The sequence below is a fragment of the Brevibacterium sp. ZH18 genome, from assembly GCF_022748595.1.
Taxonomy (GTDB): domain Bacteria; phylum Actinomycetota; class Actinomycetes; order Actinomycetales; family Brevibacteriaceae; genus Brevibacterium.
On the sequence record NZ_JALDSX010000001.1, the window covers coordinates 57,672 to 172,298 of the forward strand.

A 114,627-nucleotide genomic window follows, 5' to 3' on the forward strand; every position below is an offset into this window, starting at 1 on the left:
AACTGTGCGCCTCAGGCGCCGGTGCTGTTGGTATTGACCATGGCCGTCGCCGCGCGCTGGAAGTAGTCCCAGAAGACCTCGTCGTAGAGGGGCGGAAGCTCGACATCGTCGAGAGCAGCGCGCATGCACCGCAGCCAGCGGTCGCGGGCGTCGGAGTCGACTGGGAAGGGGAAGTGGCGCATCCGCAGGCGTGGATGCCCCCGCTCCTCCTGATACGCCGTCGGTCCGCCGAAGTACTGCTCGAGGAACATCTGCAGCCGGTGCTTGGCACCGGTCAGGTCGTGTCCCTCGGGGTACATCGCGATGAGGACCTCATCGGCATCGACGTGGTCGTAGAAGACGTCGACGAGTCGGGTGAAGGTGGTGTGACCGCCGACAGCCTCGAAGATGGTCTCATTGGATGTCTGCGTCACGCTCAGTCGTCTCCATCTGCAGTGTCATTGTCCGTGCCGGACTCATCGGTGGTCGCGCGGATCTCATCGTCGCTGGGCAGCGGCGAGGGGGAATCGCTGCGTTGCCGTGGACCGGGTGAAGCCGGCCGTGACGCTGTCTCCCGAGGAGTGCGGTCGTCGCGAGCGTCGAGTCCCTGCGCGTCGGTGCTGTTCACGTTGGTGCTGTTCGTCTCGGATGACTCACGGGGCAGGGTCCGGAGGACGGTCTCCTGCTCGATCGGAATGCGAATGCCGCGCCTGTCAAACTCGTTTGTGAGTTCCGCACGGAACGCCCGCTCCACCATCCACTGCAGGTTGGGCTTCGTCTTGATCATGGTCCTGATGACCCGGTACTCGGCCGAGAGCGACTGGACACCGGCGATCTCGGGCATTCCCAGCATTGCGGAGGCAACCTCGGTGTCCTTGGTCATGGCGGCCGTCACCGTCTCTGTGATCTCACGGTAGGTATCCATGGACGTGGAGTAGCCGACGGGGATCTCGAGCACGGCTCGAGCCCAACCCTGCGAGAGGTTTCCGACTCGCATGATCTCACCGTTGCGCACATGCCACAGAGTGCCTGTGAGATCGCGGACCGCGGTCTTGCGGAGACCGAAGTCCTCGACCTCGCCGACGGCTTCACCGAGATCGACGGTGTCCCCGATGCCGTACTGGTCCTCGATGACCATGAAGAACCCGGAGAGGTAATCCTTGACGAGTTCCTGTGCACCGAAGGCCAATGCCACACCGACGATTCCCGCCGAGGCGAGGATGGGCGCGATGTTGAAGTTCAGCTGGTCGAGGACCATGAGGATGGCGATGACGCTGATGATAATCGTCGCCAGCGAACCCAGCATTCGGCCGACCGTCTTCGCTCGCTGCGCACGACGCTCACGGATGACAGTCGGCTCGATGCCGGTGCGCTGCGCCTCAATGACCGAGGACGAGAACTTGCCGCGGTCTCCAGAATTCTCGCTGCCGACAGTGCCTTTTGCCACCGCTGTGGAGAATCGTCTGATGAAGAGCCGCATCACCATGTTGAGCACGATGGCGCCGACGATGATGACGAGGATCCGCAACGGAGCGTCGAGGAGGAAGTCCCAATCGATCTTGGGTGCGGACAGGAGGTCGTAGTTGAAAACGTGCGAAGTCATGATGCCTCGAGCTTAACGACCAAAGGTCAGTGTCGCCTTGGAACGCCTGGACACTCCCTGAACGGTCAGCGCGCGTTCGGCGTCGGCGAGGTTCTCGCGCATCAGACGCAGCAGACCCTTCGGCGCGGCCGGATGAGCGGCCAGCCAGTCTCGTGCGGCCGAGACTGTCTGGTCGCTGACCGGTGGGAACAGACGCAGTGTCATGGTCTGCGCCATTTCGAGCGTCCTCGTCTCCCACCATCCCGATACGCGCTGGAAGTACTCTGTCGCAAAGTCCCGTAGCGGTGCCTCGGCAGCGACGATGTCGCCCGTGTCCGCCTGCAGGCCCGCGGAGAATCCCAGGGCCAGAGCCCCGAGCTCCGAGTTCGGGAGGTCGACGTCGTCGATCATCCGGGAGAACGCACGTGACTTCGCCGCCGAGGTGGGGCGGGAGCTGCGGGCGGTCGCCGCCTGACGTGCCCCCGTGGCACTCGGATCGTCCTTCGCCATGGTCGCGATGACCGTGTCGTCGATCGCATCGTGGCCGGCGAGTCCGATGACGATGTCCCACCTGAGATCGGTGTCGAGGCTGATGCCGTAGATCGTGTCGGCGTCCCCGTCGAGCCACGACCGCACCCGGGTCAGCTGTGCGTCTGTCGTCGCGTGCTTGACGAAGCCGTGCACGAACTGGAAAGCCTGGTCGGTTCCGCCGGGCATCGAGTCGAGCAGTTCGGAGAGCCGATCGGCTACCTGTCCATGTGCTTCCGCCCGCTCGGAGGGCGGCAGGTAACGTCCCACCGCTGTCTCGAGCTGACGCATCTGGGTCAGCAGGCCGGAGGAGTGGGTGATCTCACCGAGGCCCGACAGCACGGTGTCGATGTAGTCACGGACGGGACGCTCTCCGTCGCGTACTGCGTCCCAGAGTGTTCCGAGCACGAGCAGCTGGGTGAGCGAATCGTCGAAGTCCGCGATGCGTTCGGCGGCAGTGCGCATGCTCGACTCGTCGAAGCGCACCTTCGCATACGTGAGGTCCTCGTCGTTGACGATGACGACGTCGGGCTTGGTCAGTCCGACAGCCTCGGCGACTGTGGTCTCCGCGGAATCGATGTCGATGGGGAACGAATGCGTGCGTACGAGTCGGCCGGTCCCATTGTCGGAATAGAATCCGATGGCCAGGCGATGAGGGCGCAGGGAAGGCACGGGCTGTCCGTCGATGGTCCACGGCTTCTGGGTCACGCGCAGGGTGGAGACCACCTCGGCGTCGGAGCCGGTGTCTGTCGACGGTCGGGTCTCGAGATCGGCCTCGATGAGGTTGACACCGGACTCCTCGAGCCACAGCTTCGACCAGGTGGACAGGTCACGACCGCTCGTGGCCTCGAGCTCGTCGAGGAGGTCGGACAGTTCGGTGTTCGACCACGCGTGCTTGTCGAAGTAGGACGTGAGGCCTGCGAAGAACTCCTTGCGCCCGACCCACGTCACCAGCTGCTTGAGCACAGAGGCGCCCTTGGCATAGGTGATGCCGTCGAAGTTGACCTCGACGTCGGCGAGGTCTTCGATGCTCGCGACGATCGGGTGGGTGCTCGGCAACTGGTCCTGACGGTAGGCCCACGACTTCTCGATCGTGGCGAACGTCGTCCACGCCTCGGTGAACTCCGTCGCCTCGGCCGTGGCCAGGGTCGACATGAACTCGGCGAACGACTCGTTGAGCCACAGATCGTTCCACCAGCGCATCGTCACCAGATCGCCGAACCACATGTGGGCGAGTTCGTGCAGGACGGTGACCGCTCGTCGTTCGACGAGAGCCTGGGTGGGACGTGACCGGAAGACGTAGTTCTCGAGAATCGTCACGGCTCCGGCGTTCTCCATGGCCCCCGCATTGAATTCCGGGACGAAGAGCTGATCGTACTTCTCGAATGGGTAGGCCACCCCGAACTCACGTTCGTAGAACTCGAAGCCCGCCCGAGTGATGGCGAAGAGACTATCGGCATCGAGGTGCTCGAACAGCGACTCGCGGCAGTACAGACCCAGCGGCACGGGAGACCCGTCGGAGGAAGTCAGCTCCGAATGCACGCTGCGGTAGGGGCCGGCGATGATCGCAGTGATGTAGGACGAGATCGGTGTTGTCGGGGCGAACTGCCACACAGCGGTGCCCTCGACCGGTTCCTCGCCGAGGTCCGTGAAGGTCTCGCCGGGATCACCGGGAATGGGCGTGGGGGAGTTCGACACCACCGTCCAGGCCTCCGGTGCGACGACCGTGAACGAGAACGGTGCCTTGATGTCGGGCTGCTCGAAGACCGGGAAGACGCGGCGAGCGTCGGGGACCTCGAACTGCGAGTAGAGATAGGTCTCGCCGTCGATGGGATCGACGAAACGGTGCAGCCCCTCACCCGTGTTCATGTAATGGAAATGCGCATCGATGACGAGCTCGTTCTCGACGGCGAGTCCGGGCAGGGTGATGCGCGACGGTGCGACCACCTCGGCGGGTTCGAGGTCGAGGCCGTTGAGGCGGATGCGTTCGACGCTGGACGTGATGGCATCGATGAACGTCGTCGACTCCGGCACTGCGGTGAAGCGGATGCGGGAGCGAACCCGGAAGGTCTCGCCCTCTCCAGTGAGAATCAGAGTGTTCTCATAGCTCGAGACGTCGACGAGGGATGCACGCCTGCGCGCTTCTTCACGGGTGAGGTTGTATTGGGGCACTGGTGGGTGACCTCCACTTCGAGTCCGGGTGTACTCGGCCATTCTTTCATGGACGCATTCCTCTCGGGGGCCGAGGCTTGATAAATTGGCCTCGGAGATCGTGGACGCACAGCCTGCGCCCGCGCCCAGACTAATGAGGAGCGAAATTGAGCAGAGAAACACTTGACCTGTGGTTCGACACGGCCTGCCCCTGGGCATGGATGACGTCACGGTGGGGCCTCGAAGTCGCCAAAGTGCGCGACATCGATGTGAAGTTCCACGTCATGAGCCTCAACATCCTCAACCGGGACAAGGACCTCCCCGACGACTACCGGGAACTGATGAACCGTGCGCTGGCCCCGATGCGCATCGTCACCGCAGCCATCGCCGAACATGGTGACGAGGTCGCCGAACCCCTCTACACGGCGATCGGCACGCGCATCCACCCCGGTGGTGAGAAGGACTTCGACAAGGCCGTCTCGGAGGCACTGGCCGAGGTCGGTCTGCCCGCCGAACTGATGCAGTACGGCGAGAGCGATAAATACGACGCGGCACTGCAGGCCTCGCATGACGAAGCTCTGTCTCTGGTCGGCGACGACGTCGGAACCCCCATCTGCCGGGTTGCCGGGACCGCCTTCTTCGGCCCCGTCGTCACCCCCGCCCCGAAGGGCGAGGATGCAGGACGCCTCTTCGACGGAGTGCTGGCCGTCGCCTCGACGCCGGGATTCTTCGAGCTCAAGCGCACCCGCGACCAGGGCCCGGACTTCAGCTGAATTCGCGCCGCCGAGCCGTCTCGCACGGCTGCGGCACCCCTACCCACAGAACAGTCCCGAGCGCCCATGCCCGGGACTGCAGACAGAGCAGACACCAAGGAGCGGACGTATGAAGGTTCATCTCGGCACGGACCACGCAGGATTCGAATTCAAAGAGATCCTCAAGACCCACCTCGTCGATGCCGGATTCGACGTCGTCGATCACGGTGCCCTCGAATATGACGCACTCGACGACTATCCCGCCTTCTGCATCGCCGCCGCGCAGGGCGTCGTCGATGACCAGGCAGCTGGCGTCGATGCTCTCGGCGTCGTCATCGGCGGCTCGGGCAACGGCGAGCAGATGGCTGCGAATAAGGTCACGGGCGCACGCACCGCTCTGGCGTGGAACCCGGAGATCGCGAAGCTCGCCCGCGAGCACAACAATGCGCAGATCGTCGCTGTCGGTGCCCGGCAGCACTCTGAGGCCGACGCCATCGCCATCGTCGACGCCTTCCTCGCGCAGCCCTTCTCCGGGGACGAACGCCACGAGCGTCGGATCCGGATCATGGCGAAGTACGAAGCAGAGGGACAGGCAGGCCTGTGAAGGTCCGCGGTGCCGTGCTGCGCGAGATGGGACTCGAACGTCCCTTCGCGAATTCGCAGCCGATGACGATTGAGGAGCTCGAACTCGATGAGCCGGGCCCGGGCGAGATACTCGTCCGCATGAGTGCGGCGGGCGTGTGCCATTCGGACCTCTCGGTCGTCGACGGCAACAGGCCGCGGCCCCTGCCCATGCTGCTCGGGCATGAGGGTGCAGGCATCGTGGAGAAGCTCGGCGACGGGGTCGACGACCTCAGCGTCGGCGACCAGGTCGTCACGGTGTTTCTGCCCCGCTGCGGGGAATGCGCGAACTGCCTCACCGACGGCAAACTGCCCTGCACCCCGGGCAGCGCGACGAACGGTGCGGGAACGCTGCCGTTCGACGGCCACAAGGTGCGCCTCCACGACCACACGGGAGCGGAGGTCAACCACCACCTCGGCGCGTCAGTCTTCGCCACCCATGCCGTGCTCAACCGCGCCTCGGTCGTGCCCGTGGGCTCCGATGTTCCGGCGCCGATCGCCGCGGTTCTCGGCTGTGCGGTGCTCACCGGAGGGGGAGCGGTCCTCAACGTCGGAGCCCCCGGACCTGAGGATGAGGTCATGATCGTCGGCCTCGGCGGAGTCGGCATGGCGGCACTGATCACTGCGCTGTCCATCGACACCGCAGGTGTCATCGGGGTCGATGCGAATCCCGACAAACTCGTCCGCGCCAAGGAACTCGGCGCAGTCGAGGTCTTCACTCCGGAGGAGCTCGGAGACCGGAAGGCTCCGATTGTCATCGAGTGCGTCGGACACCCACGGGCATTCGAGACTGCATTCAACTCCACTGCGGTCGGCGGCACCACGGTCACGGTCGGTCTGCCCTCACCGGAGGCGCAAGCCCACATCACCCCTGTGACGCTGACGGCCGAGGCTCGGACCGTGATCGGCTCGTACCTCGGTTCGGCAGTGCCCAGCCGTGACATCCCGGTCTACGCCGACCTGTGGCGAGAGGGAAAGCTGCCCGTCGAAGAGCTCATCTCCGACACCATCGGCCTCGACGACCTCAACAGTGCCTTCGATGCTCTGGCCGACGGCACAGTCGTGCGCCAGATCATCGACTTCACTCGCTGAGGGGAGTTCGCTTCACCCCTTCGCGCTCGGTGCCGGCACGCGGAGGATCCGGCCGTCATCGGCGCCCGGATCCCCGCGGCCGTCCGTATTGTTCGTGAGCATCCACACCTCGCCGTCGTCCGTGACCACCACGTCGCGGAGACGGCCGAAGTCGTTCCCATAGAGCGTCTTCGCCGTGCCGGTGTCATCGAGTGGCACGCGGCGCAGGACCTCCCCGCGCAGGTTGGCGATGAGGATTGCGCCGTTCGCGATGGCGATACCACTCGGACTCGCCTCATCCGGCGTCCACTGCGCCACCGGATCGATGAAGTCGGCGCTCGACTCCGAAGCGCTGTCGGCTGCGACCCCTTCGACGTCCGGCCACCCGTAGTTGCCGCCGGGTTCGATGATGTTGAGCTCGTCCCAGTTCTCCTGTCCGAACTCGCTGGCATACATCGTGCCGTCCTCTGACCACGCCAGCCCCTGCGGATTACGGTGACCGTAGGAATAGACGGGGGAATCCGGGTTCGGATTGTCGGCGGGAACCTCGCCCTCCGGTGTGATGCGCAGGATCGAGCCTGAGAGCGATTCTGGGTCCTGCGCCGCCTTCGGAACACCCGCATCGCCGACCGTGGCAAAGAGCATGCCGTCGGGGCCGAACGCGAGACGACCGCCGTTGTGAAATCTGGCCCGAGCGATTCCGTCGAGGATGGTGTCCGGGGCTCCGCTCTCGATGGCACCCGCCTGACCGGACAGAGGGAAGCGTTGGATTCTGTTGTCCTCGGCACCAGTGGAGTACGCGAAGAGGACATCATCATGCACGGCCAGGCCCAACAGGCCGCCCTCGCCAGAAGTTGCCACACCGGGAACGGTCGTGACCACCCGTGCCTGGCTCGGATCGTCGGGGCTGATTTCGAGGATGCGACCGGAATCGCGTTCGCTGACAAGTGCGCTGCCCCGATAGAAGGCGATCGACCACGGTGCTTCGAGGCCCTGAGCGACGACTTCCGGTGCGCGATCCGCGTTGGTCTCGCGGGATGAGCTAGGCGCCGAGGCGGTCGTCCCGTCCTGAGCACGCTGAGACTGTGTTTGGCTGGGTGGTCCCGACTCCGATGAGTTCGAACCGCAACCAGTGAGGAGGAAGGCGCACAGAAGAGCGCCTGCGATTCGGGTCTGCGTGAGGGCTGACATCTGCATGAGCCGTGCACCTTCTGCCGTCATCGTGCGATGAGTGTGGTGCCAATGATACGAAGAAAGCCACCCGAACCGCAGTTCGAGTGGCTTTTCATTTTCGTCGGGATGACAGGATTTGAACCTGCGACCCTCTGTTCCCAAAACAGATGCGCTACCAAGCTGCGCCACATCCCGCGACGAAGACAATCTAACCACATGCGGCGCTCAGGATGCACATCGAATCCTGTCGAATGCACGAATGGGATGCACCTCACACAGCCGCTCCCGCGAACAGATCCGGCTGTCATCTCTCGTTCTCGCCCCGTCGCCGATTCAATCGCGGCCGCGATTGGAAGCGATTGGAGCCGGCTTCGGGCTCTGTGATGCAGGTCATGATCGGTCGATTTTGCCGCAGGTGAGGAAGTCGACTATAGTCGTTAACGCAACACGGGGATGTAGCTCAATGGTAGAGCCTCAGTCTTCCAAACTGATGGTGCGGGTTCGATTCCCGTCATCCCCTCCACAAGCCGGTCGGACCTTCGAGTCCGGCCGGCTTCTCTGTTTTCTGGGACTGCTCCTGCGAGTAGGATTCTCTGACACACCTCGTGTGGCCACACCCCTCCTGTGGCGACAGCTCTTCAGCAGCCCGCAGCAGAAAGCGACATTCCCGATGGAACCAGTCCCGCCTCGACGTCGAGGCCGCACACTGCGGCCCAGTCGTCGTCAGGTGCTCACCGGGGCACTGGCAGGTGCGGGACTCCTCGGTGCCGGTTTCGCGACATCGACGACCACCGGACTCTTCGGGGCTGCACAGCGCGTCGACCCTGTCCGTTCGGTCACCGTCGCCTTCACCTCGGCGAAAGGGCGTTCCAGCATCGGCGACGACGGTTGGGAACAACTGCCCCAGAACTCACGGGTGATGCCCGACATCGGAGACCCCGGACCGCTGCTGCGCCAGCAGAAGTTCCTCGCAGTGTGCCAGCCGTGGCTGGACAGCCTGCCTGCTCATCGGCGCGACCTCGCCACCTCGGCGCTGCTTGACCTCTGGGTGCTCACGGATTCGCTGCCAGCCACCGTGGCCAGCTGGGCACAGCCCTGGCGCTACATCTGGCCCCGCGACGCGGCCTTTGCCGCGGTGGCGCTGGCTCGGGTCGGGGCAGTCGACGTGGCCTGGCAGCACCTTCTCCACCTCCAGTCGCTCCAATCGGAGGACGGGACATTCGCTGCACGTTTCACTCCCGACCAAGGGCAGGTCCCCGACGATCGGGCTTCCCAGGCCGACTCGGTCGGCCTCCTTCTGTGGGCGGTGAGCGAAGTCCAGTCTGCTGCCGCACGACACTCTCCGCAGGCCGGCCCTCACCCAACCGAGGAGACCGGGAAGGTGGACGAACCACTCTCGGCCATGATGCCGATGCTCCGGCGGTCCTCGGCCCTGCTGCTGCGGCTGACCGAGAATGGGCGCGCACTGCCGCCGGTGTCGCCGGACTATTGGGAGGTCGGGGAATCCCAGATCACGCTGGGCATTGCCGGTCCCACACTGATCGGACTTCAGGCCATGGCCACTCTGGCAGAGGGCGGTGATGGGCTGTGGGACCACATCGATGGGGGACCGGCCTCAGTCATCGAATCGTCGCTGGCCTTCGACGCCACCTTCGCCCGCACCTTCATCGCCAACGGCCTGCAGCGCTACCCGACCTCCGGCGGACTCGACTCTGCTATCGCCTATCTGCCGGCTGCGGGAGCGGGGCTCGGGCTCGAAGCGTCCACCCTCGATCACGTATGGGAGCGACTGCGGCAGCCTGCCGGCGGCATCAAACCCGGACACGGATGGATCTTCGATCGCTCGAGCTGGACCCCATCGACTTCGCTCATGGGCCTCGGATACGCCCGGCTCGGCGCCACGGCACAGGCTGATGGGATCCTCGACTGGCTCGCCGAGCACAGGACCGCGGCAGGGTCACTGCCAGAGAAGGTGACCGAGGACGGCGTCGGAGTTTCGGTGGCCCCACTGTCATGGACGGCGTCCAATGTCGTCCTGTGCCTCGACGAGCTGGCGAACCCGCACGGCTGACGCAGTCGAGCCCGGGCCGACCGTCTGAGCCCTGCGGGCCGACACGCCGATTGCGCTCCTCGCGAACTCGTGGTCGTGTGCCGGCCGCTGATTTCGTGTTTTGTCCCCTGCTTCGCGTAATATGGGTGACTGCGTCTTGCGGACGTGCGCGAACTCAATCGTGGACTTTCGCTCCCTCACGGCCAGCAGATGGCCGAAAATGCATGACTGTCGAATTTGAAAGGTCGCACTGTGAAGAGCTCCGTCGAGCAACTCGACCCCACCCGGGTCAAGATCAGCGTGGAAGTCCCATACGCCGAACTCAAGCCGAGCGTCGACGAGGCATACAAGACCATCGGCGGCCAGGTCGCCGTCCCCGGCTTCCGCCAGGGCAAGGTCCCGACCCGCATCATCGACCAGCGCATCGGCCGTCCAGCCGTGATCCAGGAGGCTGTCAACAACGGCCTCGACGGGTTCTACCGCGAAGCAGTTGAAGAGAACGAACTCAAGCCGCTGGGTCAGCCAGAGGTCGAGATCTCAGAGGTCCCCGGACTCGACGGAACCGAAGAGGGCGAACTGACCTTCACCGTCGAGGTCGATGTGCGTCCCGAGATCACGCTGCCTGCCTACGACACCATCTCCGTCGAGGTCGACCCGATCGAGGTCACCGATGAAGATGTCGACGCAGAGCTGGAACAGCTGCGCACCCGCTTCGGAACGCTGACCGCTGTCGAGCGTCCTGCCGCCACGGACGACTTCGTCACCCTCGACCTCGTCGCCACCATCGACGGCGAAGAGATCGACACCGCCTCGGACATCTCCTACCAGGTCGGTGCTGCCACCATGCTCGAAGGCATGGATGAAGCACTCGACGGACTGTCGGCGGGGGAGACCACGACGTTCGAGACCACCTTCGCCGGTGGCGAGCACGCCGGTGAGACCGGAACCGTCTCGATCACCCTCGGTGCCGTCAAGGAACGCGAACTGCCCGAGGCCGACGACGACTTCGCTCAGCTGGCCAGCGAGTTCGACACGATCGCCGAACTGCGCGAGGACCTGCGCGAGCAGGCAGGCAAGGCCAAAGAGACCGCACAGGGCGCCGAGGCTCGCGACAAGGTCCTCGAATCCCTCATCGAAACGCTCAACGTGCCGGTGCCGGAGAAGGTCGTCACCGACGAAGTCGAGCGTCACCTCGAGTCCGAGAGCCGCCTCGACGACGATGAGCACCGCAAGGAGGTCACCGAGGAGACCGAGCGCAATCTGCGCACGCAGTTCATCCTCGATGCGATCGCCGAAGCCGAAGAGGTCGAGGTGACTCAGCCCGAGCTCATCGAATACCTCATCTCCGCGTCGCAGCAGTACGGGATGAACCCGAACGAGTTCGCTCAGATGCTCGATAGCTCCGGACAGGTCAATGCCCTTGTCGGGGAGGTCTCACGTCGCAAGGCTCTGGCAGCAGTCCTGGCCGGTGCCGTCGTCAAGGACACCGCAGGCAACGTCGTCGACATGGAGGCGTTCACGTCTCCGGCAGAAGACGAGGCTGAGGTCGAGGCTGACGTCGAGTCGACCGAAGCTGAGGCCGACGTCGATTCCGACGCCGCCGCAGAAGAAGGCGACGACAAGAACTGAGGTTGCTCCGCCTCAGCGGTATCAGCACACCTGACGGTGGGCACGGATCGAACTCCGTGCCCACCGTTTCGCATTCGGGCACAACCGCCTCGGCGGGATTCGGGTGCTTGCCATCCGACTTTCGGTTTCAAGTCCACGATCACGCTGATGGCGAACATGGGTGCCGCCGCGGACTAAAAGTGGTGGATGAGCAGTTAGAGTCCATATCAAGCCAACCAAAGACCAACAGGAGTGAAACGTGAGCGCACACGAAATGACAGCGCCCGTCGGCCTCGACGCCGGTGGGGCAATGGGCCTCGACGACCATATCTTCAACCGTCTGCTCAAAGAGCGCATCATCTGGCTCGGGTCGGAAGTGCGTGACTCCAACGCCAACGCGATCTGTGCCCAGATGATGCTGCTGGCGGCCGAGGATCCCGATTCCGACATCTCCCTGTACATCAACTCCCCGGGTGGCTCTGTCACCGCGGGAATGGCGATCTACGACACGATGCAGTACATCAAGCCAGACGTGTCGACAGTGGCAATGGGCATGGCCGCATCCATGGGACAGTTCCTGCTGTCCTCCGGTGCCCCGGGCAAGCGCTACGCCACACCGCATGCTCGCATCCTCATGCACCAGCCGCTGGGCGGCATCGGCGGCACGGCCACGGACATCAAGATCCAGGCCGAGCTGATCCTGCACATGAAGAAGCAGATGGCCGAGCTGACCGCCGAGCAGACCGGCAAGTCACTCGAGCAGATCCTCAAGGACAACGACCGTGACCACTGGTTCACCGCCGAAGAAGCCCTGGAATACGGCTTCATCGACAAGATGGTGACCCGTTCGTCCGACGTCACCGACAACTGAGTGGGAGTCAAGGAAGAATGAATTCAATGAACTTTATGCCAGGGTCCACCGCAGGCAACATGCCGCAGTCCCGTTACGTCATGCCGCAGTTCGAAGAGCGGACTCCCTACGGCTTCAAGCGCCAGGACCCCTACACGAAGCTGTTCGACGATCGCGTGATCTTCCTCGGCGTGCAGGTCGATGACACGAGCGCCGATGACGTGATGGCCCAGCTGCTCGTCCTCGAGTCGCAGGACCCAGACCGCGACATCACGCTCTACATCAACTCGCCTGGCGGATCATTCACCGCGATGACCGCAATCTACGACACGATGCAGTACATCAAGCCCGAAATCCAGACCGTGTGCCTGGGCCAGGCCGCATCGGCCGCAGCTGTGCTGCTGGCCGCCGGCACTCCCGGCAAGCGCTTGGCTCTGCCCAACGCTCGCGTCCTCATCCACCAGCCCGCCATGGAGGGCCAGGGACAGGGACAGGCCTCAGACATCGAGATCCAGGCCGCCGAGGTGCTGCGCATGCGCCAGTGGCTCGAGATGACGCTCTCGGACCACTCGAACAAGTCCGTCGAGCAGGTCTCGAACGACATCGAGCGCGACCTGTTCCTCACCGCCGAGCAGGCGAAGGACTACGGTCTCGTCGATCAGGTGCTGACCTCGCGCAAGGGAGTCTGAGCCGAGTGCACCGAACCGGGCCCGGACAGCTGTTCGCTGTCCGGGCCCGTCCTCGTCTCCTACAGGGAGAGGGCTTGGGGCACGGGTGGCAAGTTGCCGCCACGAGCCCCGGCGAGTAGTTTGGACAGACTCGGTGGCAGCAGTGTCTCCGACACACCGTATGACGGCCCTGAACGCTCGTGTCAGCCACATATGGGAAGCTATTGAGGTACAGGAAACACGAGCGGTAGAGTTGGGGCCAAGCGTCCTGGCGAAAGGTTGTGACAGTGGCTCGCAGTGCGGACGGAGCAGATCTGCTCAAATGTAACTTCTGTGGCAAATCACAGAAGCAGGTGCGGAAGCTCATCGCCGGACCTGGTGTCTACATCTGCGATGAATGCATTGGTCTGTGCAACGAGATCATCGAAGAGGAGCTCAGCGAAGCGACGAGCGAGCACACAGAGCTCGAGCTTCCCAAGCCCCGCGAGATCTTCGACTTCCTCGAGGAATACGTGGTCGGTCAGGAGCCTGCTAAGAAGGCGCTCTCCGTCGCGGTCTACAACCATTACAAGCGCATCAGGTCTCTGCAGAGCAGCGAGGACACGAAGACTCTGGGGTCGGATGACTCGGAGGTCGAGATCGCGAAGTCGAACATCCTCCTCGTCGGTCCCACCGGTTCCGGCAAGACCTACCTCGCTCAGACGCTGGCCAAACGCCTCAATGTGCCGTTCGCCGTCGCCGACGCCACTGCACTGACCGAGGCAGGTTACGTGGGCGAAGACGTCGAGAACATCCTGCTCAAGCTCATCCAGGCTGCGGACTTCGACATCCAGCGCGCCGAGCACGGCATCATCTACATTGACGAGATCGATAAGATCGCCCGCAAGTCGGAGAACCCGTCCATCACCCGTGACGTCTCGGGTGAAGGCGTCCAGCAGGCACTGCTGAAGATCCTCGAGGGCACTCAGGCCTCGGTTCCGCCGCAGGGCGGACGCAAACACCCCCACCAGGACTTCCTGCAGATCGACACCACCAATGTTCTCTTCATCGTCGCCGGTGCCTTCGCCGGGATGGAAGAGATCGTCGCCGGACGCAAGGGCAAGCACGGCATCGGCTTCGGCGCCCTGCTGCAGTCGTCGAACGACGAAGAGGACCTCTACGCGGACATCCTGCCCGAGGATCTGCTGAAGTTCGGCCTGATCCCCGAATTCATCGGTCGCGTCCCGGTCCTCGCCACGGTCTCGAACCTCGACCGCGCGGCGCTCATGTCGATTCTGACCGAACCGAAGAACGCCCTGATCAAGCAGTACCAGCGCATGTTCGAGTTCGACAACGTCGAGCTCAGCTTCGAGACCGACGCTCTCGAGGCCATCTCGGATCTCGCGCTGCTGCGCGGCACCGGGGCCCGCGGCCTGCGCTCGATCATGGAAGAGGTTCTCCAGCCCGTCATGTTCGACGTGCCCTCACGGGAGGACATCGCCGAGGTGGTCGTGACCAAGGACGTCGTCGAGAAGAACGTCGCCCCCACCCTCATCCCGCGGGAGCAGACTCGGACTTCGAAGAAGTCCGCTTGACGCCTGACCGCGGATGAGGCTCTTCGCGGACACGCGACCGCTGCGCTACGACAACTACCGTCGCCTGTGGCTGGCCAACATCGTCACCGTCGTCGGTGCTCAGATGACGGTCGTGGCCATACCCGCGCAGATCTATCACATCACCGGTTCGTCCGGCTATGTGGGGCTCAGCGGAATGTTCGGCCTCGTGCCGCTCATCGTCTTCGGACTCTGGGGCGGCTCGCTGGCCGATCTGATCGACCGTCGCAAGCTCCTCATCGTCTCAACGGCCGGCCTGATCGTCACGAGTTCGCTGCTCGCACTCATCGCCGTTCTTCGCATCGACAATGTGTGGCTCCTCCTCTGCGTATTCTCCCTCCAACAGGCCTTCTTCGGGCTCAACCAGCCGGCTCGGGGAGCGCTCCTGCCGACCATCGTCCCGCTCGAGCTGCTGCCAGCGGCGAACTCGCTCAATATGACGGTGATGACTCTTGGCGCCGTGGCCGGACCGGTCATCGGCGGAGCACTGATACCGGTCTTCGGATACCAGCTGCTCTACGTCCTCGACGCTCTGTTTCTCATCACCACTCTCTACGCGGTCATCCGGCTTCCGCCGTTGGTCCCGCAACGTCAGCCAGATACCCGCTCGGGTGTCAAAGGGGTCATCGACGGCTTCCGGTATCTGGGCACGAACACTGTCGTCATGGTGTCGCTTCTCGTCGACGTCATCGCCATGGTCTTCGGCATGCCCAGAGCCCTGTTCCCACAGATCGCCGCAGAGACCTTCGGCGGACCACCAGAGGGCGGCATCGTCTTCTCGCTGCTCTTCGCGGCTCTGGCAGGCGGCAGTGCGCTGGCAGGGATATTCTCCGGCTGGGTCTCCCGCATCGAGCGTCAGGGCCTGGCCGTGATCATCGCGATCATCGTCTGGGGCAGTGCCATGACGCTGTTCGGCGTCGCTCTCGAATTCGCGGCCGGATATTGGACGGCGGCGCTCATCGTCGCTCTCCTCGGACTCGCGCTCGGCGGCGGCGCGGACATCATCTCGTCGGCGTTCCGGTCGACGATGCTGCAGGAGGCGGCCACCGATGACATGCGCGGGCGCATGCAGGGCGTATTCATCGTCGTGGTGGCAGGCGGTCCTCGCATCGCCGACGTCCTCCACGGTTCGGTTGCGGAGGTCACCGGCACGACGGTCGCCTCTGCCGGGGGCGGGATCGCCGTCATCGTGCTCGTCATCGTCTGCGCGCTCGTATTCCCGGCCTTCCGCCGTTACCGCGTCGATCGTGGGGGAGAGAGCCGACTGCGCTCCACCGTCGACTGAGGGCCTGCGTCACCCGCGGTACGACTCGGGCCCGGTCCCCACAGCGGGGAACCGGACCCGAGCGATCTGAACGGTGTGGCCCTCAGGCCTGCGCGGTCGCCACGGCGTTCTCTGCGGGCTGGACCACGACGAAGCCGGGGCCGTGGAATGCGAGCTGAACCGATTCGCCCGAACCCCGGCCGAAGAACGTTCCCACGCTCACATCGGTCTTGATCTGCGGAGCCAAAGCCGATGACCAGCACACGGCGGCCTGCGGGTCGACGAAGGTCGGCTGCTGAGAGCAGTCAAGGACCATTGGAGCACCATGGCAGGCGATGGCAGCCGTGCCGGATCCATTGAGTTCGAGATTGAACAGTCCCGATCCGCTGACCATGGCCCCGACACCGCCCTTGATGCGCTTGATCTCCCAGTTGAGCGAATCGTCGAAGGCCAGGAGGTTCGCAGTGTTGACCGTCAGAGCATCCTGCTGACCTTCGAGGGCCATCATGAAGATGTTCGTAGCGTCACGGGCGAAGAAGACCTCGCCGCTGCCCTCGACGCGCATGACATTGCCGCCCTCGCCTGTGGCAGCCTTCTTCATGAACTGGCCCACGGACTTCGAGCCCTGATGGGTGAAGCGGATGTCACCCTGATAGGCGACCATGGCACCCTTCGTGGCGATCATGGGGGAGTTGGGAGTGATCACCGTGCGCAGCATCTTGTCCGACTGCAGTGTCCAGCGGTCCTGGTTCTGGATCTCGGCATTGCGCTTCGAAAAGAGTTCGCTTCTCATTGTGGACAGGCCTTTCGTCGTCGGGGGAGCCCTGTGCTCCCACGGCTGATGGTTCCATCGTAGGGGCAGGCGCAGGGCGATGGGGCATCGGCGTGTGATGATCTGGGAACATAGCGCACGGGCCCGGTCCGAAGACGCGGGCCCGTGTGCTGAGTGACTCAGTTCCGTGCGATATTGCTCAGTCCTGTGCGACGAATTCGATCGTCGAGATCGAAAGCTCCTCACCGGATGCTTCAGTGACGAGATTGTGGACCCGACCGGCAGCCGCGAGGTCACCCTGCGCTGCGCTGATCGCTGTGACCACGTCCGCCGGGGCCTGAATAGTCAGGTTCGCCACCTGAGTCTTCTGCGAGACCTTGGCCTCGGTCTTGGCCCGACGGATCTCGGTCAGTGCTGCGGCGACAGCAGAGAGCAGACCAGGATTCACCTCGAAGTCAGGGTGTGCCAGCTGTTCGCGGCCCGGCCACTGAGCACGGTGAACGGAACCCGTTCTCCACCATGACCAGACCTCTTCGGTCACGAACGGCATGATCGGAGCGAACAGGCGCAGCAGCACGTCGAGTGCGGTTGCCAGCGTGACATGTGCAGAGAGCTGGTCGTCCTCGCCGAAAGCGCCGTAGGACCGGTCCTTGACGAGCTCGACATAGTCATCGGTGAACTCCCAGAAGAAGCTCTCCGCCTCGCGCAGGGCGTGGGCATAGTCGTAGGCCGCCATGTGTCCGGACGCGCTCTCGACCACCTCGGCGAGCCTGCTCAGCAGCGCCCGGTCGAGATCATGCGTGACCGATCCGAGTTGGCCGACGAGACCCGCGTGGACACCCTGGGCCAACGCGAACTTCGAGGCGTTGAGCAGCTTCATCGCCAGGCGACGTCCGATCTGCATCTGGCTGACGTCGTAGGCGGTGTCCGCGCCGAGCTTCGCACTGGCTGCCCAGTAGCGCACCGCGTCGGGACCGAACCCGGGCTTCGCCTCGCCCAGAATGTCAGAGGGAACCACGACGTTGCCCTTCGACTTCGACATCTTCTTCCGGTCAGGATCGAGGATCCAGCCGGAGAGGCCGGCGTGCTTCCACGGGGCGGCGTCATTGAGCGAGTTCGCACGCACGACCGTCGAGAACAGCCAGGTGCGGATGATGTCATGGCCCTGGGGGCGCAGATCGAACGGGAAGACCTTCGAGAAGAACTCTTCGTCTCGGCTCCATCCGCCCAACAGCTGGGGCGTCAGCGACGACGTGGCCCACGTGTCGAGCACGTCGGGATCGGCGGCGAATCCGCCCGGCACATCACGTTGGTCGGCGGTGTAGCCGGCGGGTACCTCGGCGACGGGATCGACAGGCAGAGATTCGGGAACGATCGGGTTCTCGTAGTCCGGGGCGCCGTCAGCGTCCAAGCGGTACCAGAGTGGGATGGGCACACCGAAGTATCGCTGCCTCGACACGAGCCAGTCGCCGTTGAGGTTCTCGACCCAGTTCTCGTAGCGCGAGCGCATGAAGGACGGGTGCCATTCGATCTCGCGCCCGCGGGCGATGAGCGCATCGCGGAGTTCGGCCGACCGTCCGCCGTTGCGGATGTACCACTGGCGAGAGGTGACGACCTCGAGTGGCTTGTCGCCCTTCTCGTAGAACGGCACAGGATGCGTGATGGGCTCGATCTCGCCGATGAGGTCACCGGATTCGATGAGCATCTCCGCGATGTCCTTGCGAGCAGAGAAGGTGGTCTTGCCGGCCAGCTTCTCGTAGTTGGCGACAGCGTCGGACTTCGGGGAGGCGGCGATCCACTCGGGGACTTCCAGGTTGAGGCGACCGCCGCGGTTGATCACTGCGCGGGTGGGCAGATCGAGCTCACGCCACCAGGTCACGTCCGTCAGGTCGCCGAAGGTGCAGACCATGGCGATGCCCGTGCCCTTGTCGGACTTTGCGAGTTCGTGCGCCCGGACCTCGACGCTGACGCCGAAGAGCGGGGAGATGACGTTCGTGCCGAAGAACGGCGTGTAGCGATCGTCCTCGGGGTGGGCGACGAGGGCCACTACGGCCGGAATGAGTTCGGGCCGCGAGGTCAGGATGACGATCGGTTCGACAGAGGTGTCGGCCAGCCCGTCCGCACCTTCCGGATAGAACTTGACCTTGTGATAGGCGCCGTCCTTCTCGCGGTCCTCGAGCTCGGCCTGCGCGACCGCTGTGCCGAAGGTGACGTCCCACATCGTGGGGGCATCCTGCGAATACGCGTGGCCATTGCCGAGATCACTCAGGAAGGCTCGCTGACTCACCGAACGCGACGTATCGTCGATCGTGCGGTAGGTGTACTTCCAGTCCACTGAGAGACCGGTGGAGCGGAACAGGTCCTCGAAGATCTGTTCGTCCGCGGCTGACAGCGTCTCGCAGAGTTCGATGAAGTTCTGACGCGAGACCTTGACGAAGTCACGGGAGTTCTTCGCCGGTTTCGCTGGTGGGGTGAAGTCCGGTTCGTAGGCTCGGCTGGGGTCGCAGGTGACTCCGTAGTAGTTCTGGACCCGGCGCTCTGTGGGCAGACCGTTGTCGTCCCAGCCCAAGGGATAGAAGACGTTCTTGCCCTGCATGCGCTGATAGCGGGCGATGATGTCGGTTTGGGTGTAGGAGAAGACGTGCCCGACGTGGAGGGAACCGGATGCCGTGGGCGGGGGAGTGTCGATCGAATAGACCTGCTCGCGATCCGTATCGACATCGAATGCATAGACTCCGCTCTCGCTCCACGCGGCGTCCCATTTGTCGCGAAGTCCTTCAAGGGCCGGCTTGTCCGGCAGGTTCACTGACTCGTGCGTCGAGTCCGAAAAGGCAGGTGTGTTCATAATTGTTGATTTTCTCACCCGGGAGGCCTGTGGCCAAACCCGTCTCAGCCCTCGCGCGCCCGGTCGCGGACGCAGCAGCACGGCCACTGTGAAGCCATGCGTGCGACCACTCGCTCGAGTCGGCGACTCGGATGCCGAAAACGTGGTGGCACTCACATCCTCAACGAAGCCTCCGACGTGCCGGAACGGACCGTGAGACCTCACGGTGTCAGAAGATGAGAATATTGGTCCATGGCGACCTTGGACAGAATTGGCTCTCAGAATCTGCCGCCCACCTCGACCGCGTGGATGAACCCAGCGCGAGCAGTGGCGATCGTCGCAGTCGTCGCCATCCACTCACTGGGCACGATCGTCGAGCAGAACTATGCGTCGATGGGCCCGGACTGGTGGGTGGCCAACGCATTCGACTCCGCCAGCCGCTGGTCGGTGCCGGTGTTCATCATGATCTCCGGAGCTCTCGCCCTTGACCCGGCACGGGGGAACAAGCCACGCAAGTTCCTCAGCAAACGCGTCTGGCGCATCGGCATCCCGCTCGTGTTCTGGACCATCGTCTACATCGCCTTCCGGCGCTACTATCTCTCACCGACCGACGAAGACTGGAACCCGGGCATCGCCATCCTCACCGGCTCTCCCTTCGTCCAGCTCTACTTCCTCTACGTCCTTGCCGGCTTGACCGTGCTCACCCCGTTCTTCCGGCTGCTGAGCATCCACGGTTCTCGTCGCCTGCAATGGGGTACCGGCCTCATCTTCCTGGGCATCGGCATGCTCGATCAGTGGGCGAGCATCGTCTTCGACGTGGGCGAGGCGAACATCGCCACGCGTTTCCTGCCCATGGCCGGCTTCTACATCCTCGGATGGGTGCTGCGCGATGTCGTGCTCTCCACCCGCGGAGTCGCTCTGGCCTGGCTCGCCTTCCTCGGATCCACCGCAGTGACCATCCTGTGGGCCGGCTTCGGACCGGGGGAGCAGCCGTGGATGTTCCCCTACGAATACCTGTCCCCGGGCGTCGTCGTCGCCTCCCTATCCGCTTATCTGCTGCTCCATCACCACATGCGCACGGGATTTCGCTTCCTGCACTGGTTCTACCCGTACTCGTTCGGAGTCTTCCTGCTCCACCCGCTCATCCTCTACCCAGTCCGCAATGAGATGGGACTGCCGACGACCGTGCCCGGCGTGCTCCTCCATGCGCTCGTCATGCCGCTCGTCTATGCGACGATCTGCGGTGCGTTCACCTGGGCGGCAGTCAAGATCCCCGGCGTTCGCGCCGTGTTCGGCGAGGGTGGCCCGCGGAATCCCCATTCCAGGCCCGAGGCCAGACCTGCGCGGAAGTCGTCGTCCCCTCGCAGGGCAGACACCGGCGACACGGCCCCCGATCCGACGTCGAATCCGTAGACTGTGATGTGAATCAGGTGATCGCGTTCGCGATCAGTCACAACGACCATTCGGGAGAGCACAGATGGAAACACTCAGAGCAGTCGTCACCGGTGCGAGTTCAGGCATCGGCGCCGCCACCGTGCGGCGCCTGCGCGAAGAGGGCTGGGACGTTGTGGCCGTGGCCCGCCGCGAGGACAAGCTCAGGACGCTGGCCGAGGAGACCGGCGCGAGCTACATCGTGGCGGATATGACCGATGATGCCGCCGTCGAGGCGATGGCCGCCGAGGTTCTGGCCGGGGGAGCCGTGCATTCGCTCGTGGCCAATGCCGGTGCTGCGTTCGGCACCGACACCGTCGCCGAGGCCTCGATTCAGGGTTGGCGCGACATGTTCGACATCAACGTCCTCGGCGTCCTGCGCGTGGTCAAAGCATTCCTGCCGGCGCTCGTCGACTCGGGTCGCGGGGACATCGTCGTCATGTCCTCGACAGCCGGGCATCAGGCCTACGAAGGCGGAGGCGGCTACGTCGCGGCCAAACACGGTTCGCATTCGATCGCAGCGACACTGCGGCTCGAACTGGCAGGTGAACCGGTGCGCGTAATCGAGATCGCCCCCGGCATGGTCGCCACCGATGAGTTCACCCTCAAGCGCGTCGGCGGGGACGAAGCGCGCGCGGCTAAGACCTACGAAGGCGTCGAGAACCCGCTGACCGCCGATGATGTGGCCGACGCCGTGGTCTACACCCTGACCCGGCCACACCACTTCAACGTCGATCTCATGGTCATCCGACCCATCGCGCAGGCGGCCCAGCACAAGGTGGCCCGCAACTCGGGCCTGTGAGCTGCCGCGGCTCAGTTGCCGAGCCCGGGTGCGAATGGTCCTCGCACCCGGGCAAGGTATACGATTGGACCTGCGTCGATCCGGCCATCACCGGGGAGCATCCGGAAGAACAGTGACCCACCTGCGCACGAGCACCTCGGCGCAAGGAGCGGCACCCAGTAGACCCGGACGGTTGGACCCGTCATCACTCCGGCTATGAGCGATCCGCTGATCGTCCGTCTCACCCGACGGCAGACCAGTCCGGATAAGCGAGGTGGTACCGCGGCAGCAATGTCGTCCTCGTGACAGTGACCGCAGTGACTCAAAAGGACGCTCATGACGCAACCGTTGTACCCCAAGGTGTCGACCTCAGCCTTCGGCCTCAGTGCCTCTCCGAACTTCCCAGACATCGAGGACGCCGTCCTCGAATACTGGCAGCAGGACGGGACATTCCAGGCTTCGATCGACCAGCGCGATTCCGGCGATAACGGGTCGAACGAATTCGTCTTCTACGACGGACCTCCCTTCGCCAACGGCCTGCCCCACTACGGGCACCTGCTCACCGGCTACGTCAAGGACGTCGTCCCGCGCTTCCAGACGATGCGAGGCAAGAAGGTCGACCGACGCTTCGGCTGGGACACCCACGGACTTCCCGCTGAGCTCGAGGCCGAGCGCCAGCTGGGCATCACCGACAAATCCCAGATCAGCGGCATGGGGCTGGCCGCCTTCAACGACGCCTGCCGCTCCTCCGTGCTCAAGTACACGAAAGAGTGGGAGGAGTACGTCACTCGTCAGGGCCGCTGGGTCGACTTCGAGAACGACTACAAGACGCTCAACGTCGAATACATGGAAAGCGTCATCTGGGCGTTCAAACAGCTCTGGGACAAAGGCCTCGTGTACGAGGGCTACCGTGTGCTGCCGTATTGCTGGAAGGACCAGACACCGCTGTCGAACCATGAGCTGCGCATGGACGATGACGTCTACAAGTCGCGTCAGGATCCGGCCGTGACCATCGGCTACAAGCTCGTCGACTCCGACGAATGGGTCCTCATCTGGACCACGACCCCGTGGACCGTGCCCTCGAACCAGGCTGTGGCCGTCAACCCCGAGATTCCGCTCGTCGCGGTCGTCGCGGGGGAGGACGGGGCAGAGGAGCTGCAGGGCAAGACCCTGATCCTCGCCGAGGCGCGAGTCAGTGCCTACGCCCGTGAGCTCGGGGAGAACCCCGAAGTTCTGCGCACCTTCTCGGGCAGCGAACTCCTCGGTCGTTCCTACGAACCTCCGTTCCCCTACTTCGAAGGCCGCCAGGACGAATTCGGCGACCGCATGCACACGATCCTCGAAGCCGACTTCGTCACCACCGACGAGGGCACCGGAATCGTCCACCAGTCGCCGGCCTTCGGTGAAGAGGACAAGGACCTGACAGATTCCTACGGCATCACTGCGACGCGTCCCGTCGACGATGCCGGCTGCTTCGACTCGACCGTTCCCGACTACGCGGGCCAGCAGGTCTTCGACGCGAACAAGAACATCATCAAGGACCTGCGCAACCACACCGGGCCGCTGTCCCAGCGTTCGGCGCTGCTGGTCCGTCACGAATCCTACGAGCACTCCTACCCGCACTGCTGGCGCTGCCGGAACCCGCTGATCTACCGCGCGGTCTCCTCCTGGTTCGTGCGCGTCACCGAGTTCAAGGACCGCATGGTCGAGCTCAACGAGCAGATCAACTGGGTGCCGGACAACGTCAAGCACGGACAGTTCGGCAAGTGGCTCGAAAACGCCCGCGACTGGTCGATCTCACGCAACCGCTTCTGGGGTTCGCCCATCCCGGTCTGGACCTCCGACGATCCGTCGTATCCACGCACAGACGTCTACGGGTCCCTGGCCGAGATCGAAGCTGACTTCGGCACGCTTCCCCGCAACGACAAGGGCGAAGTCGACCTGCACCGCCCGTGGGTCGATGACCTGACCCGCCCGAACCCGGACGATCCGAGCGGGAAGTCCGTGATGCGGCGTATCCCGGAGATCTTCGACGTGTGGTTCGACTCGGGCTCGATGAGCTACGCCCAGGTCCACTACCCGTTCGAGAACTCCGAATGGTTCGACAACCACTTCCCGGCCGACTTCATCGTCGAATACGTGGGACAGACTCGCGGCTGGTTCTACCTGCTGCATGTTCTCTCCACTGCGATCTTCGACCGGCCAGCGTTCACGAACTGCATCTCGCACGGCATCGTGCTCGGCTCCGACGGTCAGAAGATGTCGAAGTCGCTGCGCAACTACCCGGACGTCAACGAGGTCTTCGACCGCGACGGCTCCGACGCCATGCGCTGGTTCCTCATGGCCTCGTCTATCCTGCGCGGCGGCAACCTCGTCGTCACCGAACAGGGCATCCGCGACGGCGTGCGCCAAGTCGTGCTGCCGCTGTGGAACACCTGGCAGTTCTTCGCCACCTACTCGAATGCCGCCGACGGGCTCGAGGGACAGAAGACGGGTTACCAGGCGCAGGAGCGCTATGACTCGAGTCAGGTCCTCGACAGGTATCTGCTGGCCAAGACCCACGACCTCATCGCCGACTTCGCCGAAGCGATGGAAGGCCTCGACATCTGGGCCGCCTGCGAACTCGTGCGCGGCTATCTGGACATGCTCACGAACTGGTATGTCCGGCGCTCACGCCGCCGGTTCTGGGACGGCACGGCCGAGACCCACGAATCTTTCGACGTCTTCGCCACGTGCCTCGAAGCATTCTGCCGGGTTGCCGCTCCGCTGCTGCCATTCACCATCGAAGAGGTCTACCGAGGACTGACCGGCGCGCGTTCGGTGCACCTGGCCGACTACCCTGACGCCGACCTGTTCCCGGCCGACGCCGACCTCGTCGCTGCCATGGACCTGACCCGCGACATCTGCTCGACGGCGTCGTCGGTGCGCAAGGCCAACCGGCTGCGCGTGCGGCTGCCGCTGAACACGCTCACGGTTGCCAATGACACCGACCTGGGCAGTGAGTTCACCGACATCATCGCCGATGAGCTCAACGTCCGTGAGGTCACAGTCCTCGATGTCGCCGAGGCGGAGGCCGCCGGGTTCTCCCTGGTGCAGAATCTCGTGGTCAACGCGCGCGCTGCCGGGCCGCGTTTGGGCAAGCAGGTCCAGCAGGTCATCAAGGCCTCGAAGTCCGGCGACTGGTCTGTCGCCGACGACGGCACAGTGACCAGCGGCGGAATCGACCTCATCGAGGGCGAATACACCCTCGACTCGGTGGCCGAATCGGGAACCGATGGCATGGAGCTGGCAGCGATCGACTCCGGCTTCCTCGCGCTCGACACCAGGGTCACCCCTGAGCTGGAGGCCGAAGGCATGGCCCGTGATGCCGTGCGCGCTGTCCAGGCAATCCGCAAGCAGCTCGATCTGCACATCTCGGATCGCATCAGTGTGGTCGTCGAAGCCGGCGAGGACGTCACCGCGTCTCTCGCAGCACATCGTGACCTCATCGCCAGTGAGACGCTGGCTGGCTCGCTCGAATTCGGCTCCGTCGACGGAGCCGATCAGGTCTTCACCCCCGACGAGCTGCCGGCCGGCACCCGGCTGGCTGTGAGCCGAGCATGAGCGCCGAGGATCCGGCTGGCACCGCTGCGGCGCAGCTGGCCCGGGTCTATGCCCTGCTGCTGGCGCGGGCGGGGGAGACGCAGATCGAGCTCCGACTCGATGCGACCCGCCGTGCGTGCGAACTGCTCGGTGACATCCACACCGCCGCTCCTGTCATCACGGTGACCGGGACGAACGGGAAGACGTCGACGGCGCGGATGATCGATGCGATCGTCACGGCCCACGATCTGCGTGTGGGCCGCTTCACCAGCCCGCACCTGCACTCGGTGACCGAGCGCATCTCGGTCGACGGCGCGCCGGTCTCGGTCGAGACGTTCGTGCGGATCCACGACGAGATCGCTCCGTACCTCGACATCGTCGATGCCGAGCTCGTGGCCGAAGGCCGTGGGAAGCTGACCTTCTTCGAAGCGCTGACAGTGCTCGCCTTCGCAGTCTTCGCCGACGCTCCCGTCGACGTGGTCGTGACCGAGGTGGGCATGGGCGGCGAATGGGATTCGACGAACGTCGCCGACGCCCAGGTCTGCGTGTTCACGAAGATCAGCCTCGACCATCAGCAGTTCCTCGGCGACACACTGACCGAGATCGCTGTGACGAAGGCAGGGATCCTCAACCGTTCGGTCGACCCCTCGCCGGCTCCGGCCCCTGTCGCCGTGATCGGCGCTCAGGTCGAAGAGGCGCAGGCCGCCCTCGACACCGAGGTGGAGCGCCGACAGGTGATCTCCCTGGTCGAAGACCGCGGCTTCCGGCTCCTCGACCGGCAGCGGGCAGTCGACGGGCAGCTCGTGACCGTGCAGGGTATGCGTGACGTCTATGCAGACATCTTCCTGCCGCTGCACGGCATCCACCAGGCGCACAATGCGGCGGTCGCGGTCGTTGCGGCAGAGGCGTTCCTGTCGGACGAGGACAAACCGCTCGAACTCGAAACCGTCGCCGAAGGCCTCTCGCATGTGGCATCCCCGGGGCGGGCCGAACTCGTGCGCACCGGCCCGGCAGTCGTCGTCGACGGGGCGCACAACCCCGATGCCGCTCATGTGCTCGCCGACACGCTGGCAGAGGCGTTCGACTTCGACTACACCGTGATGGTCCTCGCAATGTTCGCGGACAAGGACATCCACGGTGTGCTGGAAGAGCTTCACCGCAGCGCCGACGTCTTCGTCGTCAGCGAAGCGCTGAGTACCCGCGCGCTGAGCACGGAGAAGCTCGCCGAGGCGACTCGCGAATGGGTGGACGAGGACTCCGTGCTCGAAGCTCTTGACCTCAATGCCGCCCTGATGAAGGCCATCGACCTGGCCAACAGCTCAGGCGCGTCGAGCCCGGGAATCGTCGTCACCGGATCACTGCACACCGTGGCCGAGGCGCGACTGCTGCTGGGCAAGGAGGACGCCGAATGAAGTCGAAGTTCCCGGTCCTGTGCGGATCGATCCTCATCTGCGAACTCTTCGTCGTCTACTTCGCGGTGCTCACGGCCTATGGCCTCGAAGTCAGGACTGCAGGATCGATGACCCTGGCACAGCTGCTCATCGGTGCGTCCGTTCTGGCTGTCCTCGCCATCGTATCGGTCGTGCTGCTGCCGCGACGGATCGGGCAGAAGCGGCCCGGCGTGGCACTCGGCTGGGTCGTGCAGATCTTGCTGCTCGCCTCGGGATTCGTCATCAGCTCGATGTTCTTCATCGCCGCGCTCTTCATCGTCCTTTGGGCGGTGACGGTGTACTGGTCGGCGCGCATCGACAGGGAAGTGGCCGAACGCGCCTGAAGCACAGCCTCGGCGCGGTCCGGTGTTCGGACCCGCACGGGTAAACTCAAGGGCAGAAGCCCGCACATGAAATGGAAGGACCGGAATGGAACGCACTCTCATCCTCATCAAGCCCGACGGCGTCGCACGCGGACTCGTGGGGCAGATCCTGGCCCGCATCGAAGCGAAGGGCTACACGATCGACGCCCTGTCGCTGCGCACAGCCACCCAGGAGGAACTGGCCGCGCATTACGCCGAGCACGAGGGCAAGCCCTTCTACCAGCCTCTCGTCGACTTCATGTCGGAGGGCCCGATCGTCTCGATCATCGCATCCGGGCAGGGTTCGATCCCGGGCTTCCGCTCATTGGCAGGGGCAACTGACCCGACTGCGGCGGCTCCCGGCACGATCCGCGGAGACCTCGGACGCGATTGGGGCGAGAAGGTCCAGAAGAACCTCGTGCACGGATCCGATTCCGTCGAATCGGCTGAACGCGAGATCGGGATCTGGTTCCCAGCCTGACGCACGCTGCTCCGCCTGACGCGGGTGCCTGATGCGGGAGTCTCTTCGGAGGCGACTCGGAGCGGGCACCCGCGTTTGGGCATTCACCACCAGAGCGGACCGGGTACGAGCGAGGCGCTGCGCGCTGTTTCGGTTGAGCCCGGCAGGCGGATTCAGATGAGCGTCGAGAAGAAGTTCCAGAACTCGACGACGATGCCCGCGGCGATGAGGAGCATCCAGACGACGGAGATCGCGACGTTCTCCTTCGCCAGGACGCGGGCGAGCGGATTCTCCGCCACGGCACGCCCGAAGCTGCCGGCCAGCACATTGTGTGCGGTGACGGCGACGAACATGGGAATGGTCATCGTCCAGACGACCATGCACCATGGGCAGCCGACGCCGATCACATAGATCGAGGTGTAGAAGAGGAACATCACGAGCACCGTGCCCAGTGCGAGTCCGATGTTGAGGCCCACCATCACCCAGCCGGGGATCCTGGCTCCAGCGAGCAGCAGGACGCCGAGGAGCAGCGGGAAGATGAAGGCGCCGATGCCCAGCAGCTGATTGGGGAACCCGAAGAGCTGACTCTGCGGAAACTCCATGACCGACCCGCATGAGAAGAACGGGTTGAGGTCGCAGGAGAGGACCGCGTCCGGGTTCTCGAGCTTCTCGTACTTCTCGACGGCGAGAGCGAACGAGGCCAGGAAGCCGACGACCGATCCGACGACGAGGAAGACCCCGAGGGTCACCGGTCGCATCACCCAGGGCCGGGCCGGCGGAGGAGTGTCGAGGTCATCGTCGAGGAGAGCGTCAGAGGTATTCACCCTCCAAGAATGCCCGTCGGGAACCGCGGCGGCAAACGCCGAGACCTGTGAATCACCTCTCAACTGCGGTGACGCAGACCACAGCGCGGGTGAACCTGCCGAGGCAGGTGCGGCGATCTGTGACATAATGAAGTCACGGATACCTGCTCTCACACCGAGCAGGAGAAGTGCCTCCACCGAGTCGAGGGTATGACCTCGCAGGTCGACACCAAGAAGAGGCAGCACAGAGGGCCTACGCGCTGAGCGCGAGCCGGAAGTGCCATCCACAGGTTTCGGTCCGATACGGACCATGCAAGGATCCGAAGATCCGTAAGGTGTGAACGGAGTCTTCGGTCTGGGAGAAATGATGAATGATTCGTCGAACGACGACACCAATGCACCACACAACGACGCCACCGAAGGCATTCTCGCGGATCTCGCGAACCTTCAGCAGGCCGTTGCGGCCGGCGGCTCCGCGCAGGAGGATGTCGATGCCAGCATGAGGGAGAAGCTCGATCACATCGCCGAAGCCGCTGAGTCCCTGCGCATGCCCCACAGCGATGCCGACGACGCGGACTTCGAGGACGAGTCGACCCCCGAACCGACTGTTCAGCGTAGCGCCCCGAAGAAGGCCCGCGACGCCGTAGCCAACAGGGGACTCGTGTTCGAGCAGTTCGTCCGCGACACTGCCGACGAAGCACAGACAGACCGCGGTGCCGATGCCGATGACTCTGCCGATGACGTCAATGACACCGAAGAGGCATCGGCCGAGCCGTCTGTTGCCAAGGCGCCAGCACCAGCTTTCGATCCGCGCAACCCCTTCGCCCCACCGGCAGCGGTGGAGCCGACTCCTGCTCCGGCGCCGCGCAGCGCGCCTGCCGCTCCACACGACGGCGGCCTGATCTTCCAGGTTCCGAAGGCGGAGCTGGCACAGGTCGTCCATGTCGAGGACGATTCCGATGACTCGTACGACGACTGCGACGACACGGACGAGTCGCCGGTGTCCGATGACCGCGAAAGCCGCTCGCACAGCGATCACGACGACTCCGATGACGAAGACTCGAACGATTCGGGTGGGCGCCGTCGACGTCGTGGAGGTCGTGGCCGACGTTCACGCAGTCGCGAAGAGAACTCGTCTGCCGACTCGGAGTCCGAGGATTCGGGAAGCTCACACGACGCCGACGACGAGTCGGACTCATCGTCGCAGAGCCGTGGCTCACGTTCGGGATCCCGCTCGAACAGGAAGAATCAGAACCAACAGTCCGAATCGGCCAAGTCCGCGGACAAGGGCGTCTCCGACCAGCCGACCTCCGATGACACGAACGACAAGAGCACCGAGGCCAAGTCCACGGACAAGTCCCACGACTCGGATGACGATGATGATGATGATGATGACAGCGGCTCGCGTCGTCGTCGCCGCCGTCGTTCCCGCTCGCGCAGTTCGGAGAGCACCGATGAGGTGACTTCGCTCAAGGGATCGACCCGCCTCGAAGCCAAGCGTCAGCGTCGCAAGGAAGGCCGAGAGGCCGGACGTCGTCGCCCGGTCATCACCGAGGCCGAGTTCCTCGCTCGCCGTGAGTCCGTCGATCGCACGATGCTCGTGCGCGAGAGCGGGGACCAGACGCAGCTGGTCGTGGTCGAGGACGGGATCACCGTCGAGCACTACCTCAAGGAGAACCGCCAGCAGTCATCGCTCATCGGCAACGTCTACCTCGGCAAGGTCCAGAACGTTCTGCCGAGCATGGAGGCCGCATTCATCGACATCGGCAAGGGACGCAACGCCGTCCTCTACGCGGGTGAGGTGAATTGGGATGCGCTCGGAATGGACGGCAAGGCGCGTCGCATCGAAATTGCGCTCAGCCCCGGCGACCCGGTCTTGGTGCAGGTCACGAAGGATCCTGTCGGACACAAGGGTGCACGTCTGACCAGCCAGATCTCTCTGCCGGGTCGGTTCCTCGTTTACGTGCCCGGCAACTCGATGACTGGCATCTCGCGGAAACTGCCCGATGTGGAGCGCAGCCGCCTGAAGAAGCTGCTCAAAGAGCTCGTCGGCGACTCCAACGGGGTCATCGTCCGCACTGCAGCAGAAGGTGCCACGGACAAGGAGCTCGGCCGTGACGTCGAGCGACTGGCCAAGCGGTGGGAGACCATCGAGAAGAAGTCGAAGTCCACAAAGGTCCTCGCCCCGCAGCTGCTCTACAGCGAGCCGGACATGATCGTGCGGATCATCCGCGACGTCTTCAACGAGGACTTCACCTCACTCGTCATCGACGGTGACGGTGCCTGGAACACCATCCACGAGTATGTCGAGGCTGTGGCCCCTGACCTGCTCGAGCGTGTCCACCGCTACAGCGAGGACGACGACATCTTCGACCACTACCGTGTGGAGGAGCAGGTCCAGAAGGCCCTGCAGCGCACGGTCAACCTGCCCTCGGGCGGTTCGCTGGTCATCGACCGCACCGAGGCGATGACGGTCATCGACGTCAACACAGGAAAATTCACCGGCTCCGGCGGAAACCTCGAGGAGACCGTCACCCGCAACAACCTGGAAGCGGCCGAAGAGGTCATCCGTCAGGTCCGACTGCGTGACATCGGCGGCATCATCGTCGTCGACTTCATCGACATGGTCCTCGAGTCGAACCGCGATCTCGTCGTCCGACGTCTCGTCGAGTGCCTCGGCCGCGACCGCACCAAGCACCAGGTCGCTGAAGTGACATCGCTGGGGCTCGTGCAGATGACGCGCAAGCGCATCGGCACCGGGCTGGCAGAATCACTCGTCAGCGCGGGAGCGGACCTCTCCGGCCGCGGTCTGCTTCTGCCCGGTTCCGAAGAGGATGGGTCGAAGGCGCATCGCGGCAACCACTCGCCGAACAACGACAGCTCGAACGGCAAACGCGATCGCAAACGCCGCTCGGACAACAAGTCGTCGAAGAGCTCTGACTCCGAGTCTCAGTCTCACTCCGAGCCGGTGACCGACGATGCCTCACGCTCTGCGGTGGCTGCCATCGCCAAGGCGACGCTGAAGAAGGACGAAGAGGCCTCGACGATCGGCTCCGACGACAAGCGCAGCGAGTCGAAGGGCTCCGGGCGCGGCGCGGACGCGAATGACGCGAACAGCACCGAAGAGACCAAAGACAGCGGTCGCTCAGGTCGTTCACGCTCACGCGGCCGGAAACGGTCGAACTCGAAGCCCGCAGATGCCGCTGAGCAGTCGGATGACAGCTCGACTCGCAGCGACTCCGGTTCGCAGACCGAGGAACCGCAGACGTACACGGCGAAGGCTCAGGCCAACGCCAAGACTCAGAAGAGTCGTCGGCCAGAGGACGCGAAGTCCCAGAAGCCGGCCGAGCCCGCTGGCGACCTGCCGCTGATGATCGGGGCAGACACGGCCACGAAGGTGGCCAAGGCCGAGCCCGTCAAGGCGGCTCCACGCCGCAAGCCAGCAGCGAAGGCCGAGACTGCGACCGAGAGCTCCCAGCAGAGCCTGCCGACCTCCTTCGTCATCATCGGCGAGGACTGAGGGCACCGGCGCTGGGGAACTCAGCGCCATTGAGACGAAAGCGTCCCACAGCTGATATGAATCGGCTGTGGGACGCTTCCGTCTCGGGGTCGGGCTCAGCTCTGCGAGTTCTGGTTTCGGGTCGTGCTGATCGTCGGCTGCGCGGCCTGATCGCCGCACAGGACGATCATGAGGTTCGAGACGAGATCACTGCGCTCATGGTGGCCGAGTGTGACGATGCCGCGTCCTTCGATTTGCTCGATCGCGGTCTCGACCATGCCGACAGCGCCCTCGACGATGAGCTGCCGAGCGGCGACGACAGCAGTGGCCTGCTGGCGCTGGAGCATGGCGCGGGCGATCTCTGCCGCGTAGGCCAGCTGGGTGATCCGTGATTCGATGATGGTGACACCTGCCGCAGACACACGGGCGGCCACCTCGGCGGACAGCTTCGACGTGATCTCGTCGGCGTTGTCTCGCAGTGACATGCGATTGGGGTCCGAGGAGTCGTAGGCGTATGAGTTCGCAATGTGCCGCACGGCGGTCTCGGCCTGGATGGCGACGAACTCTTCGAAGTCGTCGACCTCGAAGCTCGCCTGCGCGGTGTCCTGGACCTGCCAGACGACGACTGCCCCGATTTCGATCGGGTTGCCGTCAAGGTCGTTGACCTTCAACGTGGAGGTCTCGTGGTTGCGGATGCGCGTCGAGATCTGCTGCTTCGAATACAGGGGATTGACGAAGCGCAGGCCGGACTGACGAACAGTGCCCACGTATTTGCCGTAGAGCTGAAGCACAACGGCATTTCCGGGGGCCACGGACGTGCATCCTCTGAACATGAACAGCGAGGCGATGAAGGCAGCGCCGCCCAGCACGATGAGGATGACGCCGATGATGGCTTCGGCAAAGGACATGATGAATCCGCCGATCCCGAGGAGCAGCGCGAGGAGAAGCAGGACGACTGCTCCGACGATGGCGAAGTAGCCGGACACGCCGCCAGCCGAACGCTCCCTGACCCGCTCTCCCTCGGGGGAGACGATGCGCGGTGGTACGCCGGGCCCCTGCGGAGGCCGTTGCCCGGGACCGCGAGGTCGCTCGGCCGGTGGACCGGGCTGAGGATACTGAGGACTGCTGGGACGGGCGTGCTGATTGCCAGGTCCCGGCCCGGGCTGCTGACGGGAGGGCGGTCCATACTGCTCGGGGTTCTGCGTCATGTCCCGAGTCTATGACACAAGGTGAGATGCGCGTCTCACAATCACTGGGATGTGTGATCCAAGTAACAGTTGGATAACTGTATCTGTCATATCTCAAATAGTGGTTGCGGCCCACGGTGACGTGCGGCAGGTTATTGCCTCATGGACGCCTTGTTATTTGCAGCAGATGCCCCTAAATCGCCCGTCGACGATGCGATCAACTCCTGGTTCGATCCCATTGCGACCTTCTTCTCAAACATCATCTTCTTCCCGATCACTCTCGGACCGATCTCCTTTCCCTTTGTCGTCCTCTGGCTCGTCGCCGCAGCGCTGATCTTCAGCGTCTACTTCGGCTTCGTCCAGTTCCGCGGCTTCAAGCTGTCTCTCGATGTCGTGCGCGGGAAGTTCTCGTCGAAGGACGACCCGGGTGAGATCACGCACTTCCAGGCATTGGCCTCGGCGCTGTCAGGCACGGTCGGCCTCGGCAACATCGCCGGTGTCGGTGTTGCCGTTGCACTCGGCGGTCCGGGTGCTACCTTCTGGATGATCATCGCCGGCCTGCTCGGCATGTGCACGAAGTTCGTCGAGTGCACCCTCGGCGTCAAGTACCGCGAGATCGATGAGAACGGCGTCGTCTACGGCGGCCCCTTCAAATACCTGCCTATCGCCTTCCGCCGCTTCTCTAAGCCGGTTGCTTCGATCCTGACCGGAATCTTCGCCGTCTCCATCCTCATCTTCGGCGTCGTTGGCGGCGGCATGTTCCAGGCCAACCAGACGTTCGCTCAGGTGCGCACCGCGACCGGCGGTTCCGACGGCTTCCTCGCCGGTCCCTGGGCGTCGCTCATCTTCGGTCTGATCTTCGCGGGCCTCGTCGCCCTCGTCATCCTCGGCGGCATCCGCTCGATCGCCCACGTGACCGACAAGCTGGTCCCGGCCATGGCGATCTTCTACGTCGTCTCCTGCCTCCTGGTCCTGGGCATCAACTTCTCTCAGATCCCCGCTGCCATCGGTGAGATCTTTGCCGGAGCCTTCAACCCGCAGGGAATTGCGGGCGGTGTCGTCGGCGTCATGATCATCGGCTTCCAGCGTTCGGCTTTCTCCAACGAGGCCGGAATCGGCTCGGCGGCCATCGCCCACTCGGCAGTCAAGACCCGCCGGCCCATCTCCGAAGGATTCGTCGCGCTGCTCGAACCCTTCGTCGACACGGTCATCGTCTGCACCATGACCGCTCTGACCATCATTGTCGCGAATCAGCCCTCGTACCGCGAGGATCTGGGCGCTGGTGAGATCGGCGGAGTGGCACTGGCCTCTGATGCCTTCGCGACCGTTGCCAGCTGGTACCCGGTCCTGCTGGCGATCGCCGTCGCCCTGTTCGCCTTCTCCACTCTCATCACCTGGGCCTACTACGGAGAGCGCGCGTGGAGCTATCTCTTCGGCCGGTCCAAGGGCATGGCCACGGTCTTCCGGTCTCTGGTCTGCATCTTCGTCGTCATCGGCTGCATCGCCAGCTTCAGCAAGGTCGTCGAATTCGCCGATGCCGCACTGTTCCTCTGTGCGTTCATCAACATCCTCGGCCTCTACCTGCTGATGCCGGTGGTGAAGAAGGAGATGAAGAAGTACTTCGCGGACCGCAAGGCCGGCACTCTCACGGATCCCGACACCATGGATGCCGTCCCCGTCGAACAGTCCGTCTGAGAGTCGCGTCCACGGGTCCTGTCTCATCTCGCTAGACTGGTGGGCGTGGATCAGAACAATGACAAATCACAGGCCCAGGAGCGACTGTTGGAACTGCGCGGCAGCATCGACAACATCGACGCAGCGCTCATTCATCTCCTGGCCGAGAGGTTCAAGCTCACGGAGACCGTGGGCGAGCTGAAAGCAGATCACGGCCTGCCTCCCGCGGATGAAGCGCGGGAGGCACGGCAGGTCGCTCACCTGCGAAAGCTCGCAGAGGACTCGCGCCTAGATCCGGAATTCGCGGAGAAGTTCCTCGCCTTCATCGTCGCCGAGGTGATCCACCGTCACGAGCGGATCGCCGAGGCGCGTGAGGGCTGAGTCCGCATCCGTCGGCGGTTTGCCCATCAGGCACCGAATCCATTAGACTTGACCGTCGGTGCGCATATGCACCACGGCTGGTGATTCCTCTCAATGGGATGCCCGGGGAGATCCTTCTCCGGGAGCCAAGGGATCAACCGCCGTTCGTTTGTGTTTAAACAGAAAGGGTTCGACCATGGTCTATGCCATTGTCCGTGCCGGTGGCCATCAGGAAAAGGTCAGCGTCGGCGACATCATCACAGTCAACAGAATGAAAGCTAAGGCTGGGGAGAGCGTCGAACTCGATGCCGTGCTTCTTGTCGACGGCGAAACAGTCACGACCGACGTTGACGCCCTGTCGAAGGTCGCTGTCAGCGCTGAGGTCGTCAACGAACTTCGCGGTCCGAAGATCGTCATCCAGAAGTACAAGAACAAGACCGGATACAAGAAGCGCCAGGGCCACCGCCAGGACCTGACCCGCCTGAAGATCACGAACATCAAGTAAGAGGAGACATCACACATGTCAAGCAAAAAGGGAGTCAGCTCGTCCCGTAACGGTCGCGACTCGAACGCACAGTACCTCGGCGTGAAGCGCTTCGGCGGTCAGGTCGTCAAGGCCGGCGAGATCATCGTCCGCCAGCGCGGAACCAAGTTCCACCCAGGCGCGAACGTCGGACGCGGAGGAGACGATACTCTCTTCGCACTGTCCGCAGGAGCCGTGGAATTCGGCAAGCGCAACGGTCGCAAGATCGTCAACATCGTCGGCGCCTGACCGACTAACTGTTTTTCCCCCTCCGTGGGGGTCCATGAAGGGTGAGTCTCGAGACTCACCCTTCATCTGATATAAGGACATCATGGCCACCGAGTTCATAGATCGTGTCACAGTTCATCTGTCAGCCGGAGACGGCGGCAACGGGTGTGCCTCGATCAAGCGCGAAAAGTTCAAACCCCTCGGCGGCCCGGACGGCGCCAATGGAGGGCAGGGCGGCGACATCAAGTTCGTCGTCGACTCTCAGACGACGACTCTGCTGCCGCTTCACCACCGGCCGCACCTGACCGCCAAGGACGGCGGCATCGGCAAGGGCGATCTTCGCCACGGTGCCGATGGCGGCGATCTGATCGTTCAAGTGCCCGACGGCACAGTCGTCAAGACCCAGAACGGCGACATCATCGCCGACCTCGTTGGTGCCGGCACCGAGTACATCGCAGCGGCCGGCGGCCGTGGCGGTCTCGGCAATGCGGCTCTCGCCTCGACGAAGCGCAAGGCGCCCGGATTCGCTCTTCTCGGCGAGCCTGGTGAGACGGAAACGCTCGTCCTCGAACTCAAGTCGATTGCGGACATTGCTCTGGTCGGCTATCCCTCGGCAGGGAAGTCGAGCCTGATTGCCGCGATGTCTTCGGCCAAGCCGAAGATCGCCGACTATCCGTTCACGACCCTGGTGCCCAACCTCGGCGTGGTTCAGGCCGGCGATGTGCGCTTCACCGTGGCCGACGTTCCCGGGCTCATCCCCGGTGCGTCCGAGGGCAAGGGCCTCGGCCTGGAATTCCTCCGCCACGTCGAGCGCTGTGCTGCGCTCGTCCACGTCATCGACATGGCGACTTGGGAGTCAGGCCGCGACCCCGTCTCGGACCTCTCGACCATCGAAGCCGAGCTTTCCGCCTACGCCGTCGACCTCGACGACGGCAGCGGTCTGCTGCCGCTGTCCGAGCGCCCCAAGCTCGTCGCACTGAACAAGGTCGACATCCCTGACGGTCATGATCTGGCGGACATCGTGCGCCCGGACCTCGAAGCCGCCGGCTACCGGGTCTTCGAGATCTCCGCGGTCAGCCACGCGGGACTGCGCGAGCTCTCCTTCGCCATGGCCGAACTCGTCGCCGTCGAACGTGAACGCCGGGCCGCGCTCGAAGCGATTCCGCAGCGAGTCGTCATCAGGCCCAAGGCCGTCGACGACCGCGGTTACGTGGTCAGCGCCGAAAGCGACGAAGACGGACCAGTCTTCCGGATCAGGGGAGTCAAACCCGAACGCTGGGTGCGGCAGACTGAATTCGGCAATGACGAAGCCGTCGGATACCTCGCGGACCGCCTCGAGCGCCTCGGCGTCGAGGACTCGCTGTTCAAGGCCGGGGCCAAACCCGGTGACACCATCGTCATCGGCGGCGATGACGGAGTCGTCTTCGACTGGGATCCGACGAGCGTCGGCGGTGCCGAACTCCTCGGCTCCCGCGGCACCGACCTCCGCCTGGAAGAGGATGTGCGTGCCACGCGCAAGGAGCGCAAGGCCGCATTCCACGACCGGATGGACGCGAAGTCTGCCGCGCGAGAGGAATTCGAGCAGGAGCGCGTCGCCGAACGCGCAGCACGGGAGCACGAGGCAGCTGCCGCTCGTCGGCGTGATGTGGAGTCTGCACAGGAATGAGCCGAGATCAGCGTGGCGAGACTGCCACAGCGTCAGTGCGCGCTGAGATCGCTTCGGCCCGTCGCGTCGTCATCAAGGTCGGTTCGTCCTCGCTGACGTCGATCGACGGCGGACTCGACGAATCCAGGCTGATCGCTCTGACCGATGTCATCGGTGCCCATCGCGCCGCGGGACACGAGGTGATCCTCGTGTCCTCAGGTGCGATCGCGGCCGGACTCGAGCCGATGGGTCTGAACAAGCGCCCACGAGACCTCGCGACGCAGCAGGCCGCTGCCGGTGTCGGACAGGGTCTGCTCATGGCCGCCTATACGAGGGCGCTGGGTCGATTCGATCTGGTGCCCGGCCAGGTGCTCCTGTCTGCCGATGACCTCATCCGCAGGACTCAGTACAAGAATGCTCAGCGCGCGATCGACAAGCTCCTCGCCCTGGGGACGATGCCCATCGTCAACGAGAACGATGCGGTCGCGACCGAGGAGATCCGCTTCGGCGACAACGATCGTCTCGCCGCTCTCGTCGCCCACCTGGCCCACGCCGATGCTCTTGTCCTCCTGTCTGACGTCGATGCCCTCTACACGGGCCCACCGGATCTGGCCGGTTCGCAACGCATCGACTGCGTCGCCGGAACCGATGATCTCGGCGACGTCGCCATCGGTGGGACCGGAAGTGCCGGTGTTGGCACCGGTGGAATGGCCACGAAGGTCGAGGCCGCTCTCATGGTCGCCGATTCGGGCATCCCCGCGGTGCTCACATCGGCGCCGCAGGTGAGCCACGTACTCGCCGGAGAGCATGTGGGAACCTGGTTCTCCGTCACCCACAAGCGTCGTGGGACGCGTCTGCTGTGGCTGCGGCATCTGGCTCGAACGTTCGGTTCGATCACGATCGACAGAGGAGCCGAAGCCGCCGTGCGATCGCGGGGAACCTCCCTGCTGGCCGCGGGCGTGACCGGGGTCGAAGGCGAATTCGAAGCTGGGGACCCGGTGGAGATTCGAAACCTCGCCGGACACGTCATCGCTCGGGGGATGACGAATTTCTCCTCGAACGAGCTGCCGGCGATGTTCGGCTACTCGACGGATGAACTTGGCACCCGGCTGGGAAGTGACTACCGTAAAGAAGTCATCCATCGAAATGATCTCGTACTCACCCAGGTGAGCGGGGGGGAGATAGCACATGACCGCTGCATCCGAGATTCACCCGAAAACCGTTCGGGGCGTCACACGGGTGGCCCGTAACGCCAAGAGCGCAGCTGCTCAGCTGGCGACGACTTCGACAGTGGAGAAGAACGCCGCTCTGCAGGCCATCGCCGACGGGCTCCGGGCGAACGCCGCACGCATCATCAAGGCCAACGATGCCGACATCGCCGCCGGCACGGAGAACGGGATGAGGGCCTCGCTGCTCGACCGACTGCGCCTCGACGAGGACCGCATCGACGCGATCGCCGCATCTGTCGAAGCCGTCATCGATCTCGCCGACCCGGTCGGCAACATCATCGTCGGCCGGACCCTTCCCAACGGAATCCGCCTGAGCCAGACCCGCGTGCCGATGGGTGTCATCGGGGCGATCTACGAAGCTCGTCCTAACGTCACCGTCGACATCGCCATCCTCGCCCTGAAAGCCGGAAACGCAACCATCTTGCGCGGAGGCTCCGCCGCCCAGAACTCGAACACCGAGATCATCTCGATCCTGCGCAGCGCCGTCGAATCCGCCGGCCTGGCGGCCGACTCGATCAACGGAATCGACCAATACGGCCGCGACGGCGCCAGTGTGCTCATGAACGCCCGCGACTACGTCGACCTGCTCATCCCGCGCGGCGGGGCAGAACTCATCAACATGGTCGTGCAGGAGTCCATCGTGCCCGTCATCGAGACCGGCATCGGCAATGTGCACATGTTCATCGACTCCTCGGCGACCGTGAAGAACTCCGTCGATCTCGTCATCAACTCGAAGACGCAACGGCCCAGCGTCTGCAACTCGCTCGAAACCCTGCTCGTCCATGAGAAGGCTGCCAAGCGGGTGCTGCCGAAGATCCTCGAACGCCTCGACAAAGCCGATGTGATCGTTCATGCAGACACCGACGTGGCGGCCCTGGCTCCGCCCTCGATGAAGGTCCGTCGGGTGTCGCGGCGCGACTGGGCCAAGGAGTACCTCGACCTCGAACTCGCGGTGAAGATCGTCTCCGGCATCGAAGAGGCCATCGACCACATCCGTGCCTACACCTCCGGACACACGGAGGTCATCGTGACGAAGGACCTCGACAATGCTGAGACGTTCGTCTCAGCCATCGATGCAGCGGCTGTGGGCGTCAACGTCTCTACTCGCTTCACCGACGGGGGAGAGCTCGGCTTCGGCGCCGAGGTCGGGATCTCAACGCAGAAACTTCATGCTCGGGGCCCGATGGGCGTCGAACAGCTCACCACCACCAAGTGGATCATGATCGGCAATGGTCAGATCAGAGCGTGAACCCGGCCCGACTCGCCAGCGGGTGACGAGGTCACCGGCGAACTGAGTCCATGTCGGTGCGCATTTGACGCGCCGTTCATGAGAAACTGAAGACATCAGCACCATGGCGCATGACTGGATGCGCCGCCCAGCATCAGAAGGAGAACTCACATGAACGCAGCCCTGTTGGCCACCGTCGCCGAAGGCGCGGAGCATGCAGCCCACACCGAACTCCCGATGGAGCCGATCGCCTTCGGTCTCATCACCTTCGCGATCTTCATGACGATGGCATTCGTGACCCGGTCATGGAAGGGCATCTCCAACCGCCACTGATATGGCAAAGCACATACGCAGGGTCGGTGTCATGGGCGGCACGTTCGACCCCATCCACCACGGTCACCTGGTCGCCGCCAGCGAGGTGCAGTCGATCTTCGACCTCGACGAGGTCGTGTTCGTCCCCACCGGACGCCCCTATCAGAAGGATGTGGGCGCCGTCACCGACGCCGAACATCGCTACCTGATGACGGTCATCGCAACAGCGGCCAATCCTCGGTTCACGGTCTCCCGCGTTGACGTCGATCGTCCTGGCCCCACTTATACGATCGATACCCTGCGAGATCTGGCCCGAAGCTACGGCCCGGGCACAGAGATGTTCTTCATCACCGGCGCGGACGCTTTGGCTCAGATCCTGACGTGGAAGAATGTGGATGAGCTGTTTTCCTTGGCGCACTTCGTCGGAGTGAGCCGACCGGGGCACGAACTTCGCGGTGAGGGCCTCCCGGTGGACCGATTGAGTTTGGTGCAGATACCTGCACTGTCGATCTCGTCCACGGATTGCAGACAACGGGTGATGGCAGGCGCACCCGTCTGGTACCTCGTACCGGATGGTGTCGTTCAGTACATTGCGAAATACGAGTTGTACAGGAGTGAGAATGGCTGAGGAGCAGTTCACGTCACGACGCGCCAGGCGAGAAGCCGAACGGTTGGCGGCGGAACAGGCGTTCGAAGCGCGAGAGACGCCTGAACAGCCGGAAGATCCTGCCCCGACATCACGGGCCGATCTGCTCAGCCCTCCTCCAGTTCCGCCGGCGAAGCCGAGCAGCGCTCCAGGCAAGGCAGAATCCACCAGCACCGAGGCGGCACCTGCATCCGCGGAGACCGCCGAGTCCGTGCCGGAGGTTACTGCTGCCGCTGATCCGATGGTCGATGCCGACGAGTCGGCCTCCCGGATCGATCCGAACCCGGCCCCCAGCAATGCCCACGAGCGGGGTTCGCTGGCTTCTGACCATCCCGTCGAATCGCGTCCTCCAGTCAACGCCGAGGACCGGCTCGATCCCCAGCGGGCACCGCTGCCGCACTTCGACTCGCGGGCCGAGCGCAAACGCTATCTGCGCGAACACGGACTCTCCCTTGGTGGGGACCTCTCGACCGGTGCCCTTCCGGTCATCGCCGACCCGGATGAGATCGCTGGGAGCGATGAGTTCGCGGCGACCGACGAGACCGAACACGAGTCCTACGACACCGCAGGCTTCGGCGGCGACGCCGACGAGGTCGCTGCCCGCGACTTCGAGTCGCCCGTCACCCCGGAATCAGCTCCGCGCCCCACGCAGCTCGACGATGAGGCACGGGGGAGCCGGCCCGAGGACGAACCCGACGACGCTCTGTCAGCCCCGATCGAGATCGTGGAAGCCGAACAGGCCGATGAGGGCGAACAGGTCGAAGAAGCAGAGACGACCACCGCGGCCGAAGAGCATGATGATGCTGTCGAGTCGGATTCGCTTCCCGACACCGACCCCGACACCGACCCCAGTGCCGACGATTCGGCACAGCCGAGTGCTTCCGCGCCGGACGACGACGCGACAATCACCGATTCAGACTCCCGGTCACGGAAGCGTCGCATGCCCATCGTGGCGCCCCCGACCACCTCGGGCGTACGTGTGGTGACGGCCGCCTCGGCGAAGATCCCCGATCCGGAACCCGAAGGATCCTCTGACGACTCATTCGACTCATCGGATGTCAACGCGGCTCCGGCACCAGGACTGAACGATCGGGCCGACGCCGACGCCGACGCCGACGCCGACGCTGACGGAGACGCAGACGCAGACGTTGACGGTGATCATGATCACCGAGACGGTTCAGTCTCCGAGTCCGCAGTGCCGGGCCACGAGACCGAGGATCATTCCGCAGAAGGCACGAGCGATTCCGTCTCTCCCGACGATGCGGCTCGCGCCCTCGCGGCGAACCCCGAAACCCGTCCGATGGACACGGTGCCCGAAGCTTGGGCGCTGCCGAACTCTGACTACGAAGACGAAGAGACCGAGAACCCACCGGGCACCCGAATCCGGGCCAGCGCGGTGACCGGCAATGACGGTAAGATCCTCGTCGGGGAAGAACCCTCGAAGATGCCCTACATCGTGTTGGGCGTCGCTGCGCTCTTCGCGATCGGACTCATCGTCGTCGCATTGGCCATGCTGTTATAACCACTCGAAAGGATCTTGTGACCGAGATCGCTGAATCAACCCAACTCCTGAGGACTGCCGCTCTCGCGGCGGACGACAAGCTCGGCACCGATCAGGTGGCACTCGACGTGAGCGCCACCGTCTACATCACCGATGCCTTCCTCATCATCACCGCGGAGAACGATCGCCAGATCGACTCGATCGTCGATGCCGTCGAAGAAGGCCTGCAGACGACCCACGGACGCACACCCCTGCGTCGTGAAGGACGCGGCAGCGGTTCCTGGGTGCTACTGGACTTCGGCGACATCGTCGTCCACGTCTTCTCCGCCGAGCAGCGCGAATACTATGCTCTCGAGCGACTGTGGAAGGACTGCCCGGTCATCGACCTCGAGCTGCCTGAGCACGCCGAGAACTCCGGTGCCGAGAGCTCCGACGCCGAGAACGCCAGCTCCGACGCTCGATGACGAAGACCGTCATCTTCTGGCGACACGGCCAGACAGATTTCAATGTCGAGGGCCGGTTCCAGGGACAGTCAGACATCGGGCTCAACGAACTCGGCAGGATCCAAGCGGCTCAGGCTGCCTCCTACCTCGGTGAGCTCCGGCCTGAGATCATCGTGTCCTCCGACCTGTCACGGGCCGCCGACACCGCCGATCACCTGGCATCTGCTGCTGGAGTTGATCCGGTCCGCGACGAACGTCTGCGCGAGACCGCATTCGGCGAGTGGGAGGGGTTCACCCGCGGCGAAATCAGGGCGAACTGGCCTGACGAACTCGCAGAATGGCTCTCCGGGGCCGATATGAGTCCGCCCGGCGGAGAGTCGCGTACCCAATCGGGCCGACGCGTGGCCGATGCCATCACCGACATAGTCGAATCGTCGACCGCAGAGACGATCGCGATCGTCGCTCACGGGGCAGTCCTGAGAGGTGCCGCCGAGATCCTCCTCGGTATGAACGGTCCCGGCCGTCTTGCCGTCCTGGGCAACTGCGGCCACGGTGAGTTCGGATTCACCGGCACCAACTGGGTGCTGCGCAGTTGGGGCACCGCCCCCGCTTAAGCCTCTGTGCTCATCCGGGCACATTAGCTCATCCGGACACTGCGGTTACCGTCCTCAGGGACGGTGAGCGTGGACGTCCCGGATGAGGTCGATCAAAGCAGCGGCCGAGGCATCCCAGTTGAAGAGCTGTGACTGGTCCTGCCCGGCACGCGAGTGCTGCCTCCATACGGATTCGTCGCTCAGCCGGGTGAGAGCACGCGCGATCGACTCCGGATCGTCCGCATTGAAGTAGACCCCCGCCTCGGCGGCGATCTCATGGAAGATCGGAATGTCGGAGATCGCCACCGGCACGCCCTGCGCCATCGCCTCGATGACGGGCAGACCGAAGCCCTCCTCGCGGGATGCCGTGACCAACGCAGTCGCCTCGTCGAGCAGCTGGGCGTACTCGTCCTCGCTGACTCCGCGGTGGAAGACCACTCGAGCACGATCTGGGATCAGCGCCCGCAGCTCGGCCTCGCGTCGACCCTCGATGCGGCTGGCAATGTGCAGCGTCCATCCCGGCAGGTGCTCCAACGACCTGATCAGCGTCTCGACGTTCTTGTAAGGCATGAATGATCCCATGTAGACGATGGTCTTCGCGTCGTGTCGGGACATATCACGCACCGATGAGGCGGTGACTTCAGCGGCATTTGAAACCACGGACACCGGATGCGTGGTCAGATGGTGCTTGGCGATGAGGTCCTTCGTCGTCTCGCTGACCGCTGCAATCGCATCCGCCCGACCTAGCAGCAGGCGCTGCGGGGCGAAGCTGAGGTGATAGGCACGCCAGAGCAGGCGTACTGCGGCGGGCAGGTCGCCTGGAGGCAGAGGATGCGAATAGTAGATGAGGTCGTGGACGGTGAGGATGAGCCCGTACTTGCGACCGGCCGATCCCATCACCTGCATCGTCGAGAAGACCACATCGGCTCCGAGTGCATTGAGTTTGCTGGCGATGACGAGCTCCTGCGGCGAGGTGGGGGAGTTGAGCCGGACCCACCGGCACTCGGGCAGCAGCGCTAGCTGAGCCTCGTCGCTGATGATCGCGGTGACCTCGATGTCGGTTCCGCGAACCGCCTCGAGGAGCGCTGCGAGCAGACACGAACCGTAGCGGGAGATCCCGTCGTGGTGGGTGGTGCGAGTGAACCTGGCGTCGAAGAAGACGCTGATGGAACTGTTCATCTGTGTATTAGGTGAGCTTTTGCTCATGGAACTCCGAATCGATAGGCTGAACACTCGTAACTTTGCGTTCATCGCGACGAAGGGCCAGTGAGTGAAGGAACCAGCACCTGCGTCCGGGGCCCTGGAGCCTCGGTCGTGATCGCAACGATTATCGCACTTTCCGTTCTTGTCTTCATCACCCCACTCCTGACCCGTGCGATGGGTCGTGCCACCGGCTGGGTCCTCGCCGCTGCCTATCTGGGCGTCGCTGCGCTATTCACCCCCACCGCCGCCGAGGTGATGGCCGGGTCCACCCCGGACGTCAGCTTCTCGTGGATCCCGTCGCTGGGGGTCGAGCTCGCGCTGCGGGCCGACGGCATCGGGGTCGTCTTCACCTATATCGCACTCATCATCGGTGCGATCGTCTTCGTATACTCGACCTCGTACCTGGCGCCCGAACGGAACACGAGCTTCTACTGGCTGATGGTGATCTTCACGTTCTCCATGGTGGCGCTCGTGCTCAGCAACGACCTCATCGTCCTCTTCGTGTGCTGGGAGCTGACCTCCCTGGCCTCCTTCTTCCTCATCGCTCGATCCGGCTCGCCCGGACAGGCACCGGCGCTGCGGACTATGCTCTTCACCTTCGTCGGTGGGCTCTCTCTGCTCGTCGCCACCGGCGTGACCATCACGATCACCGGCACGACGAATCTGCACGAAGCGCTGATCTCTCCGATCTGGGCATCGCCGTCTGCGGCACCGACTCTCGTCGCGATCCTTGTGGCCGTCGCCGCCATGACGAAATCCGCCCAGTTCCCCTTCCACTCCTGGCTGCCCGACGCGATGGCGGCCGCGACCCCCGTGTCCGCGTATCTGCATGCCGCGGCTGTGGTCAAAGCCGGAATCTTCCTCATGCTCCGGTTCTCCCCGGCCTTCCACACCAACGCCGCCTGGAACACTCTGCTCATCACCGCGGGCCTCATCACTGCCTGCATCGGCGGCTGGTTTGCACTCAACCAGTACGACGTGAAGAAGCTGATGGCCTTCTCGACCGTCTCGCAGCTGGGCCTCATCACCGCCGTCATCGGCGTCGGCAGCGAGGCCGCCATAGCCGCGGCCACCCTGCACGTCATCGCCCACGCACTGTTCAAGTCGGGTCTGTTCATGATGGTCGGCGTCCTCGACCACCTGACCGGAACCCGTGAGCTCACCCGCATCCCGCGGCTGATGAAGGCGGCGCCGGTCTCGTTCGTCGTCATGATCATCGGCTGTGCATCGATGGCCGGAATCCCACCGCTGCTGGGCTTTGTGTCGAAGGAATCGCTGTTCACCGCGTTGGGTGAGACCCCAGGTGCGGCCTGGACCGCCTGGGTCACCCTGCTCATCGCCGTCGGCGCCTCGGTGCTGACCTTCGCCTACTGCGCCAAAACCGTGTGGGGCGCCTTCATCGATGGCAAACCCGTGGACCGAGCGCGACTCGGACACGGTTCGCCGGTCATGCTCACCGCGGCCGCTGTGCCCATCGTGGCCTCGATCCCACTGAGCTTCGTGCTCTTCGCCTTCAACACGCCGTTGGCCCAGGTCGTGGCCGCTGCCATCCCCGATGCTAGCGAACCCGTCCATCTCGCACTCTGGCACGGCGTGAACAAGGAGCTCCTCGCCTCGGCGCTCATCATCGCGATCGGGATCGTCATCATCCTCAACCGCTCACGGGTCTTCGCGTTCTTCCACCGGGCGACGCCAGGCTTCGACGGTGCCGACGTCATCGCCGGGCTGACCCGTATTCTGCGTCACCTCGGGCGCAGCCTCGGCGTGGTCGTACGGCCGATGAATTCGGGTCCCTACCTGGCAACCTCGCTGGGCGGGCTGACCCTGCTCGCCTTCGTCTCGGTTCCTCTGATCTACGCCGATCTGCCTCCACTCCAGGACCATTTGTGGAAACCCGTCGACATCGTGCTCCTCGTCCTCATCACCATCGCCGTCCTCGTCGTGTGCACCTCGCACTCGCGTCTGACCACAGTTGTCGCACTCTCTGCAGTGGGCATCTTGGCGACGGTGCAGATCTTGGCGCTGGGTGCCCCGGATGTCACACTCACCCAGCTCCTCGTGGAGGCCATGACGATCATCGTCATCATGCTCGTGCTGCAGAAGCTTCCCCGTTCGTTCTGGAAATACCCGAAGCGTCTGCAGGTCACCCGCGTGATCTTCGCGATCGCCGTCGGCTCCGGTGCCACGTTGCTCACCCTCGCGCTCAACGGACGCCGCGAGCGTTCGGACCTCGGTCTCTACTACATCGAGAACGCCCCGGACATCAGCGGGGGACACAACATTGTCAATACGATCCTCGTCGAATTCCGTGCACTCGACACCTTGGGCGAGCTGACTGTGCTCGGCATGGCCGGAATCGCCATCGTGGCCGTGATGTCGACGGTCAAGGACAAGTTCATCGACCCGCCGGCCGAGAACATCCCCGAGCCGCCGCGCCGCGCGTGGGTGTCCATTCGGCCCAAGGGCACGACCGCCTACCGCGCTGTGCACGAAGCCTGGCCCAACGTGATCCCGCAGCAGCTGACCATCAAGGTGCTCGGCCCGCTGCTCGTCGTGACCTCGCTGGTCATCTTCTGGCGCGGGCACAATGAACCCGGCGGCGGCTTCATTGCCGCCCTGGTCGGCTCCGCCGTCATCGGACTGCTCTATGTCTCGACGGCGAAGGACCGTGCCATCGGTCCGCCGCGCGCTCCGCTCTATCTCATCGGCTCGGGAGTCGCGATTGCCGTCATCACCGGCTTCATCGGCCTGATCTTCGCCGGTTCCTTCCTCGAGCCGATGCATGCAGAGTTCCTGGGTCAGCACTTCACCACTTCGATGATCTTCGACGTGGGCGTGTATCTGGCGGTGCTCGGACTCATCCTTCTCTCGTTCAACATCCTCGGCGTCTCCGACTCCGCAGCCACACCGGCAGGAGACGACGTGCTCACGAACGGCATCATCCGTCGCGACGTCGAACTCACCAGGGAGCGCGCCGACGAGCTGCTCTACGGTGAGCTCAGCGGTCCGCTCGACTCGATCAGAGGAGAGCGCCCCGTCGCAGATAGGCGGACCAAGGAGGAGCTCAAGGACGAAAAGGTCCGCGCCTCCTCGACCCACATCCTCCACGGCGACGCCCCGCCCGACTCCAGGCGCTCAGCCGACGACTCCAAGGAGGGAACACGATGATCCTGGCACTCACGATCGGGGTCCTCACGGCAGGCGGCGTGTATCTCATGATGCAGCGCTCGATGGTGCGCGGTGTCTTCGGACTCACCCTCATCTCGCATGCCGCGAACTTCATCCTGCTCTCCGCCGGAGTCGGAGCCTGGCGCGTGGAGCCGCTGAGCAACCGCGGCGACCAGTCGCTGGCGGCGGACCCGCTGCCGCAGGCCTTCGTGCTCACGGCCATCGTCATCACCCTGGCCGTGACCATCTTCATGCTTGCGCTCTCGGTCCTCGGCCACGACGACGACCAGAAGCGCGCCCCCGAGACAGGGGAGGTGCGCGAATCGTGAACCCCGCCTTCCTGCTCCTGCTCATCGCCGTCCCGCTCCTGGCTTCCGCGCTGAGCGTGCTCATCACTTCCCGGACCTTCGACCGCATCCTGCTGCTGGGTGCGCCCAGCTTCGTCGGACTCTCGGGTGTCGGGCTGCTCATCCTCCACGAGAGGACACCGGTGATCGCCCACTCTGTCGGCGGCTACGTGCCCGGCCTGGCGATACCTTTCGTCTCGGACACCTTCACGGCGCTCATGCTCGTGCTGACCTCGCTCACTGCGCTGATCAGCTGTATATTCCTCGTCTCGACTGGTGAGGACCAGTACCGGTTCGTCCCCGCGCTGATCCTCATGATGCTCACGGGCGTCTACGGCGCGCTGCTGACGGGGGACCTCTTCAACTTCTTCGTGTTCGTCGAGGTCATGGTACTGCCCGCCTATGCACTCGTCGCAGTCACGGGCACCTGGCGCCGCCTCGGCGTGGGTCGTATGTATGTCATGGTCAATCTGCTGACCTCGACGATCCTGCTCATCGGCGTGGGCTTCGTCTACGGTGCCTTCGGCTCCGTCAACATCGCGGTCCTCACCACGCTGGGAACGCCGACGGGGCAAGGGGCTCTCGCGCTCGGCGTCGTGCTCTTCGCGCTGACCATCAAGGCCGGCGTCGCACCGTTCCACGGGTGGCTCGTCCGCAGCTACCCGAACACCTCTGCGGGCATGATGTCGCTGTTCTCCGGGCTGCACTCGAAGGTCGCGATCTACGCCCTCTACCGGATCTACACTGCGGTCTACGGCCAGCCCGCTCCTTGGGCCACCGTCATCGTCATCATCGCCATCGCGTCGATCATCATCGGCTCACTGTCTGGGCTCGGACGCAACCGCGTCCGCGATGTGCTCGCCTTCCAGATGACCGCAGGCGTCGGGCACATCCTGCTCGGCATCGCCGTCCTGTCCGCAGCAGCTCTGGGTGCCGGCGCGTTCTACACCGTCCACCACATGATCACGATGTCCGGCCTGCTGCTCGTCATGGGCGCCGTCGAGCAGACCTACGGGACGGGATCGTTCAAGAAGCTCTCCGGGTTGGCGAGCCGGGAACGGTGGGCCAGCGTGCTCATGATCCTCGGCCTGTTCTCCCTCATCGGCCTGCCGCCGACCTCCGGGCTGTGGGGGAAGATCGGCCTCATCACCGCCGCCACCGCCGCCCGCAGCAGCGTCGGCTGGTGGCTCGTGGGAGCCATCGTTCTCGGTGCGATCATCAGCCTGATCGCGCTGCAGCGAACATGGCGCAACACATTCTGGGGGCCGCCGATGCAGACCTACCGTCCTGATTCAGCCGAGACCGGGCGGGCACCGGCCGTGCCCATCACCCGCAGCGTGCGCATTCCGCGCCGACTCTTGGTTCCCGGAACGATTATGATCGCACTCTCGGTGGCGCTCTTCGTGTTCCCCGAGCCGCTCCTTGAGATCACCCACCGCGCAGCCATGGGTCTGCTCGACCACACGGCCTACGTCGAGGCGGTGATCGCACAGTGATGCGACTCATCCACGGCATCTCCTACGTCGGGTACATCGCCTGGGCCATCGTGACCGGATCGGTCACGATCGTCGCTCGGCAGTTCCGGTTCAGCCGACCCTACGCTGAGCCGATGATCGTCGAGGTTCCGCTGCGGGCCGCCACCGATCTGGAGATCACGCTGTTCGCCTCGTCGATCACCATCACCCCCGGCACGCTGGTCACAGCGATCGCGGCCGGCACATCGACGGCTCCGCCTGTCTTCTTCGTCCACGCCCTGTTCGAGGACTCGGAGCAGACGGCGCTCGAGGGTCTCTACGACATGGAGTCGCGTCTGCTGGCCATGACCCGCGGGCGCGCGCCGGTGAGTTCCCCGCCTGCCCATGTGAGTTCGACGCCCATCGCCGAGGCGGGGCCGGAGAGAGGAGAGTCATGACCGTCGTCGTCAGCATCTGCATCTTCATCCTGGCAGCCACGATCATCGTCGGCCTGCTGCGCGTCCTGACTGCGAAGGACCTGGGGTCTCGAGCCATCGTCAGCGACCTCGTGTACTTCTCTTCGATCGGGATCCTCACAATGATCGGCATCCAGGTCTCGTCCTCGATCGTCATCGACATCATCTTCCTGGCATCGATGGTCGGCATCCTGGCGACGATCGCTCTGGCCCGGATCCTCACGAGGGGGCTCCGCTGATGAACGACGTCACAGCCACCGTCCTGGTCGGGGTCTTCGGGATCTCCGGCTCGCTGCTCATGCTGTTCTCGGCTCTCGCGATGTTCCGTGTGCGCGACGCGCTCTCCCGCATCAATGTCTTCTCACCGGCAACCGGACTCGGCATGCCCCTCATCGTCGCCGCGGCCTACGTCTACGTACTGCACACCGAAGGGTTCGCCTGGATCACGCTGCTCATGGCAGTCGGAGCCTTCGTCTGCCTCATCATCGTGTCGTCGGTGGCCAGCAATACGCTCTCGCGCTCGAGCGTGCTCTCCGGCCAGCCTGTGCACCGCAAGACCTCGCCGAACCGACTCGCGCACCCGCCTGCCGGTGTCGTCGACGTCGATCCCGATGCACCGGCCGCCGCTGAGGAGACCGGCGAGTCCTGAGGCGCCACACACTGCGGACTTAAGTGAGGCTGTCCTATGCTAATATGAGCGAGCCGCACACAGCGACACCGGTTCGCACCAGAAAGCACCCCATGTTCCAGACGTTCCTCATCGGCCTGCGCGAGGGCCTCGAAGCCGCGCTGATCGTGAGCATCCTCATCGGATACCTCCACAAGATCGGGCGCACACGCGAGGTTCGAGCCATGTGGGTCGGGATCGCTGCAGCCATCCTCGTCGCCCTCGGCTTCGGCGCGCTGCTCACCTTCGGCCCGTCGACGCTGACCTTTGAAGCGCAGGAATTCATCGGCGGCAGCCTCTCGATCATCGCCGTCGGCTTCGTCACCTGGATGATCTTCTGGATGGCACGGACGTCGAAGAACCTCGGCCGCGAGCTCCATGCCGCCACTGACAAGGCACTCGAGGGACCGCTGATCGGTCTCGTCGCCCTCGGCGCGATCTCCGTCGGACGCGAAGGACTCGAAACCGCACTGTTCCTCTGGGCGGCGACCCGTGCCAACACCTCGGCGACCACCTCCGCGCTGGGACTGACTGCCGCCGCGGTCGTCGGCATTCTCGTCGCCATCGCCCTTGCCTGGCTGATCTCCAAAGGGCTCCTCCGCCTCAACCTCGCGGCGTTCTTCAAGTACACGGGCGGGTTCCTCGTCATCGTCGCCGCAGGCGTCCTCGCCTACGGCTTCCACGACCTTCAGGAAGCCGGCGTCATCCCCGGCCTGCATTCACTGGCTTTCGACTTCACCGCAGCGATCCCTCCCACCAGCTGGTACGGGGTACTGCTCAAAGGCGTCTTCAACTTCTCCCCGGCGACGACCTGGGTCGAGTTCACCGTGTGGTGGCTCTACGTCATCATCGTCGGCACCCTGTTCATCCGCGGTCTGCGCGCATCGTCAACGAAGCCAGCGCAGACAGTCTCCGATCGCCGCTGACGGCGATCGCCCAACCGAACCCGCCGCATGCGGACATATCCACAAGGAACTCCATGACCCTCACGCGTAGTACCACGACAGTGCTGACAGCCGCCGCTCTGGGAGGAGTGCTGCTGCTGACCGGCTGCGAGCCGAATCAGAAGTCCGGCGACGGTTCGATCACCGTCTCGAGCACCGACGACAAATGCGATGTCTCGGCAGAGAAGGCTCCGGCGGGCACGCTGAAGTTCGACGTCACAAACGACGGATTGAAAGTCACAGAGTTCTACCTCCTCGGCGAAGACGGGCTGCGCATCATCGGTGAGGTCGAGAACATCGCCCCCGGACTCAACCGGTCCCTGACAGTGACGGCTCCCGAGGGCAAGTACTTCACCGCCTGCAAGCCGGGGATGGTCGGCGACGGCATCCGCGGAGATTTCACGGTCACGAAGTCCGAGGGCGGGACAGAGGTCGCCGCCGAGGACTCCCAGCTCGCCGATCAGGCGACGACGCAGTACGCCTCCTATGTCAAGGATCAGACTGAACAGCTGCAGTCCGGAACCGAGAAGTTCGCCCAGGCGTACAAGGACGGCGACGACGCCGAGGCACGTAAGCTCTACGCCTCCGTGCGCATGCACTGGGAGCGGATCGAACCCGTGGCTGAGTCGTTTGGCGATATCGACCCGAAGCTCGACCTGCGTGAGGCCGACCTGGTGGACGGGCAGGAGTGGACCGGTTGGCACCTGCTCGAGAAGGATCTGTGGCCGCCGAAAGACAGTTACACGGCGCTCAGTGACGCGGATCGAAAGAAATACGCCGACCTGCTCGTCTCGGACACGAAGGTCCTCTTCGATCGCACCCGCGACATCACCTTCACTCCCGACCAGCTCTCCAACGGCGCGAAGGAACTCCTCAACGAAGTCGCCACCGGCAAGGTCACCGGCGAGGAGGAGATCTGGTCGCACACCGATCTCTGGGACTTCCAGGCCAATGTCGACGGTGCCCGAATCGCCTACGAGGATCTGCAGCCACTGCTGGCGACCCGCGACAAAGAGCTCGACGCCACACTGAAGACCCGTTTCGATGACCTGCAGAAGCTCCTTGACAAGCACAAGGACGGCGATGGCTTCGTTCTGTACACCGATCTGAGCAAGAAGGAGATCAAAGAGCTCGCCGATTCCGTCAATGCCCTGTCAGAGCCGCTGTCGACGCTGACGGAAAAAGTGGTGGGCTGATGGCAGATCGTCCAGGCGTGTCCCGTCGGGCACTGTTCGGAGTCGGTGCGGGAACCCTGGCAGCAGGAGCCGCGGCGGGGTACTTCGGGCACGACAGCGTCGCCGAGGCAGTCGGAGCGGAATCGGACGTCGTCGACTTCTACGGTGAGCACCAGGCCGGAATCGTCACCGAGGCCCAGGACAGAATGTGCTTCGCCGCGATCAACGTGCTCACCTCCGACCGGAACGAACTCGTCGATCTGCTCCAGAAGTGGACGAAGGCGGCGGCCAACCTCAGCCAGGGCCTGCCTGTTGTCCCCGACGGAGTCGGCGGCGGCTCACGGATGGCCCCTCCCATCGACACTGGCGAGGCACAGGGGCTCAGCGCCGGCCATCTCACCATCACCATCGGCTTCGGACGCAGCCTATTCCGCGACGCTGACGGCATGGACCGCTTCAGCATCGCCGACCGGCTGCCGGAGGGGCTCATCGAGTTCCCGCACTTTCCCGGTGACCAGCTCGAGGATAGCCGCGTCGGCGGCGATCTGTGCATCCAAGCCTGTGCAGACGACCCGCAGGTGGCCGTGCACGCGGTCCGCAATCTCATCAGGATGGGATTCGGCACAGTCTCGACACGGTGGATGCAGCTCGGGTTCGGCCGGACTGCCTCGACGTCACCGGACCAGGAGACCCCGCGCAACCTGTTCGGGTTCAAGGATGGCACCGCGAACGTCCGATCGGATGAGTCGAAGGCCCTCGACGAGCACATCTGGGTCAGGGACGGATCCTGGATGGAGGGCGGCAGCTACCTCGTGGCCCGTCGGATCAGAATGCACATCGAGACGTGGGACCGCGAGAGCCTCGACGGTCAGGAGCAGATCTTCGGTCGTACGAAGGTCGATGGAGCACCGCTGTCGGGAGGCGACGAGTTCGCCACTCCCGATTTCTCGATGGCGGGGTCCGGCAACCAGCCGATCATCCCCGTCGATTCGCATGTTCGTCTGGCCCATCCGAGCCAGAACAATGGTGTGCGGATCCTGCGCCGCGGCTACAACTACGCGGATGGTGCTGACACCAGGGGGAACCTCGACGCTGGTCTGTTCTTCATCGCGTTCGTCGCCGACCCGGAGACCGACTACGTTCCGATGCAGAACCGCCTCGCCGCCCAAGACGCGCTGAGCGAGTATCTTGTGCACACCGGTTCAGGGCTCTTCGCAGTCCCTCCGGGAGTTCAAGAGGGCGGATACATCGGGCAGAGCCTTTTCACCTGAGCGCCAGTGTCACCAGTCGGTGAGTATCTGTCCGACTAGGCCCTGCCAGTCGTTCGCATCGTGATGTTGATCCTGCCCCCGCCGAGGTGGTCCAGCCTGCCGTGTTCAGGCGCCGTGGCCGGTTGGATCGACGTCACCCCGTGATAGGCGAAGCGGGCAGGTCCGCCGAAGACGAAGGCATCGCCGGAGGCAAGTCGGATGTCCTCATAGGGTCTGTTGCGGTTGACCGTGTTGCCGAATCTGAAGATGCAGGTATCACCGATCGACAGTGAGACGACCGGAGCCGGATCGAATTCGTCCTTGTCCTGATGCATGCCCATCTTGGCGGACGAGTCGTAGTAGTTCACGAGTGCGACATCCGGACGGTAGTCCTCGGCATCCAGTCCCCAAGCTCGCTCGTCACCGGAGGGGAACTGCGGGTCGGCCGCTGCCACCTCGGCGGCCTCGGCGATGACCTGTCGACCCAGCCGGGTCATCCAGTCAGGGAAGTCGAGCACCCGGGCGTTGTTGACATCACGGGCACGACGGTCGTAGCGACCCGGCTGCCAGTGCCAGCCGAGTCCGATGGTCTGAACACTCATCGGATGTCCGGCGATCGTGGTCGCGTGGGCGGGCACGGGACCTGACTGCCACTGTCGGTACTGGCGGATGATCCATGCCTGGGCCGCCTCGTCGAGAAATCCGGGCAGCCAGACCGCGCCATCGGCGACGACCCTCGGTGCCCGGTCGAAGGCTTCGTCGGCGAAGAGCGATTCCACGACTGAGTCGACTCAGACGAGAATCAGAGTTCGCCGACGGGAACAGACTCGTCCTGCAGGCGCGCCGCCGAGACGCTCTTTCCCACAAGCGCCCGCAACTCGTCGCTGCAGTCCCAGACGTTGACGTTCATGGCCGCGGTGACGGTGCCGCCGCGGGTCCAGAACACGAGGAATTCGCCGCTCGACTTGTCGCCGCGGATGACCACATCATCGTCGCCCGAACCGTGTCCGACGTATTCCATGCCGAGGTCGAACTGGTCCGTGTAGAAGTAGGGTTGCCAATCGTATTCCTTCGCCCCACCAGAGATGGTGGCCGCAGCGACCTCCGCCTGCCGCACGGCGTTGTCCCAGTGCTCGACGCGCAGACGCTCATCGAGGAGAGTGTTCTGAGCCGCGGCGATGTCGCCGATGGCGAAGATGTTCTGTTCGCTCGTGCGCATGTTCTCATCGACGACGACCCCGTTGTCCGTGGTCAGGCCGGCGGCTGTGGCCAGGTCGATGGTCGGATCCGCGCCGATCCCCACGACGACGAGGTCCGCGGGAATGTCGCCGGCGCTGGTCTGCACGGTGTCGACGGCTTTGTCGCCGGTGAATCCGGTGGTTTCGACGTTGGTGCGGAATTCCACGCCGTTCTTCTCGTGCAGGTCCTGGAAGTATTCGCCGATCTCGTCGCCCAAGGCTGCCCGCAGCGGGGGAGTGGAGTGCAGGACGACCGTGACATCACAGCCGTTCGTGCTCGCGGCTGCTGCGACCTCGAGGCCGATCCAGCCGCCGCCGATGATCACGACCTTCTTGCCCTGGCCGAACTGTGAGCGGATCGCCACGGCGTCTCCAGCATCACGCAGAGTGTGGATGTTTCCCAGATCGGCACCGGGCACGTCGAGGACTCTCGGTGTGGATCCGGTGGCCAGGATCGCCTGACCATAGGTCACGGTCTCACCGTCGTCGAGAGTCAGCGTCCGGTTCTTCGCGTCGAGCGCGGTCACCGTCGTGCCGAAGCGGGTGGTCACGTCATGAGCGGCGTACCAATCCTCGCCGCGCAGAGCCGACTCGGCAGGATCACTGCCCTCGAGCATGACCTTCTTGGACAGATCCGGACGGTAGTAGGGAGCCGCTGGATCGGCGCCGATGAGAGCGATCGACGCGGCGTATCCGGCCTCCCGGAGCGCCTCGACCACGGTGCCGCCGCCGATGCCTGCTCCGATGATGACAGTTCCGAATTCTTCGGCCATTGCCTTGTCCTTCCTCGAGGGGATTTCTCCCAGCCTGTACCGAGTCCGCGGGTGAGTCAACCGCAGGTGGGAGTCGTTGTGTCCATTTTGTGCAGGACGGGGACTTCGGCGTAAAGTGGGATCCGCAAGGGGCTTTAGCTCAGTTGGTAGAGCGTTTCGTTCGCAATGAAAAGGTCAGGGGTTCGATTCCCCTAAGCTCCACAGACGACATATTCGCCGAGGTGATTTCAACGTGAAAGCTCGGACAGTAGCCATGATCGGGATCCTCGGACTCGCCGGGGCCGCACATTTCCTCAAGCCCCGGTTCTTCGACTCCATCGTTCCGCCTCAGCTGGGCAGCGCCCGCAAGTGGACCTATGCCAGCGGAGTCGCCGAACTCGGCTGTGCCGCACTTCTCGCAGCCCCCGCCACCCGCCGTGCGGGCGGAACGGCCATGACCGCGCTGATGATCGGGGTCTACCCAGCGAACATCTACACCGTGAAGAAGCACTGGCACAGCCCGAAGGGCCGCGCGATCGCTCTTGCTCGTCTGCCGCTGCAGATTCCCCTCATCTGGATACCCTGGACGATCGCCGGCGACTCGACTGCTTGACGTCACAACATCCCTGGTCATGGCATATTCTGATCGTGGCAGACAGCGCACGACGACTGTGATCGTCTCGTGCTGTTCACAGATACGAAGGGGTATTCATGCCGGGGACATTGACGTTCGATCCACAGCAGCTGCGTCAGCTGCGATTCTCCGCCGCCACTGCGGCCTTTCAGATCGAAGGCGCCAGGACCGAGGATGGTCGCGGAGAATCGATCTGGGACGACTTCGTCGACATGCCCGGAGCTGTCGTCGACGGATCCACCGCCGACCCGGGACCTGACAGCTATCACCGCAGCGACGAGGACGTGTCGCTGTTGGCGGGTCTCGGCGTCGACAGATATCGGTTTTCGCTGTCATGGGTGAGGATCATCCCCGACGCTCTGACGAGCACCGAAGTCAACCCCGCCGGACTCGACTACTACGACCGACTCGTCGACGGGCTGCTGGAGGCAGGCATCACGCCTGAACCGACGCTCTACCATTGGGACCTTCCGGCCCGGCCTCGAGGCCGCGAGCGGATGGCTCACCCGTGACACGGTCTCCCGCTTCGGCGAATACGTCGAAGTCGTCGCAGAGCGCCTCGGCGATCGGGTCCGACACTGGTACACGATCAACGAACCCGCCTCGACCTCACTGCAGGGTTACGCTCTTGGGGAACTGGCACCCGGTCACACCATGCTCTTCGCCGCCCTCCCCACCGTCCACCATCAGCTTCTGGCACACGGCACTGCAGCGCGCATCCTGCGAGACCACGGCGCCGAGCAGGTGGCACCGGCGGTCAATCACAGTCTGGTCCTACCCGAGACCGACGCAGAGGCGGACATGGCGGCGGCGGGAGCCCTCGACCTCCTCTTCAACCGGCTCTTCGCGGAACCGCTGCTGGTGGGCGCCTACCCTGACCTCGAACCGTTCGGGGTCGAGATGCCGATTCGCGACGGAGACATGGAAGTGATCTCGACCCCGTGTGATGCCTATGGGCTCAACTACTACAACCCGACCACGGTGCGCGCCGTCGCCGACGGCCCGCTGCCCTTCGACATGGTGGCCACGCCCGGCGCAGCGACGACGGGCTTCGGCCCCCTGTGGCCGATCCGCCCCGACACGCTGCGGGACTTCCTCATCGATCTGAGCAGCCGCTACGGTCAGGCTCTGCCGCCGATCGTGATCTCAGAGAACGGCGCCTCGTTCCCCGAGCCGGACGCCTGCACCGCACCGATCGACGACGACGCGCGGATCGCCTACCTGCACGACCACCTCGGCGCCGTTGCCGAAGCGATGACGGCCGGCGTGCGCATCGAGGGCTATACGGTCTGGTCGCTGCTCGACAACTTCGAGTGGGCCGAGGGCTTCACCCAGCGCTTCGGACTCGTCCACGTGGACATGGACACCGGCACGCGGACGCCGAAAGCCTCGTACGCATGGTATCGGGACCTCATCTGCGCGGCACGGGCATGAAGCGCGCACCGGGGGCGAAAGCAGGAGGGCCCAGCGGATCTCTGCAGACGAGTGCGCGCGTCGGACCGTGGTGGATGGTGTGGTTCACCCTCGCCTGGCTGGCCATCTGGACCGTTCAGCTCACCCCCATCCAGCTCCTGCTCCCGCTTCAGCTCGACACCGAGAGCGAGGGCTGGATCTCCGGTGTCGTCTGGTCAGGCGTCGTGCTCTCGGCCGGCGGGCTGGCCGGAATCATCGTGGCCCCGCTCGCCGGACGACTCTCCGACCGCACACGTTCGCGGTTCGGCCGTCGCCGTCCATGGGCCATCGGCGGTTCGCTGTGCGCTGGCCTCGGACTCCTGCTCACAGGCATCGCCCACGGCCCCCTGCTGGTCGGCGGGGCCTGGATCGTGGTGTCGATCGGTGTGTCCGTGGCCTCGGCCGCGCTGACCGCCCTCATCGCCGACCAGCTCAACACGCAGAGGGGTGCAGCCTCGGCAGCGGCGAGTTCGGCTCAGGCCGTGGGCATCGTCGTCGGGGTCGGCGCAGTCGTGCTGTTGGGACTGGGCCTCGGTGCTTCCTACGCGCTCCTGGCCGGGATCATCACCGTCATCGGGATCGGCACATCACTGCTCCTGCCCGACCCTACTCCCACCCATCCGCGGATCGTGAGTCTGCACGTGGGACGGCAGCCGATCACGGGTGCTCGGATCTCCTCACTGCTCGACCACAGTTTCGCCTGGCTGCTCATCAGCCGCTTCGTCGTCAACGTCGGCAACGCGCTGGGGACCTCGCTGCTGCTCTTCTTCCTCCTCTACGGAATCAAAGTCCCCGCCGACGGAGCCGAAGACAAACTGCTCATCCTCATCGTCATCTACACGATCTTCGTCGTCATCTCCTCCATCGTCATCGGCACGATCTCCGACCGGACAGGCAACAGACGGGTCTGGACGATCGCCTCGGCGCTGGTCCAGGCGGCATCAGGTGTGATCATCCTCATCAGCCCGGAGTACACGACCACAGCCATCGCAGCGGCAGTCATGGGAACCGGCTACGGCGCGTACATGGCGGTGAGCCTGGCGTTCGGCACCGATCTGCTGCTCGACCCCGATGACCACGCCCGGGACCTGAGCATGGTGAACAACTCGGCGGCCCTGGGGCAGCTCGTCGGCCCTCTGCTCGGAGCCGGATTGGTCGCACTCGTCGGAGGGTTCTGGCTGCTCTTCGCAGCCGCGGCGATCGTGTCGGTCGTTGGCGCGCTGATGACGCTGACCGTTCACCCCCGGCGACCGAACCCGGCCTGAGGGCGATCCCGGTCGGGATCAGGAGATGCCGAGCAGCTTTCCGCTCTTCGACAGCTCCGGATCCGTGCACGAGGACAGGTCGAAGCAGCACGGACGGCGCTTGCCGTTCTCGAGCTTCGAGATCGCCACCCGCACACGGCGGGCACGCGTATCGGCGTTCCTCGTGGCCCGGATCCAGCGCACCCACTCCCAACGCGCCATCGGCGTCAGGCCGGCCCACACCTCGGTGAGGTCAGGGGCGTCGTCGAGAGCTGCGCGGAAATCGTCGGGGATGTCGGTCTCCGGCCATTCCTTCGTCGGAATCAGCTTGAGAGCCACTGATTCCGATTCGCTCACACCCAGTTCAGCCCACAGGTTCTCATCGACATTGATCCAGTGTCCGCGCATGCCGTCGGGTTCGATGACCGTGGTGAAATCGATGCCGTTCGCCGTCGCCCGAACAGCAACCTGACCACGTGAGGGAAGCTCGGCGCTGGCCTCTGGCGGCAGGTGCAGGATCGGCCTGTCGTTGATGACCTTCGCAGGTGCGAAGAATTCGATCGCCGAGGCGGTGGCTGCGGTGCTCTTGCTCATGGTCTGTCCCTGTTCACTGGTGCTGGCGACGGTTGGCTCTGATGCTCAAGGATAGTCGGCGAACCAGGGCGCGGACTTCTCGATTCCTGATGACTGTCCGCACTCCCCGCTGGTGCGTGAGGGAGTCAGCCTACTGTTCCCCCGCTCCAGTCAGGGACGCATCTTGGCACGCGATCGATCCTGTCCATGATCTCGGTTGGGAACGGGGTCACGGCATCCGTGCTCTGGTCGACGTGCAGGGCCATGATCTCCTCCGTGGCCACGAGCCGGTCACCGACGCGGACCTCATAACCCAGGTGCAGCTTCTTCGCACCAGCGGAGACGAGCAGCGGAGTGATGTCGAGCTGGGCTCCCAAGGACACCTCATCGAGGTAGCGGATATGGGATTCGACCGTGTAGAGCGAGCACGAGGTCTGTGCCCGGTAGTCGCGGTCGAGACCCAGCTGGCTCATCACCTGATCGGTCGCGAACCCGCAGACCAGGACATAGTAGGCCTCAGACATGTGCCCGTTGTAGTCGATCCAGTCCTCGATCACCTCGCAGCGGAAGACGTCCAGATCGACGGGTGCCGCGTCCAGGTCCGAGCCGTCTCCGGCAGTCCGGGCGGCAACGTGGACATCGTCGAAGCCTTCGTGCGCAGCATCGTTCGCTGAGGCACGGACTGAGGCGATGTCAGGCGTGAGTCTGCGCAGTGCGATGATCCCCGCATCACGCTGAGCGACGAGGTCGGCAATCGACCGATCCGCACTCTCGAGGTCGCAGCCCGCGACCACGTCATCTCGCAGGCTTTGGGTCAGCTCGGGTGATTCCAAACGGGTCCATGGAGACTTCAGGGACGGTCCGAAATGATCGAGCATATGCGCCATTCCGCCTTCGCCACCGGCCAGGTGGAACGTGAGCATCGGCCCCTGGAACGGCCAGCGCAGACCAGGACCGTCGGTGATGGACCGGTCGATCTGCTCGACCGTCGCCTCACCATGGTCGATCATGTGCAAAGCCTCGCGCCATTGCGCCTCCTGCAGCCGATTGGCGATGAACCCCGGCACTTCACGATCCATCCGGATGACGGACTTGCCGATGTGGGAATAGAAGCCTGCAGCCCACTCGACGGCCGCAGCGGACGTCGACTGCCCGCCGACGACCTCGACGAGTGGAATCAGATAGGGCGGATTGAAGGGGTGTCCGACGACGAGACGTTCGGGATGGTGCGCCTGGGTCGCCATCTCAGTCATCGAGTACCCCGAGGTCGAGGAGCCGATCACGACATCCGAATCGCAGACGGCATCGATGCCGGCCAGAAGGCTGCGTTTGAGGTCGAGGTCCTCCGGCGCGGACTCCTGGACGAACCCGGTGCCGGCCACCGCCTCGGCGAGGTCGGTGTGCACACTCCAGGCATCCTTATCGGCGCCCTCGACCATGTCGAGCTCGGCCAGCGCAGGCCAGGCCGCAGCGATGAGGCGCGTCAGCTTCTCAGCGGCGTCGGGAGCGGGGTCCCAGACCTTCACGGTGAACCCGCGGGCCAGGAAGTACGCGGCCCATCCACCGCCGATGGTGCCTGCCCCGATGCAGGTGACTGTGTCGATCGACGCGAAGTCGGGGTAAGCGGATCCAGCTGGCCGGGACGTGGATTCTGCGGGGCTCACAGGTGCACCTCGGTGATGGTGGGAGTCTGGACCCGCAGGTCAAGGATCTGCCTCGCCTCATCCGGGGTAGCCACCTCGGCGCCGAGGCTCTCGATGATGTCGACCGCGCGCGCAGTCAGGGAGGCGTTCGTGGCCTTGACACCCTTCGCCAGGTAGAGGTTGTCCTCGAGGCCGACTCGGGCATGACCGCCGGCGAGCACGGACTGAGCGACCCACGGCAGCTGATTGCGGCCGATGGCGAACGACGTGAACTGTGCTCCCGGCGGCAGCATACCCACCATTGCCGCCAGCAGACCCGCATCCACCGGAGCTCCGTACGGGATTCCCATGCACAGCTGGTACAGGGGAGGGGGATCGATCAGTCCCTCCTTGACGAGGACGTTGGCGAACCACAGATTGCCGGTGTCGAAGATCTCGAGCTCGGGTCGCACCCCCAGCGTCTGGATCTTCTTCGATCCCTCGCGCAGCATGTCAGGGGTCGAGACGTAGAGGTTCGAACCCTCACCGAAGTTGAGTGAACCGCAGTCCATCGTGCAGATCTCGGGCAGGAGCTCCTCAACGTGGGGCAGACGCTCGAGGGCATTGACGAGGTCGGTGCCGGGCATGTGAGTGGTGGGATCCTGTGGATCGATGATGAGGTCACCACCCATGCCCGCCGTGAGGTTGATGACCGGGTCGACGTCTGAGGCGCGGATCCGGCGCACGACCTCCCGGTAGTGGGCGACCTCCCGCGACCCCTGCTTCGTCTCAAGATCGCGGACATGGACGTGGACCACAGAGGCACCGGCCCTGGCCGCCGCGATCGCGTCGTTTGCGATCTCCTCCGGAGTCACGGGCACGTGCTCGCTCTTGCCTGCTGTGTCTCCGGCACCGGTGACGGCGCAGGTGAGAATGACTTTTCGGTTCATGGTGACTCCTCAAAAGGGTTCGGATCGGCTGTGTGCGGTGGGTCGGCGTGCGCTGGGTCGGCGTTCGGTGGGTCGGTGTGCGGTGGGTCGGCGTTCGGTGGGTCGGCGTGCGCTGGGTCGGCGTTCGGGGCGAGGATCGATCGGGCCAGGTAGCCGGCGAGCCGGGTCCGGAAAGTGGGGAGGTTCATGACCCCGGTGAGAACCTTGACTCCGAGTCCGTCGAGCAGCGAGGTCAGTTCGTCGGCCATCGCGGCACTGTCCCCGGACCGGAAATCCCCGGTTGCCTGGCCGTCGGCGATCGTCGTAGCGACCGTGCGTGACCACCGGTCATAGGCGGCAGGGTAGTCGCCTGCGGGGGAGGACGCGAGAGCGAGTCTGCTCCAGGTCTGGAGCCAGATCGACCACTCGCTGCGGGCCGTACGACCGATCGGCGACTGCAGTTCGAGGAGGCGTTCGAGTCGGTGACGCGGACTGCGGATCTCATCGAGCCACGCGATCTGCCGGTCGAAGGCGAGTTTGACCGAATAGTCGAGAGTCGCATCGAAGAGCTCGGACTTGGCGGAGAAGTAATAGTGGACGCTGGCACTCGAAGTCCCAGCCGCCGCGGCGATGTCGGCGATGCGCACGGAGTCGTATCCGCGTCGGGCGAAGAGATCCCAGGCTGTCTCGACGATGAGTCTGCGAGGAGAGAGGTCGGAGGAGTCGGGACCGGCGGCACCATCCCTGAGTTTCGCCGGGGTGGCGGAGACCTGAGACTCGTCGCCGAGCAGCCACTTGACTGTGACTCCGGTTCCGGTGGCCAGACCCAACAGCTCCGCCGCACTGAACCGGCGATGCCCGGACAGAGACTTCGAGAGCTTGGTCTCGTCGATCCCGATGATCTCAGCCAGCTTCCTCTGCGAGAGTCCACTGGCGGCAACGGCATCCTTGGCGCGTGCGGCTGTGGTCCGGGCATCGATGCTGGCGGTCATGCCCCGAACCTATCCTCGAACAGAGCTAATCGCAAGTAGTTCTGATGAGAACTCAGAACCATCGCAAGCTTGATCGCGGAGCCATCGCGAGATCCGATGCCGCGGAACTCCCACGATGGGTCCGTGAGCAGTTAGTCTCGTTCTGATGGACAGATCACCTTTCACCACCGATGACACCCCGGAGGGTCCAATGAACGACAACATCCACTCCCGCATGCACGTCGTGTCCGACGAGACCCGCAATCTCGTCAACCTCGTCCTCGACTACTCGCGTCGGCGAACCCTGGCCGTCGACACTCCGCTGGACCATCCGACGACGGAGACCGAGCTCAAGCGCCTCGCCGGACCTACGATCACCGAAGAGGGCGTGGGCTCATCTCGGGCCTTGGCGATCTTCGAACACATCTTCGCTCCGGCCTGCATCACCACCGACCACCCGAAGTACCTGTCGTTCATCCCCAGCGCCCCGACGAAGGCCGCGGTGGCCTTCGACCTCGTGGTCTCCGCAAGTGCCCTCTACGGAGGATCATGGTTGGAGGGTGCAGGTGTCGTCCATGCCGAGAACGAGGTCCTGTCATGGCTGGCCGGCGAATTCGGCCTGCCCGAGACTGCCGGGGGAGTATTCGTCCAAGGCGGAACCATCGGAAACCTGTCGGCGCTCGTGGCCGCGCGCAATGCGCAGAAGGAGAAGCTCGACGACAAGCGCCCGGGGCGATGGGTCATCATCGCCAGCGCCGAGGCGCATTCCTCGGTCGCCTCGGCCGCTGACGTGATGGACGTCGACGTCGCACCCGTGGCCACCGGCGACGACGGGATCCTGCGGCCAGAAGGCGTGCGCGCTGCTCTCGAAGAGCACGGCGACGCAGTCATCGCCGTCGTCGCGACGTCGGGGACGACGAACTTCGGAACCATCGATGACATCGCAGGCATCGCCGCGCTCAAGGACGACTTCGACTTCTGGCTCCACATCGACGGCGCCTATGGTCTGGCCGCGATGCTCTCACCGCTGGCCAGGCACAAATTCGCCGGAGTCGAATCCGCCGATTCCGTCATCGTCGATCCGCACAAGTGGCTGTTCGCGCCTTTCGACGCCTGTGCGCTCATCTATCGCGATCCGAATCTGGGACGGCGAGCGCACACTCAGCGCGCCGAATACCTCGATACGCTCACCGACTCCCAGGAGTGGAGCCCCTCGGACTACGCCATCCAGCTGACTCGGCGACCCCGCGGACTGCCTCTGTGGTATTCGCTGGCCAGCTACGGTGCCGAGACCTATCGCGAGGCCATCGGCCACTCGATCGAGCTGGCAATGCAGATCGGATCGGAGATCAAACGGCGTCCGAACCTGCGGCTGGTCCGCGAACCCGAGCTCTCAGTCGTCGTCTTCGAACGCGACGGCTGGGACCGTGCCGACTATCAGACATGGTCGGACAGGCTGCTCGAGGATCAGCGTGCCTTCGTCGTTCCCAGCTCTCACCACGGTCGGCCCAATGCCCGCTTCGCGATCGTCAATCCGCTGACGACCTTCGACGACCTCACGGACATCCTCGACTCGATGGAGTGAAGCCGGCCAGTCATGCAGCGCCGTGGTTCAGTCCCGCTTGGGACCGCTGATCTCGACGGTGAACGTCGGCAGCAGCGCCTGTGTGATGGGCCCGATCCCCAGGGCGTAGAGTGCCGTGCCGAGGCCGAACACTCCTCCGAGCAGCCAGCCGACGACGACGACGCTGACTTCGATGAGGGTCCGCACCAAGCGGATCGAGCGACCGGTGACCCGGGACAGGCCGGTCATCAGACCGTCCCGGGGCCCGGGGCCGAACTGCGATCCGATGTACATCGCCGAGGCGACGCCGTTGAGCAGGATTCCGCCGATCAGGAGCGCGATGTTCCAGCCCAGCTCCTCGGGCTTGGGCAGGAACAGACGTGTGAGGTCCAGCGAGGGGCCGATGAGGAGGGCATTGAGGATCGTGCCGAGTCCCGGCTGCTGCCTGAGCGGAATCCAGATGAGGAGGACCAGGAACGATGTGATCGTGACGATCGTTCCAAAGGTCAGCGGCACGTGCTTGATGATGCCCGAATGCAGCACGTCCCAGGGCATCATGCCCAGCCCGGACGTCACGATCATCGCCATCGACGCTCCGTAGAGATAGAGCCCGAGGATGAGCTGCGGCAGACGGCGTGGCAGGCGGCCGCCCCGCAGCTGCTGGATTGGGCCGAGATTCGCGAGTTGGCGTTTGGCCGCAGGCGTCGATGACATCGTGGATCTTTCTGGTTCGTGCTGACTGATACCACCATCATGCCTCGAAGTGGCCTTGCATAAAATAGCCAATTGGAACAAAGTGGTCATATCACCGTCGGCCGTGCGCGGCCGCCACGACGCGGGATCGACCGGCTCGGTTCCGGCAGAGGAGAGGCCGCCATGAACGCACTTGTGATGAGCGGAGCCAGGCTCGCGACCATCATCGGCACCGGTCCCTGGCCTGGGCCCGCCTATGACTCCCTGACCTCGGCCATCTCCCGGGCCATCGGCGACGGGCGGATCACCGTCGGAGCCCGTCTTCCCAGCGAACGCGAGCTGGCCCAGGCCATCGACCTCTCACGCACCACGACCACACGGGCCTACTCGAAGCTGCGGGATCAGGGCTTCGTCATCACCCGACGCGGATCCGGCAGCGTCGTCCGGCTGCCCGAGGTCCCCGGTGGTCGGATCGATCATCTGCTGACCCCGGCGGGAGCCGACGAGGCCGAGATCGACCTCAGCTGCACGGCCACTGTCGCACCGCCGTGGCTGATGGGCGCCTACGAGCGCGCCGTCGAGCAGGTCCCCGCCTACCTGCCGGGCACCGGCTACTACCCCTCGGGACTGCCCGTGCTCAAAGAGCTCATCGCCGACCGCTACACGGCCCGTGGAGTCCGCACCGATCCCGAGCAGATCCTCGTCACCTCCGGCGCCTTCGGAGCAGTGGCCATCGCTGTCAGAGCGCTCATCCGTCGTTCGGGCCGGGTCCTCATCGAGAGTCCCACCTACCCGAATGCGATCGCCACCTTGGAGGGCGCCGGGGCCTCCTTGGTCTCCTATCCGCTCGAGCTGAGTCCGAGCGGTCATCACTGGGACATCGACGCCATGGACCAGCTCTGCCGTCAGACGCGGGTCTCCGCCGCCTACCTGATCCCCGACTTCCACAACCCCACAGGCGCACTGCTGCCCGATGCCCAGCGCGGTGAGCTCGCCGCCATGCTGCGGCGGAATGGCGTGACGCCGATCATCGACGAGTCCTTGGTCGAACTCGGACTCGACGGCGGTCCCAGTCCGAGCCCGATGGCCGCATTCGCACCCGATGCGATCACTGCGGGAAGCACGAGCAAGATCTTCTGGGGCGGGCTCCGTGTCGGATGGCTGCGCATCCCGCCCCACCGGGTCGATGCGGTGGCGGCCAGTCGGCTCAGCCTCGACCTCGGGGCGCCGGTGCTCGAACAGCTCGTGGCCGTCGAACTGATGCGCGATCATGACACGATCGTCGCCGAATACCGGACGCGGCTGAGAGCTGCACGCGACAGTCTGGCCGCACAGGTGCGCGCGCACCTGCCGTCGTGGCAGGTCGTCGTCCCCACAGGAGGCATGGCGCTGTGGTGCCATCTGCCCGAGGCACGCTCGAGCGCCCTGGCCATCGCCGCGAGGAACCACGGACTCGGCATGGTCTCGGGTCCGAACTTCGCGCCGACCGGGGGATTGGACCGGTGGATCAGACTGCCGTACACGGTCGCCGAAGCGCAGCTGGACGAGGTCGGTCCGCGGCTGGCCGCAGCCTGGGACGATGCACTGAAATTCACGGACAGGATCCCCGCCGGCCGGGACCGGATCGTGGCCTGAGCACCACGGCCCCTCGAGCACACCTGCTGAGTACGATGGGGATATGAAACCCGACGACAGGCTCAACCACGATGAAGAGTACTTGACGGCCGCGACCGTCGAGGAATTCCGGGCCAACCTCGCCGAGGTGGAGCGCCGCATCGCCTCCGCCGTTGAGCGGGCGGGCCGTGACCGTTCCGCGGTCGAACTCCTGCCCGTGAGCAAGACCGTGCCCCAGGACCGGATTCGCCTGGCCGTGGCTGCAGGCTGCCGGAAGCTGGGCGAAAACAAGGTGCAGGAGGCCCACCGTAAGTCCGCAGAGATGGCGGACCTCGACGTTCGCTGGTCTGTGATCGGACATCTGCAGTCGAACAAGGCCCGCGACGTCGTGGCGTTCGCCGCGGAGTTCCAGGCCCTCGACCGGCTCAAGGTCGCCGCAGCACTTGAGCGACGACTCCAGACCGAAGGGCGCAGCCTCGACGTCTACGTCCAGGTCAACACCTCTGCCGAGGACTCGAAGTTCGGTCTCCCGCCTGAGGAGCTCAGCGCCTTCCTCGAAGAGCTTCGGCACTACGAGGCGCTGCACGTCCAAGGACTGATGACACTGGCGGTGTTCTCTTCCGACACCGACCGTGTCCGTGCCTGCTTCCAGCGTCTGCGCACTCTGCGCGATCAGGCGGTGGAGACCGATCCCGAACTCATCGGGCCCGGGAAACTGTCAATGGGGATGTCCGGCGACTTCGAAGTCGCGATAGAAGAGGGATCCGACTGCGTCAGGGTCGGACAGGCCATCTTCGGCAGACGCGGTGTGCCCGACAGCCACTACTGGCCGGAGGACAGCTGATCGTCGGCACCGTCTCGGCTCATCTTTCCCAACATCAGGTCCCGTACTATCTGAGCGCCATCGTCGCCGGCGCCCTCATCGGAACCGGTCTGCCCGTCGCATCGGACATCGCATCTGCGGCGATCACCGCATGTCTCATCGCGCTCCTGTTCGTGACCTTCCTCGATGTTCCCTTCGAGCGGATGCGGCAGGCCTTCGCCGAGCCGAAATTCCTACTCGCAGTCCTCGGGCTCAACTTCGTCGTCGTACCGCTCGTCGTGGCGGGCCTCCACCGTCTCATTCCCCTCGACGCGAGTCTCACCGTGCCGGCTCTCATCGTCCTGCTGAGCCCCTGCATCGACTACGTCCTCGTGTTCACCAAACTGGCTGGGGGAGCCCACGACCGCCTGCTTGTGCTGACTCCGGTGCTCATGCTCGCCCAGATCGTCCTGCTGCCCCTCTACCTGTGGATGATCATCGGCGGCAGCGTCGCGGAGAGCCTGGATCCGGAGCCGTTCCTCACAGCATTGGTCCTCTTCATCGTCCTTCCGTTGCTCGCAGCACTCCTCATCAGGGTCCTCTCCAGGTCGGTGGGCAGGGTTCGCCGAAGCGCCTCCTTCGCCGCGGATTCGATGGTCGCGCTGATGATGCTCACCTTGGCGGTGATCGCCGCGGCAGTGACTCCGGTGATCTCCGGACGCCTTCGCGAACTGGGCCTGGCGATGACCGTGTTCGTCCTCTTCGCCGTGATCATGACCGGGCTCGGCTGGGCAGGATCACGGGCACTGAACCTTGGCACAGCCGACGCCCGGGCGCTGATCTTCACCGGGGTGACCCGGAACTCACTCGTCATGCTGCCGATCGTGCGCGCAATCACCCCGGATGGCGTCGGCCCGGCCGTCGTCGTCGCGCAGACCCTGGTCGAACTGCTCGTCATGGTCATCCTTGTCCGTTGCGTTCGGCTGATCGCACCGCGTTGATCTCGCCTGACACTGCCATGTCCGAATACCGCTAGTATTGGTCGGCGCATGGAGGCAGAATGGACATATGTTCACAGCGGACCAGTGCTATCAGGCAGTGTCGAGTCGAGATCGTCGATTCGACGGCATGTTCTTCACTGCAGTCCGCACGACGGGAATCTTCTGCCGTCCCTCATGCCCCGCTAGGACTCCGCTGCGCAAGAACGTGGACTTCTTCCCCACAGCAGCCGCTGCCGCCGAAGCAGGCTACCGAGCCTGCCGGAAGTGCCGACCCGACGCGAGCCCGAATTCTCCGGAATGGGATGTGCGCGCCGACGTGACGGCGCGGGCCATTCGGCTCATCCGCGACGGGGTCGTCGACCGCAGCGGGGTACCCGGGCTCGCGTCGGAGCTGGGTTACAGCACCCGCCAGCTGGGCCGCGTGATGCAGGCGGAAGTCGGCGCGGGTCCTTTGGCTATCGCCCGCACCGAACGGGTTCGAACGGCGAGGATCCTCGTCGAATCGACAGCGCTGAGCATGAGCGAGATCGCCTTCGCCGCCGGATTCTCCAGCGTCCGCCAATTCAACGACACCTTCCGAGCCGTGTATTCGACGGCTCCGCGAAACCTGCGCTCGGGTGGGGCCCCTCCCGCCGGGGCCGACGACCTCACCGTCCGCCTGGCCTACCGTCCGCCGTTGGACCTCGATCGACTGTTCCGGTATTTCGGAGCCCGGGCGATCACCGGCGTCGAGGAGGTCGGGTCCGGTCACTACACACGCTCCCTCCCGTTGGCCCACGGGCCTGCGGTCATGACCTTGACCCAGGGCGACGGGGACTTCATCGACTGTCGGCTCCGACTTGCCGACACCCGCGACCTGGGAAGCGCCGTGGCCAGAGCCCGGCGCATCCTCGATCTCGACGCCGATCCCGCAGCCGTGCACTCGACACTGGCAGAGGCGGGCCTCGCCGACCTCGTCGCTGGGCACCCGGGACTGAGATCCCCGGGTACCGCAGACCCCGTCGAACTCGCGATCCGCACGGTGTTGGGACAGCAGATCTCGATCGGGGCTGCCCGGACCCACCTCAATCGTCTCGTCGACGGCTTCGGCGAGAACCTTCCGACCGAGCTGAGAGTAGGTGCCGTCGATCGTGTGTTCCCCACCGCCGCGGTGGTCGCGGCTGTCCCCGATGAGTCTTGGGCGCTGCCGGGTCGGCGCATCGCGACCATCCGGTCCCTCGCCTCGGCCCTCGACGACGGGTCGGTCGACCTGGGACCCGGCAGCGACCGTGAGGCGTCGAGTGCAGCGTTGCTCGGGCTGCCGGGGATCGGACCGTGGAGCCTCGGCTATATCCGCATGCGCGCCCTCGGCGACCCGGACGTCTGGATGAGCACCGACCTCGGGGTGAAGAAGGCAATGGCGGACCTGGACAGCGATTCGACCGGCGGTAAGCCTGCAGGGCAGTGGGAGGCGATCGCAACCAGGTGCCGTCCCTGGCGCTCCTATCTCACCCATCTCCTCTGGGCCCACCATGCGAGCACGGAGACGGCACACACGAAACCTGAGGATCACTGATGATGACATCGACAGCTCTGCACCGACCGACAGACAGCCACCCACCGCAGATGAGGAACAACGACACCATGAAGCTCACCGCACCGAGCACCCCGGCGACCTATTCGACCTTTGACTCGCCCATCGGAGAGATCGTCCTCACCTCTGATGGCCAGGCGCTGACCGGACTCTACGTCGATGACTTCACCGAGATCATCGAACGGCTGCACGCTGAGCACGGCCCCGACCTGCATGCCGACGATGAAACAGACGTGCTGAGAATGGCAAAAGAGCAGCTGGGGGAGTACTTCGCAGGCTCGCGAACCGAATTCGACGTTCCACTGGCACCGCGGGGCACCGAGTTCCAACGTCAGGTCTGGCAGGCACTGACAACGATCCCCTATGGAGCCACCGCCGGCTACGGCGAACTCGCCGGATGGATCAATCGGCCGAGCGCGGCACGTGCAGTCGGTGCAGCCAACGGCAGGAATCCGATCAGCATCATCGTGCCCTGCCACCGAGTGGTCGGAGCCAACGGTGCGCTCACGGGCTATGCATGGGGAGAGGACAAGAAACGCGCTCTCCTCCAGCTTGAAGCCGAGCACGCGTCGACCGCCCTACGCTGAGCGGCGCTGACCGGCAGCGACCGGCAGCGACCGCCAGCCAGGCGGGCAGATATGCGAAAAGAGCCCGGACTCAATGAGTCCGGGCTCTTCGTGCGGTGGAGGTAAGGGGATTCGAACCCCTGACCTTCTCCATGCCATGGAGACGCGCTACCAACTGCGCCATACCCCCGCTTGCTCGATCAATATTACTCACGACCTGCCGGGACGACAAATCGGCACAGAGTGACCCTGGCCACAGTCGGGTCGGAGGGCGACGGTTCGACTTTCCGCCGCTCTCCAACCGGGCTGTGGGGCGTCTCAGATCATTGGCCTGATCTGACTGAGATAGCGTGCGACGTCCCGTTCGCGTGTCTGGGCCAGTCGCTCCTCGCGGAGGTGCCTGCTGATTCGAGCACGGCGATGGGCGTCGGAATTCCGGCGTCGGCGCACAGCAGTCCTCTCCGGTTGGCGAGCCCAACGTACGAGCGTCATTCCGGCAGACAGTGCCAGGCGCCGTGGATATGGGAGTGGAAACAACGTGGACACAATGATTCCTCACTGTTTTCGGGCAGGGAATATCCCCGAATGGCGATTAGTGAAATGATTCGAAAGAATGCGTCGCTAATAAACGCAGTGCTTCGAATGAAAGCAACCCTCTTGAATGGAATTCAACTGAATAGAGGTCAATTGAATTCGACACTGCAGGATACGGCCCCGTTCGGCTGCGACGAGACGGGCATCAGCTGTGCCTGAGGACGATGAACGCCGACGGTGGCGTCATTGCGTCAGGGCAGTGCTGCGATCGTGCAGTCAGAGCAAACCGGTGTTCGGAAGACCGGTGGAAACAGACGAGAGATGCGGCTGGAATTCAGCCGACGAGTCCTTGTCCGCCAGTCAGGCAGGCAGTGTCTCCGTTCCAGCAGTAGGGAAAGTCGATGGAAGTGATCTGAATATTCATCATGGAGTCTGCGCTCCTTTCTTAGCAATGGATCTCGTGGGAGCGGCGTCAACGCTCACTGTGGAATGTGCAATTGTGGGTGTTTATGCGAATCCGTAATTGCACTGTCAAAGTTATCACAAATGAAGAATTGCGTGGGAGTTCTGTTCATTCTTTTTGAACTTTATTCTTCACTACGGCGCGGCAGTGCTCATGAACGGTGAGTCGGTACACGCGAACGGACCGCGAACCGGGCGTGCAGCGACGGGTGCGTGGCAATTTCGGCGCGGAGGTCGAAGATGCCGGGCCGACCAACGTAGAATCGACTCAGACTCGCTACGTGCTGGGAGAAGACTTATGACACAGGCAGCTGACACATCCCGCCGACTGGTCGTCGGCTACATCGCCACGGATCGCGGACGCGACGCCATCGCCCTGGCCATTTCAATCGCCAGGTCGGTTGAGATCGAACTCGTCGTCACGATCGTTCGGCCCGAGGCTTCCACATTCACCGCTGGCAATGCGATCCCGCAGGATGGCACCGGCATCGTCGCCCAGCAGCTCGATGACTGGCTCGAGGAGGCCCTCGCTCTCATACCCGACGACGTCTCGGCTCGCGGAGTCATCCACACATCGTCCAATGAGTCCAAGGGCCTCATGGAGGTCGCCGCCGCCGAGGGTGCTCTGGGCATCGTCATCGGAGCGCGCGCCACAACACTCATGCGTCAGTTCCGGATCGGCACCGTCGCCACTTCGCTGCTGCACGCATCGGAGGTTCCCATCGTCCTCGCGCCGTCCGGCAATTCGGACATCGGTCCGATTTCTCGGGTCACGACCCTCTTCGGTGCTCGACCCGGTGCAGCGACGCTCATCGGTGCTGCCGTACGATCGGCTGCCGCCCTCGACGTGGACCTGCGTCTGCTGTCTCTGATTGAGAATGACGGGCTGGCCGACGACGAGGTCTCTGAGATCACCGAGTTCGCCGAAGAGTACGGCGGCGCAGTGCTCGCTGCCCGGGCAGCGGACATGTTCAAGACCGGCCGGGCCGCAGTGAAATCGCAGGCGGGCGCCGATATCGAGGAAGCAGCCGACAACGTCGACTGGCGCCCGGGGGAGCTGGCCTTCATCGGGTCAAGCCGTCTGGGGCGAGGCGGACGCGTCTTCCTCGGTGCACGTGCGCGACGTCTGCTGCGTGTGCTTCCGGTCCCGGTCGTCGTCGTTCCCCGGCGCTCCGGCTCCGCTGAATGACCGCAGTTCCCGGCCGAACATCCCATCGCATCGATCTGAGCGTCGCGGGCCACCCGACCGCGGTCTGGCTCCATCCCGCGCCTGCTCAGGCAGTACCGGCATCGGCACGGCCCCTTCTCATGATCCACGGGTTCCGGGGGGACCATCACGGGATGGATCGCATCGCGGCCGCCGTGCGCGATCGCGATGTCATCGTTGGGGACCTGCCGGGCTTCGGGCAGACCCTTCCGCTTCGCGATGGTCTGACTCTCGACGGCTACTGCGATCATCTCGATGCCCTGATCGCCGAGGTGGCCCGACGGTGGGAGAAGCCGCCGATCGTGCTCGGTCATTCCTTCGGTTCGATCCTCGTCTCGCACCTGGCCGCGCGTCGGCCCGAGACTGCCCCCGAGCTCATCCTCATCAACCCGATCACCTCACCCGCACTTGAGGGACCGGCGAAGTTCCTCACCTCTCTGACGCGCATCTACTACGGCCTCGGGGCGCGGCTGCCTGAATCCATCGGTCACCAGCTGCTGGCCAATCCCCTCATCGTCAGAGCCATGAGCGAGGTCATGGCGACGACCGGCGATCGGGGTCTGCGCCGATATATCCATGATCAGCATGCGAAGTACTTCTCGACGTTCTCCGATCGGACGTCCCTGGCCGAGGCCTTCGATGTCTCGGTCGCACACACCGTCACCGAGGTCGCCGACCGGCTGTGCATGCCCATGCTCGTGGTCGCCGGGGATCGGGACGCGATCGCGCCGATCGCCGTGACACGGGCCTTCGTCTCCGGCCTCGCGGAGGTCAAATTCGTCGAGCTGGGAGGAGTGGGGCACCTGGTGCACTATGAGCGGCCCGACGAAGCCGCCTTCGCGATCATGGATTTCTGCTCCGGCCGGGATTAAGCCGGACCCGTCGACGGCCTCCTCGGGATGGACTCGTCAGACAGATCAGACTGGGCAGACAGAAGAGGGCCGATGCGATTCAACGCATCGGCCCTCTTTCGTCAGTCTCTGTCGATCACTCTCTGTGGTCGCGGAGCCAGTGATAGATCATCGGGACGAGGAATGAGAGTCCAGCAGAGAGCAGACCGCCCCAGAAGACCCAGAACTCGGTTCCCTCGGGAGTGCCCATGGCGGTACCGAACAGGTAGATGCCGAACACGAACATGGCGAACGAGATGATGAAGATGATGACATCAGCGAATGAGGCTGAATTCCGCACTCTCTTCGTGGCGGTATTGGACATGGTCTCCTCCGACGGTCAATGGGGTCCTGACTGACACACTGCGGTCCAGTCTACATCTCGTAGAGAAGATTCCGGAGTCGGGCCACGCCTGATGATGTCGGTCGATCCGAGCGATCGTCTCAGTCGCGTTGAGCCCTCTTCTCCGGGACCAGCCAGCCCAGGAGGGCAGACACGATCGAGACGATGACAGCCGCGAGGATCGCCGAGAAGAAGAACGAGTCGATGGTGAAGACGAACGGTGTGAAACCGGAGAGCCAACTCGTCAGTGCCAGCATCACCGCGTTGATGACGACGGAAAACAGTCCCAGCGTCAGGCACGTGATCGGAGCGGAGACGAAGCTGAGGATCGGTTTGATGAACGCGTTGGCGAGGCCGAAGATCAGCCCGACGACGAGGTAGGAGATGATCATCGCGGGAATCGGCCCGGTCTGGTCCTCGACGACGCGGTTTCCTGCAATCTCGACGCCGGGCAGGATCCACGCCGCGACCCAGATCGCACAGGCGTTGACGACAACTCGAGAGAGGAAGTTCATGGCTTCATCATTGCAGGCCGATCTGCATTCTTTCTGAGTCGCGGACGTGAGGAAGCTCAATCCGCGCCAGCCCCGAAGGGCCTCGTCCTGCGCCGCTGGAACCGGTAGCCTGGAGACAGCGCCAGACGGCGTATGTCAGCAGAAGTGTGCATCTACCGAGTGATTTGATCCAGGTCACCACGGCGGCACGGATCCCCGCGCATCCGGCGGGGCAGAAACTGGATTGGTATGTCGAGTTCTCAGACCAGCACCCGCACCCACAGCGACGCGAGTGCAGCCCCGACGCTGTTCTCCGTCGTCGGACGCACCTACTTTCCCATCGCCTTCATGGCACGCCTGCCCTATGCCATGGTCGTCATCGGCGTGCTCACCCTCGTCGTCGCCGGACGTGGATCGCTCAGCCTCGGCGGCATCAATTCGGCCATGGTCGGACTCGGCACAGCCCTGTTCGGATCATTCATCGGCGCGGCCGCAGACCGCTGGGGGCAGCGGATCGTGCTGCTGACCATCGGACTGCTCAACTGTGCGGCTCTGATCTTCATGGCGTGGGTCGTCTACAGTCCTCTGCCCGACGCGATCGTGCTCATCGCAGCGTTCGCGATCGGAGCCACAGCGCCGCAGGTGGCACCGATGTCCCGATCGCGTCTCGTCGAGATCATCATGACCCGTCTGCAGGGGCCGCGTCAGCCCAAGACGCTCAACTCGACGATGGCCTACGAGTCGGCCGCAGACGAGTTCGTCTTCGTCTTCGGGCCCGTCATCGTCGGCCTCCTCGCCACCACGCTCCATCCGGTCGCCCCCATCATCGGCGCCGTCATCATGACCCTCGTGTTCGTCACCTCGTTCGCACTCCATCCCAGCGGCCGCGCACAGTCGACCTCATCGGCGGGACCGCGGGTGCAGGGCCCCGCCAAGGACCTGTTCACATTCGGAGTGCTCGTCATCGTCTTCGGGGTCTTCGGCATCGGTCTCGTCTTCGGCTCCACCCTGACTGCACTGACCGCACTGATGAATGACATCGGGCGGGCGGAGGAGGCCGGACTCGTCTACGGAGTCATGGGCATCGGCTCCGCCATCCTCGCGATCTCCGTCGCCCTGTTCTCACCGCGCTTCCGGCTCTGGGCCCGCTGGCTGTGCTTCGCACCGCTGATGGTCATCGGCGCGATCCTGCTCTCGTGCAGCGAATCGATGCCGCTGGTCATCGTCGCGCTGCTGCTGATGGGCTGCGCAGTCGGTCCGACCCTCGTGACGCTGTTCAGCCTCGCCGCCGAGCGCAGTCCGCTGGGGCGATCGGCCACCGTCATGTCGATGGCCGGATCCGCGATCATCGTCGGGCAGTCAGTGGCATCGGCAGTCAACGGAATCCTCGCCGAGGCGGACGGGACCTCAGCCGCAATGGCTGTCCCGATGGCGGCTGCCGCGATCGTCCTCCTGGCCGGCCTGCTCAACCTCCTCGTCGGCGACAGCGCCCGAAAAAGAGACCTGGTTCACTCGTAGTTTCCGCGTTCTGGGACGCAGCGTCCCAGCATTGCCAGCGTGTGACCTGAGGCATGTCGGAGAGTAGCATTGCCGCTTGTTCACAGTGAAACGCGCAGCGATTCGCGCGTTTGCACCGCACTACGGAAAGCACGATATGTCATCAAGCACCTCGACGACCGAGGCCGTGCGGAACGACACCCGCTTCTTCGGGCACCCGCTTCCGCTCATGCAGCTGTTCAGCCTGGAACTGTGGGAACGGTTCTCCTACTACGGCATGAACGGCATCCTGGTCCTCTACCTGTACTTCCAGGTCTCCGACGGCGGCCTGGCCATGCCGCAGCCGACTGCGATCGGAATCGTCGGCGCCTACGGCGGCGCAGTCTTCCTCGCCACGATCCTCGGCGCCTGGGTCGCCGACAGGCTGCTGGGCCCGGAGAAGGTTCTCTTCTACTCGGCGATCATCATCATGGTCGGACACATCTGCCTAGCACTGGTGCCCGGTTATGGCGGAGTCGCCGCCGGACTCATTCTCGTCGCCCTCGGCTCCGGCGGACTGAAGGCCAATGCCTCCGCGCTGGTCGGAGAGCTCTACGAGGAGAAGGACCCCCGTCGGGACGCAGGCTTCACCCTCTTCTACATGGGCGTCAACCTCGGTGCTTTCCTCGGTCCGCTGATCACCGGCCTGCTGCAGGACAGCATCGGCTTCCACGTCGGCTTCGGCGCCGCCGCTGTCGGCATGGCGCTGGGCCTCATCATCTACGCCACAGGTCGGAAGAAGCTGCCCGACGAGGCACGCGGCGCGGTCAACCCTCTGCCCGGATCCAAGCTCGTCCTGTTCCTGCTGGCCATCGTCGTCGCAGTGATCATCATCGTGGTGCTGTGGATGACCGGGGTCGTCAACCCCGACAACCTCGACTGGTGGATCGCCGGCATCTCCGCCGGCGCTGCGATCTGCTACTTCATCGTCATGAGCACGAGCCCGCAGACCTCTGCCGATGAGCGTTCACGCGTGGCGGCATTCATCCCGTTCTTCGTCACCAGCGTCGTGTTCTGGTCCCTGTATCAGCAGATCTTCGGTACCATCACCGCGTATTCGGATACGCAGATGAATCGCGAGATCTTCGGCTGGGAGATGCCGATCAGCTGGGTTCAGCTGATTCCGGCGATCTTCGTCATCGCCTTCGCACCGGTCTTCTCCACCATCTGGATGAAGTTGGGGCCACGGCAGATCTCGACCCCGGTCAAGGCGGGGCTCGCACTCATCCTGATCGGCATCGCGTTCCTCCTGTTCCTTCCGTTCGCGAATGGCGAGGCGCACTCGACACCGCTGCTGTGGGTGGCTCTCATCCTGTTGCTCTTCGTCTTCGCCGAACTGCTCATCTCGCCGATCGGCCTGTCCTTCTCCTCGAAGGTCGCGCCGAAGGTCTTCCAGTCACAGATGATCGCGGTGTTCTTCCTCTCCTCGGGCGTCGGAACCGCGTTGTCCGGTGTGCTCGGCGGATACTACTCCGCGGACAACCAGACACCGTACTGGTCGTCCATCGGGGCAGCATCGATCGTTCTCGGCCTGCTGGCACTGACCCTGACCAAGCCGATGCTCAAGGCTCTGCGCGGAATCCGCTGACGCCACACAGGCTCACTTGAGTCGCACAGACTCACTTGAGTTGCGCAGGCTCTCTTGAGTTGCGTAGATCGAACGCCCTCATTCACCTCGTGTGAATGGGGGGCGTTTCGTCTGGATGTCGCGCGCTGCCGTGAACAGTGTGCACATGTGGCCCACCGGTCAGCTGAGGTGCCTTCAGATTCCGAAGAATATCGGCAGTGCCTCGGGATGATGGGCGTGGACGATCGTAAGGAAGACCAGTGCGTCGAAGAGGAGGTGCACGGTCACCGTGTAGGGCAGGGACTTCGTGCGTGTGAAGATGAATGCCTGGACGAGAGCGAACGGGATCGTCAGCAACGGGCCGATCGACCGATATCCCAACTCCCAGAGGAATGACACGAAGATCACCGAGGTGATGATGTTGGCCGTCCAGAATTGGAAGTGTTTGCGCAGCAGAGCGAAGACCGTGCAGATGAAGAACAGCTCATCCCAGATCCCGACGGCGTTGACTCCGAAGAAGAGACGGATGATCTCGTCCCAGTGGGTCACCGGCGGCCAGTTGAGGTAGACCCCCGTGCGCATGAAGTACTGGGGGAGGATGAGCCAGGCGACGACGATCACGAAGGCCAGCCATGCCCATTCGAGCCGCGACCATCTCTGTCCGCGCCGGAGCGGGAAGACGATGGTCCGATCGTGGAACCAGTACCGGGTGATCAGCCACGGTCCGATGACCACGGTGCTGAGCACGAGGCCCATACGCGCGATGTTGGCCCACGAAATGTCGGCCTCGACCGAGATGGACGAGATGAGCCCGAGGCAGCCAGCGATGACGCTGAGGTCGCGGGCTAAGACGCGATCGGTCATCCATGCGATGATGACCGAAGCGATCATCGGCATGTAGCCGAAGGCTCTCACCTCGGGGAACGTCGTGCCGAGGCCGAAGAGGACGAAAGCCGACAGTGCCAGCAGCACCGCTGCGAGGCCGGGCCACGACACCACGGAGAAGCGGCGAGGTGCGGGCTCGAGTTGAGAGTGCGTGTCCACGATGCACACTCTAGAGCACCGCAGTCCGAGAACGTCGTCGGCAGCCGGTGGCGCCCCGTAGGATCTGAGGCAGGCGAAAGGATGTCAGTGGAACCTGAGGAATACTGCGAGCTCATCGCGGGCTCCGCCCCGCAGCGCACCGGCATGGTCGTGGGCACGGATGAGGCGATCGGGCGCACTGCGGCCGAGGACGTCATCGCCGACGTTGCGCTGCCGGCGTTCGCGACTTCGGCGATGGACGGATACGCCCTCGACGTGCAGGCGCTCACCCGCGCCCGGGCGGGCGTGCGGATCAGCGTCACCGGAGACGTCCCGGCAGGGGGCGCAACCGTGGACATCCTGCCCGGGACCGCAGTGCGGGTGATGACCGGGGCCCAAGTCCCCAACGCCGCCGAGGCGGTCGTTCCCGTCGAATTCACTGATGCCTCCCGCACAGGAGCTGCGCCCGACCACCTCGTCGTCACCGGTCTTCCTGACCGTCTGCGCTCGGGCTGGAACATCCGGCACGTGGGGGAGGACACCCAGGTCGGGGACACCGTGATCACTGCCGGCAAGACCATCACCGCCGCTGGAGTCGGCACGCTCGCAATGCTCGGCCGCACCGAAATCAGCGTGCAGCGGCCCCTGACCGTCGGGATCATCGTCACTGGCGATGAGCTGCGCACCGACGCGACCGCCTCGGCGAAGGCAGGTTCCGGACCGTTCATCCACAATTCGAATCTGCCGATGCTCGCGTCGGCACTCAGGCAGGCTGGAGCCGTCCCGCTCGAACGCGGATGCGGTGACGATCCGAATGACCTGCTGCAGATCCTCGACGACCTCGCCGGACAGGTCGACCTGATCATCACCACCGGCGGGATCAGCGCCGGTGCCTTCGAAGTCGTCCGGCAGGCGCTCGAAGGCCGCCACTCGACCTTTCTACGTCTCGGGCTGCGTCCGGGCGGCCCGCAGGGGTACGGCCGCTGCGGCAATGTACCCATGCTGCATTCCCCAGGGACCCCGACGGGAGCATTCCTGTCGTTCCACCTCTTCGCCGTCTCACTGCTGACGGGTCGGACCTTGGACACGCGGTGGAAGAAGGCGGTCTTCGCCGGTCCCGCCGTCGCAGGCCATCGCAAGGGTGTGTCCCTGGCCCCGGGGCGCTTCACTGCGCACGGAGAGGTCGAGATCGCCCCGCGTTCACGTCTGCGCGACTTCGCGGGCGCCGATGTGATCATCAGAGTCCCCGGTGCTCCCAGCGCCCTCGAAGACGGGGACGTGATCTCTGTCCTCGACTGCTGAGAACTAGACTGGCAACTATGTCAGGAAACCCTCTCAGCTCCGCGGACACCGCACGCTATGCGCGGCAGATCCGGCTCCAGGGGTTCGGCCCCGCGGCCCAGTCGACACTATTGGGATCCCATGTGCTCATCATCGGCGCCGGGGGATTGGGTGCACCGGTTCTGACCTACCTCGCCGCCGCCGGCATCGGCCACCTGAGTATCGTCGACCCTGACGTCGTCGAACTGTCCAACCTTCACCGCCAATTCATCCATTCCGAGACCACAGTCGGTCAGCGGAAGGTCGATTCGGCGCAGGCGAGGCTCACCGAGCTCAACTCCTCGATCGACATCGTCACCCACCCGGTCCTGCTGACCGCTGAGAATGCGCTCGACCTCATCGCCGATGCGGACATCGTCGTCGACGGCAGCGACAACTTCGCCACCCGCTACTTGGTCAATGATGCCTGTGAGATCCTCGGCACGCCGCTGGTCTGGGGAACCATCCTCGGCTTCGACGGGCAGGTTGCTGTCTTCGACTCAGCTCGGGGCGCAACCCTGCGTGACCTCTACCCGGTCGTTCCCGCACCCGGCTCCGTTCCCGACTGTGCCACTGCCGGGGTTCTCGGCGCCCTGTGCGGCAGCATCGGGGCGGCCATGGCGATGGAGACGATCAAAGTGCTCACCGGCATCGGCACGCCTCTGATCAACGCGGTGTCGGTTCACAGCAGCCTCGACGCGAGTTGGGAGACGATTCCCGTCTCCCGCATTCCAGACCGAGTCGCGATCACCGAGCTGACAAGCCACCGCGGCGACTACGGGGACGATTCATCCCCAGGGGAGCCCCCGTCAGCCGCTGGGCACAGCCGACCGGAGATCGACGAGGGCACGGCTCGGCCGACGATGACCTGGGCAGAGGTCGAGCCCGCAACTCGCCTCATCGACATCCGCGAGGACGACGAAGTGGCCACTGGGATGGTCCCGGGGGCCGAACACGTGCCGATGGACGTCCTGCTCGCCGACCCCTCAGGGTTCGCAGGTGGGACAGAGCTTGCCCTCTACTGTCGCTCAGGTGTGAGGTCCGCACGAGCGTGCGCACAGCTGCGGGGACTGGGGATCGCTGCGAGGTCGGTCTCGGGTGGGTATCTTGCGTACCTCTCCCAACCCTGAGGGACTGCGAATCAGCCGCCCGCGAAGGGCGGAAGCACGTCGACTGTGTCTCCTTCGGCGAGCGCGAGGCCGCGATCCGTGGCCGCGACGGAATTGACGAGGAAGCTCGATCGCGAGATCACGGTTCTCCCCTGAGGACCGGCATCGTCGGTCAGGGACGCCACCAGAGCCTCAAGGGTCGCGGCGGAAACGGTGAGCTCCTTCGTGCCGAAGGCCTCACGGGCCGCGGCGAAGAGGCGGACGTTGATCTGGGGCACTTATCCTCCGATGGCGCTCATGGGTCGCTGGGGCTGTTCGAAGCTCTCGGAATCCATGCCGTGGCCTGCGAGCTTCTTCCAGTGGGCACCCTTCCACAGGTTGGCGATGGCCTCGTCGTCGGCACCATTGCGCATGGCCGTGAGCAGGTCAACCTCGGTGTGCGAGAACAGGCAGGTGCGGACGCGGCCTTCGGCGGTGAGGCGGGTGCGGGTGCAGTCGGCGCAGAAGGGGCGGGTCACCGAGGCGATGATGCCGACGTCGCCCAGGATCGTGTCGGGATCCTTACGGGAGGCGACGAGGAACTTCTCCGCCGGGGCACCGCCTCGCGGAGCCGAATCCGGGGTGAGGACGAAATCCGGTTCGAGGAGGGCGAAGATGTCAGCGGCGGTGATCATGCTCGACCGTTCCCACGAGTGACCGGCGTCGAGGGGCATCTGCTCGATGAATCGCAGCTTCAGCCCGCGCTGCAGGCACCAGTGCAGCAGGTCGGGCGCCTGATGGTCGTTGACGCCGGGCAGGAGGACCGCGTTGATCTTGACCGGATCCAGACCCGCGGCCAGAGCACCGTCGATGCCCTCGAGGACACGGTGCAGGAACGGCCTGCGGGTGATCGTGGCAAAGGTGTCGGGGTCGACGGTGTCGAGGGAGACGTTGATCCGGTCGAGTCCGGCGTCGCGCAGCTTCGCGGCACGTTTGTCGAGACCGATGGCATTCGTCGTCAATGCGATATTCGGGCGGGGTCGGAGTGCGGCGACACCGGCGATGATGTCGGTGACATCTGCGCGGGTGAGGGGTTCGCCGCCGGTGAATCTGATCTGGTCGACGCCGAACTTCTCGACGCCGATCCGAGCGAAGCGGATGATCTCATCGGCGTTCATGGCCGCATCCCGCGACATGAACTCGACGCCTTCTTCGGGCATGCAGTAGCTGCAGCGAAGATTGCAGAAGTCGGTGAGCGAGATGCGCATGTCGCGGGCCCGACGGCCGAACGTGTCGAGGAGGGAATCCTCCTGGTGGGCGCTGAACTCCTCACCGGGGTCCACTGTCGGAGTTCTCAGAACCGGAGTCGGCAGGCTGATCTTCCGCATTCCGTCATCCTCCTTGAAAGGCATTGTCGCTATCATCGTCCCATGACTACCGCAATCATGCATCGTCAACGCGTGCTCGAGACGATCTCCGACCTGGTCGGCACACAGACGGTCGAGCTCAGCCGCCTGCTCGATGCGCCCCGTCGTCTCGCGGTCGACGTCCTCTCGCCCATCGACGTGCCCGGCTTCGACAATTCGAGCATGGACGGCTACGCCCTCGCTGCCTCGACTCTCCGGGACGCCGCCCAGGTCCGACACCCCGACACAGACAGTCCTGGCGATCCCACAGCTTCGGACAGCTCCGGTAGGAGTGCCCTCACCGTCTTCGGACCCATCCCAGTCCACGGTCGGGTAGCTGCCGGAGCCCGAGGCACCGAGGTGGCCCCGGGTAGCGCCGTCGAGATCATGACCGGGGCGCCCCTGCCGCCCGGCACGGACACGATCGTGGCGATCGAAGCCACCCGACCCGGCGAATTCGAATCCCCGGAGATCACAGTCACTCTCTCCGACGTCGGCTCCGGCCCACACCCGGGCGCCTATGTGCGACCCCGCGGCAGCGACGTCACCTCAGGGACCACGGTCCTGCGTGCCGGAACCATGCTCACTCCGGCCCACCTCGGTGTGGCTGCGGCCTGCGGAATCCGCAAACTCGAGGTTCAGGCCCTGCCGCGCGTGCTCGTCGTGAGCACCGGCGACGAGATCACAGCCGATGCGGCCGCCGGGATCCACGACGCGAACGCGATCACGCTCTCGGCAAGTCTGCGTCGCCTCGGGGTCGAGGTGACGACCCTTGCGATCCCCGACGATCCGCAGCTGCTCCTCGACCGTGTCGCCGCCGCCGAGGCCGATCTCGTCATCTCCACGGGCGGCATCTCGAAAGGTGCGCACGAGGTCGTCAAGCTCGCCTCCGAACTCGACTCTGAATCGGCCATGGTCTTCGAACCCATCGCCATGCAGCCCGGAGGGCCGCAGGGGTGCGGCACGCTGGCCGGACGCCGCTGGATCGCGCTGCCTGGCAACCCTGTCAGTGCACTGCTGAGCTTTGAGATGTTCGTTCGTCCCGCCCTGCTGGGCCTCGACGTCGACGAAGACCCTCGGGAGGTCGAGTTCCACCGGCTCGTCGACGGACTCGACGAGACACCGCCGAGCGGGAAGCTGCAGGTCCGCCGCGCGATCATGACCGAGCGCGGTCTCGAACTCCTCGGCGGCTCCCGTTCGCATCTGCTCCACAACTATGCGCAGAGCACCCATCTCGTCTTCATTCCGCCTACGGATCCGATGCCCTCACCCGATGATCCGTTCACGGGCTCGGAGGATAGGGTGAGGACGTGGAAGATCGCATGAAACTCTCGCACATCGATGAGACCGGGGCCGCGCACATGGTCGACGTGGCGGACAAAGACGTGACCAGACGCCGTGCCGTGGCGACTGCTCTGATCACGACCCGCACCGACGTCATCGACATGATCGCCGAGGCGGGGCTGCCCAAGGGCGACGCCCTGCCCGTGGCGCGCATCGCCGGGGTCATGGGTGCCAAACGCACGAGTGACCTCATTCCCCTGTGCCACCCGCTGCCGCTGACCGGCATCGACGTCGACTTCGAACTGCTCGAGGACGGCGTGCGCATCATCGGGGCCGTCAAGACGGTGTCGAAGACCGGCGTGGAGATGGAGGCGCTGACGGCCGTCACCGTGGCCGCACTGACGATCTTCGACATGATCAAGGCCGTGGACAACAGGGCAGTCATCGGAGACGTCAAAGTCATCGAGAAATCCGGTGGACGCAGCGGCGACTGGACCCGTGAGCCATGACCGTCATCCGCACCGACATCGTCGAGACCCCGATCAGCACCGCCGCCCTCGAACCCGCTGTGCTCACCGCCGAATGCGGAGCCGTCGTCAGCTTCTCCGGTGTGATCCGCGATCACGACGACGGACGGGGAGTATCACGGCTGACCTATGAGTCCCATCCCTTGGCGACGACCCAGATCGCCGAGGTGGCCGCTGAGATCGCGGACAGACACCCTGCCGTGCGTCTGTCCGTCGTCCACCGCGTGGGTCCGCTCGAGATCGGTGACGTGGCCTTGGCGGCTGTCGTCGCATCGGCTCATCGCCGTGATTCCTTCGAGGCCTGCTCAGAGCTCATCGACGAGGTCAAGGCTCGAGTCGCGATCTGGAAGCACCAGTACTTCGCCGACGGTGCCGACGAATGGGTGGGGGCGCTCGAATGACGGAACTGCGCATCAGCGATGCGGCCCGCTTCCTCGGCGTCAGCGATGACACCGTGCGACGGTGGGTCGCCGACGGCAAGCTCACCCAACGCAAGGACGCCTCCAACCGCGCCGTGGTCGACGGCCGGGAGCTCGTGGCGATGGCCCAGTCCGGTCCCGGTGCACTCGACGATCCGACCGGGGTCACGAGCTCGGCCCGCAATCGCTTCGCCGGCCTCGTCACCAATGTCGTCATGGACGGAGTGATGGCGCAGGTCAGCCTCCAGTGCGGACCGTTCCGAGTCGTCTCCCTGATGTCGGCGGAGGCCTGTCGTCAGCTGGAGCTTGAACCGGGGAGCCTCGCGACTGCCTCGGTGAAGGCGACGATGGTCTCGATCGATACCGCTCCGGACCGCTGAGATCCGCTGTGGTGACTCAAATGCCGTGTTGAATTAGCAGTATGTCCGCAGATGCGGGTTTAATGGCTAGATGAAGTCTTTTTCCGTCCTCTGCATCGTCGCAGCGCTCTCTCTGACAGCATGCTCCTCCGGCTCAGCTTCGGGCTCGGCTTCGGGCTCGGACTCTGGTGCGGGGGAGAAGGCCACCGTGACGGTCTTCGCCGCCGCCTCCTTGACCGAGGTCTTTGCCGACGTCGCCGACGAATTCAAGAAGACGAACCCGGATGTCGACGTGAAGTTCTCCTTCGCCGGCTCCTCCGACCTTGTCGCGCAGATCTCCGAAGGCGCCCCAGCCGATGTCATCGCCACCGCCGATGAGAAGACCATGGACACTCTCGCAGGCGATGATCTGCTCGCGGGTGATCCTCAGATCTTCGCGTCGAACACCCTCACCCTGGCCGTGCCCACAGGCAATCCAGAGAACATCAGGTCCTCGAAGGACTTCGCGGGCAAGGACCTCGTGGTGTGCGCGCCGCAGGTGCCGTGCGGTGCGGCCACGCAGAAGTGGGCGGATCAGAACGAGGTGAAGCTCAACCCCGCCAGCGAAGAGAACTCGGTCACCGACGTGCTCGGCAAGGTCAGCGCCGGTCAGGCCGATGCCGGCATCGTCTACGTCACCGACGTGGCTCGTGCCGGCGGTGACGTCGAAGAGGTCAGACTCGACGGCGCTGACAAGGTCGTCAACCAGTATCCGGCGGCGACGGTCAAGGCCAGCAAGCACCAGGAGCAGGCCGCTCAGTTCGTGAAGTTCCTGGGCTCGGACAAGGCCGTGGATCTGCTCGACGATGCCGGCTTCGCGACTCCCTGATCATGGCAGCGCGCAGCAGGTTCTCGCAGGGCAGGTCAGTGCAGGGCGGGTCAGTGCAGGAGCGTAGGCGAGTCCAGCGTGGCAGGCGCGGGCACCCGAGCCTCCCGGGGTGGCTCTGGCTGCCCGCCGCTCTGGGGATCGCGTTCCTGCTCGTCCCGATCATCGGGATGATCAGCCGCATCGACCCCGGCTCGCTGAGCGACGTCATCTTCGCCGACGAGTCGAAGCTGGCGATGGGACTCTCGCTCGGCACCTCACTCATCTCAGCGTTTGTGAGCGTCATCATCGGGTTCCCGCTGGGGTATCTGCTGGCCACGCGCACCTTCAGAGGTCAACGGGTCGTGCGCACGCTCATCCTGCTGCCCCTGGTGCTGCCTCCGGTCGTCAGCGGCCTCGCTCTTCTCTACACGTGGGGTCGGTCCGCGCTCCTCGGCTCGGCACTTGAGGGCATGGGGCTGGGACTGGCGTACACGACGGCAGCCGTCATCTTCGCCCAGATCTTCGTGTCCATGCCGTTCATGGTGATGTCCGTCGAGACAGCAGCAGCGGCACGCGGACAGAACTTCGAACTCGCCGCTGCGGAGCTCGGCGCCAAACCGAACCGCGTCTTCTTCCGGATCACCCTTCCGCTCCTCAAACAGGGCATCATGACCGGCGCCGTGCTCTGCTTCGCCCGGTCCTTGGGGGAGTTCGGTGCCACGCTGACATTCGCCGGGTCGCTGTCCGGCGTGACCAGGACGATGCCTCTCCAGATCTACCTGGTCCGCGAAACAGACCCTCAGTCGGCCATCGGCCTGTCCCTGCTGCTCATCGTCGTGGCTCTCATCATCATCGTCCTCGCCTACCGATCGCCGTCTGCTCCGAGGCTGCGGGCTTCGCGAGGGGCGACGGGGCCGTCTGCCGCGCACAACGAGGCTGTGGAGGCGTCCATCGGCGTCCTGCGCGCCGAGGCGGGGGCTGATGCCGAAGGTCGATCAGCATCGCCGGACTCCACGATGAGCATCCGCGCCACACTTCCCGAGCGCGGCATCGACGTCGATCTCACCGTGCCCGCGGAAGGCACGACGGCGATCATCGGTCGCAACGGTGCCGGCAAATCCAGTCTGCTCCAGGTGATGACCGGGGCGATCGCGGCGGACACGGCCGTCCTGCGCATCGGCGATGACACGATCGTCGACACTGCGGCCGGTGTCTGGCCGCCCGTGCATGATCGCGGCATCGTTCATTTAGCGCAGAACCCGCTGCTGTTCCCGCACCTGTCGGTCATCGACAACGTCGCCTTCGGACTGCGTGCCCATGGTCGACGATCGCGCGAGGCACGGACATCGGCCCAGGACATGCTCGACCGGCTCGGCGTCGGACACTGCAGCGACCGACGACCCGATGCGGTGTCCGGGGGACAAGCAGCCAGAATCGCGCTGGCCAGAGCTCTGGTCATCGATCCCAAGCTGCTGCTCCTCGACGAACCTCTCGCCGCCCTCGACGTCGATGTGAAGATCGAGACCAGGCGGGTGCTGGCCGATGTGCTGTCCGGCCGCAGTGCTGTCCTCATCACCCACGACGTCGAGGATGTCTCGGCGCTGGCCTCGACCCTCGTGCTGCTCTCAGCAGGTACCGCTGCCTACGTCGCCCCGGTGGGGGAGGTCTCACCGGTTCCGGGTACTCCCGGCCACGATTTCCTGCACAGCTTTTGCGAGACAGACCGAGAAGGAATACTGTGCATTGAGTCACAGTAGATTCTTCGCACCGAGCCAAGGAGCACACTGACGTGTCAGAACTTTCCTACTCCTCCGGTCCCTCGCTCACCCCGCTTCTGGGCCAGACGATCCCCGCACATTTCAGAGCGACAGCAGCCGCTCATGCCGATTCGTCGGCGCTGATCGACCGCCACTCGGACCGCCGTTGGACCTATGCGGAGTTCGACCGCGACACCGATGCCCTGGCCATCGGCCTGCTCGAGCGAGGAGTCAAGAAGGGCGACCGGGTAGGCATCTGGGCACAGAACGTCGCAGAATGGGCGCTGATCCAGTACGCCACTGCGAAGATCGGGGCCATCCTCGTCAACGTCAATCCCTCCTACCGCAGCCACGAACTCGAATACGTCGCGAAGCAGTCGGGCATGACCATGCTGGTCTCCCAGATCACGGCACCCCCGCACTCGGACTTCCATGCGATCGCCACCGAGGTCGCGGCGAAGGTTCCCGGCCTCGAACTTGTCTTCCTCGACACCGTTCCGGCTGACCTCTGCGGTGATGCGATCATCGGCGAACGTGAGTCCTTCGCCCATCTCATCGGAAACGGTCGGTCACTTCTCGACGACGCGTCTGCGAAGTACTCTGTTCGTCTCCAGCAGCTTATGGACGAGCTGGCGATGGACGACCCGATCAACATCCAGTACACCTCCGGCACCACGGGCTTCCCCAAAGGCGTGACGCTCAGCCACCACAACATCCTCAACAACGGCTTCTTCATCGGGGAGCTGCTGGGCTACTCCCCGAAGGACTCCGTGGTCCTTCCCGTGCCCTACTATCACTGCTTCGGCATGGTCATCGGCAACCTCGCTGCTCTCAGCCATGGTGCCGGCGTCATCCTCCCGTCTCCCGGATTCGACCCTGCGGCAAGCTTGAGGGCCGTCGCTGAGGAGAAGGCGACCTCGCTCTACGGAGTGCCCACGATGTTCATCGCTGAACTCGAACACCCCGACTTCCCGACGTTTGATCTCAGCTCCCTGCGCACCGGTGTGATGGCCGGATCACCCTGCCCGGTCGAGATCATGAAGCGTGTCATCGACGACATGAATATGGAGGAGGTCGCCATCTGCTACGGCATGACCGAAACCTCACCCGTGTCGATGATGACCCGCGTCGACGACAGCCTCGAGGCCCGCACCCAGACCGTCGGCCGGGTGATGCCCCACCTCGAGATCAAGATCGCCGACCCGGTCACAGGACTCGCCGTTCCGCGCGGGCAGAAGGGTGAGCTGTGCACCCGCGGGTACGCGGTCATGCTCGGCTACTGGGAGAACCCGGAGAAGACCGCCGAGGCGATCGATGAGTCCCGGTGGATCCACACCGGTGACCTCGGGATCATGGATGACGACGGCTATGTCGACATCTCCGGCCGCATCAAGGACATGGTCATCCGCGGCGGAGAGAACGTCTACCCTCGCGAGGTCGAGGAGTTCCTCTACCACCACCCGTCGATCAGGGACGTTCAGGTCGTCGGAATCTCGGACGAGAAGTACGGCGAAGAGCTCATGGCCTGGGTGATCCTCAAGGACGGGGTCGAGTCTTTGGATGCGGAGGCGGTCCGCGAGTTCTGCTCGGGCAAGCTCGCACACTTCAAGATTCCTCGCTACGTCGAGGTCCGCGAGTCGTTCCCGATGACCGTGTCCGGCAAGATCCGAAAGATCGACCTGCGCGAGGAGGGCGAGAAGATCGTCCACAGTCAGGCAGACGGCTGAGCGAAATTCAACCGCGGCGGACGTGAGGAACGCGTCCGTCGAGCCTCGATGCAGGTGAAGGAAGAGCTGCAATCGACGAATGATCGAGGTCACAAGTCGGTTGCAGTTTTTCTGTGCACTCGCCGAGTTTTCCATGTGTGACCTATATTCACTAAGATCAGTGTTCATGAGAGATGAATCACTGCCGTTGGTGTCCGTACGGAATGTCGAGAAGCACTACGGTGACTTTCACGCTCTGAAGAACATCAACCTCGATATCCAAGAGCGCGAAGTCGTCGTCGTCATCGGTCCGTCCGGTTCCGGCAAATCGACCCTGTGCCGAACCATCAACCGCCTCGAGACCATCACCTCGGGCACGATCACGATCGACGGCAAGGTACTGCCTGCCGAGGGCGCTGCGCTGGCTCAGCTTCGCTCGGACGTCGGCATGGTCTTCCAGGCGTTCAACCTGTTCGCCCACAAGACGATCCTCGAGAATGTCACGCTCGGGCCGATCAAGGTCCGCAAACTGTCCAAGGCCGAGGCTGAGAAGCAGGCGATGGCGCTGCTCGAACGCGTGGGCGTGGCCCATCAGGCCGACAAGTATCCTGCCCAGCTCTCGGGCGGTCAGCAGCAGCGTGTGGCCATCGCACGGGCGCTGGCGATGAAGCCTAAGGTGATGCTCTTCGACGAGCCCACCTCGGCGCTCGACCCCGAGATGATCAACGAGGTCCTCGACGTCATGGTCGGACTGGCCAAGGAGGGCATGACCATGGTCGTGGTCACCCACGAGATGGGCTTCGCTCGCAAAGCGGCTCACCGCGTCGTCTTCATGGCCGACGGTGAGATCGTCGAAGTCGCCGAGCCCGAGGAGTTCTTCAACAATCCGCAGACTCCGCGGGCCAAGGACTTCCTGTCCAAGATCCTCACCCACTGAAGCAGCCACGCGCTGTTTCCTCCAGCACCACTCTGCCCACATTTCAGCACCACTCTCACAAGGAGAAGCAATGAAGAACCTCAAACTCTCAATCGCCTCGGTCGCGATCGGCATGCTCGCACTCAGCGGCTGCGGCCAGGGCGGCACCCCCGATGCCCCAGCCGAAGGCGGCGACTCGAAAGCCGCGCCGGAATACACGGTCAACGACAAGGCCGATGTCTCTGACTCGAAGACACTGAAGGCCGCCAAGGACGCCGGCGAACTGACCATCGGTGTGAAGAAGGACCAGCCGGGCCTCGGTAACGTCAAGGCCGGCTCCGACCAACCTGAGGGCTTCGACATCGAGATCGCGAAGATGGTCGCGGCTCAGCTCGGCTTCAAGCCGGACCAGATCAAGTACACAGAGACCGTCTCCGCCAACCGTGAGCCGTTCCTGCAGCAGGGCACCGTCGACATGGTCGTGGCCACCTACACGATCAATGACGAGCGCAAGAAAGTCGTCGACTTCGCGGGACCGTACTACGTCGCCGGCCAGGACCTTCTGGTGGCTGAGGACTCCGATATCGCCGGGCCCGAAGACCTCAAGGGCAAGAAGGTCTGCTCGGTCGACGGTTCGACTCCCGCGCAGAACATCAAAGAGAAGTACAAGGACGCCGAACTCGTCACCTATGACGCGTACTCGAAGTGCGTGACTGATCTCCAGTCGGGATCTGTCGACGCCGTGACCACCGATGATGCGATCCTGCGTGGCTACGCCAAGCAGTACGAGGGCGAGTTCAAGGTCGTCGGCAAGCCCTTCACCGAAGAGCCCTACGGCGTCGGACTGCCCAAGGGCGACAAGGCCATGCGCGACGCGGTCAACGATGCGCTGCAGGAGGGCATGGACGACGGCGACTGGAAGAAGGCGTTCGAATACACTCTCGGTTCGACCGATGGCGTCGACATGCCTGAGATCGACCGTTACTGACACGTCCGCGAACTGACATGATGCGAGGGCGCCGTCAGGTGCCCTCGCATCGATTAAGGAATCCGGAATGGATTTTCTGCAGCTGATCGAAATGTTCCTCTCGGGCATCTGGGGGACGGTCAAGCTCTTCCTCATCGCCCTCGTCGGCTCACTCCTGCTCGGCACCGTGCTGGCAGGTATGCGGGTGTCTCCGACGCCCGTACTGCGCATCGCCGCGTCGACCTACATCAACATCGTCAGGAACACTCCGCTGACCCTGGTCATGTTCTTCTGTGCCTTCGGACTGCCGTTCCTCGACATCCGCTTCGGATCGACGAGCTCCTTCAACTCGTTCATCTACGCGACGATCGCGCTGACCGCCTACACCGCCTGCTTCGTGGCTGAGACGCTCAAGTCGGGAATCTCGACGATTCCCGTCGGCCAGGCTGAAGCCGCACGGGCAGTCGGACTCACGTTCGGTCAGACTCTGGGGCAGGTGGTCCTGCCGCAGGCATTCCGCACGGTGATCCCGCCGATGGGCAGCGTCATCATCGCGATGCTCAAGAACACGTCAATCGCCTCGGCGTTCAACAACCGGGAGCTCATCTCCGCCATGCGCAATGCCATCGAGGTGCGCGGCGACCTCGTCATCCCGCTGCTGTTCGGCACTGCATTGGCCTACCTGATCCTGGCGCTGATCCTCGGTCGCGTCTTCGCCTACCTCGAAAAGAAGCTGGTGATCCTGCGATGAGCGCTCCGACTCAGGTCCTCTTCGACGAGCCCGGGCCCAAGGCCCGCCGCAACAACGTCATCCTCTCGATCGTCTCCGCCATCGTGCTGGCCGGCATCATCGTCTTCGTCGTCTGGAAGTTCGCAGACGCGGGGCAGCTCGAGCCCGCGAAATGGTATCCATTCACGTTCTCGCAGATCCAGGTGGTGCTGCTCCAGGGCATGCTCGCCACGCTCAAGGTCGCCGTCGTGGCCTCGGTTCTTGCGCTCATCGTGGGCGTGGTCTTCGCACTGATGCGGCTCTCGGGTTCGAAGTTCGTCTCCGTGCCGGGCACCATCATCCTCGAATTCTTCCGCGGCGTGCCGGTGCTGCTGCTCATCTTCGCGATGTTCCTCATCTTCGGCAACGCCATCGGCTCGTTCTGGTCGGTCGTCGTCGGTCTCACCCTCTACAACGGAATGGTCCTGGCCGAGATCATCAGGGCAGGCATCCTGGCAGTTCCGAAAGGGCAGAAGGAAGCCGCCATGGCGATCGGCCTGCGCCCGGGCCAGGTGATGAGCCTGGTGCTGATGCCGCAGGCGCTGCGTGCGATGATGCCGACGATCATCGCTCAGATCGTGGTTCTGCTCAAGGACTCAGCCCTGGGCTTCATCGTCACCTACCAGGACCTGCTGTACCAGGTGAACCTCATCGGACGCGAGTACAACAACCTGCTGCCCACGTTCCTCGTCGGTGCCGTGCTGTTCATCATCATCAACATGCTGGTCGCCGGGTTGGCTCGCTGGCTCGAGAAGCGACTTCAGCGCAAGACCACAGCTCCGATCGATGCTGAGGGCCTGTCTGCTAAGACAGGCACCTGAGCCGCTCGCTGCTCGACTGTTCATGGGCTGCCCTCCGACTGCGGAGGGCAGCCCTCACTCTGTCCTGGCACCAAGCGCTCCTGTTGTCGGCGGTCCGCCGGACGAACGCCTGCTTGAGCGGTGCAGGGTGGCGCGTCTCCGTAGCACCGAACTCGGCGCAAGGGTATCGTGGCGAGCACAAGATGTTCCCTCGCGGAGTCGTCTCGTTGACATCGCTGTCGATACCGCTTGGCCTCGGAGCCGATTGCTCCACCGATTGAAGATTCCGCGCTCTTATGCCGGTGACAAGGAGTCGCACATGCAACCCGAACTCAGTTCCACCCCGGTCACAGTGGTCGACAATGTCGGCCGCGAGCGGTTTGAGATCTACACAGCCGAGGATCCTGCTTCTTTCGTCGGTTTCCTCGCGTATCAGACGTTGGACGGGAATACGCTCGAACTCCAACACACGATCATCTCCGAAGGGTTCTCGCGCCGCGGGTTCGCGCGGACGCTCGTGACGAACGTCCTCGACCGCATGCGATCCGAAGGCAGGAAGGTCGTGCCGACCTGCAGCTACGTCCAGGACTTCCTCCAGCGGTTCCCTCAGTACGCCGACCTCGTGTACGAGGTTTGAACAGTTTGAACAGTTTGAACCTGCAGGCCCGTGCTGCCGGACGATTTGCTCCCAGTCCCAGCGGGGACCTGCACATCGGCAACATCCGATCTGGACTGCTCGCCTATGTCCGTGCCCGCCAGACAGGACGTCGATTCCTCTGGCGAGTCGAGGACCTCGACCGGGTCAGTCCAGGTGCGGCTGAATCCCAGCTCGCCGTCTTCGCGGAACTCGGCGTCACCCCGGATGAGGCGCCGCTTATCCAGTCGGATCGGCTCGACATCTACGCCGAGGCGATCACGTCATTGCAGCACTGCGGGCTGGTCTACGAATGCTACTGCTCGCGCAAGGACATCCAACAGGCCCCATCCGCACCCCATGCCCCACCCGGGGCATATCCGGGAACCTGCCGCAGCCTCGGCGAGGTTGAGCGGGAACGGCAACGGGATCGCCTGGCCGCTGACGGGCGCAGCCCGGCTCTGCGGCTGCGGACCGAGAATTCTCCGGTCACCGTCCATGACGAACTGCTCGGTGACATCACAGCGCCCACCGACGATCTCGTCCTCCGGCGCGGGGACGGCGTCTACGCCTATAATCTCATCGTCGTCGTCGATGATGCTGCCAGCGGCGTCGACGAGGTCGTGCGGGGTGACGACCTGGCAACGTCGGCACCCAGACAGGCTCATCTCGCCAGCCTCCTCGGTCTGCCCGCGACGGGATGGCTGCATGTGCCGCTGGTGCTCAACGAGTCCGGACAGCGTCTGGCCAAACGTGACGGTGCAGTTACCTACCAGCAGCTCCAGGCATCGGGTTGGACGAGTGCCGACGTCTTCGCGTGGATGGGGGAGTCGCTCGGCTTCGGGCCGGGGTGGACGAGTCTCGACGACATGATCGCAGGCATCGATTTCAACCGGATACGGCGTGAGCCGACGGTGTTCACCCCGCCTGTTGAAGCGCCGAGGGTGAGCGGCCTGGACTGATCTCGGCGCTTCCGCCTTCCCAGTCCCAGTACCCCAGTGTGTGGGCTCAGGCTGCTGCGCGGTCCTTGTTCTCGATGACCCAGTCGTAGATCGATTCGAAGGTGTCGAGTGTGTACTCGATGTCGTGTTTGGCCACGACGTCGAGAGATGCTTTCGACATCGTGTCGAGGTCGCCGTCCGGCATCGTGGCGATCCGGGTGAAACGTTCCGCGAGTTCGTCGATGTCGCGGGGTGGGAATAGGAAGCCGTTCACTCCGTCCCGGACGAGGTGGGGAAGCGCGACCGCATCGGCGAGGACTACGGGCTTCCGTGACGCCAACGCCTCCAGAGTTGCGATCGACTGGAGCTCAGCTGTCGAGGGCATGCAGAAGAACGTGCAGCGCTGATAGGCGTCCATGAGCTGCGCGTCGCTGATCTTGCCGAGTACGTGGATGCGATCGGAGATGCCGCGTTCGGCGGCAAGTTCCTTGAGCGGCTCCTCCTGGTCGCCGCCGCCGACGATGTCGGCTTCGAGTCCCAGGGCCGGATCGGTCTTCGCCACAGCTTCGACGATGTCCGCAGCATGTTTCTCCGATGAGAGGCGACCGACGAAGAGCACCCGCGGGGGAGTCGTTTCCGCGGTGGGCCGATCTTCGGCCGCGGCCGCTGACCGCGGTGCCGTTGACGGTGGTGCTGTTGATCGTGGTGCCGTGGTTGCAGGAGCAGCGTCGTCCTCGTCGCGCACGTGGGCGAAGCGCTCGAGGTCGATGCCGCAGGAGACAGCGCGGATGGGTGAGGTGAAGCCGTTCTGGGTCAGCAGATCTGCTGCCAGCTGGGTCGGCACGGTGATGAAGTCCGCAGACTGGAACTTCCTTCGCAGATCCCACCACGCCGCGGCAGTGCCGCCGTCGAGGAGTGCCTTGGGCGCCTTGACGTAAGGACGGACATTGTCCGGCATGAAGTGATTGGTCGCCACGACGGGAATCCCACGCCGGTTGGACTCGGAGAATGCGTAGCGCCCGATGACGAAGTGCGCCTGCGTGTGGACGACATCAGGTTGGAGCGTATCGAGCAGCCGCGAGAGCTCGGGCTTCGTCTCCCACGGCATGCAGATCATCCATGTCGGGTGCAGCAGCCACCGATGGGAGGTCAGACGATGCACCGTGACGCCGTCTTCGACGCTCACCGACGCTTTGCCTGTGGCCGACGGGCACGCCACATGGACGTCATTGCCACGTGCGGCGAGGCCGGCGGCCAGTCGTTCGGCGAATTTCGCAGCACCATTGACTTCGGGCGCGTAGGTCTCCGTCGGGATGAGGATGCGACGGGGCGGTGTGTCACTGTGAGCGGACAGAATTCAGCACTCCTCGGTGTCGGTCATCTCGTCTGCGCGACGGGCTACTCGACGCTGGTCTTCTCGATCTTTGACATCGGGATGATAACGCGACAATACAACGACTCCCAGACACGCGACCAATCCTGTGGCTGTGATCACGATGATGAGCCAGATGGGGGCCGATGCAGCCTCGCCGAGGACGACTGAGCCGAGGATCACGGCACCGATCGGATCGACGACGGTGAGGCCGGCGATGACCATCTCCGGAGGACCGGCAGCGTAGGCGTTCTGCACGAACCATGACCCGATGGCAGCGGCCGCAGCGAGTCCGATGATGTTGATCCACGTGACCTCGCCCAGCCCAGCCTGCAGGAACTGAACGCTGACGAGGTGGGCGTTCGTGGCCACGCAGGCGAAGAGCAGTCCTGCTGAGGTGATGAGGACGAGCTGCGGGGCATGTCTGAAGAACAGCATGATGACGAGGCCGAGCACCACGACGACGCCGGTGATCCAGACGAGCGGCATCGCATCGGCGCCCAGATGGACCTCGGAACGGGCCGTTGTGGCGGAGAGGGCCACGAAGATGGTGACGCCGACGGTGCACCAGACGACGGATTGGACCAGCCGACGATTGACTTTGAGCCCCCGGTGGCGGATCCCCAGCAGGACGGAGACGATGAGTGAGAAGGCGCCGATGGGTTGGACGACCATCACCGGTGCCAGTGCCAGGGCGACGAAGTTTCCGGCCGTGCCGAGTCCGAGGATGGTGAGCCCGAGCAGCCACTTCCGGTTGCTCAGCAACTCTTTGAAGTGAGCCCAGCTGAGCCCGTCATGCGAATCGTCCTGTGAAGTGACCGCTTCGTGCTGGTAGAGAGCTCCGTAGGCAAGTGCCACCGATGCCAGAAGGGCGAGGGCGATTGCCACTATGGTCACGTACGCCTCTTCCGCTGCGGGGTCTGTGGAGGATTGTCCTGGTTTCAGTCGATTTTACAGTGCATGCACCAGGTGAAGTTGCCTGTTGGCTGAGTTTGTCCTGACTGTACGGATTGCCGGGTGCCCGGAGGTGGGGCTAACCCGAAGCAGGTCATCGTGCCTGCACATTCTCATCGCGAAGAGTGTGAGCTAACGCACTCGATCTCGCTTTGTCCGGACCCCATCTGCTTTGCTAAGCTGTTTCAACGTGCGCAGGCAACTGCGCCTTTCCTCCGTAGCTCAGTTGGCAGAGCATTCGACTGTTAATCGAAGGGTCGCTGGTTCGAGCCCAGCCGGGGGAGCGGCAAAGGCCTCGTCCTGATGGACGGGGCCTTCGTCATATCCGGATCGTTGCAGTTCTGACGTCGCGGGAGCCAAGGGAATACGTGGTGCGCCGACCAGGTTGGTCAAGACATGAAGGCATTCGGATTCTTGAGTTTCGGCCATTACGGCTCGGGGGGCGCTCCCGGTGAGTACGGCGCGAAGGAAGCACTGCAGCAGGCGGTGGAGATCGGTGTCGGTGCCGACGAGATCGGTGTCAACGGCGCCTACTTCCGGGTTCATCACTTCGCTGAGCAGGCGGCTTCGCCGATGCCGCTCCTGTCGGCGATCGCTGCGAAGACCACGGGAATCGAAGTGGGCACCGGCGTCATCGACATGCGCTACGCGATGCCCTCCACGCCTCCCGCTCGGAGGAGTTGGACGCCGCCGTGGCGGCGCACCTGCTCGGGGTCGAGGCGCGTGTGCAGGCGTCGGCGGACGCTCGTGAGCTGGCTGCCCAGGTGCGCCCGCTGGCGATCAACGTCAACGACTTGGATCACCGCGCGCGCGCCGGTGAGGCGGTGGCGCTGTCGTCGGAGGTGCCCGAGCTGATCGAGCTGCTGCGCGAGGTCCGCGCCTTGCTCGGGGATCGGACGGCCGCATGAGCACCACCCACTACAGCCCGAGCACCAGCGCCGCCGACACCGAGCGCTATATCCGCGGGAAGGAGGACGAGCGGGGCGTCGCGATCACGTGCGAAGTGCCGGGAGGCCCTGGCGCATTCTCGGCGCGCGCACGGGCGCTCACGCAGAACACCACGCGCGAGGTCGAGGCGCTGCATTACCGGCAGTCTTTCAGCGACGAGGAGTTCGACCCGAAGAACCCGGAGCACGTGCAGCGGGTGAACGATCTCGGCTATCAGCTCGCGAAGAGGATGCACCCCGACTCGGACTGCCTCGTGGTCAGTCACGTGGATGGCCGGGGCAGAAAGCCGCATAACCACATCTTGGTCATCAATCACAGCAACCGGACCGGAAAGGCGCTCTCGGACTACCGGACGTTCCACGATCGCAAGGCCGGGAACCAGCGGGGCGTGCAGTCGGCGAACGACGAGCTGATGCGAGAGCACGGGCTCTCGGTCGTGAAGCGGCTGGAGCACGCGCCGAAGGACTGGGAGCTGCGCCGCGAGGACTTCGCGGAGGGCGGGCTCGACCGCGAGATGGGTGACCGGATGAGCGCCGCACTGGCCGACCCCCGCGTGGTGGACAAGGCCGGTCTCGAAGCGGTGATCGAGGAGCAGAACCAGCAGCTCGACGACGCCGGGGAACGTGTGCCGAGGATGCGGCTGCACAGCCCCGTCAGCAAGAAGGGCAAGCGCGCCGGGCAGGAGACCTGGACGCTCTACATCGAGGACCGCCGCGGCGAGTCCGGCCGCGCCGATCGCCGCAAACGCGCGAGCGCGCTCTCGGCGGACTTCACCCCGGAGGGCGCGCAGGCGTTCTTCGACTACCACCAGCAGCAGAAGGAGCAGGAACATGAGCGCAGCGCTCGACAGGCTGAAGCAGCAGAACGGGCCCGTGCAGTCGCCGCAGCCGCTCGGCAGTCCGGAGACGATGGAGCTGTTGACCTCGATCCTCGCCGCCGTCGAGGCGCAGAATACGAGGATTGCCACGCTGACCGAGCAGCAGAAGAAGCTCGCGGGGTTCGTGAAGGTCATGGACGAGGAGACGACGAGGCGGCTGGAGCGGATCACGACCCCGGCGTCGACCTCCTCGCCCTCCAGCGACGTGTCCGCGAGGATCGCGAGTATCGAGAGCAGGCAGAACGAGATCGCGAGCACGCTCGGCAAGTTCGCGCAGAGTCTCAACGGCGAGAGCTTGAACGCCGCGTCGCGAACCTTGGTCGCGGAGGCGCAGAAGAATCGCGCGGCTACGGCCTCGGCGATTGAGGGTCTGAAGGTGCAGGCCACAACGAACCAGAAGCTTGTGAGCCAGGTCGGCGGCGTGGTGCAGCGGATCGAGAAGCGTACTGAGGAGCGGGTCGAGAAGGCCGTCGAGCAGGTCGCCGGGGAGGCCTCGGCCACGATGACCGCGAACCTCGACGCCTCGAACGAGCGCGCCGAGCGGATCATGGCGGCGACGGCGAAGCTCGAAGCGCGTCAGCTCTGGTCGGCCGCCGCTGCGATGTGCCTCGCCCTGCTGCCGGTGGTCGTGGTCGTCGCCGGGCTCTGGATGGGCATCGCCGGTCTCATCACGGGCGCTCAGTGGGCGCTCGACGTGGACGGGCGCATCTGGCTCGGCATCGGGCGCTGGCTCGTGGTCTCCGTGGGTCTCGCCGGGGCCGGCTACGGGCTCTTCGCGTCCGTCCGCTCGGCCGCCGGTCTCGCGGAGACGTGGAAGGGTCGCGGGGTGCCGAAGTGGCCGAGGTGGCGATGATGGCTGGATCCGCTCGAGCTACCGGTTCCGATCAGCGGTCGAAGGATTTTCGCAGCAGCCGGTCCTGCGGCCTCGGTGCCGCCGCCCTAACCTGACGAGCATCCCCGCCGTGACGGCCATCACGACGGCGATCCCGGCACCGATGATCCAGGGGTTACCGAGGAGCCCACCGACGCCCGCGAGTGCTCCGCCCGCCGCGATGAGCGGCAGGCCGCAACAGAGCAGCAACGGAAGCGCGCAGCATGCCAGCAAGAGCAGTCCGGTCCCTGCAGCGACGACGGGACCGGCGCGCCGTTCGTCGCGGTCCTGATCGGCGCCCATCGTCTGCACCTCTTCAGGATGAGATCTCCCCGATTGCCTGCGTTGCCGGTCATGCGCAGCACGACAGCAGCGACGGGTCGGTGGTGAAGGCCTTCGCGGCGATCCGGATGCCCTCGGCCATTGTCAGGTAGGGAGCCCAGGCGTCGGCGATCTCGGCGACGGTCTTGCCGAGCACGTGGACACCGGCGGCGGCGAGCTCTCCGGCGTCCTTGGCGACGGCGGTCAGGCCGAGGATCTCGTTCGTGTCGGCGTTCACGACGATCTTGATGAACCCGCGGGTGTCGCGGTTGACCAGCGCGCGGGGCACGTGGTGCAGCGGCAGGACGCGGCAATCGCAGCGGATCCCCGCAGCAAGCACTTCCTTCTCGGTCATCCCGACCGCTCCGATCGCGGGCCCGGTGAACGTCACCCGCGGCAGGCGGGAATAGTCGACGGCACGATCGGCGTCGGCGAACGCGTTCTCGGCGACGAGGGTGCCGTGGTGGGCGGCGACGTAGACGAACTCGGGGTGCCCGGTCACGTCGCCCGCGGCCCAGATCCGCGGGTTCGAGGACCGCAGCCGGTCGGAGACGACCACCTCGCCGGAGTCCCCGGTCTTCACCCCGACCGCATCGAGGTTCAGGCCATCGGTGACGGGACGGCGTCCGAGGGCGACGAGCACCTGCTCGGCGCGGAACTCCTGCGAGTCGCCGGACACGTCGGCGGTCACGACGGCCTCGCCTCCCGTGCCGCGGGAGACCCGGGTGGGCACCACGCGGCGGACGACGCGGATGCCTTCGTCGGCGAACGCCTCCTGAAGCGCCTTGGACACCTCCGGCTCCTCCTTCGAGGCGAGCCGGGACCGCACCAGCAGCGTGACCTGCGAGCCGAGGCGAGCGAATAGCTGCGCCTGCTCCAGGGCGACGTAGCCGCCGCCGAGTACCAGCAACGACTCAGGAACCTCAGCGAGTTCCATTGCCGTGGTCGAGGTCAGGTACCCGGTCTCCTCCAGGCCGTCGATCGGCGGAGCCCACGGGCGAGAACCAGTCGCGACCAGGAAGTGGTCGGCCTCGATGGTCTCGACCGTCCCGTCGCCGGCGATGATCTCCAGTACCGGGGCGTCTGGGCCGCCGGCGAACGATGCATCGCCGCGGCGGACCTGCCAGCCGTAGGAGTCGGCGACGTCGGCGTACTTCTCGCCGCGCAGCGACTCGACCAGCGCCTGCTTCCCGGCGATCAGCGCAGGCATGTCCACTGTCTCAGCCGTCGCCGCGATCCCCGGGAACCGGCCTGAAGCGTCGGCGGCGACGTGACGGGCGTCGGCAGCGGCGATGAGGGCCTTCGACGGCACGCAGCCGGTGTTCACGCAGGTGCCGCCGAGCGTCCCGCGCTCGATCATCACCACCGACTTGCCGAGCGTGGTCGCACGGATGGCGGCGGCGAATGCTCCGCCTCCGGATCCGATGATGGCGAGGTCGTACTTGGTAGGCATCGCTGCTCCTGTCAGTCCTTGGCTTTCTGCTCTGTCTCAGCCATACTGGACCTTCCAGTGCAGGGGAAGGTCAAGCCTGCTCCTGCCGAACGATCGGAGGCCGCGATGCGCATCGGAGAACTCGCCGAACGCGCGGGCACCACGGCGAAGACGCTCCGCTTCTACGAGGGGCAGGGGCTGCTTCCGCCGGCCGAGCGCACGCAGTCCGGCTATCGCGACTACGCACCCGAGACGGTCGCCCGGATCGACTTCGTCCACCGCGGCCAGGCCGCGGGCCTCACCCTCGCCCAGATCCGCCAGATCCTCGACATCCGCGACGGCGGCCATGCGCCCTGCGAGCACGTGCGCGACCTGCTTGACGTGCGCCTCGCTGAGATCGAGCAGCAGATCGCGCAGCTCTCCGTGCTGCGCGACACTATCGCGGACCTCAGACAGGACGCCGCGCACCCGGACCCTGAAACGTGCAGCACCGATCAAGTGTGTAGGTACTTGTAGACGACGGTAGCCAATGACTCCAACGCTACAACCCCGATATGCGCTACAAGTACCCTGCTGGCCCTGACCGTACGGCTCCCAACACCAATGATGGTCATGGAGTCGATGAGCCCCAGGCGAATCGCGACGTGAGCATCGACGTGCGGGTCACGAATGCGGAGGGCGAAGCGGTTCGGCGACGTGCTCGCAGGCTCGGCGTGAAGCCGAGCAAATGGGTACGCACGGTCATTCTCGACGCCCTGGACTCCCGCCGGGACGGTCTCGGGCATCTAGAGGTCGCGGCGGCCTCCACGCCGTCGCCGGAGCTGGGTCAGGCGGTCGAGCAGGTGCGCCGAATCGGGATCAACCTGAACCAGGCGGTGCGTCGCGGTGGTGCCCTCGACGACGATCTGCTGCGCGAGGTCATGGAATCGATGGATGCCGTGCGGGCACAGCTCGGGGATCGGACGGCGCTATAAGTACGGTCAACGTGAAGCCGTCGCGGTCCGCCAGCGACTCGGTCGGGTACGCGCTGTACGGCAACGACAAGGACAAGCGCACAGGCCACGTCCAGACCGGCACCGATCGTGCCGCAGCGATGTCGTGCTCGGTGGAGTCGCCGTGGGCCTTCGTCGCCCGCGCAGAGGCTCTGGCGAGGGCCCACGGGCGGAAGAACGAGCTGTACTCGTACACGCAGAATTTCTCGCCGGACGAGTTCGGCAAGAACGACCGGGGGCACGTGCAGCGGGTCAATGAGCTGGGCGTGAAGCTCGCGGAGCGGATGCACTCGGCCGATCACCTCGTGGTCACCCACGCCGACTCGGCCGGCGGGCACCTGCACAACCACATCTACGTCATCAACCACGACAACCTCACCGGGAAGTCGCTGCAGCGGAACACGTCGTGGAAGAACGGCCTGCGCCAGGCCAACGACGAACTGATGCAAGACGAGGGGTGCCAGGTCCTCCCGTCGCCGGAGCAAGCAAAGCCGGACTGGTCGCAGCGCCGGGAGGACTTCGCGTCAGGCGGATTCGAGCGCATCCTCGGGGACAAGGTCGCCGCCTCGCTGCGGGACAAGCGGTCAGTGGACCGGGCGGGATTCACCGAGGTACTCGACGAGCATGGCGTCGCCCTCGCAGAGACCCAGCGTGACGGCTGGACGTACAAGATGCGCCGGGCCGACAACGGCAAGCTCGGCCGGAAGAAAGCATCCGGGCTGACGCCCGAGTTCACCGCCGAGGGCGCACAGCAAATCTTCGAGTTCCACGAGAACAACCGACCGAAGGAGCAGAGCAATGAGCATTCTCGACGAGATGAGGAACGAGCAGCAGGAGACCGAGCCGAGCTCGACGGCGTCGAATCTGTCGGAGCCTACGAACGCCGACGTCATCGCAGCGGTCAACAGGCAGACGAAGGCCGTGAACGGACTGAAGTCGTATCTGCGGATCGCGATCGAGGAAACCGTCAAGGAGGAGCTGAAGGGCCTGCCGTCGACCTTGCAGCCGTCCGTCAACAAGTCGCCGCAGATCGAGAGCGTCGAGAGCAGACTGAGCGAGATCGAGAGCACGCTCAGAGAGTTCGCGCAGAGTCTCGACGGGAAGCAGCTGCAGAGCGCCTCGCAGAGCTTGATCGCCGAAGCGCAAATGAATCGAGCAGCTACGGCCTCGGCGGCTGAGAAGCTCCAGTCCCTGGCCGAGGACAACCAGAAGCTCGTGAGCCAGGTCGGCGGTGCCGTGCAGCGGATCGAGAAGCGCACCGAGGAGCGGGTCGAGAAGGCGGTCGAGCAGGTCGCCGGGGAGGCCTCGGCCACGATGACGGCGAACATCGACGCGTCGAACGAGCGCGCCGAGCGGATCATCGCCGCCACGGCGACGCTGGGGGCCCGTCAGCTCTGGTCGGTCGCCGCGGCGATGTGCCTCGCCCTCCTGCCGGTGGTCGTGGTCGTCGCCGGGCTCTGGATGGGCATCGCCGGGCTCATCACGGGCGCTCAGTGGGCGGTGGACGTGGACGGGAGCGTGTGGCTCGGGATCGGGCGCTGGCTCGCGGTCGGCGCTGGCCTCGCCGGGGCCGGTTACGCCCTCTTCGCGTCCGTGCGTTGGGTCGCCGGCTTGGTGGAGACGTGGAAGGGCCGCGGGATGCCGACGTGGCCGAGCTGGCGCAAGAGGTGACCGCGATTCCCGAGGGCAAGCGCGCGGAGCGCGTGCGGCAGCCCCTGCATCTGGACGATTGGTCAGCGTGCACTGTATAGTTCAGTGCATGCTGACTATTGCTTCGCGCCTCGACGTCATGAACCGGCTTGGCCGGGCCATGGCCGACCCGACGCGCTCCAAGATCCTGATGTCCCTGCTCGACGGCCCGAGCCACCCTGCCGTGCTGTCGCGCGAGCTGGGGCTGACGCGCTCGAACGTGTCCAACCACCTGACGTGCCTGCGCGACTGCGGGATCGTGGTCGCCGAGCCCGAGGGCCGCCAGACCCGCTACGAGATCGCCGACCCGCACCTGGCCGGGGCGCTGACGGCGCTGGTGGACGTCACGCTCGCGGTGGACGAGAGCGCGCCGTGCATCGACCCGCACTGTTCGGTGCCCGGCTGCTGCGCCGCGACCGGTTCAGGGGACGCCTCGTGAGCGCCGCCTGCGGCTGCGACGAGCCGACCACCAGTGCCGCCGAAGAGGCCGAGGAGGCCGAGCGCCCGTGGTGGCGCGATCCGGGTCTGGTGGTGCCGATCCTCTCCGGCGTCGCGTTCGGCACCGGCCTGGTGCTGGAGTGGTCGGGACTGCACGTCGCGGCGCTGGTCGCGTTCTGGGCGGGCCTGCTGCTGGGCGCGTACACGTTCGTGCCCGGCGCTCTGCGGAACCTGTTCGTCAAGCGGAAGCTGGGGATCGCGCTGCTGATGACGATCAGCGCCGTCGGCGCAGTGATCCTCGGCTACGCCGAGGAGGCCGCCGCACTGGCGTTCCTCTACTCGATCGCCGAGGCCCTGGAGGACAAGGCGATGGACCGCGCCCGCGGGGGCCTGCGCGCGCTGCTGAAGCTTGTGCCGGAGACCGCGACCGTGCTGCGCGACGATGCCTCGGTCGAAGTCCCGGCCAAGGAGATCGCCGTCGGCGACGTGCTGCTGGTCCGCCCCGGCGAGCGGGTCGCGACCGACGGGACTGTCCGGTCCGGTCGCTCCAGCTTGGACACCTCGGCGATCACCGGCGAGTCGATCCCGGTCGAGGTCGCCCCCGATGACGCAGTGTCGGCGGGCGCGATCAACACCGCCGGGGTCCTGGAGGTCGAGGCGACCGCGGCGGGCACCGACAACTCGCTGACCACCATCGTGGAGCTGGTCGAGCAGGCCCAGACCGAGAAGGGCGAACGCGCGCGCATCGCCGACCGGATCGCCCGTCCGCTGGTGCCCGGCGTGATGGTCCTCGCCGTCCTGGTCGGCGTGCTCGGCTCGCTGCTCGGCGACCCGGAGACCTGGATCACCCGCGCCCTGGTCGTGCTCGTCGCGGCCAGCCCGTGCGCGCTGGCGATCGCGGTGCCCGTCACGGTGGTGTCCGCGATCGGGGCTGCGACGAAGTTCGGCGTCGTCATCAAGAGCGGTGCCGCCTTCGAGCGCCTCGGCGGCATCCGCCACCTCGCCGTGGACAAGACCGGCACCCTGACCCGCAACCGGCCCGAGGTCACCGCCGTCGTCGCCGCCGACTGCTTCGACGACGCGCAGGTGCTCGCCTGGGCCGCGGCGGTGGAGCAGCACTCGACGCACCCTCTCGCCGCCGCCATCGCCGCCGCGGGCCAGGGAGCCCCCGCCGCGCAAGAGGTGACGGAGGAGGCCGGCCACGGCATCGGCGGCACCGTCGACGGCCTCCGGGTGAGCGTGGGCAGCCCCCGCTGGATCGACGCCGGACCGCTCAAGGCCCGGGTCGAGGACCTGGAGGCCGAGGGCCAGACCTGCGTGCTCGTCACCGTCGACGGCCGCCTGGCCGGGGCGATCGGGGTCCGCGACGAGCTGCGCCCCGAGGTCCCCGACGTCGTGCGCACGCTGAAGAGCCAGGGCGTCGAGGTGAGCATGCTCACCGGAGACAACGCCCGCACCGCCCACGCCCTGGCGCAGATCGCCGGGATCGGCGACGTGCACGCCGAGCTGCGGCCGGAGGGCAAGGCCCGCATCGTGGCCCAGCTCTCCGAGCAGTCACCCACCGCGATGATCGGCGACGGCATCAACGACGCCCCCGCCCTGGCCGGTGCGACCGTGGGCATCGCGATGGGCGCGACCGGCTCCGACGCCGCGATAGAGTCCGCCGACGTCGCCTTCACCGGACACGACCTCGGCCTGATCCCGCAGGCGCTGCGGCACGCCCGCCGCGGCCGGGCGATCATGAACCAGAACATCGTGTTGTCCCTGGCGATCATCACCGTGCTGCTGCCGCTGGCCATCACCGGCGTGCTCGGCCTGGCCGCAGTCGTGCTCGTCCACGAGGTCGCCGAGGTCGTCGTCATCGCCAACGGGCTGCGCGCCGCGCGTGCCCGCAAGAGCCAAGCGGCGGCCGCGTCGCCTGAGACGGCGTCACCGGCCGCGGTCCGCGCGGACAGAGCCTGAGAGGAGTGGATCATGGAGATCACGTTGCAGTACTTCGACGGGTGCCCGAACTGGGAGGTGCTCGACCGGCGGCTCACCGAGGCCCTCGACGGCCGATCGGCCGTCCGCGTCGTGCATCAACGAGTCGAGACTGCCGAGGACGCCGCCCGCCTCGGGTTCCACGGGTCCCCGACCGTCCTCATTGACGGTTCCGACCCCTTCGCCGACGAGCACACGCCGGTGGAGCTCGCCTGTCGAGTGTTCCGCACTCCTGCCGGGCTGGCTGGTTCGCCCACCGTCGATCAGCTGCGCGAAGTACTTGATGCGCCTCTATGAGGGTGGAGCACCGCCGGGTTGCGCGATCATCGCACCGACGCTCAGCGCAGGAAGAGCCGCCTTCATCGAAAACCAGCCAGGATTGCCGTCAGCGTTGTGCTGTAAAGCGCGCCGACGCTGACAACGGGTGCTACAACCCGGGCATGCGCTACGAGAATCCGCTCTACCTCGCCGAGGAGGCGGGCGCACTCGACCTGCTCTCGGGCGGGAGAGTCGCACTTGGCATCAGTCGGGGATCACCGGAACCCGCACAGCGCGGGTGGGAGTCCTTCGGCTACAACGACCCCGATGATGTCAAGGGCGCAGTCATGGCCCGCGAGAAATTCGCAACCTTCATGTCCGCGATCCGGGGCGAGAAGCTCGCACCGGCGGATCCTGCGCAGTTCGTTCCCGGTGCCAGGCTCGCCGTCGAGCCACACTCGCCGGGACTCGAGCAGCGGATCTGGTGGGGCGCGGGTACGGCGGCAACAGCCGAGTGGGCTGCGACACAGGGAGTGAACATGATGAGTTCGACCCTGCTCACCGAAGCCACAGGCGCGAGTTTCGGCGAACTCCAGCGCGAGCAGATCGACCGTTACCGCGCAGCATGGAAGGAAGCCGGGCACACGTGGACCCCGAGGGTCTCGGTGAGTCGCAGCATCTTTCCGATCACGACGAACCTCGATGACCTCTACTTCGGTCGCCGTTCGGGCGGGGAATCCGATCAGATCGGCATCATCGACGGAGCACGTTCGACCTTCGGCAAGACCTATGCCGCGGAGCCCGACAAACTCATCGAGGCGCTCAAGGCCGACCCCGCTGTCGCAGCCGCGGATACGGTTCTCATGACCATCCCCAGTCAACTCGGCGTCGACTACAACCTCCACATCCTCGAATCCTTCGCCGCTCATGTCGCACCAGCACTGGGGTGGGAGCCGAACACGGTAGGACCGGTCACCGGCATCGCCGACTGACGCAGTCATCGGACGTCACCGGATGTTCGCCTGTCGGACACGAAATGCACGTATGATGAGACAAGCTTCCCTTTGGGGAGCATCGATTCGACGTCGCTTCGTGCAGAAGCACTTGTGCGCGGCAGAGTCCTCGGCAGGGGTGATCACGTGAGCAGCAGACAGAGCATGAACCAGGTGCAGAGGCACATCCTGCTCATCGGTCTGGTTCCGCTCTTCATGTCTCTGCTTTCGGTCTCGATCATCAATGTGGTTCTGCCTGCGATCGAATCGGACCTCTCCGCCTCATCCTCGGCACTGCAGTGGGTGCTGACCGGCTATGCCCTGTCCTTCGGCGTCGTCCTCGTGGCCGCAGGTCGTGCAGGAGACGTCTTCGGGCGTGCCCAGCTATTCATGATGGGCGTGGGCCTCTTCGGCCTCGCCTCATTGGTCGCGGGCATCTCACCAGGTCCACTGACACTCAATATCGCGCGCGTGTTCATGGGGCTCGGTTCGGGCCTGCTCAACCCGCAGGTCGTCGGCCTCCTCCAGCAGTACTTCCAGGGACCGCAGCGTGGGCGTGCCTTCGGGCTCATGGGCACCACGGTCGGCCTGTCCGTGGCCATCGGTCCCGTCCTCGGCGGCGTCTTCATCGCCCTCTTCGGCAATGACCTCGGCTGGCGTTCTGCATTCCTCGTCAACGTCCCCATCGCCCTCGTGTCACTGATCCTGGCCAAGCGCTGGCTTCCCACGTCCGCGTGGCACCCCATCGCCCAGAACGATGGCGTCGATGGCAACGCAACGACCGCCTCGGCGGATGATTCCAGCGCCGAGGTGGGGGAGGACCCAGCATCGGGCGCGGACGCTGGTGCGGAGACCGCTTCGATCCGGCGCAGGGATCGTGACCTTGATCCCGTCGGTGTGCTTCTGCTGGGCATCGGCGTGCTCCTCGTGCTCCTGCCCTTCGTCGAGTCGTCCGTGGGCTGGTTCATCTGGCTCGCGCTGCCGCTCGGTCTGCTGACGATCTGGTCCTGGACCCGGTGGGAGCGCCGGTACCTCGCACGCGGTCGGGCGCCCATGGTCGATCTCAACCTGTTCCGAATCCGCAGCTTCAGCAACGGCTCGATCATCATCGCTCTCTACTTCATGGGAGTCACGAGCGTGTGGGTGCTCGTCGCGATGTACATGCAGCAGGGACAGGGGCACACAGCCCTGGCTGCCGGCATGATCGGTCTTCCGGCAGCGCTGCTCTCAGCACTGTCAGCCGACGTGTCCGGTCGGTTCGTCTTCCGTTTCGGCCGCAAGCTCGTCGTCTGGGGAATCCTCCTGTGCCTCATCGGACTCGCCTCGACCATCGTGGTGATATTCCTGCTCACGCTGGGCATCGGAAGCGAATGGTGGATGCTCCTGACCCTGTGTTTCATCGGAACGGCGCAGGGCATGGTCATCAGCCCGAACCAGACGCTGACGCTCCAAGAGGTGCCGTTGAAGTACGCCGGCTCCGCTGGCGGCGTGCTGCAGACAGGTCAGCGTATCGGCACATCGATGGGCCTGGCCATCATGACCGCGCTGGCCTTCGCCGTCACCGCTGCCAGCGACTGGAACGTCGGGATGATCGCCTCATTCCTGGCAATCACCGTTGTCGTCATTCTGGCGGGGATCGTTGGTCTGGCCGAGGTCAGGCGAGGTCGTACACGTCAGCTCTGAGCGCAATAATGTTACTGAATATAGACAATTGCGTGTGTCTCAATGTGGAAGACTGGCTACGCACGTTTGCCCACGGAAGGACATATGGTGGTTGAGGCTGTACACGACCAGGACCTCGCTCTCGAAGAGCTAGTGAGGTCCGGCGGGATCGAGACGTACTTCGCTCCCGTCGTCGATGTCTACACCCTCGACAAGGTGGGCTATCAGATCCTCCAGGCTCCTGTCGGGGATCCGGTGCTCGGGCACGCTGAATCCGAGAACCTCCGTCGTGCGATGTACGACTCGGCCCTGATCGGCGATATCGATGCCTCGCTGCGGGCGACCGCACTGCGCACCGCGGAGGCGGCGGGACTGCCCAAGTCGAATCGTCTCTTCCTCCATTCGGAGTCGGAATCCTTCGTCACCCTTGAGGACCGCGCCGGGGAGCCGGATCGCTCGGTGATTCTGCAGCTCGATGCTTCGCGCGTATCGTCCTCACCTGCCTCGGTGCTTCGTGCCGTCCGTCAGGCTCGCTCCATGGGATGGGGCGTGGGAATGTCATCGATCGGTGCGGATCTGCGCAGCACCTCGTTCGTGCCTCTGGTCAACCCTTCCGTCGTCGGACTGCACCCCGATGTGCTGCGGATCGACTGCGACTCCCATCTGGCCGAACTCAACCGCCTGCTCCATGCTCATCTCGAGCGCACCGGGGCAGTCATCCTCGCCGAGGGTGTGACCACCGAGGACGACCTCGACCGGGTTCGCGCGCTGGGGGCTCGGTTCATGACCGGTCCGTATTTCGGATCCGCCACCAAAGAGCCCACACCGTTCAGCGAACCGGTGGAAGACGGTCTGGTCGACCATCATTCGCGCAACAACCCAGCGTTGGGCACTCCCTACTCCATCGCGCAGGGACTTCGCCGCGAGCCTCTCGTGATGAACCGCGAGCTGCTCGTGGCTCAGATCGCCGCGCTCGAGGAGCGTGCCCTGGCTTCAGGCGCCACGACGGTTACGCTGGGCGTCTTCGGTGAGGACGAGACGGTCTCCCAAGCCACCCACGACCGGTACGAGCGTATTCGCGACACCGTCGGCCTGACCGCGATGTTCTCCGGCGGCTTCACCGAGTCACCGGTCCCCGGAGTCCGCACCGGCGTCGTCGACGCCTCGGACCCGATGCGCAATGAGCACGGAGTCGTCGTCGTAGGCCCTGACTGGTCCGGACTCGTCGCCGCCTCGAAGCGCAATGATCCGGGCAGTGACGGACAGACCGTCTTCGACGTCTTCATCACGACCGAACGCTATACATGTGTCGACGCTGCCCGCAGCGTCCTGACGCGCATTGCCCCGGTTGGTTCGACTCACTGAGCACTGCGAAGTCTGTCCCCTCGGCGAGGCTGATGCGTCTGCGTCAGGCGAATGGGTGCCGGCACTCAGTTGGTGTTAATCTGGTTTCTGCTCGCCCCCGTAGCTCAGCTGGTCAGAGCAGGGAACTCATAATTCTTTGGTCGCCGGTTCAAGTCCGGCCGGGGGCACCGACGATCGGGCACCATCCAGATTCAGCTTTCATTTCATAAGACCATGCGCCACCAGGCATTTCACTACTTGGCCTGGGCGTGATTCTCGTCTATCATGGGCAAAGTACCTCCATTCGGATCGTAGGGGAAGACGTATCCGAGGTAGGAGGCACAAATGGATATGACACAGGGCGTACTATTCGTCCACTCAGCACCTCGCGCGCTATGCCCGCATATTGAATGGGCAGCGGGCGGGGCAATCGGTGCTCAGGCACGCTTCGACTGGACACCCCAGCCGGCAGCACCAGGGCTCGTACGCGCTGAAGTCTGCTGGCGTGCGCCGGCGGGTTCAGGTGCACGCATCGCGTCCGCTCTGCGCGGATGGGACTCGTTGCGCTACGAAGTCACCGAAGAGCCCTCGGCCGGCGTAGACGGCGGCCGTTGGAGCCACACGCCTGATCTGGGCATCTATCACGCAGTCACTGACTCCGCGGGCAATATCCTCGTACCCGAAGATCGCATCCGTTCTGTCATGGAACGTGCTGCCGGTGATCCGAGCAGACTCTCCGCTGAGATGTCACTTGCCCTGGGCGAAGCCTGGGACGAAGAACTCGACGCCTTCCGCCATGCAGGCGATGGCGCACCGGTTCGTTGGCTGACCAAGGTCGGCTGATCACTGACTGACGACGGCCCGAACTCCACGGGCCTCACAGCAACGCCGCAATACGGCAATGGGCACACCAATCTACCTCTGGTGTGCCCATTGCCATGTCCGCAGACTTCCTCACCGTGTGGGCACTGCGCGCCAATGAACGAACCCACAACGCCTATGAACGAACCATGACAGCGACAGAAACAGAGACAGAGAGCCCGTACGAACACCGAGGTTCGTACGGGCCGTCTTGATCACTGAGGAGATCAGGTCACACAGACTTGAACGCAACGACGGCGTTGTGCCCGCCGAAGCCGAACGAGTTCGTGATCGCCGCGATGTCTCCGGAAGGCAGTTCCGCCGGAGTGTCGCGAACGATATTGATTCCAACGACGTTCGGGTCGACTTCCTCGATGTTGATCGTCGGGGGAGCGAGGCGGGTCTGCAGTGCCTTGACCGTGAGGATCGACTCGACAGCGCCGGTGCCACCCAAGAGGTGACCGGTCATCGACTTCGTCGCACTGATCAGAGCATCCGAGACGTGATCGCCGAGAAGCTCGGTGATGGCCACCGACTCGGGAATATCGCCGACAGGAGTCGAGGTCGCGTGCGCATTGACATGCTTGATGTCGGCGGCTTCGAGGCCACCAGCATCCAGTGCGTCCTGCATCGCACGCAGCGCGTACTTGCCGCCGGGTTCGCCGCCGGTAATGTGGTAGGCGTCGTTCGAGATTCCCCAGCTGGCAACCTCGGCGTAGATCTTGGCTCCACGAGCCTTCGCGTGCTCCTCGGTCTCGAGGATCAGCGTTCCGGCGCCCTCGCCCATGACGAAGCCGTCGCGGCCGACGTCGTAGGGTCGGGATGCCGTCTCAGGGGAGTCGGTGCGGCGTGACAGAGCCTGCATCGAATTGAACGCAGCAAGCGTGATGGGATGGATAGCGGCTTCTGATCCGCCGGCGATGACGATGTCAGCACGGCCGGAGGCCACGACGTCGTAGGCGTGTCCGAGGCTCTCCGTCGATGAGGCACAGGCGGAGACCATGGTCTGAACACCGGCGCGGGCCTTGAACTCCATGCCGATCGCGGCAGCGGGGCCGTTGGGCATGAGCATCGGGACCGTCAGCGGCATCACCCGACGAGGGCCTTCCGCCTGCAGGGTGTCCCAGGCGTCGAGCAGAGTCCAGACTCCGCCGATTCCTGTGGCCCATGAGACCGCGGTGCGGTCGGGGTCGGTCTCTTCGAGCCCTGCGTCAGCCATTGCTTCACGCGCAGAGATCAGAGCGAACTGGCTGGAGGGGTCAAGGCGCTTGGCCTGGACCCGCTTGAGGTTGTCGGGGACGACCTGAGGGTCGACCTGGGCGGCGAAGTCAACGGCGAGGCCGTACTTCTCGGACCAATCATTGTCCATTGTGTGGACGCCGGATTCGCCGGCCAGAACGGCTTGCCACGTGGCATCAGCCGTTGCGCCCAGCGGGGTTACCGCACCGATTCCGGTGACGACAACTTTAGGTGTCATGGTACAAACCTCGTCGATAGTGTCGATGGTGTGAACACGGCCCGTCGGTGGACGGGCCGTGTACGTCTGGGTGGGTCAGGCCTCTTGAGCCTTGTTGATGTAGTCAACAGCGTCCTGCACGGTGACGAGGTCCTTGACGTCGTCATCGGGAATCTTGACGCCGAACTTCTTCTCAGCGTTGACGACGATGGTCATCATCGAGATGGAGTCGATGTCGAGGTCATCGGTGAAGGACTTCGCGGGCTCGACAGCTTCAACAGCCAGGCCGGTCTCTTCGTTGACGATCTCTGCGAGTCCAGCGAGGACTTCAGCTTCGGTGAATGCCATTTCTTTCCTACTTTCTAGTGTCAGCCGAGGGTTGCTCGGCCGGTTGAGGAACTTTTCGACGAGTGTCCCGCCGAATATCTTAGGACATTCACGGAGGGTTTTCCGTGAATGAGCACGTTTAAGGGAGGCGGATCACTTGTGCGCCGAAGACAAGACCCGCTCCGAAGCCGATCTGCAGGGCCAATCCGCCGCTGAGTTCCGGCTGCTCGCGCAGGAGTCGCTCGGTGGCAAGGGGAATCGACGCCGCCGAGGTGTTGCCGTTGTCGGCGATGTCACGCGCGATGACGACAGACTCGGGCAGCTTGAGCTGCTTGGCGAGTTCGTCGATGATGCGCATGTTGGCCTGGTGCGGGATGAACGCCGCCAGGTCGGAGGCTTCGATCCCGGCCGCCGTCAGAGCTTCCTTCGCGACCTCGGCGCCGTCCCAGACGGCCCAGCGGAAGACGGTCGGACCGTCCTGTCGCAGCGTCGGGAACGGGGTCTCACGATCGTCACGGACATCGATGAGCGATTCGGTCATCCGGATCGTCGACCAGTTCTCGCCCTTCGATCCCCAGACGGTCTTCGAGATGCCTGGCTCATCAGCGGAGGTGACGACCACTGCGCCCGCTCCGTCGCCGAGGATGAACGAGATCGAACGGTCCTCAGGATCGATGATGTCGGAGAGCTTCTCGGCTCCGATCACGAGGATGTTGTCCATCGTTCCGGAACGCACGAGCGAA

Annotated in this window: 107 protein-coding genes, 6 tRNA genes and 3 pseudogenes (2 of these 116 running past the window's edge); 86 read left to right on the plus strand and 30 right to left on the minus strand. The window is 64.6% G+C overall.

Annotated features, from left to right (window positions below):
* Window position 1, plus strand: partial view of a hypothetical protein gene (locus MPN20_RS00275; protein ID WP_242777943.1) — a 1-nt sliver only. Its footprint begins 659 nt before the window's first position; only 1 of the gene's 660 nt is visible here; the start codon falls outside the window, past its left edge; the stop codon is cut by the window's left edge — 1 of its three bases falls inside, at window position 1.
* A 10-nt stretch (window positions 2-11) separates the two neighbouring features.
* On the opposite strand, the gene MPN20_RS00280 is transcribed toward MPN20_RS00275, so the two are convergent.
* Genes MPN20_RS00280 through pepN form a run of 3 tightly spaced genes read right to left on the minus strand, consistent with a single transcriptional unit; the run spans window position 12 to window position 4,261 of the window.
* Window positions 12-413 carry a globin gene (locus tag MPN20_RS00280; protein WP_242777946.1) on the minus strand — a complete coding sequence of 134 codons (402 nt, stop codon included), beginning with the start codon at window positions 411-413 and terminating at the stop codon, window positions 12-14.
* Window positions 414-415: 2 nt separating this feature from the next.
* Window positions 416-1,582, minus strand: coding sequence for a mechanosensitive ion channel family protein (locus MPN20_RS00285; protein WP_242777949.1), 1,167 nt, complete (start codon window positions 1,580-1,582; stop codon window positions 416-418).
* Between the two features lie 12 nt (window positions 1,583-1,594).
* Window positions 1,595-4,261: an aminopeptidase N gene (gene pepN / locus MPN20_RS00290; RefSeq protein WP_242777952.1), complete on the minus strand. Its 2,667-nt coding sequence runs from the start codon at window positions 4,259-4,261 to the stop codon at window positions 1,595-1,597.
* A 146-nt stretch (window positions 4,262-4,407) separates the two neighbouring features.
* Between pepN and MPN20_RS00295 the strand changes: the two genes are divergently transcribed.
* The 3 genes from MPN20_RS00295 (at window position 4,408) to MPN20_RS00305 (ending at window position 6,705) form a co-directional block, all read left to right on the plus strand.
* Entirely contained in the window at window positions 4,408-5,013 is a 606-nt protein-coding gene (locus MPN20_RS00295; protein ID WP_278189532.1) for a DsbA family protein, read from the plus strand.
* Between the two features lie 109 nt (window positions 5,014-5,122).
* Window positions 5,123-5,596 (plus strand): ribose-5-phosphate isomerase, encoded by a 474-nt coding sequence (locus MPN20_RS00300; RefSeq protein WP_242777955.1) that lies wholly within the window; start codon window positions 5,123-5,125, stop codon window positions 5,594-5,596.
* The gene (locus MPN20_RS00305) at window positions 5,593-6,705 is read left to right on the plus strand and encodes an alcohol dehydrogenase catalytic domain-containing protein (protein WP_242777958.1); all 1,113 of its coding nucleotides are present in this window, start codon (window positions 5,593-5,595) and stop codon (window positions 6,703-6,705) included. Before MPN20_RS00300 ends, MPN20_RS00305 begins: the two co-directional genes overlap by 4 nt.
* A 12-nt stretch (window positions 6,706-6,717) precedes the next feature.
* On the opposite strand, the gene MPN20_RS00310 is transcribed toward MPN20_RS00305, so the two are convergent.
* Window positions 6,718-7,881, minus strand: a complete 1,164-nt coding sequence (locus MPN20_RS00310) for a PQQ-dependent sugar dehydrogenase (protein ID WP_242777961.1) — start codon at window positions 7,879-7,881, stop codon at window positions 6,718-6,720.
* A gap of 97 nt (window positions 7,882-7,978) precedes the next feature.
* Window positions 7,979-8,052, minus strand: a tRNA-Pro gene (locus MPN20_RS00315).
* Between the two features lie 254 nt (window positions 8,053-8,306).
* Here MPN20_RS00315 and MPN20_RS00320 point away from each other — a divergent pair.
* From MPN20_RS00320 to MPN20_RS00350, 7 genes are all read left to right on the plus strand, one after another.
* Window positions 8,307-8,380, plus strand: a tRNA-Gly gene (locus MPN20_RS00320).
* An 84-nt stretch (window positions 8,381-8,464) separates the two neighbouring features.
* Entirely contained in the window at window positions 8,465-9,928 is a 1,464-nt protein-coding gene (locus tag MPN20_RS00325) for a hypothetical protein (RefSeq protein WP_242777963.1), read from the plus strand.
* Window positions 9,929-10,159: 231 nt separating this feature from the next.
* Window positions 10,160-11,536, plus strand: a complete 1,377-nt coding sequence (gene tig, locus MPN20_RS00330; protein WP_242777966.1) for a trigger factor — start codon at window positions 10,160-10,162, stop codon at window positions 11,534-11,536.
* A gap of 253 nt (window positions 11,537-11,789) precedes the next feature.
* Window positions 11,790-12,386 (plus strand): ATP-dependent Clp protease proteolytic subunit, encoded by a 597-nt coding sequence (locus tag MPN20_RS00335; protein ID WP_242778218.1) that lies wholly within the window; start codon window positions 11,790-11,792, stop codon window positions 12,384-12,386.
* 26 nt (window positions 12,387-12,412) lie between these two features.
* The gene (locus MPN20_RS00340) at window positions 12,413-13,054 is read left to right on the plus strand and encodes an ATP-dependent Clp protease proteolytic subunit (protein WP_242777969.1); all 642 of its coding nucleotides are present in this window, start codon (window positions 12,413-12,415) and stop codon (window positions 13,052-13,054) included.
* A gap of 266 nt (window positions 13,055-13,320) precedes the next feature.
* Complete coding sequence (clpX, locus tag MPN20_RS00345) at window positions 13,321-14,607, plus strand: ATP-dependent Clp protease ATP-binding subunit ClpX (protein ID WP_242777971.1); 1,287 nt, start codon at window positions 13,321-13,323, stop codon at window positions 14,605-14,607.
* A 13-nt stretch (window positions 14,608-14,620) separates the two neighbouring features.
* On the plus strand, window positions 14,621-15,910 hold the full coding sequence (locus tag MPN20_RS00350) for an MFS transporter (protein WP_242777974.1): 1,290 nt from the start codon (window positions 14,621-14,623) through the stop codon (window positions 15,908-15,910).
* An 82-nt stretch (window positions 15,911-15,992) separates the two neighbouring features.
* Here the strand turns inward: MPN20_RS00350 and MPN20_RS00355 are convergent, their stop codons facing one another.
* Both MPN20_RS00355 and valS read right to left on the minus strand, forming a co-directional pair.
* Window positions 15,993-16,682 carry an AIM24 family protein gene (locus MPN20_RS00355; RefSeq protein WP_242777978.1) on the minus strand — a complete coding sequence of 230 codons (690 nt, stop codon included), beginning with the start codon at window positions 16,680-16,682 and terminating at the stop codon, window positions 15,993-15,995.
* A gap of 178 nt (window positions 16,683-16,860) precedes the next feature.
* Window positions 16,861-19,506, minus strand: coding sequence for a valine--tRNA ligase (gene valS / locus MPN20_RS00360; protein WP_242777981.1), 2,646 nt, complete (start codon window positions 19,504-19,506; stop codon window positions 16,861-16,863).
* A gap of 231 nt (window positions 19,507-19,737) precedes the next feature.
* Between valS and MPN20_RS00365 the strand changes: the two genes are divergently transcribed.
* The 6 genes from MPN20_RS00365 (at window position 19,738) to ndk (ending at window position 27,552) form a co-directional block, all read left to right on the plus strand.
* The gene (locus MPN20_RS00365) at window positions 19,738-20,898 is read left to right on the plus strand and encodes an acyltransferase (RefSeq protein ID WP_242777984.1); all 1,161 of its coding nucleotides are present in this window, start codon (window positions 19,738-19,740) and stop codon (window positions 20,896-20,898) included.
* Between the two features lie 64 nt (window positions 20,899-20,962).
* Window positions 20,963-21,718: an SDR family oxidoreductase gene (locus MPN20_RS00370; protein WP_242777987.1), complete on the plus strand. Its 756-nt coding sequence runs from the start codon at window positions 20,963-20,965 to the stop codon at window positions 21,716-21,718.
* Window positions 21,719-22,033: 315 nt separating this feature from the next.
* On the plus strand, window positions 22,034-25,300 hold the full coding sequence (gene ileS, locus MPN20_RS00375; RefSeq protein ID WP_242777990.1) for an isoleucine--tRNA ligase: 3,267 nt from the start codon (window positions 22,034-22,036) through the stop codon (window positions 25,298-25,300).
* Complete coding sequence (locus tag MPN20_RS00380) at window positions 25,297-26,691, plus strand: Mur ligase family protein (RefSeq protein ID WP_242777993.1); 1,395 nt, start codon at window positions 25,297-25,299, stop codon at window positions 26,689-26,691. The genes ileS and MPN20_RS00380 overlap by 4 nt, the downstream gene beginning before the upstream one ends.
* A complete protein-coding gene (locus tag MPN20_RS00385; RefSeq protein ID WP_242777997.1) occupies window positions 26,688-27,053 on the plus strand; it encodes a DUF4233 domain-containing protein in 366 nt (121 codons plus the stop codon). Before MPN20_RS00380 ends, MPN20_RS00385 begins: the two co-directional genes overlap by 4 nt.
* Window positions 27,054-27,138: 85 nt before the next feature.
* Window positions 27,139-27,552 (plus strand): nucleoside-diphosphate kinase, encoded by a 414-nt coding sequence (gene ndk, locus MPN20_RS00390; RefSeq protein WP_242778000.1) that lies wholly within the window; start codon window positions 27,139-27,141, stop codon window positions 27,550-27,552.
* Window positions 27,553-27,704: 152 nt separating this feature from the next.
* Here the strand turns inward: ndk and MPN20_RS00395 are convergent, their stop codons facing one another.
* The gene (locus MPN20_RS00395) at window positions 27,705-28,355 is read right to left on the minus strand and encodes a vitamin K epoxide reductase family protein (RefSeq protein ID WP_242778003.1); all 651 of its coding nucleotides are present in this window, start codon (window positions 28,353-28,355) and stop codon (window positions 27,705-27,707) included.
* Window positions 28,356-28,701: 346 nt separating this feature from the next.
* Between MPN20_RS00395 and MPN20_RS00400 the strand changes: the two genes are divergently transcribed.
* Complete coding sequence (locus tag MPN20_RS00400; protein ID WP_242778006.1) at window positions 28,702-31,854, plus strand: Rne/Rng family ribonuclease; 3,153 nt, start codon at window positions 28,702-28,704, stop codon at window positions 31,852-31,854.
* Between the two features lie 95 nt (window positions 31,855-31,949).
* Here MPN20_RS00400 and MPN20_RS00405 read toward each other — a convergent pair whose 3' ends face one another.
* Entirely contained in the window at window positions 31,950-33,041 is a 1,092-nt protein-coding gene (locus tag MPN20_RS00405) for an SPFH domain-containing protein (RefSeq protein ID WP_278189533.1), read from the minus strand.
* Between the two features lie 141 nt (window positions 33,042-33,182).
* Here MPN20_RS00405 and MPN20_RS00410 point away from each other — a divergent pair, with 141 nt between their 5' ends.
* The 12 genes from MPN20_RS00410 (at window position 33,183) to MPN20_RS00465 (ending at window position 43,423) form a co-directional block, all read left to right on the plus strand.
* Entirely contained in the window at window positions 33,183-34,715 is a 1,533-nt protein-coding gene (locus tag MPN20_RS00410; protein WP_242778009.1) for an alanine/glycine:cation symporter family protein, read from the plus strand.
* A gap of 45 nt (window positions 34,716-34,760) precedes the next feature.
* Window positions 34,761-35,075, plus strand: coding sequence for a chorismate mutase (locus tag MPN20_RS00415; protein WP_242778012.1), 315 nt, complete (start codon window positions 34,761-34,763; stop codon window positions 35,073-35,075).
* Between the two features lie 175 nt (window positions 35,076-35,250).
* Window positions 35,251-35,559 (plus strand): 50S ribosomal protein L21, encoded by a 309-nt coding sequence (gene rplU / locus MPN20_RS00420; RefSeq protein ID WP_242778015.1) that lies wholly within the window; start codon window positions 35,251-35,253, stop codon window positions 35,557-35,559.
* Between the two features lie 15 nt (window positions 35,560-35,574).
* A complete protein-coding gene (rpmA, locus tag MPN20_RS00425) occupies window positions 35,575-35,826 on the plus strand; it encodes a 50S ribosomal protein L27 (RefSeq protein WP_143921531.1) in 252 nt (83 codons plus the stop codon).
* Between the two features lie 82 nt (window positions 35,827-35,908).
* Window positions 35,909-37,471 (plus strand): GTPase ObgE, encoded by a 1,563-nt coding sequence (gene obgE / locus MPN20_RS00430; protein ID WP_242778018.1) that lies wholly within the window; start codon window positions 35,909-35,911, stop codon window positions 37,469-37,471.
* Window positions 37,468-38,700 carry a glutamate 5-kinase gene (gene proB, locus MPN20_RS00435; RefSeq protein WP_242778020.1) on the plus strand — a complete coding sequence of 411 codons (1,233 nt, stop codon included), beginning with the start codon at window positions 37,468-37,470 and terminating at the stop codon, window positions 38,698-38,700. The genes obgE and proB overlap by 4 nt, the downstream gene beginning before the upstream one ends.
* Entirely contained in the window at window positions 38,639-39,928 is a 1,290-nt protein-coding gene (locus MPN20_RS00440) for a glutamate-5-semialdehyde dehydrogenase (RefSeq protein WP_242778023.1), read from the plus strand. The genes proB and MPN20_RS00440 overlap by 62 nt, the downstream gene beginning before the upstream one ends.
* 150 nt (window positions 39,929-40,078) lie before the next feature.
* Window positions 40,079-40,240 carry a hypothetical protein gene (locus MPN20_RS00445; RefSeq protein WP_242778025.1) on the plus strand — a complete coding sequence of 54 codons (162 nt, stop codon included), beginning with the start codon at window positions 40,079-40,081 and terminating at the stop codon, window positions 40,238-40,240.
* Window position 40,241: 1 nt separating this feature from the next.
* Window positions 40,242-40,847 (plus strand): nicotinate-nucleotide adenylyltransferase, encoded by a 606-nt coding sequence (gene nadD, locus MPN20_RS00450; RefSeq protein ID WP_242778028.1) that lies wholly within the window; start codon window positions 40,242-40,244, stop codon window positions 40,845-40,847.
* Complete coding sequence (locus MPN20_RS00455; RefSeq protein WP_242778031.1) at window positions 40,840-42,387, plus strand: hypothetical protein; 1,548 nt, start codon at window positions 40,840-40,842, stop codon at window positions 42,385-42,387. The genes nadD and MPN20_RS00455 overlap by 8 nt, the downstream gene beginning before the upstream one ends.
* Window positions 42,388-42,404: 17 nt before the next feature.
* The gene (rsfS, locus tag MPN20_RS00460; RefSeq protein WP_242778034.1) at window positions 42,405-42,830 is read left to right on the plus strand and encodes a ribosome silencing factor; all 426 of its coding nucleotides are present in this window, start codon (window positions 42,405-42,407) and stop codon (window positions 42,828-42,830) included.
* Entirely contained in the window at window positions 42,827-43,423 is a 597-nt protein-coding gene (locus tag MPN20_RS00465; protein WP_242778037.1) for a histidine phosphatase family protein, read from the plus strand. Before rsfS ends, MPN20_RS00465 begins: the two co-directional genes overlap by 4 nt.
* A 54-nt stretch (window positions 43,424-43,477) precedes the next feature.
* Here MPN20_RS00465 and MPN20_RS00470 read toward each other — a convergent pair whose 3' ends face one another.
* A complete protein-coding gene (locus tag MPN20_RS00470) occupies window positions 43,478-44,581 on the minus strand; it encodes a glycosyltransferase family 1 protein (protein WP_242778040.1) in 1,104 nt (367 codons plus the stop codon).
* Window positions 44,582-44,716: 135 nt separating this feature from the next.
* On the opposite strand from MPN20_RS00470, the gene MPN20_RS00475 reads away from it, so the two are divergent.
* The 9 genes from MPN20_RS00475 to efeB all read left to right on the plus strand — a co-directional run bounded on the left by MPN20_RS00475 (window position 44,717) and on the right by efeB (window position 54,107).
* Entirely contained in the window at window positions 44,717-47,773 is a 3,057-nt protein-coding gene (locus MPN20_RS00475; RefSeq protein WP_242778043.1) for a DUF4040 family protein, read from the plus strand.
* Window positions 47,770-48,102, plus strand: a complete 333-nt coding sequence (locus tag MPN20_RS00480) for a cation:proton antiporter subunit C (RefSeq protein WP_242778046.1) — start codon at window positions 47,770-47,772, stop codon at window positions 48,100-48,102. Before MPN20_RS00475 ends, MPN20_RS00480 begins: the two co-directional genes overlap by 4 nt.
* Window positions 48,099-49,616, plus strand: a complete 1,518-nt coding sequence (locus tag MPN20_RS00485) for a proton-conducting transporter membrane subunit (protein WP_242778049.1) — start codon at window positions 48,099-48,101, stop codon at window positions 49,614-49,616. Before MPN20_RS00480 ends, MPN20_RS00485 begins: the two co-directional genes overlap by 4 nt.
* The gene (locus tag MPN20_RS00490) at window positions 49,616-50,032 is read left to right on the plus strand and encodes a Na+/H+ antiporter subunit E (RefSeq protein WP_242778223.1); all 417 of its coding nucleotides are present in this window, start codon (window positions 49,616-49,618) and stop codon (window positions 50,030-50,032) included. Before MPN20_RS00485 ends, MPN20_RS00490 begins: the two co-directional genes overlap by 1 nt.
* Complete coding sequence (locus tag MPN20_RS00495) at window positions 50,029-50,289, plus strand: monovalent cation/H+ antiporter complex subunit F (RefSeq protein ID WP_242778052.1); 261 nt, start codon at window positions 50,029-50,031, stop codon at window positions 50,287-50,289. Before MPN20_RS00490 ends, MPN20_RS00495 begins: the two co-directional genes overlap by 4 nt.
* Window positions 50,289-50,699: a monovalent cation/H(+) antiporter subunit G gene (locus tag MPN20_RS00500; protein ID WP_242778055.1), complete on the plus strand. Its 411-nt coding sequence runs from the start codon at window positions 50,289-50,291 to the stop codon at window positions 50,697-50,699. The genes MPN20_RS00495 and MPN20_RS00500 overlap by 1 nt, the downstream gene beginning before the upstream one ends.
* A 92-nt stretch (window positions 50,700-50,791) precedes the next feature.
* Window positions 50,792-51,643 carry an iron uptake transporter permease EfeU gene (gene efeU / locus MPN20_RS00505; RefSeq protein ID WP_242778058.1) on the plus strand — a complete coding sequence of 284 codons (852 nt, stop codon included), beginning with the start codon at window positions 50,792-50,794 and terminating at the stop codon, window positions 51,641-51,643.
* A 53-nt stretch (window positions 51,644-51,696) separates the two neighbouring features.
* A complete protein-coding gene (efeO, locus tag MPN20_RS00510; protein WP_242778061.1) occupies window positions 51,697-52,857 on the plus strand; it encodes an iron uptake system protein EfeO in 1,161 nt (386 codons plus the stop codon).
* A complete protein-coding gene (gene efeB / locus MPN20_RS00515) occupies window positions 52,857-54,107 on the plus strand; it encodes an iron uptake transporter deferrochelatase/peroxidase subunit (RefSeq protein WP_242778064.1) in 1,251 nt (416 codons plus the stop codon). The genes efeO and efeB overlap by 1 nt, the downstream gene beginning before the upstream one ends.
* Window positions 54,108-54,142: 35 nt before the next feature.
* Here efeB and MPN20_RS00520 read toward each other — a convergent pair whose 3' ends face one another.
* Complete coding sequence (locus tag MPN20_RS00520; protein ID WP_242778067.1) at window positions 54,143-54,865, minus strand: alpha-ketoglutarate-dependent dioxygenase AlkB; 723 nt, start codon at window positions 54,863-54,865, stop codon at window positions 54,143-54,145.
* Between the two features lie 23 nt (window positions 54,866-54,888).
* Window positions 54,889-56,097 (minus strand): FAD-dependent oxidoreductase, encoded by a 1,209-nt coding sequence (locus MPN20_RS00525; protein WP_242778070.1) that lies wholly within the window; start codon window positions 56,095-56,097, stop codon window positions 54,889-54,891.
* A gap of 128 nt (window positions 56,098-56,225) precedes the next feature.
* On the opposite strand from MPN20_RS00525, the gene MPN20_RS00530 reads away from it, so the two are divergent.
* The 5 genes from MPN20_RS00530 to MPN20_RS00545 all read left to right on the plus strand — a co-directional run bounded on the left by MPN20_RS00530 (window position 56,226) and on the right by MPN20_RS00545 (window position 59,427).
* Window positions 56,226-56,298: transfer RNA gene (locus tag MPN20_RS00530), tRNA-Ala, on the plus strand.
* A 31-nt stretch (window positions 56,299-56,329) separates the two neighbouring features.
* Window positions 56,330-56,689, plus strand: coding sequence for a hypothetical protein (locus tag MPN20_RS00535; protein WP_347566779.1), 360 nt, complete (start codon window positions 56,330-56,332; stop codon window positions 56,687-56,689).
* A 98-nt stretch (window positions 56,690-56,787) separates the two neighbouring features.
* Window positions 56,788-57,222, plus strand: a complete 435-nt coding sequence (locus MPN20_RS17230; RefSeq protein ID WP_278189534.1) for a family 1 glycosylhydrolase — start codon at window positions 56,788-56,790, stop codon at window positions 57,220-57,222.
* Complete coding sequence (locus tag MPN20_RS00540) at window positions 57,170-58,144, plus strand: family 1 glycosylhydrolase (protein ID WP_347566781.1); 975 nt, start codon at window positions 57,170-57,172, stop codon at window positions 58,142-58,144. Before MPN20_RS17230 ends, MPN20_RS00540 begins: the two co-directional genes overlap by 53 nt.
* Window positions 58,108-59,427, plus strand: a complete 1,320-nt coding sequence (locus tag MPN20_RS00545; RefSeq protein ID WP_242778074.1) for an MFS transporter — start codon at window positions 58,108-58,110, stop codon at window positions 59,425-59,427. Before MPN20_RS00540 ends, MPN20_RS00545 begins: the two co-directional genes overlap by 37 nt.
* A gap of 18 nt (window positions 59,428-59,445) precedes the next feature.
* Here MPN20_RS00545 and MPN20_RS00550 read toward each other — a convergent pair whose 3' ends face one another.
* The 4 genes from MPN20_RS00550 to MPN20_RS00565 all read right to left on the minus strand — a co-directional run bounded on the left by MPN20_RS00550 (window position 59,446) and on the right by MPN20_RS00565 (window position 63,522).
* Entirely contained in the window at window positions 59,446-60,000 is a 555-nt protein-coding gene (locus MPN20_RS00550) for a YdeI/OmpD-associated family protein (protein WP_242778077.1), read from the minus strand.
* A 125-nt stretch (window positions 60,001-60,125) separates the two neighbouring features.
* Window positions 60,126-61,643 carry a 3-hydroxyacyl-CoA dehydrogenase NAD-binding domain-containing protein gene (locus MPN20_RS17435; protein WP_242778079.1) on the minus strand — a complete coding sequence of 506 codons (1,518 nt, stop codon included), beginning with the start codon at window positions 61,641-61,643 and terminating at the stop codon, window positions 60,126-60,128.
* Window positions 61,640-62,551, minus strand: coding sequence for a 3-keto-5-aminohexanoate cleavage protein (locus MPN20_RS00560; RefSeq protein WP_242778082.1), 912 nt, complete (start codon window positions 62,549-62,551; stop codon window positions 61,640-61,642). Before MPN20_RS00560 ends, MPN20_RS17435 begins: the two co-directional genes overlap by 4 nt.
* Window positions 62,548-63,522, minus strand: coding sequence for a TetR/AcrR family transcriptional regulator (locus MPN20_RS00565; protein ID WP_242778084.1), 975 nt, complete (start codon window positions 63,520-63,522; stop codon window positions 62,548-62,550). The genes MPN20_RS00560 and MPN20_RS00565 overlap by 4 nt, the downstream gene beginning before the upstream one ends.
* A 190-nt stretch (window positions 63,523-63,712) precedes the next feature.
* Between MPN20_RS00565 and MPN20_RS00570 the strand changes: the two genes are divergently transcribed.
* The gene (locus MPN20_RS00570) at window positions 63,713-65,086 is read left to right on the plus strand and encodes an aminotransferase class V-fold PLP-dependent enzyme (RefSeq protein WP_242778229.1); all 1,374 of its coding nucleotides are present in this window, start codon (window positions 63,713-63,715) and stop codon (window positions 65,084-65,086) included.
* Window positions 65,087-65,113: 27 nt separating this feature from the next.
* Here the strand turns inward: MPN20_RS00570 and MPN20_RS00575 are convergent, their stop codons facing one another.
* Window positions 65,114-65,779 carry a hypothetical protein gene (locus tag MPN20_RS00575; RefSeq protein ID WP_242778087.1) on the minus strand — a complete coding sequence of 222 codons (666 nt, stop codon included), beginning with the start codon at window positions 65,777-65,779 and terminating at the stop codon, window positions 65,114-65,116.
* Between the two features lie 162 nt (window positions 65,780-65,941).
* Between MPN20_RS00575 and MPN20_RS00580 the strand changes: the two genes are divergently transcribed.
* The 5 genes from MPN20_RS00580 to MPN20_RS00600 all read left to right on the plus strand — a co-directional run bounded on the left by MPN20_RS00580 (window position 65,942) and on the right by MPN20_RS00600 (window position 71,335).
* Window positions 65,942-67,393 carry a PLP-dependent aminotransferase family protein gene (locus MPN20_RS00580; RefSeq protein ID WP_242778090.1) on the plus strand — a complete coding sequence of 484 codons (1,452 nt, stop codon included), beginning with the start codon at window positions 65,942-65,944 and terminating at the stop codon, window positions 67,391-67,393.
* Window positions 67,394-67,436: 43 nt separating this feature from the next.
* A complete protein-coding gene (locus MPN20_RS00585) occupies window positions 67,437-68,216 on the plus strand; it encodes a YggS family pyridoxal phosphate-dependent enzyme (RefSeq protein WP_242778093.1) in 780 nt (259 codons plus the stop codon).
* Window positions 68,217-68,275: 59 nt separating this feature from the next.
* Window positions 68,276-69,175 carry a bile acid:sodium symporter gene (locus tag MPN20_RS00590; RefSeq protein ID WP_242778231.1) on the plus strand — a complete coding sequence of 300 codons (900 nt, stop codon included), beginning with the start codon at window positions 68,276-68,278 and terminating at the stop codon, window positions 69,173-69,175.
* 67 nt (window positions 69,176-69,242) lie between these two features.
* Entirely contained in the window at window positions 69,243-70,730 is a 1,488-nt protein-coding gene (locus tag MPN20_RS00595; protein WP_242778096.1) for an AlkA N-terminal domain-containing protein, read from the plus strand.
* The gene (locus MPN20_RS00600) at window positions 70,730-71,335 is read left to right on the plus strand and encodes a methylated-DNA--[protein]-cysteine S-methyltransferase (RefSeq protein WP_347566780.1); all 606 of its coding nucleotides are present in this window, start codon (window positions 70,730-70,732) and stop codon (window positions 71,333-71,335) included. Before MPN20_RS00595 ends, MPN20_RS00600 begins: the two co-directional genes overlap by 1 nt.
* Window positions 71,336-71,431: 96 nt before the next feature.
* On the opposite strand, the gene MPN20_RS00605 is transcribed toward MPN20_RS00600, so the two are convergent.
* A tRNA-Ala gene (locus tag MPN20_RS00605) sits at window positions 71,432-71,504 on the minus strand.
* Window positions 71,505-72,608: 1,104 nt separating this feature from the next.
* Between MPN20_RS00605 and MPN20_RS00610 the strand changes: the two genes are divergently transcribed.
* Both MPN20_RS00610 and MPN20_RS00615 read left to right on the plus strand, forming a co-directional pair.
* On the plus strand, window positions 72,609-73,499 hold the full coding sequence (locus MPN20_RS00610) for a universal stress protein (RefSeq protein ID WP_242778098.1): 891 nt from the start codon (window positions 72,609-72,611) through the stop codon (window positions 73,497-73,499).
* Window positions 73,496-74,389 (plus strand): alpha/beta hydrolase, encoded by an 894-nt coding sequence (locus MPN20_RS00615; protein WP_242778101.1) that lies wholly within the window; start codon window positions 73,496-73,498, stop codon window positions 74,387-74,389. The genes MPN20_RS00610 and MPN20_RS00615 overlap by 4 nt, the downstream gene beginning before the upstream one ends.
* A gap of 115 nt (window positions 74,390-74,504) precedes the next feature.
* Here the strand turns inward: MPN20_RS00615 and MPN20_RS00620 are convergent, their stop codons facing one another.
* Both MPN20_RS00620 and MPN20_RS00625 read right to left on the minus strand, forming a co-directional pair.
* Window positions 74,505-74,732: a hypothetical protein gene (locus tag MPN20_RS00620; RefSeq protein WP_242778104.1), complete on the minus strand. Its 228-nt coding sequence runs from the start codon at window positions 74,730-74,732 to the stop codon at window positions 74,505-74,507.
* A 119-nt stretch (window positions 74,733-74,851) separates the two neighbouring features.
* On the minus strand, window positions 74,852-75,265 hold the full coding sequence (locus tag MPN20_RS00625; RefSeq protein WP_242778107.1) for a phage holin family protein: 414 nt from the start codon (window positions 75,263-75,265) through the stop codon (window positions 74,852-74,854).
* Window positions 75,266-75,493: 228 nt separating this feature from the next.
* Between MPN20_RS00625 and MPN20_RS00630 the strand changes: the two genes are divergently transcribed.
* Both MPN20_RS00630 and MPN20_RS00635 read left to right on the plus strand, forming a co-directional pair.
* Window positions 75,494-76,762 carry an MFS transporter gene (locus MPN20_RS00630; RefSeq protein WP_242778110.1) on the plus strand — a complete coding sequence of 423 codons (1,269 nt, stop codon included), beginning with the start codon at window positions 75,494-75,496 and terminating at the stop codon, window positions 76,760-76,762.
* Between the two features lie 136 nt (window positions 76,763-76,898).
* Window positions 76,899-78,368, plus strand: a complete 1,470-nt coding sequence (locus MPN20_RS00635) for an oligopeptide:H+ symporter (protein ID WP_242778237.1) — start codon at window positions 76,899-76,901, stop codon at window positions 78,366-78,368.
* A 174-nt stretch (window positions 78,369-78,542) separates the two neighbouring features.
* Here the strand turns inward: MPN20_RS00635 and MPN20_RS00640 are convergent, their stop codons facing one another.
* Window positions 78,543-79,391 carry a CPBP family intramembrane glutamic endopeptidase gene (locus tag MPN20_RS00640; protein WP_242778113.1) on the minus strand — a complete coding sequence of 283 codons (849 nt, stop codon included), beginning with the start codon at window positions 79,389-79,391 and terminating at the stop codon, window positions 78,543-78,545.
* A gap of 81 nt (window positions 79,392-79,472) precedes the next feature.
* Here MPN20_RS00640 and MPN20_RS00645 point away from each other — a divergent pair, with 81 nt between their 5' ends.
* Both MPN20_RS00645 and MPN20_RS00650 read left to right on the plus strand, forming a co-directional pair.
* The gene (locus MPN20_RS00645; protein WP_242778116.1) at window positions 79,473-80,672 is read left to right on the plus strand and encodes a molybdopterin molybdotransferase MoeA; all 1,200 of its coding nucleotides are present in this window, start codon (window positions 79,473-79,475) and stop codon (window positions 80,670-80,672) included.
* Window positions 80,673-80,689: 17 nt separating this feature from the next.
* The gene (locus tag MPN20_RS00650) at window positions 80,690-81,820 is read left to right on the plus strand and encodes a ThiF family adenylyltransferase (RefSeq protein ID WP_242778119.1); all 1,131 of its coding nucleotides are present in this window, start codon (window positions 80,690-80,692) and stop codon (window positions 81,818-81,820) included.
* Window positions 81,821-81,831: 11 nt separating this feature from the next.
* Here MPN20_RS00650 and MPN20_RS00655 read toward each other — a convergent pair whose 3' ends face one another.
* Both MPN20_RS00655 and moaA read right to left on the minus strand, forming a co-directional pair.
* On the minus strand, window positions 81,832-82,077 hold the full coding sequence (locus MPN20_RS00655) for a MoaD/ThiS family protein (protein ID WP_242778122.1): 246 nt from the start codon (window positions 82,075-82,077) through the stop codon (window positions 81,832-81,834).
* A complete protein-coding gene (gene moaA, locus MPN20_RS00660) occupies window positions 82,078-83,166 on the minus strand; it encodes a GTP 3',8-cyclase MoaA (RefSeq protein WP_242778240.1) in 1,089 nt (362 codons plus the stop codon). It abuts the gene before it with no gap.
* Window positions 83,167-83,208: 42 nt separating this feature from the next.
* Between moaA and MPN20_RS00665 the strand changes: the two genes are divergently transcribed.
* The 13 genes from MPN20_RS00665 to gluQRS all read left to right on the plus strand — a co-directional run bounded on the left by MPN20_RS00665 (window position 83,209) and on the right by gluQRS (window position 95,131).
* On the plus strand, window positions 83,209-84,510 hold the full coding sequence (locus MPN20_RS00665) for a molybdopterin molybdotransferase MoeA (RefSeq protein WP_242778125.1): 1,302 nt from the start codon (window positions 83,209-83,211) through the stop codon (window positions 84,508-84,510).
* On the plus strand, window positions 84,507-84,977 hold the full coding sequence (gene moaC, locus MPN20_RS00670) for a cyclic pyranopterin monophosphate synthase MoaC (RefSeq protein ID WP_242778128.1): 471 nt from the start codon (window positions 84,507-84,509) through the stop codon (window positions 84,975-84,977). The genes MPN20_RS00665 and moaC overlap by 4 nt, the downstream gene beginning before the upstream one ends.
* Window positions 84,974-85,396 (plus strand): molybdenum cofactor biosynthesis protein MoaE, encoded by a 423-nt coding sequence (locus MPN20_RS00675; RefSeq protein ID WP_242778131.1) that lies wholly within the window; start codon window positions 84,974-84,976, stop codon window positions 85,394-85,396. The genes moaC and MPN20_RS00675 overlap by 4 nt, the downstream gene beginning before the upstream one ends.
* On the plus strand, window positions 85,393-85,794 hold the full coding sequence (locus MPN20_RS00680) for a TOBE domain-containing protein (RefSeq protein WP_242778134.1): 402 nt from the start codon (window positions 85,393-85,395) through the stop codon (window positions 85,792-85,794). The genes MPN20_RS00675 and MPN20_RS00680 overlap by 4 nt, the downstream gene beginning before the upstream one ends.
* Before the next feature lie 70 nt (window positions 85,795-85,864).
* Entirely contained in the window at window positions 85,865-86,641 is a 777-nt protein-coding gene (modA, locus tag MPN20_RS00685) for a molybdate ABC transporter substrate-binding protein (protein WP_242778137.1), read from the plus strand.
* A gap of 2 nt (window positions 86,642-86,643) precedes the next feature.
* The gene (locus MPN20_RS00690; RefSeq protein WP_242778140.1) at window positions 86,644-88,377 is read left to right on the plus strand and encodes an ABC transporter permease; all 1,734 of its coding nucleotides are present in this window, start codon (window positions 86,644-86,646) and stop codon (window positions 88,375-88,377) included.
* A gap of 32 nt (window positions 88,378-88,409) precedes the next feature.
* On the plus strand, window positions 88,410-90,104 hold the full coding sequence (locus tag MPN20_RS00695) for an AMP-binding protein (RefSeq protein ID WP_242778143.1): 1,695 nt from the start codon (window positions 88,410-88,412) through the stop codon (window positions 90,102-90,104).
* 187 nt (window positions 90,105-90,291) lie between these two features.
* Window positions 90,292-91,020, plus strand: a complete 729-nt coding sequence (locus MPN20_RS00700; RefSeq protein WP_242778243.1) for an amino acid ABC transporter ATP-binding protein — start codon at window positions 90,292-90,294, stop codon at window positions 91,018-91,020.
* 70 nt (window positions 91,021-91,090) lie between these two features.
* Complete coding sequence (locus MPN20_RS00705; RefSeq protein ID WP_242778146.1) at window positions 91,091-91,987, plus strand: glutamate ABC transporter substrate-binding protein; 897 nt, start codon at window positions 91,091-91,093, stop codon at window positions 91,985-91,987.
* Between the two features lie 67 nt (window positions 91,988-92,054).
* Window positions 92,055-92,717 carry an amino acid ABC transporter permease gene (locus MPN20_RS00710; RefSeq protein WP_242778149.1) on the plus strand — a complete coding sequence of 221 codons (663 nt, stop codon included), beginning with the start codon at window positions 92,055-92,057 and terminating at the stop codon, window positions 92,715-92,717.
* Window positions 92,714-93,556 carry an amino acid ABC transporter permease gene (locus tag MPN20_RS00715; protein ID WP_242778152.1) on the plus strand — a complete coding sequence of 281 codons (843 nt, stop codon included), beginning with the start codon at window positions 92,714-92,716 and terminating at the stop codon, window positions 93,554-93,556. The genes MPN20_RS00710 and MPN20_RS00715 overlap by 4 nt, the downstream gene beginning before the upstream one ends.
* A 298-nt stretch (window positions 93,557-93,854) precedes the next feature.
* On the plus strand, window positions 93,855-94,172 hold the full coding sequence (locus MPN20_RS00720; protein WP_242778155.1) for a GNAT family N-acetyltransferase: 318 nt from the start codon (window positions 93,855-93,857) through the stop codon (window positions 94,170-94,172).
* A 5-nt stretch (window positions 94,173-94,177) separates the two neighbouring features.
* Window positions 94,178-95,131, plus strand: a complete 954-nt coding sequence (gene gluQRS, locus MPN20_RS00725) for a tRNA glutamyl-Q(34) synthetase GluQRS (RefSeq protein ID WP_242778159.1) — start codon at window positions 94,178-94,180, stop codon at window positions 95,129-95,131.
* 46 nt (window positions 95,132-95,177) lie between these two features.
* On the opposite strand, the gene MPN20_RS00730 is transcribed toward gluQRS, so the two are convergent.
* On the minus strand, window positions 95,178-96,467 hold the full coding sequence (locus tag MPN20_RS00730) for a glycosyltransferase (protein ID WP_347566782.1): 1,290 nt from the start codon (window positions 96,465-96,467) through the stop codon (window positions 95,178-95,180).
* Window positions 96,468-97,379 carry a DMT family transporter gene (locus MPN20_RS00735; protein ID WP_242778162.1) on the minus strand — a complete coding sequence of 304 codons (912 nt, stop codon included), beginning with the start codon at window positions 97,377-97,379 and terminating at the stop codon, window positions 96,468-96,470.
* A 268-nt stretch (window positions 97,380-97,647) separates the two neighbouring features.
* On the opposite strand from MPN20_RS00735, the gene MPN20_RS00740 reads away from it, so the two are divergent.
* The 5 genes and pseudogenes from MPN20_RS00740 to MPN20_RS17445 all read left to right on the plus strand — a co-directional run bounded on the left by MPN20_RS00740 (window position 97,648) and on the right by MPN20_RS17445 (window position 100,114).
* Window positions 97,648-97,720 (plus strand) — tRNA-Asn (locus MPN20_RS00740).
* A gap of 112 nt (window positions 97,721-97,832) precedes the next feature.
* Window positions 97,833-98,012, plus strand: a pseudogene (locus MPN20_RS00745) (LLM class flavin-dependent oxidoreductase); the annotation flags it as partial.
* A 68-nt stretch (window positions 98,013-98,080) separates the two neighbouring features.
* Window positions 98,081-98,344 (plus strand): annotated as a pseudogene (locus tag MPN20_RS00750) (hypothetical protein); the annotation flags it as partial.
* Window positions 98,341-98,880, plus strand: a pseudogene (locus MPN20_RS17440) (relaxase/mobilization nuclease domain-containing protein); the annotation flags it as partial. The pseudogenes MPN20_RS00750 and MPN20_RS17440, both read left to right, overlap by 4 nt.
* 334 nt (window positions 98,881-99,214) lie before the next feature.
* On the plus strand, window positions 99,215-100,114 hold the full coding sequence (locus MPN20_RS17445; RefSeq protein WP_306609693.1) for a hypothetical protein: 900 nt from the start codon (window positions 99,215-99,217) through the stop codon (window positions 100,112-100,114).
* A gap of 18 nt (window positions 100,115-100,132) precedes the next feature.
* Here MPN20_RS17445 and MPN20_RS00765 read toward each other — a convergent pair whose 3' ends face one another.
* A complete protein-coding gene (locus MPN20_RS00765) occupies window positions 100,133-100,435 on the minus strand; it encodes a hypothetical protein (protein ID WP_206516268.1) in 303 nt (100 codons plus the stop codon).
* Between the two features lie 49 nt (window positions 100,436-100,484).
* Entirely contained in the window at window positions 100,485-101,906 is a 1,422-nt protein-coding gene (gene merA, locus MPN20_RS00770) for a mercury(II) reductase (RefSeq protein WP_101544608.1), read from the minus strand.
* 105 nt (window positions 101,907-102,011) lie between these two features.
* On the opposite strand from merA, the gene MPN20_RS00775 reads away from it, so the two are divergent.
* From MPN20_RS00775 to MPN20_RS00830, 12 genes are all read left to right on the plus strand, one after another.
* Window positions 102,012-102,401 (plus strand): heavy metal-responsive transcriptional regulator, encoded by a 390-nt coding sequence (locus tag MPN20_RS00775; protein ID WP_006215441.1) that lies wholly within the window; start codon window positions 102,012-102,014, stop codon window positions 102,399-102,401.
* A 38-nt stretch (window positions 102,402-102,439) separates the two neighbouring features.
* The gene (locus tag MPN20_RS00780; protein WP_115614075.1) at window positions 102,440-102,859 is read left to right on the plus strand and encodes a plasmid mobilization relaxosome protein MobC; all 420 of its coding nucleotides are present in this window, start codon (window positions 102,440-102,442) and stop codon (window positions 102,857-102,859) included.
* Between the two features lie 11 nt (window positions 102,860-102,870).
* On the plus strand, window positions 102,871-104,055 hold the full coding sequence (locus tag MPN20_RS00785; RefSeq protein ID WP_164743173.1) for a relaxase/mobilization nuclease domain-containing protein: 1,185 nt from the start codon (window positions 102,871-102,873) through the stop codon (window positions 104,053-104,055).
* A complete protein-coding gene (locus MPN20_RS00790; protein WP_180954352.1) occupies window positions 104,006-104,548 on the plus strand; it encodes a hypothetical protein in 543 nt (180 codons plus the stop codon). Before MPN20_RS00785 ends, MPN20_RS00790 begins: the two co-directional genes overlap by 50 nt.
* A gap of 88 nt (window positions 104,549-104,636) precedes the next feature.
* Window positions 104,637-105,005 (plus strand): metalloregulator ArsR/SmtB family transcription factor, encoded by a 369-nt coding sequence (locus tag MPN20_RS00795; RefSeq protein WP_094454062.1) that lies wholly within the window; start codon window positions 104,637-104,639, stop codon window positions 105,003-105,005.
* Complete coding sequence (locus MPN20_RS00800; protein ID WP_127362084.1) at window positions 105,002-106,966, plus strand: cation-translocating P-type ATPase; 1,965 nt, start codon at window positions 105,002-105,004, stop codon at window positions 106,964-106,966. The genes MPN20_RS00795 and MPN20_RS00800 overlap by 4 nt, the downstream gene beginning before the upstream one ends.
* 12 nt (window positions 106,967-106,978) lie before the next feature.
* A complete protein-coding gene (locus MPN20_RS00805) occupies window positions 106,979-107,281 on the plus strand; it encodes a thioredoxin family protein (protein WP_127364313.1) in 303 nt (100 codons plus the stop codon).
* A gap of 143 nt (window positions 107,282-107,424) precedes the next feature.
* Window positions 107,425-108,234, plus strand: a complete 810-nt coding sequence (locus MPN20_RS00810) for an LLM class flavin-dependent oxidoreductase (RefSeq protein ID WP_242778165.1) — start codon at window positions 107,425-107,427, stop codon at window positions 108,232-108,234.
* A gap of 165 nt (window positions 108,235-108,399) precedes the next feature.
* Window positions 108,400-109,917, plus strand: coding sequence for an MFS transporter (locus MPN20_RS00815; RefSeq protein ID WP_242778249.1), 1,518 nt, complete (start codon window positions 108,400-108,402; stop codon window positions 109,915-109,917).
* 84 nt (window positions 109,918-110,001) lie between these two features.
* Window positions 110,002-111,261, plus strand: coding sequence for an EAL domain-containing protein (locus MPN20_RS00820; RefSeq protein WP_242778168.1), 1,260 nt, complete (start codon window positions 110,002-110,004; stop codon window positions 111,259-111,261).
* Window positions 111,262-111,354: 93 nt separating this feature from the next.
* Window positions 111,355-111,428, plus strand: a tRNA-Ile gene (locus tag MPN20_RS00825).
* Window positions 111,429-111,591: 163 nt separating this feature from the next.
* Window positions 111,592-112,083, plus strand: coding sequence for a DUF3145 domain-containing protein (locus MPN20_RS00830; RefSeq protein ID WP_242778252.1), 492 nt, complete (start codon window positions 111,592-111,594; stop codon window positions 112,081-112,083).
* A 250-nt stretch (window positions 112,084-112,333) separates the two neighbouring features.
* Here the strand turns inward: MPN20_RS00830 and MPN20_RS00835 are convergent, their stop codons facing one another.
* The 3 genes from MPN20_RS00835 to MPN20_RS00845 form a co-directional block, all read right to left on the minus strand.
* Window positions 112,334-113,578 (minus strand): beta-ketoacyl-[acyl-carrier-protein] synthase family protein, encoded by a 1,245-nt coding sequence (locus tag MPN20_RS00835; RefSeq protein WP_242778171.1) that lies wholly within the window; start codon window positions 113,576-113,578, stop codon window positions 112,334-112,336.
* Window positions 113,579-113,653: 75 nt separating this feature from the next.
* Window positions 113,654-113,905 (minus strand): acyl carrier protein, encoded by a 252-nt coding sequence (locus tag MPN20_RS00840; protein WP_242778174.1) that lies wholly within the window; start codon window positions 113,903-113,905, stop codon window positions 113,654-113,656.
* Window positions 113,906-114,023: 118 nt separating this feature from the next.
* Window positions 114,024-114,627: the 3' portion of a beta-ketoacyl-ACP synthase III gene (locus MPN20_RS00845; protein ID WP_242778177.1), read on the minus strand. It continues 398 nt past the right edge of the window; the window shows 604 of its 1,002 coding nt (coding positions 399-1,002); its start codon lies off the right edge, out of view; the stop codon is at window positions 114,024-114,026.

Bases quoted from the DNA above. Each gene is read 5' to 3' on its own strand.
- MPN20_RS00285 (WP_242777949.1), bottom strand. From the start codon at position 1,582: ATGACTTCGCACGTTTTCAACTACGACCTCCTGTCCGCACCCAAGATC.
- MPN20_RS00300 (WP_242777955.1), top strand. From the start codon at position 5,123: ATGAAGGTTCATCTCGGCACGGACCACGCAGGATTCGAATTCAAAGAG.
- MPN20_RS00310 (WP_242777961.1), bottom strand. From the start codon at position 7,881: ATGCAGATGTCAGCCCTCACGCAGACCCGAATCGCAGGCGCTCTTCTG.
- MPN20_RS00335 (WP_242778218.1), top strand. From the start codon at position 11,790: ATGACAGCGCCCGTCGGCCTCGACGCCGGTGGGGCAATGGGCCTCGAC.
- MPN20_RS00340 (WP_242777969.1), top strand. From the start codon at position 12,413: ATGAACTTTATGCCAGGGTCCACCGCAGGCAACATGCCGCAGTCCCGT.
- MPN20_RS00350 (WP_242777974.1), top strand. From the start codon at position 14,621: ATGAGGCTCTTCGCGGACACGCGACCGCTGCGCTACGACAACTACCGT.
- MPN20_RS00355 (WP_242777978.1), bottom strand. From the start codon at position 16,682: ATGAGAAGCGAACTCTTTTCGAAGCGCAATGCCGAGATCCAGAACCAG.
- valS (WP_242777981.1), bottom strand. From the start codon at position 19,506: ATGAACACACCTGCCTTTTCGGACTCGACGCACGAGTCAGTGAACCTG.
- MPN20_RS00365 (WP_242777984.1), top strand. From the start codon at position 19,738: ATGGCGACCTTGGACAGAATTGGCTCTCAGAATCTGCCGCCCACCTCG.
- MPN20_RS00370 (WP_242777987.1), top strand. From the start codon at position 20,963: ATGGAAACACTCAGAGCAGTCGTCACCGGTGCGAGTTCAGGCATCGGC.
- ileS (WP_242777990.1), top strand. From the start codon at position 22,034: ATGACGCAACCGTTGTACCCCAAGGTGTCGACCTCAGCCTTCGGCCTC.
- MPN20_RS00380 (WP_242777993.1), top strand. From the start codon at position 25,297: ATGAGCGCCGAGGATCCGGCTGGCACCGCTGCGGCGCAGCTGGCCCGG.
- MPN20_RS00385 (WP_242777997.1), top strand. From the start codon at position 26,688: ATGAAGTCGAAGTTCCCGGTCCTGTGCGGATCGATCCTCATCTGCGAA.
- ndk (WP_242778000.1), top strand. From the start codon at position 27,139: ATGGAACGCACTCTCATCCTCATCAAGCCCGACGGCGTCGCACGCGGA.
- MPN20_RS00400 (WP_242778006.1), top strand. From the start codon at position 28,702: ATGAATGATTCGTCGAACGACGACACCAATGCACCACACAACGACGCC.
- MPN20_RS00405 (WP_278189533.1), bottom strand. From the start codon at position 33,041: ATGACGCAGAACCCCGAGCAGTATGGACCGCCCTCCCGTCAGCAGCCC.
- MPN20_RS00410 (WP_242778009.1), top strand. From the start codon at position 33,183: ATGGACGCCTTGTTATTTGCAGCAGATGCCCCTAAATCGCCCGTCGAC.
- rplU (WP_242778015.1), top strand. From the start codon at position 35,251: ATGGTCTATGCCATTGTCCGTGCCGGTGGCCATCAGGAAAAGGTCAGC.
- rpmA (WP_143921531.1), top strand. From the start codon at position 35,575: ATGTCAAGCAAAAAGGGAGTCAGCTCGTCCCGTAACGGTCGCGACTCG.
- obgE (WP_242778018.1), top strand. From the start codon at position 35,909: ATGGCCACCGAGTTCATAGATCGTGTCACAGTTCATCTGTCAGCCGGA.
- proB (WP_242778020.1), top strand. From the start codon at position 37,468: ATGAGCCGAGATCAGCGTGGCGAGACTGCCACAGCGTCAGTGCGCGCT.
- MPN20_RS00440 (WP_242778023.1), top strand. From the start codon at position 38,639: ATGACCGCTGCATCCGAGATTCACCCGAAAACCGTTCGGGGCGTCACA.
- MPN20_RS00445 (WP_242778025.1), top strand. From the start codon at position 40,079: ATGAACGCAGCCCTGTTGGCCACCGTCGCCGAAGGCGCGGAGCATGCA.
- nadD (WP_242778028.1), top strand. From the start codon at position 40,242: ATGGCAAAGCACATACGCAGGGTCGGTGTCATGGGCGGCACGTTCGAC.
- MPN20_RS00455 (WP_242778031.1), top strand. From the start codon at position 40,840: ATGGCTGAGGAGCAGTTCACGTCACGACGCGCCAGGCGAGAAGCCGAA.
- MPN20_RS00465 (WP_242778037.1), top strand. From the start codon at position 42,827: ATGACGAAGACCGTCATCTTCTGGCGACACGGCCAGACAGATTTCAAT.
- MPN20_RS00470 (WP_242778040.1), bottom strand. From the start codon at position 44,581: ATGAACAGTTCCATCAGCGTCTTCTTCGACGCCAGGTTCACTCGCACC.
- MPN20_RS00480 (WP_242778046.1), top strand. From the start codon at position 47,770: ATGATCCTGGCACTCACGATCGGGGTCCTCACGGCAGGCGGCGTGTAT.
- MPN20_RS00490 (WP_242778223.1), top strand. From the start codon at position 49,616: ATGCGACTCATCCACGGCATCTCCTACGTCGGGTACATCGCCTGGGCC.
- MPN20_RS00495 (WP_242778052.1), top strand. From the start codon at position 50,029: ATGACCGTCGTCGTCAGCATCTGCATCTTCATCCTGGCAGCCACGATC.
- MPN20_RS00500 (WP_242778055.1), top strand. From the start codon at position 50,289: ATGAACGACGTCACAGCCACCGTCCTGGTCGGGGTCTTCGGGATCTCC.
- efeU (WP_242778058.1), top strand. From the start codon at position 50,792: ATGTTCCAGACGTTCCTCATCGGCCTGCGCGAGGGCCTCGAAGCCGCG.
- efeO (WP_242778061.1), top strand. From the start codon at position 51,697: ATGACCCTCACGCGTAGTACCACGACAGTGCTGACAGCCGCCGCTCTG.
- efeB (WP_242778064.1), top strand. From the start codon at position 52,857: ATGGCAGATCGTCCAGGCGTGTCCCGTCGGGCACTGTTCGGAGTCGGT.
- MPN20_RS00525 (WP_242778070.1), bottom strand. From the start codon at position 56,097: ATGGCCGAAGAATTCGGAACTGTCATCATCGGAGCAGGCATCGGCGGC.
- MPN20_RS17230 (WP_278189534.1), top strand. From the start codon at position 56,788: ATGCCGGGGACATTGACGTTCGATCCACAGCAGCTGCGTCAGCTGCGA.
- MPN20_RS00545 (WP_242778074.1), top strand. From the start codon at position 58,108: ATGGTATCGGGACCTCATCTGCGCGGCACGGGCATGAAGCGCGCACCG.
- MPN20_RS00550 (WP_242778077.1), bottom strand. From the start codon at position 60,000: ATGAGCAAGAGCACCGCAGCCACCGCCTCGGCGATCGAATTCTTCGCA.
- MPN20_RS00560 (WP_242778082.1), bottom strand. From the start codon at position 62,551: ATGAACCGAAAAGTCATTCTCACCTGCGCCGTCACCGGTGCCGGAGAC.
- MPN20_RS00565 (WP_242778084.1), bottom strand. From the start codon at position 63,522: ATGACCGCCAGCATCGATGCCCGGACCACAGCCGCACGCGCCAAGGAT.
- MPN20_RS00570 (WP_242778229.1), top strand. From the start codon at position 63,713: ATGAACGACAACATCCACTCCCGCATGCACGTCGTGTCCGACGAGACC.
- MPN20_RS00575 (WP_242778087.1), bottom strand. From the start codon at position 65,779: ATGTCATCGACGCCTGCGGCCAAACGCCAACTCGCGAATCTCGGCCCA.
- MPN20_RS00580 (WP_242778090.1), top strand. From the start codon at position 65,942: ATGAACGCACTTGTGATGAGCGGAGCCAGGCTCGCGACCATCATCGGC.
- MPN20_RS00585 (WP_242778093.1), top strand. From the start codon at position 67,437: ATGAAACCCGACGACAGGCTCAACCACGATGAAGAGTACTTGACGGCC.
- MPN20_RS00595 (WP_242778096.1), top strand. From the start codon at position 69,243: ATGTTCACAGCGGACCAGTGCTATCAGGCAGTGTCGAGTCGAGATCGT.
- MPN20_RS00600 (WP_347566780.1), top strand. From the start codon at position 70,730: ATGATGACATCGACAGCTCTGCACCGACCGACAGACAGCCACCCACCG.
- MPN20_RS00610 (WP_242778098.1), top strand. From the start codon at position 72,609: ATGACACAGGCAGCTGACACATCCCGCCGACTGGTCGTCGGCTACATC.
- MPN20_RS00615 (WP_242778101.1), top strand. From the start codon at position 73,496: ATGACCGCAGTTCCCGGCCGAACATCCCATCGCATCGATCTGAGCGTC.
- MPN20_RS00620 (WP_242778104.1), bottom strand. From the start codon at position 74,732: ATGTCCAATACCGCCACGAAGAGAGTGCGGAATTCAGCCTCATTCGCT.
- MPN20_RS00625 (WP_242778107.1), bottom strand. From the start codon at position 75,265: ATGAACTTCCTCTCTCGAGTTGTCGTCAACGCCTGTGCGATCTGGGTC.
- MPN20_RS00630 (WP_242778110.1), top strand. From the start codon at position 75,494: ATGTCGAGTTCTCAGACCAGCACCCGCACCCACAGCGACGCGAGTGCA.
- MPN20_RS00635 (WP_242778237.1), top strand. From the start codon at position 76,899: ATGTCATCAAGCACCTCGACGACCGAGGCCGTGCGGAACGACACCCGC.
- MPN20_RS00645 (WP_242778116.1), top strand. From the start codon at position 79,473: ATGTCAGTGGAACCTGAGGAATACTGCGAGCTCATCGCGGGCTCCGCC.
- MPN20_RS00650 (WP_242778119.1), top strand. From the start codon at position 80,690: ATGTCAGGAAACCCTCTCAGCTCCGCGGACACCGCACGCTATGCGCGG.
- moaA (WP_242778240.1), bottom strand. From the start codon at position 83,166: ATGCGGAAGATCAGCCTGCCGACTCCGGTTCTGAGAACTCCGACAGTG.
- MPN20_RS00665 (WP_242778125.1), top strand. From the start codon at position 83,209: ATGACTACCGCAATCATGCATCGTCAACGCGTGCTCGAGACGATCTCC.
- moaC (WP_242778128.1), top strand. From the start codon at position 84,507: ATGAAACTCTCGCACATCGATGAGACCGGGGCCGCGCACATGGTCGAC.
- MPN20_RS00675 (WP_242778131.1), top strand. From the start codon at position 84,974: ATGACCGTCATCCGCACCGACATCGTCGAGACCCCGATCAGCACCGCC.
- MPN20_RS00680 (WP_242778134.1), top strand. From the start codon at position 85,393: ATGACGGAACTGCGCATCAGCGATGCGGCCCGCTTCCTCGGCGTCAGC.
- modA (WP_242778137.1), top strand. From the start codon at position 85,865: ATGAAGTCTTTTTCCGTCCTCTGCATCGTCGCAGCGCTCTCTCTGACA.
- MPN20_RS00690 (WP_242778140.1), top strand. From the start codon at position 86,644: ATGGCAGCGCGCAGCAGGTTCTCGCAGGGCAGGTCAGTGCAGGGCGGG.
- MPN20_RS00705 (WP_242778146.1), top strand. From the start codon at position 91,091: ATGAAGAACCTCAAACTCTCAATCGCCTCGGTCGCGATCGGCATGCTC.
- MPN20_RS00710 (WP_242778149.1), top strand. From the start codon at position 92,055: ATGGATTTTCTGCAGCTGATCGAAATGTTCCTCTCGGGCATCTGGGGG.
- MPN20_RS00715 (WP_242778152.1), top strand. From the start codon at position 92,714: ATGAGCGCTCCGACTCAGGTCCTCTTCGACGAGCCCGGGCCCAAGGCC.
- MPN20_RS00720 (WP_242778155.1), top strand. From the start codon at position 93,855: ATGCAACCCGAACTCAGTTCCACCCCGGTCACAGTGGTCGACAATGTC.
- MPN20_RS17445 (WP_306609693.1), top strand. From the start codon at position 99,215: ATGAGCGCAGCGCTCGACAGGCTGAAGCAGCAGAACGGGCCCGTGCAG.
- MPN20_RS00765 (WP_206516268.1), bottom strand. From the start codon at position 100,435: ATGGGCGCCGATCAGGACCGCGACGAACGGCGCGCCGGTCCCGTCGTC.
- merA (WP_101544608.1), bottom strand. From the start codon at position 101,906: ATGCCTACCAAGTACGACCTCGCCATCATCGGATCCGGAGGCGGAGCA.
- MPN20_RS00775 (WP_006215441.1), top strand. From the start codon at position 102,012: ATGCGCATCGGAGAACTCGCCGAACGCGCGGGCACCACGGCGAAGACG.
- MPN20_RS00780 (WP_115614075.1), top strand. From the start codon at position 102,440: ATGCGCTACAAGTACCCTGCTGGCCCTGACCGTACGGCTCCCAACACC.
- MPN20_RS00795 (WP_094454062.1), top strand. From the start codon at position 104,637: ATGCTGACTATTGCTTCGCGCCTCGACGTCATGAACCGGCTTGGCCGG.
- MPN20_RS00805 (WP_127364313.1), top strand. From the start codon at position 106,979: ATGGAGATCACGTTGCAGTACTTCGACGGGTGCCCGAACTGGGAGGTG.
- MPN20_RS00810 (WP_242778165.1), top strand. From the start codon at position 107,425: ATGCGCTACGAGAATCCGCTCTACCTCGCCGAGGAGGCGGGCGCACTC.
- MPN20_RS00815 (WP_242778249.1), top strand. From the start codon at position 108,400: ATGAACCAGGTGCAGAGGCACATCCTGCTCATCGGTCTGGTTCCGCTC.
- MPN20_RS00820 (WP_242778168.1), top strand. From the start codon at position 110,002: ATGGTGGTTGAGGCTGTACACGACCAGGACCTCGCTCTCGAAGAGCTA.
- MPN20_RS00830 (WP_242778252.1), top strand. From the start codon at position 111,592: ATGACACAGGGCGTACTATTCGTCCACTCAGCACCTCGCGCGCTATGC.
- MPN20_RS00835 (WP_242778171.1), bottom strand. From the start codon at position 113,578: ATGACACCTAAAGTTGTCGTCACCGGAATCGGTGCGGTAACCCCGCTG.
- MPN20_RS00840 (WP_242778174.1), bottom strand. From the start codon at position 113,905: ATGGCATTCACCGAAGCTGAAGTCCTCGCTGGACTCGCAGAGATCGTC.